This is a genomic window from Enterococcus sp. CSURQ0835, assembly GCF_902706605.1.
Taxonomy (GTDB): Bacteria; Bacillota; Bacilli; order Lactobacillales; family Enterococcaceae; genus Enterococcus_A.
The window spans coordinates 1-92,616 of record NZ_CACSLH010000010.1 but is presented as its reverse complement, the minus strand read 5'-3'; the positions used below and the strand labels follow the sequence as shown (position 1 = coordinate 92,616).

Below are 92,616 nucleotides of genomic sequence, written 5' to 3'. Positions count from 1 at the left end.
ATCTAAAACTTTCATAATCAATAAAAAACATTTATTATATTTCTGTAATAATATACACATTATTTTAAGGAGGAAAATTATGTTAAAAATGAGGAAAAATCGTCACATTGTTGGGGGAACGTTGAGCTTACTGACAGCCTTTCTCGGTGTACTCATTTTATCAGTTTCAGATCAAGCTAATGCCAAAAGTCTTGGAATTGATTTAAATGCAGAGATTAAAAATATTCCCGAAACAGTTCATGTAGGTGACCGCGGGAAACTTGATTACAAAATTAAAAACATTAATGGAATTTCGACAACGGGTAAAGTCGACTTTACTTCAAGCGATCCCTCGATTTTTAAATTCGGGCAAGATGGCAACTGGCAAGCAGTAAAACCAGGTATTGCAACTTTTCATTATGATATTATGTTGTCACAAACGACCATCAGTGAACTATTAGGAAACGAGTATGATGACCTTGAAACACCCACTAAATATGAATATTACACTGTAACTGTGCTTCCAGAGACTCTTGATGTCTACCGTTTATATAATCCTAATAGTGGGGAGCATTTCTATACAAAAGCTACGATTGAACGTAATGCATTAACAAAAGTTGGTTGGCAACTTGAAGGCAATGCTTGGAAGGCTTATTCAAATGGGATTCCAGTTTATCGAGTTTATAATCCCAATGCAGGCGATCACCACTATACAACTAGCAAGTCTGAAGTGAATATGCTAGTGGCGCATGGTTGGCATGACGAAGGGGTAAGTTTTAATTCTTCTGCACAAAAAGATCAACCAATCTATCGACTCTATAACCCAAATACAAAAGCGGGAGCTCATCACTACACGAAAGATTTGAATGAAAAAAATTCGCTAGCTAGTCTTGGATGGAAATATGAAGGAGTATCTTGGTATGACGAATAATTTAAAGAAAGCTTTTTTATCTATTTTTGTTATGATAATGACCTCTTTAGGGATCGGATCGGTCATTTCTGATGCAGCCTCACCTTATGATATGGTTACCGATGATGGACAAGTTATCACTGCTGATAAAAAAAGTGTGGACACGCCTAGTCAGCAAGGATACCAGACAACTAACAATTCAAAAACTGGTCTATCTGGTGTAACAGAATCAACTAAGAATTCAGACTCTCTTCAAGGAGAGTTTGAGCCCAATAAAGTTATAGGACCGGACAATAGAAGAGAAATTACTAACACCTCTACATTTCCATATTCCTCTATTGTTCAAATAAACTCTTTCTTTAGTAATAATAGTTCCGCAGGCGGTACTGGTGTTCTCATTGCTCCAGATACTGTTTTAACAGCAGCACATGTTGTCTATGATATTGAAAACCAAGCTAAATGGGCTACAAATGTGGATGTTTATCCGGGTAGAAATAAATCTGTTGCTCCGTTTGGAGAAGCTAGCAAGGTTAGACTTGCAGTTTCATCTGGTTTTACAACAGCTAAAAAATATGATGAAGGATTACCATATGATATTGCTATGATACGTTTGAATAAACCAATTGGGCTACAGTCTGGTTGGATGGGATTATCATCCAACTTAACTCCTCAGACAGCGATTAATATTACAGGATATCCTGGAGATAAATACACATCAGATAGACAACCTACTATGTGGACGGATTCTGGAAAAATTACAGGATTCGCAAATAATAACAAAAATATTAACTATCAAATTGATGCTGTCAAGGGGCAAAGTGGCAGTCCTGTATACAATAATCAAAATCAAGTAGTTACAATCCATACATTCGAAAGCATTTCTAAACCTTATAATGGAGGTACGTACATTAGTAGCGCAATACAAGGATGGATCAACGAGGAATTGAATAACACCCAATCTATTTATCGTATGTATAACAAGAATACTGGTGAACACTTTTATACAAATAAATCAGCTGAAGTCGATTTGCTGCAAAAATCCGGCTGGAATTCAGAAGGACTCGCATGGTTTGCTCCATCAAAAGGTAACCCAGTTTATCGCGTGTTTAATCCAAATAACGGTGGAGATCATCATTATACACTGAATGCTAACGAACGCGACATGCTTATTAGATCAGGGTGGAAAGATGAAGGTATTGCCTTCTATTCAGATCCTAGTCAAAAAACACCTCTTTATCGTTTGTACAATCCTTCTGCAAAATCTGGAGCTCATCATTATACAGTAAATACGTATGAACGTGATGCTCTTGTTAAATCAGGTTGGAAATATGAAGGTATTGCATGGTATGGACTGTAAAATAATTAATCGACTAAATATTTTATAATATAAAGGAGTAACGTATGGAGGGCTTTTTAATTCCGTACGTTACTTTTTTATGTAAAAAAGATAATTATGACAGTTTCTTATCTCATTAGGTTTGATAAGTTCAATTTTATGTGAAGTTAACATATTCTCTATTGGTAAATTGATCTAATGTTGATCTTCTCGGGAAATTTATCGCTTTTAATCAAGTATTATGAATGCTTATACTTGTATTTTTACTTTTTCAGGATAGTTATCTACTTTCTAGAGAGCTCGCAATATATTGACTTGTATGTAGTGAATATCTCTATACTTGTTGACATAATTATTTCATTTTTTTACAACTATCTGCATCCTTCTACGATATTTTGACAATCTGAAAAGTGGCATGAAGACTGACAATTCAATCTTTGTACCACTTCAAAACGCTATAATCTCCTTGACTATTAAAAAACGACTCACCGATCAGATGATCGATGAGTCGCAAAGGAGTTATTCTGACAGTTGCTAGCGTAGCTTAATGTTTTACTTTAGCATTGTCTTTATTTTTTTTCATGGCAGCTAATTCGCTGTATGTTTCAGAGCGCCGTTCCATATCTTCGACGGTCTTTTGGTACATTTCTTCCACGACTTCTTCATCTTTTTTCACTGTATGCAAAGCAGCAAAACGATTTTGCATGTTCAACAAGGCTGGAATCTGAGTGAAGTCGGCTTTTTTGAAATCGACTTTCATTGGATCTTTACCTTTGGCCGCTAAACGTGGATCGTAGCGATACAATTGCCAATAACCAGATTCAACCGCTTGTTTGGATTCTTTGATGGAGTTGACCATCCCGCCTTTCAAACCGTGATTGATACAAGGAACATAGCCGATGATGATGGAAGGTCCAGGATAACTTTCCGCTTCAACGATTGCCTTCAAGGCTTGCGTTGGGTTGGCTTCGATCGCGATTTGGGCGACATAGACATTGCCGTAAGTCGCGGCCATCATACCTAAATCTTTTTTCGCAGTCTTCTTCCCACCAGCTGCAAATTTCGCGATCGCAGAAGCTGGCGTGGCTTTCGACATTTGACCACCAGTATTAGCATAGAGTTCATTGTCCATCACAAAGATGTTGATGTCTTCGCCACTAGCCAAAACATGATCGATTCCGCCAAAGCCGATATCATAGGCCCAGCCATCGCCACCAAAGATCCATTGACTCGTTTTGACAAACATATCTTGATCTTCTAACAGTGCTGTCAATGCTGGATCATTTTCTTCACTCAACGCAGCGATTGCTTTAGCAGCCCGTTGTTGGCTACCTTCGCCTACGTCTACATGATCGACCCAATCTTGTAGTAAAGCTTGCGTATCTTCATTACCGAGCCCTTGTGCCAAGACAGCTTGGACTTTTGAGTACAACCGATGCCGTTTGACTTGGTTCGCTGTAAACATCCCAAAACCGTATTCGGCGTTGTCTTCAAACAATGAATTCGACCAAGCTGGACCTTGCCCACATTCATTGGTCGTGTAAGGTGATACTGGTGAAGAGGCGCTGTAAATGGAAGAGCAACCCGTTGTGTTAGCGATCATCATGCGATCACCATATAATTGTGTCAGCAATTTGATGTATGGTGTTTCACCACAACCAGCACAAGCACCGGAAAATTCCATCAATGGTTGTTCAAATTGTGAGCCGCGGACTGAATTGACTTTCAATGGGTTTTCTTTATGCCGCAATGTCATCGCAAACGCCCAGTTGACAGCTTGTGCTTGTTGTTCGTCGTAATCTTTCATGACTAACGCGCTAGCTGGACAAGCTTCGGCACACAACCCACAACCAGTACAATCTTCAAGTGACACTTGGATGCGGTATTTCAAGCCATCTTTACCTTTGAAGTCACGAACGATAAAGCCTTCAGGAGCTTCCGCCATTTCTTCATCGTCTGCTAAGAATGGGCGAATCGCCGCATGTGGACAGACGAATGAACATTCATTACACATCGTACAGGCTTCAGGAATCCATTCAGGTACTTGTAAGGCGATCCCGCGTTTTTCATAAGCGGCCGTCCCAGTTGGCATCACGCCACCTAACATCCCATTATTGATCAGATCTCCCACGGATAAGTCGTCTCCTTGTTGCCGATCGATCGTGTCGACGATGTTGCGGACAAATTCAGGACGTGTTTCATCCATGACAGGTGCAACTTCTGCTAGTTCTGCCCATTCAGCAGGTACTTCAACTTTGTGTAATTGGTCAAACGTTTGATCGATTGAGGCCCAGTTTTTCTCAACGATCGTTTTTGATTTTTTCATGTAGGCTTTTTCGATTTCGCCTTTCAACAATGGTAAGAAAGTCTCGCGATCCATAATATCAGTCACTTCAAAGAAAGCAGCGGACATCACCGTATTGATCCGGCGACCTAAACCATTATTTTGCGCGATATGCATCGCATCGATAATATAAAAATCAATGTTATGTTGAGCTAAGTAACGTTTCAAATTGACTGGCAAATGTTTTTTGACTAATTCTTCATCCCAGACCGTATTCAATAAGAAGGTACCACCATCGCGCAAACCTTTGACTAAATCGTATTTATGCAAATAGGCGGAGTTGTGACAGCCGACAAAATTCGGATGTTCCACTAAGTAAGTCGAGTCGATCGGTTCATGGCCAAAACGTAAATGGGAAACCGTCAAGCCACCGGATTTTTTCGAATCATAAGCAAAGTAAGCTTGGGCGTACATATCGGTATTGTCGCCGATGATCTTGATAGCTTGTTTGTTGGCGCCCACCGTTCCATCTGAACCAAAGCCCCAGAATTTTGCTTGGAAGGTACTGGCTGGTGTTAAATCTAATGGTTCATATTTTGGTAATGACAAATGCGTCACATCATCATTGATCCCGATCGTAAAGCGCGGTTTCATCTCAGCTTCACTTTTTTGTAATTCATCATAAACTGAAACGATTTGTTCCGGCGTAACATCTTTTGACGCGATCCCGTAACGGCCGCCAATGACTTGCGGACGATTTGGATGACGATACAAAATACTTTGCACATCTAATAATAAAGGTTCACCATCGGCACCGGGTTCTTTCGTCCGATCTAAAACTGCGATTTTTTCTACGGTATCAGGTAATTTTGCGAGTAGATTTTCTTTTGGAAATGGACGATACAAATGAATATTGATGTGTCCGACTTTGCGTCCTTGCGCGTTCAAATGATCGACGACTTGACGAATGACCGGTGTTGCCGACCCCATCGAAATGATAACCTCTTTGGCATCTGGTGCGCCATAATACGTCGTCAAATCATAATCAGTTCCACGTAACGCATTGATTTGTTGCATATATTTTTGGACGATGGCTGGCATCGCATCATAAAATTGATTGACTGTTTCACGAGATTGGAAATAAATATCCGGATTTTGTGCAGTCCCAGAAATATGCGGATGATTTGGATTCATCGCTTGTTTGCGGAACTCGGCTAATTTTTCCCAATTCATCATTTTTTTCAAATCATCGTAGTCTAACACTTCGATTTTTTGTAATTCATGACTGGTCCGGAAACCATCAAAGAAATTAATGAACGGCAAGCTGCCTTCGATGCTGGCTAAATGTGCCACAGCCGAAAGATCCATGACTTCTTGGACGCCAGCTTCAGCTAACATACAAAAACCAGTCGAACGAGTCGACATCACATCACTATGATCACCGAAAATACTCAACGCATTTGTGGCAACGGCCCGAGCAGCCACGTGGAAAACACTTGGCAACAATTCCCCTGCAATTTTATACATATTAGGCACCATCAACAATAAACCTTGTGAAGCCGTATAAGTCGAAGTCAACGCACCTGTTTTCAAGGAACCGTGGACTGCACCGGCTGCCCCAGCTTCTGATTGCATCTCAACGACTTTAACTGGTTCACCGAAAATATTTTTCTGACCTTTCACCGACCATTCATCCACGACTTCTGCCATCGTAGAACTTGGGGTGATTGGATAGATCGCAGCGACTTCCGTAAATGCATAGGAGATATAAGCAGCTGCTGTATTTCCGTCCATTGTTTTCATTTTTTTCATAATAAGCTTCCTTCTCTACTCTTTTTTTGGATATAGTCATCAATCTCTTTAGCGGCTAATTTGCCTGCGCCCATCGCTAAGATCACCGTCGCAGCACCTGTTACGATATCGCCACCTGCAAAAACGCCGGGGATATTCGTCGCACAACTCGCTTCTTTTGTTTGGATATACCCGCGAGAACTGACAGCTAATTCAGGAAATGTATCTAATAAAATGCGATTAGCACCTTGACCGATTGCTTCGATCACTTCATCGGCCGCCACTTCAAATTCACTGCCTGGGATTTCTTTTGGTCGGCGCCGACCTTGTTCATCCGGCTCACCGAGTTCCATTTGGATACAGCGGATCTTTTCAATATTGCCTTCTTCATCGGCTAAATATTCCACTGGACTCGTCAGCCACAAATATTCAATGCCTTCTTCTAATGAATGCAAATATTCTTCGCGGCGAGCGGGTAGTTCTTCTTCTGAACGCCGGTAGATGACGGTGACTTGTTCAGCTCCTAAGCGTTTCGCACTGCGCGCAGCATCCATGGCGACATTTCCGCCGCCGATGACTGCAACATGCTGATGTTTTTTAATCGGTGTCGCGACTTTTGGAAATTCATACCCGTGCATCAGATTGATCCGTGTCAAAAATTCGCTGGCGGAATAAACGCCTTTGAAGCCACTGCCCGGTACACCCATAAATTTCGGCGCGCCAGCACCAACAGCGATATAACAAGCGTCATATTCAGCCAAGATCTCATCCATATCGATCGTTTTCCCAACGGCAACATTGGTTTTGATCTCGACACCTAGACTTTTGATTTTTTCGATTTCTTTTGCAACGATTTTTTTCGGTAAACGAAATTCAGGAATCCCATAACTCAGGACGCCGCCTGGTTGATGAAGGGCTTCAAAAACCGTCGCTTGATACCCTAACTGACATAAATCTCCGGCAACGGTCAGACTTGAAGGACCAGATCCGATCACGGCGACTTTCCCGCGGTCTAATGGACAGGGCGTAACTTCAGTCGGTTGTTCTAACGCCCAGTCAGCCACTAACCGTTCTAATTTCCCAATTGCGACTGGTTCAAATTTTTTCGAACGCCCTAAGCGGCAGACAGCTTCACATTGTTTTTCTTGCGGGCAAACTCGTCCGCAGATCGCTGGCAAATTGGAATACTGATGAATGATCGTATATGCTTTTTCTAAATCATCTTCTTTAATCGCTTGAATAAAACCAGGAATATCGATCATGACGGGGCAATTTTGAATGCAAGGCGCGTCTTTACATTGCAGACAGCGACTCGCTTCTAATTTTCCTTCTGCTAGCGTATAGCCATGAGTTACTTCTAAAAAATTATGGATCCGCTCAGCTGGCGCTTGTTCGGTGATCGGTGTTTTTTGATAACTTCTCTTAGCCAAATTCTTTCACCTGCTTTTGATATGTTTCAAATGCGACGGCTTCTTCTTTTCGATACTGACCTAAACGCATGATGAATTCATCCCAATTCACTTCACTGCCTAGAAATTCCGGTCCATCGATACACGCGAATTTGACCGAATCGGCGATGGTTACGCGACAACCGCCACACATCCCTGTACCATCGATCATGATCGGATTAAGTGATACAAAGATCGGAACGTGATAATTTTCAGCAGTCAAGGTACAAAACTTCATCATCATACTTGGACCAACCGCCCAAGTGTGATTGATTTTTTCAAATTCAAAAACCGCTTTCATCGCATCGGTTACTAAACCTTTGCGTCCTAAGCTCCCATCATCGGTCATAATGATCAACTGATCGGAATACTTGCGACATTCTTCTTGCAAGATGACGAGCTCTTTGGTTTTAGCGCCTAAAATCGTCACGACACGATTTCCTGCTTGTTTTAAGCCTTTAATGATTGGGTAAAGTGCTGCGATCCCAACGCCACCTCCGACTAACAAGACATGACCGTAATTTTTGATCGCTGTTGGCTTTCCTAATGGTCCTAACAAGTCATGCAACTGATCGCCGTTTTTTAATTGCGCTAGTTCAGCCGTTGATTTGCCGATAACTTGGAAAATCAAATGAATCGTCCCGAACTGTTCGTTGCAATCCACGATCGTCAAGGGAATCCGCTCTCCGACTTCATTGATGCGCAAAATAACGAACTGACCAGGTTTAGCCTTTTTGGCGACTAAAGGTGCTTCGACCCAAAATTCAAACTCATTTTCCGAAAGTTTACGGCATTGGGAAATAGTAAACACAAAAATGCCCCCTTTTCAGCTTATGCGTTAACTAAAGCTTTCACAAATTCAACCAATTTTTCCTCATCTTCATCATCTGCATCATTTTCGATCTTCACAGTCTCATGCCCTTTTTTCGCGCCGGTTTTTTCAAAAGCTTCTTCAAATGCATCGGCTGCATGACAAAAATAATCAGGATACAATTCGCTGTCGCCACTTCCCACGACCCCAAAAACTTTTCCATCTAACTCTTGGTCTGGTAACTCTTCATAGAAATCTTCCAAGTCAAATGGCAATTCGCCATCGTTATACGTATACGTCGCGACAACGCAAATATCGGCATCATCGAAGAAATCATCATCCGCATCATCGGCTTCGACACGTTCAACGTCCACATCATTGGCTTTGAATTGCTCTTCCAAGATCTCTGAGATTCCTTCTGTATTTCCGGTCATACTGGCATAAACGATTTTTGCTACTGTCATTTTTGGTTCCTCCTAGAATTTTTTCATTCAGCAAACCCTTACATTTGCTGATACCAACTGTTTTTTACAGTTCTAATATAACATAGATTCCGCTGTTTGTTACAATTTTTTTCAGGTTGTAAAAATAATTTTTATTATCCTTTTCATATATCTTTCTCTTAAGCTTAGCAGGTTTGATGGAAAAAAGCATGCGCCACCTCAATCGGCGTGAGCTATGCAAACTTTCTCTACTGCAACAGTCCCCCACTTAGTAAAAAAGAGGCAGAATCAACAAGCGATTCTACCTCTAGACATGAAATGACAGTGCGGCAACTATGCAATTAAAAGCGGCTAAAATTTAGTTAACAGGAGACCGGTTCGTTACAATGTAGCAATTCGTGATAGCTTTCTGGTGTATCGATGTCTACTAACTGAGCTTCTTGAGTGAAGATCGCCCGCCAGCTTTCTGGAAAACGATCCCGCACAGAACGACCACCTTCATCTCCAGTGACTTTCAGCAGTTCCTCGATAAAGTCATTCCCAAAAAAGATCGGAGTCGTCGGATGATTGTGATACACCGGAAAAACGATTTTATCGCTGCGACCACGATCAGCGATTTTTCGCAAAAGTTCTTTCGTCAAATTGGGTTGGTCGATCGGTAAAAAAAGTAAATGTTGACCGGTTGCTTCGACCGTTCCCAATTTGACCGCCGCGCTTTGTCCTTGCAAGGCTTTGCGATTGATTACGACTTTGACATCTTCAGGAAAATGACAATTCACGTATTGTTCAGGTCGAACAACTACAATAACTTCAAATAGTCCAGCCTCGCGTGCAAGTTCGACTGTTCGATTTAAAAAGGTCTGCCCTTCGTAAGTTAAAAAGCATTTATCGGTTTGCATGCGCGTTGAAAATCCGCTAGCTAAGATGACGGCACTCGTTTGTTCTTTCATGTCTGTTCACTACCTTTATTTTCTCTTTTTCGCGTACGGTGTATCTGCTAATGGCAAAGTTGGTCGTAATTGTTTATCTTTGGCATAGTAAGCCCCGGCGATCGCTGGGGCAATCGGAATCGTGGCTAGTTCGCCGACACCTTTGACGCCGTAAGCAATGCCTTCATGAATTCCTTTTGCTTTAACAAATTGCGTTGTGATTGGTGGGACTTTTGAGGCATCAATCAAGCCTAGATTTGCATAGTTTGCTTTGACATAACCATCTTCTAACGCAAAGTTTTCTGTCAGCGCATAGCCCATCCCCATGACGATCCCGCCTTCGATTTGACCTTGAGCAGAACGAGGGTTTACGACTTGACCAATATCATAAACAGCCAAAATATTTTTCAATTTACCTTTTTCATCCAACTCCACAACTTCTGAAGCATAACCGTAGCCGACATGGCTGATTGGATTTGGTTTATCTGAATTGATTGGATCGGTGTCCGGTGAGAATTCACCATAATACTCTGTTCCTTCCAACTCTTGTAGAGAACGGCCCATATCAAGGTCAACTCGGAGTTGTTCGGCTGCGCGACGACATGCTTCACCAGTAAATAGTGATTGACGTGAAGCAGTCGTTGTCCCAGAATCAGGTGTTCGGCGAGTATCTGGTGCTTCGGCGACGATCATTTCCGGATCAATATCTAATGTTTCACAGGCGATTTGAGTCGTGACCGTTGCCATTCCTTGACCGATACAAGCAGCACTGGTCCGAATATGGACTTTCCCACCTTCGACCGATACGATACAACGACCCGCATCCGGTACACCGACACCAAGTCCGCTATTTTTAAAGAAGCATGAGATCCCAGCAACTTCCGCTTTTTCATAAGTATCCTTGACCGCTAGCAGACTCTCTTTCAGCGCTGCGTTTTTCGAAACTAATTGGCCATTGGGTAACGTATCTCCGTATGCCACTGCATTTTTATAACGCATTTCCCAAGGACTGATCCCGACTTGATCCGCTAACAAATTAATGTTGCTTTCGATCGCAAAGGCAGTTTGGCACACTCCAAAGCCGCGGAAAGCACCACATGGGGGATTATTCGTGTAAATCGCAAAACCTTCGATGTCAATGTCTTGATATTTATAAGGTCCCGCAGCATGAGTACACGCCCGTTGTAAAACCGGTCCGCCTAGTGAGGCATAGGCTCCGGTGTCAGCATAAATGACCGCTTTCATCCCCGTCAAGTTACCTTCTTCATCACAAGCCGTGACAAAATCCATCTCCATCCCATGACGTTTTGGATGGACTTTCAAACTTTCTTCGCGACTTAGTAAAACTTTGACTGGTTGTTTCAATAAATAAGCCGCTAATGACGCATGGTGTTGGACACTCATATCTTCTTTCCCACCAAAGCCGCCTCCGACTAATTTAGCTTGCACGTGGACTTGGTCTTTTTCTAAGCCTAACATCCGGCTGACCTCTCGTTGCTCATCATAAATACTTTGCCCCGCACTATACAATAAAATCCCATCGTCTTCTGGTTGGGCGATCGCACATTCAGGTTCCATAAAGGCATGTTCATTAATCGGAACGGAATAATGTTGCGAAACGACGTATTTGGATTGTTTGATCTTTTCAGCAGCATTCCCACGAACTAAATGTTCATGCGACAATGTATTGCCTTTTTCATGAATCTTCGGCGCGTCTTTTGCTAGCGCTTCTTCACAACTTAAAACTGGTTCTAATTCTTCGTATTCAACTTCCACCAACTCTTTGATCTCAGCCAGTGTGTCTTTGTTTTTGCTGACGACCAACGCGATCGCATCCCCCACATAACGAGTGATACCGCCTACTGGAATCATGACGTCCCAATCAGAAATAAATTCCAAATGTCCGATCTTATTGTTCCCCGGTACATCTTCTGCGGTAAAGACCGCTACACAATCTGGATGAGCAAGCGCTTTCTCTTTATGGATCGCTAAAACTTTAGCGCGCGGATAAGCCGCCCGGATCGCCGAAGCATGAAGCAAACCTTCAAAGTCGATATCATCGACATAGATCCCTGTGCCCAATGTTTTTTCTACTGCATCAACACGTTTAAAATCATCGCCTAATTTCGCATGTTGTTTTTCTTGTGGGATCGGTAACTCTTCCCGGAACATTTTAGCAGCTAATTGAATCGCTTCAATAATCTTGACATACCCAGTACAGCGGCAAATGTTTCCTCGGATTCCTTTGCGGATATCTTTTTCATCTGGATCAGGTTTCTTTTCAAGTAAGGCAACAGCTGAAACGACCATCCCAGGAATACAATAGCCGCATTGAACCGCACCGGCTTTAGCAAATGCATACGCAAACACATCTTTTTGGCGTTCGGTCAAGCCTTCGATCGTTGTCACTTCTTTGCCATCAACTTTTGATAACGTGAATAAGCAACTCTTAGAAGCCTTTCCATTTATCATTACAGTACACGCGCCGCACGAGCCTTGATCGCAGCCGTCTTTGGTTCCGGTTAATCCTAAGTCATCACGTAAAAAATGCATCAATTTTTTGTCTTTTTCACAGGTGACTGGTTGACCATTTACAGTCAATGAGTACATCCATCCCACTTCCCAACAATTATTTTTATCTCGGGTTCATTATAACACCTATAAATAATATTTTGAATAGAAAAAAATTTTTTTGTTGAGATTTTATAAACTTTTAGATAGCGCTACCATTTTCTTGTAAAAAACTTCACATTTTATAAGAATTCTTGGAAGATCTCGTTAAAGACTTGATCGACTAGTTGATAGGTTTCCGTTTCAAATTGATGGTACTTAGTTAACAAGACTTTCGCATCTGGGGTCAATTTGGAACCGCCGCCACATGGTCCACCGACTTTCGTCTCTAACAAAGGGCGGTCCCATTGGCTTTCGGCTCGTTGCACGATCCGCCACGCTTTATTATAGGAGATCGCCATCGTTTGGGCAGCTTTATTCAACGACCCTTCTCGTTCGATCAATTCTAAGATCGTCACGACTCCAGGACCTAAAAATCGTTCATTTTTTAACAAGCGGAGCGTCAATGAATACGTCAGCGCTGGATCTTTTTTCATTATTTTCCCCTCCGTACCACTTACAATAGATAACGTTTTTAGCAAATAAAGCTGAGCCATAGCTCAGCTTTATTTGATCTATCGACAGAAATAAATCTGTTCATAAACTTGTCGGCTGCATCTGAGAAACTGAACGCTCAATGGTTGAGTTTTGAACGTAAAAGATATGAACTGACAAATCGGAACGTGTATAAGCTGTATTTTCTTAAAAAAGGATTCTCTATGTGTGGTCAATGAGAAAGTATGAGTAGAGATACATACAGCCGACAAGTTGATGATAAATTAAGCTTCTTTGGCTTTCGGTCTAGCTTTCAGGTGGTTTAAGACTAAATTCAAAACAATTGCTAAAATCGTCGTTAAGATCACTTCAGAGTTTCCAAAAATCGTCGTGACCCAAGCTGGAAAACCAGCAAAGCAATTTTCTGATAATGCAGTCCCGACACCAAAGGCTAGTGATAAACCAACGATGATCGTGTTTTCAGGCGTTAATTTTTCTTGTGAGATCGTTTTGATCCCTGTCATCGCAATCGTTGCAAAAACCGAAATCGTTGCGCCTCCGATGACGGCATATGGGATCGTCGTCAATAAAGCGGAGATTTTAGGAATGAAACCCGCTAGTAACAAAATGCCTGAAGCAAAGACTAAAATAAATTTATTGACCGCTCTTGTCGTGATCACTAAACCGACGTTTTGGCCGAAAGTAGCAACTGGTACACTCCCGAAGAAGCTCCCGATAAAGTTTGCAAACCCATTGCCCATGATGGCGCCGGACAATTCTTTATCGGTCGGTTGACGATCCATCGCACCGACTGTCGTTGCAGTAAATTGGCCGATTGATTCAACTGACCCCACCATCGAGACGATCGTTAACATTAAGATCGGCACTAGTTTGAATTCCATCCCGAAATGCATCGGGCTGATCATTTGAACGATCCCGGCTTTTCCCACCGGATCAAACTGGACCATGCCCATTGCTAAGGCGATCAAATACCCGGCTACCATTCCGACTAAGATCGAAGATAATTTCAAAAAACCTTTGCCGAAATTATTCAAGTAAAAGACGATCAAAAAAGTCACCAACGCGATCAGCCAATTTTGCCATGCGCCGTAGTCTTTATTTCCAACACCGCCAGCCATGTATTTCACGGCCACCGGAAAAAGTGAAAGTCCGATACTTAAAATTACCGTTCCTGTGACGATCGGCGGAAAGATGAAGCGGATTTTTTTCAAGATCAACCCGACTAACATAATGATGATACCACCGATCAATTGCGCACCAAAAATCGCTCTGATGCCAAAATCACCACCGATCGTCAAAAGAATCGGCACATACGCAAAACTTGCACCCATTACGACCGGCAAACGTGCCCCAAAGCGGCCGAACAATGGAAAAATCTGTAACAAAGTTGAGATGCCCGCAAATATCAAAGAAGTCTGGATCAACAGCGTGGTGTCACTGCCATTTAAGTTACAGACCTTGGCGATCATCAAACCTGGCGTAACGATCCCAACGACTGCAGCCACAACATGTTGTAATCCTAATGGTACGACTTCCGTCAACGAAGGTTTGGCATCATAGTCAAATAGACTATTTTTTTCTTCTGAATTCATAAATAATTCTTCCCTTCATAAGTAAGCCCAAACGATTTTCCGCAACCGAACGACTAATTCAGAAAGTTTGCGGAGGATCGCTTATTTGGCAGCGATCGCCTCGATCTCAAAATCGCCACCTGCTGGTAAACTTTTAACCGCGTAACAAGAACGCGCGGGTTTCCAATCACCGAAGTAATCGGCATAGACTTCATTGATCGCTGCAAAATCATTCATATCCGTCAAAAAGACCGTCGTTTTCACAACATCAGAAGCTGTCATGCCGGCTTCTTTTAAAATCGCGTCAAAATTTTTGAAACTTTGTTTGGCTTGCGCTAAAACATCAGCTGGTAATTTCCCAGTCGCAGGATCGATCCCTAATTGACCAGAAATAAATAAGAAATCATCGGTGCCTACAGAATGAGAAAAAGGTCCCACCGGTGCTGGTACTTGGCTTGAATTGATCATTTTTTTAGACATGTTTTTCCTCCTTATGATGATGCTCCAATGCATTTATTATTTCCCTTTGATGACCGTTCCCGTCTTCCCGGCAAGTCCTTCTTTGGCTTTTTCCAGTGAAGTGATCAAGGCATCATGGCCGCTTTTTTCAGCAAACGAAACGGCAGCTTCAACTTTTGGTAACATTGAGCCTGGTGCAAAGTGACCTTCTTTAATGTAGTCTTTCATTTCAGCAATCGAAACATCTGCTAATTCTTTTTGATCCGGTTTGCCAAAATTCAAAGCGACTTTTTCGACCGCTGTCAAGATCACCAAATAATCAGCATCAATCACTTCGGCTAACAGCGCGCTACAATAATCTTTATCAATGACTGCCGGTGTCCCTTTCAAATGATCGTTAGCTTGTTTGATGACTGGAATCCCGCCACCACCACAAGTGATGACAAGTTCATTGGCTTGGATCAAATTAGTAATCGTCTCCAGTTCAACGATTTCTTTTGGTTTTGGTGAAGCGACGACTTGGCGATACCCGCGACCGGCATCTTCCACTACTTCAATCTTCTTTTGTAATTTCAAGTCCATGGCTTCATCTTTGGTCATAAACCGGCCGATCGGTTTCGTTGGATGATTGAAAGCCGGATCGTTTTCGTCAACAACGACTTGGGTTGCGACAGTTACGACTGGCTTTTGGATCTTGCGATGAAGCATTTCTTCTCGTAAAGCATTTTGCAAGTCATATCCGATATACGTTTGACTCATAGCGACACAGACAGATAATGAAACGGAAGGATATTTTTCCGGATCTTTTTCAGTCAATTCATCCATTGCCAACTTGATCATGCCGGCTTGCGGACCATTGCCGTGAACTAAAACGACTTCATAACCTTCTTCGACTAAATCTACGATCGAAGTCGCCGTTTGTTTAACCGCTTTCATTTGTTCTGTTAAATTGTTACCTAAAGCGTTCCCACCTAGTGCTACAACCACTTTTGTCATGGTTCCATCTCCTCGTTGTGCAATTGTTGCGCTTCTATTGCGCTAAGCTGACACTTTGCAACGTGTTTGTCGAAAGTTCAGCTTAGCTTCAGAAGCTGGTGCATTTACATGTGACGATCTTGTGCTTGGTCTTCTAATTCTTGTAATTTAGCTGCTGGATCTTTGAATTTGCTCAAGAAGATCATAGCGGCAATGATATATGGTTTGAAGCTGGCTTGTTTGTATAATTCATCGCGATAACGATCAAAGACTGAAGCATCAACTTCGCCTTCATCAGCCGAAACGCCGGTGATGTCAGCAGGTAGCGGATGCATATACAACGCTTTACCATCTTTAGTCAATTTCATCATGTCTTCGGTACAAGCCCAATCTTTATGTTTCGCATTTTGAGCTAATAAGTCTTGTTCTAGACGGTCAATGCCATCAAAGTCGCCATTGCCGTATAATTCAGTCCGTTCTTCCATGGCTTTGAACGGTGCCCAGCTCTTGCAATAAATGACATCTGCATCTTCAAAGGCTTCTTTCATATCATTGGTTTTCGTGTATGAACCACCAGATTTTTCAGCGTTTTTCTTCGCTAATTCTTCTACTTCTGGCATGACTTCATAGCCTTCAGGATGGGCTAAGACGACATCCATTCCGTAACGCGTCATCAAACCGATGATCCCTTGTGCTACAGATAACGGTTTGCCATAAGATGGTGAATAAGCCCAAGACATGACGATTTTTTTCCCTTTTAAGTTTTCGACGCCGCCAAATTCATGGATCATATGATCAAGATCGGCTAAAACTTGGGTTGGGTGATCTTGGTCGTCTTGAAGATCGACTAAGTTCGGACGTTGTTCTAAAATACCGCTTTGATAGCTATCTTTTACTGATTCGATGACTTCGCGCATATACGCGTCACCTTTGCCGATATACATATCATCGCGAATCCCGATCACATCAGCCATAAATGAGATCATGGTTGCAGTTTCCCGAACTGTTTCGCCGTGAGCGATTTGGGCTTTTTTCTCATCTAAATCTTGGACTGCTAGACCTAACATGTTACATGCACTGGCAAATGAAAAACGAGTCCGAGTTGAATTGTCCCGGAAAATCGAGATTCCTAAACCAGAATCGAAAATTCTAGTGGAGATGTTACGTTCCCGCAAGTCGCGCAACGCATCTGCTGTTTTTAACGTCGCATTTAATTCTGCGTCGCTTTTTTCCCATGTTTGCATGAAATCATTGCCATGCATTTTCGCTGTATCTTGTTCTTTGATCTCTGCTAATAATTTTTTAAAATCGGCCATTTTGCTGATTCCCCTTTGAGTTTGATTAGTCAATTGAATGGTACTTGATTGAATAAGTTTAGTGAACCGGTTGAGTCCACCAAAAGGAAGCCAGCAATGTTTGGAGCACTTGCTGGCTCACTAGAATTATTTATTTTTTTGCGTATAGATCGTAGGAAGTGTTGCGTAAAAAGCAGCACAACGAACGAGATCTTCTTTCCAACTGATTTCATTTGGTGCATGGGCTTGGTCTTCGGCACCTGGTCCATAACCGATACAAGGGATGTTGTTACGGCCCATGATGGTGACACCATTAGTTGAGAAGGTCCATTTGTCTAAGACTGGACGAGCGGCCCGCATTTTGATTTGGGTATCAGGTCCTTGACGTTTGTCGCCAAATAAATTGTGATGAGTTTCCATCAATGCTTCGGTAACGGCATGATCTTCAGGAATGACCCAAGTTGGGAAGTAGCATTCGATTGGGTAAACAAGTCCTGTGTAACTTGGACGATCATAGTCATACATAGAAACGACTACATCTTCACCGTATTTTTGAACTGCTGGTAATTGGCGGATTTCTTCTAAACAACTTTCCCAAGTTTCGCCAGCTGTCATCCGACGGTCTAATGAAACGCTACAGCCATCCGCTACGGCACAACGACTTGGTGAAGAGAAGAAGATTTGTGAAGCTGTTACAGTCCCACGACCTAAGAAGCGAGCTTCTTCCCATTCAGGGTTGAATTTTTCTTGCAACATTTTCGCTAGACCTTTGATTGAAGTGCTTTCAGTCCAGTCATTGTTGTTTAAAGCGCGCACATCATTTAAAATGTCAGCCATTTTATAAATTGCGTTGTCACCACGTTCTGGTGCAGATCCGTGAGAGGAGACGCCTTTGACATCGATGCGGATTTCCATCCGGCCCCGTTGTCCACGGTAAATCCCGCCATCAGTTGGTTCAGTTGAAACGACGAATTCTGGGCGAATCTTATCTTCATTGATGATATATTGCCAGCACAAACCATCGCAGTCTTCTTCTTGAACGGTGGCTGTCACTAAAACAGTATAGTCATCATTCAATAAGCCTAAATCTTTCATGATCTTCGCACCATAAACAGCTGAAACGATTCCGCCTTCTTGGTCGCTCGTCCCACGGCCACCGATCTCAGTGTCATTTTCATAACCTTCATAAGGATCGAATTTCCAGTTTTTCTTTTCACCGATCGCAACGGTGTCCATATGGCCATCAAAGGCAATCAGTTTTTTACCAGTTCCCATATAGCCTAATAAGTTCCCTTGTGGGTCAAATTCGACTTTATCAAAGCCTAATTTTTCCATTTCAGCTTTGGCGCGTTCTAATTTTTTCTTTTCGTCCGCACTTTCACCAGGAATTGCTACTAAGTCCCGTAAAAATTTTGTCATATCCTTTTCATAGTTTGCTGCTTGTTTTTTGATTGCTTCGAAGTCCATTTTATTCTTCCTCCCACAAAATTTTTCTATAATTATCAGGATCGGTATTCCCTTCAGTTGAGAACATCAATACATCTGATTGACTAGTTAAACCGAGTTGATCTTTCAACTCTTTGTAATTTGGATCGGTCATCACTGTTGCGATCAAACCCATACCAACTGCACCAGATTCACCTGAAGTAACCGGCGTATCCCCTTTGACAGGAGCACCTAACATGCGCATGCCTTTAGCTGAGACCCAATCCGGACAAGAAACAAAGAAGTCCGTATGATTTTTCAAAATATCAAAGGAAATCGTATTTGGTTCGCCACAAGCAAGTCCCGCCATCATGGTCGTCAAATCGCCGTCCACGATGCGAATCTTTCCATCAGCTGCTTTGGCTGATTGGTACAAGCAATCTGCAGCTTGGGCTTCCATCACGATCATTTTTGGTGGATTTTCTTTGTAAAGATTGGAGAAGTAGCCAATCACTGCACCAGCTAAACTACCAACACCGGCTTGGATAAAGATGTGACTTGGACGTTTGCCCGCTTTTGCGATTTGTTCGCCCGCTTCTGAGGCCATCGTGCCGTAGCCTTGCATGATCCAAGTCGGGATTTTTTCATAACCGTCCCAAGCTGTATCTTGGACCATGATGCCGTTTTCATCTTTTTCAGCTAAGTCGTTGGCCATCCGCACGCATTCGTCGTAGTTCTCTTCTTCGATCGTAACCTTGGCGCCTTCTTTAGCGATATTATCAAACCGCATCTTCGTTGATCCTTTTGGCATCAAGACGACGGATTTTTGACCTAATTTATTGGCAGCCCAAGCAACGCCACGACCATGATTGCCATCCGTTGCTGTGTAAAAAGTTGCTTGACCAAATTCTTGTTTCAATTCAGGTGAGATCAATGTGTCATAAGTAATCTCTGAAATATCTTTGCCTGTACGTTCTGCCACATAATTGGCGATCGCATAAGAACCGCCTAAAACTTTAAATGCGTTTAAACCGAAGCGATACGATTCATCTTTCACAAAGAAATCATCTAAGCCAAGATAGTCCGCCATTTGAGTAAGTTCAACGAGCGGGGTTTCGCTGTATTGAGGAAAACTCTTGTGGAACTTGCGAGCTTTCTTCATATTTTCTTGATTCATTAAAGGTAGATATTTGTCTTCTGTTTTGGGCATCTCATTTTTGACCCACTTGATTTTGTCCATCTTTACGCCTCCTGATTTACTTTGCGAAAAACGAAACGGCCGGTGCGTGGTGCAATGACCTTTCCATCTTCTGCGACTTTTTTACCTCGAAGGAAAACGAATTTCGCTTTCCCGGTTGTTTGAAATCCTTCATACGCACTGTAGTCACAGTGTTGCAATTGTGTCTGTTGACTAATGACATCTTGTGCTTCAGGGTCCCAAACGACAATATCCGCGTCACTGTTTAATTGAATCACTCCTTTTTGCGGATACAACGCAAATTGTTTTGCGATATTTTCTGATAGTAATGCAACGAACCGTTCTATGCTGATCTTGCCAGTTGCAACGCCAGTCGTATACACGATCGCTGGTCGCGTCTCGACTCCAGGCAATCCGCCGGGAATCTTCGTGAAATCTGCTTTACCAAATTTTTCTTTGGCCGCAAAGTCAAAATCACAATGATCCGTGGAGATCGTATTGACGTCACCTGCGATCACGCCTTGCCACAGCGCTTCTTGATCGGCTTGACTGCGTAAAGGCGGTGAGCAAACATATTTGGCGCCTTCAAAGTCTGGCAAGCGATATAAATCATCCGTCAGCGTCAAATATTGCGGACACGTTTCCACGTAAACTTTTTGTCCGTGAGCTCGTGCGCGCTTAACGACGGCTAAGCTTTCTTTCGTACTCAGATGCACGATATTGACCGCTAAGCCTACCGTGTTTGCGATCGTCAGATAACGATTCACCGCTTCGGCTTCAAGTGCATTGGGCCGAGTCAGTGGATGATTTTCCGGTCCCGTCTTACCGGCTGCCAAATAATCTTTTTGCAACTGATTGATGATCTCGCCATTTTCACAGTGAACACCTAACATGCCGTTAACACTTTTGATCGCTTTCATCGCTTCATAAAGTTCAGCATCAGTCGTCCGCAAATTATCGTAAGCTAGATACATCTTAAAAGACGTCACGCCAGCTTTGACCATCTCAGGGATCTCTTTTGCAATCGCAGGTGTCCATTCAATGATTGACATGTGATAGTTATAATCACACGACGCTTTGTTTTCTGCTAGTGCGTTCCAAGTCGCCAAACAGTCAGCTAAACTTTTCCCGCGATCTGGTGTCGCCATATCGATCACAGTCGTCGTTCCTTTAGCTACCGCTGCTACACTACCAGTAGTAAAATTATCTGACGTATCAGCATAGCCATTATTTAATTCCAAATGAGTATGCGCATCGATAAAGCCTGGCAAGATGAAACACCCACTGGCATCAACGACTTCGCTATCTTTTACCGCTAAGTCAGCGCCCAGCTCGACGATTTTTTCACCGTCAAGCCGCACATCCAACTGACGGCGCGTGTGGCTGTTCACCACTACGCCGCCTTTTACTAAAATTGACATTTCATACACCTTCTAATTGGCTAGACAGTAACTGTAGTCGTCAATCACTGTTTCCATTAAATCTAAAATTCCATTTGCGATCGTCAAGTTATGTTGATTCAAGTTGATCTCGCTGATAATGCCTTTATAACGAACCAAAATTTGTTTTTTCGCAGGATCGATTACATAAAAGCCTTCATTCGTACTATTTTCAAAATCAGCCACACTGTTGAACAAAGTAAATTTATCTTTGTACGGTGCACTTGAATAGGGGCAGAAGGTTTCACAGTTACCGCATTCATTACACATCCGATCAATGTGCATGATTTGTGGTCGATCGTTAACATTGATCACGACATTGGCGCGGTTCGGACACACGTCGACACACGATTCGCAAACTGTTGAACATTCCAAACAACGTTCTGCTTGGGTCATCGGTTGTTCTTCCGTGACTAAGATTCCTCGTTTGGCTCTTGGTTCTGACAAATCAATATTTTGATTGGCTCGTTCGTAATGTTTGTTGTGAACGTTACAAATTTGATTGCAGGCTTTCGTCGCGTCAGCAATGGCTTCAACAATCGTCGCCGGTCCACGTTGCGCATCCCCGATGACATAGACGTTTTCTAAATTAGTTTCCAAAGTTGTTGGATCTACAATTACTCGGCCGCGATTATCAGTGTCCAGACCGATTTGATTGAAGAAGGTATCATCGACTTTTTCACCGATGGCAGAAACCACTGTAGTAGCTGGTACATTGACAAACTTGCCGGTCCCTTCTGGCCGTTTCCGTCCAGAAGCATCGCGTGCACCTAACTGCATGACTTCACATTTTAATTGACCGTTTTCTAGGCTGACTGGTGATAATAATTCGCGGAATGTCACGTCATCATCTAAAGCGAAATACAATTCTTCTTCGTCTGCTGGCATGTTGCGTTTATCGCGGCGGTATACGATCGAAACATTTTTCACACCTGGTAACCGTTTAGCAGCCCGTGCACAATCCATCGCGGTGTTCCCGCCACCGATGACAACGATCTCTTCGCCATAAGGATTGACACTGTGATCGTCTCTCAAGGCTTTTAAAAATTCCAACGAGTTGATTGCATCACCATGTTCCAATTTCAAATTGTTGTGTTTCCAAGCCCCGATCGCATAAATAATATGTTCGTAGCCTTGTTCCCGCAATGTTTTGATATCTGGTGCAGCTTGACCGGTTTTAAATTCAGCCCCCATGAAACGGGCTAAGTCGACATCATGTTCAACACTTTCAGCTGAGATCCGAAATTCTGGAACGATCTGGGTACAAACACCACCAAGTTTGTCTGATTTTTCAAAGACGGTGACTGGATACCCTTCACGAGCTAAGAAATACCCTGCGGAGATCCCACCAGGTCCGCCCCCAATGACAGCCGTTTTAGTAGCGTTAGGTTGCGGCGTTGGTTTTTCCATCGTTGCCATCAATTCATCAAAAGCATGTTCGGCAGCTTCAAGTTTGACGCCGCGAATATCGATCGCTCCTTCATAAAATTGACGCGTGCATTTTGTTTCACAAGGATGGGCACAAATCGTACCGGTAATAAATGGTAATGGGTTTTTATCAACGATGACTTTCAGCGCATCCAAGTATTTTCCTTCACTAACGTAGCGAAGGTAAGCCGGCACATCTTGATCAATCGGACAGCCACCGGTACCACGACAAGGTGCGGTATAACAATCCAATAATGGCAAACGCTCTTTAATCTTCGGTGAGATCGGTAACTTGATCGATTTTTGATAGCGTGCTTGCGTTAATGATTTTTCTACTAACTCGGTCACTTTAGGCAAATCAACTTGGACATGGGTCGGATAAGGACTTTCGACGACCACATTAGCAATTTGCGTTAAACGTTGATAGGCACCTGGTTTTAACAAAGTCGTCGCTACCGTGATCGGCCAAATCCCAGCTTCAAACAAATCTTTGACGTTGAAAATATCTGCTCCGCCAGAATACGAGATTTGTAACTTACCAGAAAACGCATCCGATAATTTTTTAGCAACCATTACACTTAATGGGAACAATGAACGACCGGACATGTACATCTCTTCACCAGGCAATTCATTTTGTTTGATATCGACTGGGAACGTATTGGTGATCTTCACGCCAAAACTCAATTGTTGACCGCGGGCTTTAGCTAACAAGCGTTCGATCATCGGAACCGCTTCATCAAATTGCAGATCTTCTACAAAGTGATGATCATCAAATTCCATGTAATCAAATCCTAATTCATCCATCGTCTTGCGCGCATAGTCAAAACCTAAAAGCGTTGGGTTACATTTTATGAAGGTATTCAAATGTTTTTCCTCAATCAAATGAGTCGCGATTCGCTCGATCTCATCTGGTGGACAACCATGTAATGTCGAAAGCGTGATCGAATGCGAAACATGTGGTGTGATCGTTGCTAAATACGCTTCATCGATTCGCGTAAATTGTGGCAAATGACGTTTCGCTGCTTGCAAACATTCTTCCCAAATCGGAGTAGTAGAAGCATCTTGCATGTCATCGATATATTTTTGGATCTTCGGTGTTTTGATTCCGGCCAAATCATAGCCAACACTCATATTGAAGATGAAGCCATCTGGATCGCCAAGATCAAATTCCCGCGCTAATAATTTCAAGATAAACCACGCTTTGACATATTCATCATAAGCTTGGGGAACTCGTAATTCCGTGGACCATTCAGCATTGTAACCTTCATCGCGAGCTGCGATACATGGTTTAGCAACGGGAAGATCTTCACCGTCGATCACTTGGACTGTTTTTAATTCGAAAAAGCGTGCACCGCTCAAATAAGCAGCGACGATATTTTGGGCAAGTTGCGTATGTGGTCCTGCCGCAGGTCCAATCGGTGTTTCCATCTGTTCATTGAACAAAGATAATTCTTTTGCGCTTTCCATTTTGAAAAATTTTCGGATGCCAAAGATATTGCCAGTCTTCCGATATTCTTTCATGACCCAATCGAGTAACGCATCGATTGAGATCGGACGCATGATATCACTCATTTTTTTCACCTCTATTGATTGATTCGGTTCCAAAGTTTTTGTGCTTCTTCTTGTGCGTGAGCGTAAACTTCTGTCTCATCAACACCTAACACGTTGCGGTCGCGCATTTTAATCTCACCGTTCACGATCGTATCGGTGACGTTTTTCCCATTCATACCAAACAAGATATGCATGTTGTAATTATCTTTAGTCATTGGGGTTGCAGCTTTGTAATCCAAGACGATCACATCAGCGGCAGCATCTTTTTCTAAAACACCCAATTTTGTATCAAAGTAACGGTTGGCCATCACATGATTGTTGTCAAAAATCATTGCTGGAATTTCACTCCAACCAGCATTTGGATCAACTAAATGATGTTTGTGGATCACATTGCCGACTTTATAAGATTCGGTCAAATCATTCGTGTAGCCATCTGTTCCGATCCCACACAATAAGTTGTAGTCATTGAACATCCGTAAAACCGGTGGACAACCAACTGCATTGCCCATATTAGATTCAGGATTGGTGACTACCATCGTGTCGGTGTCTTGCAACAGTTGCATCTCATGTGGATTGATGTAGATACAATGGGCGACGATCGTTTGCTTACCTAAAATATCTAAATCAAACAAGCGATTGACGATCGGTTTATTGTATTTTTCCAATGAATCTTTCACATCAGAAAATCCTTCTGCCACGTGGATATGAAAGCCAACATCACGAGGCGTTAACTTGCGAGCGGTTTCAAAAGTCTCATCTGAGATCGTAAACGCCGCGTGCATTCCCATCATCGCGTGTTGCATGTCATCTGTTCGTTTTTTACTTTCATTGATGAAACGAACATTTTCATTAATGGCAGCTAAAGCTTGATCTTTGCCATGTCGATCAGAAACTTCATAGCAAAGGCACGTCCGAACACCAAATTCATCGGCTGCTTTTGACAACTGATCTAAACTGCCATCAATTTCGCCGTAACTAGCTTGATGATCAAAAACTGTTGTCACACCATTTTTGATACTTTCCAAATAAGCGACGCGTCCACTGTGATAAGTCGTGTGATTATCCATTTGACTATCTAAGCGGAACCATTGCCCTTTTAAAATATCTAAAAAATCGTTTGGGTGGTAGCCGTTGATAGCAAGTCCCCGAGCAAATGTACTATAGATGTGATTGTGCATATTGATCATCCCCGGCATGATCACGCCACCTTTTGCATCGATGAACTCTTCATCCGGGTAACGTTGTTTCAGCTCGGCTGTCGTTCCGATTTCTTTTATCTTGTTGCCTTCGATCAATACGGCACCATCATTAATGAAAGGGGTTTCCTTTTGCCGCGTAATCAAATGACCGTTTCCAACCAACATAATGTGTAACCTCCTTAAGTCTAAGCGCTTGCAAGAATTTCAAACCTAACAACTGTTCAAGTGTTGGCTCAAATTTTTTGTTCCGCTTTCTTGTTCGTCCCTAGTATAGCACTTTACCTAAAAAATAAAAAGCTAAACTAAAAATTATTTTTGTTTATTTGTCTTATCCTTGCCATCATGCTATTATTAGTCTATCCTAAAGGACGAAAAAGCTAGGTTCTTGCTAACTTTCACTAGGAACTAAAAATTTTTTAGCTCCCGTTGTTTTCAAGGTTAAGTAAGTCCTGCGCTGCTTCTTCTGCCAGCAAATAAAATTTTTTTGGAGGGAACGCAATGATTTCCGATACGAACTTAGATTTTTTACAACAAATCGGGCGCGCGATCGCGACGCAATTCGGCGAAGATTGCGAAGTCGTCATACATAAGATTGATGCGGAAGACACGGAACATTCCATCATCTCAATTGAAAACGGCCACGTAACCGCACGTCATGTAGGAGACGGACCTTCTCAAGTCGTCTTAGAAACGATGAAAAAAGATCCGGCCGAGCTAAAAGATCGCTTGAACTATTTGACTCGCACCCACGATGGCCGCGTGTTAAAGTCCAGCACTGTCTACTACAAAGGCGAAGCCGGTGACTTAGAAGCGATTTTTTCAATCAACTTCGATACCTCTTCACTGTATGCCGCAGAAAATGCGATCCACAAGCTGACAGCTACGGCGGTCGATCAATCTGAATCCGAAGACCCGAACTTCATTCCAAAAGATGTCAACGAACTATTAGACGAATTGATCCTCGAATCTGTCAAACTCGTCGGTAAACCCGTTGCGCTGATGACTAAAGAAGACAAAGTGAAGAGCATCCAGTACTTGAACAAGAAAGGTGCCTTTTTGATCACCAAATCCGGCGATAAAGTTGCGAAATTTTTCAACATCTCTAAATACACCTTGTATAATTACATCGGATAATAAACTACAGGCCAGTCAAAACAAAAAACGTGAAAGACAAAAAGTCGATTGTCTTTCACGTTTTTTGTTCTGCTCAAATCAGCACATCACTTGCTACTCGTTGCAATTGCATCAATGCTGCTTCCAAAGCCGCGCCACCTAATGCCCGCGCTTTATCAGAAATCGCGTAGCAGTCGACTTGGGCTTTTGGTCGTGGATCGACATCGCCACATTTCAAACCTTGCGGGATATCGATACCCGCTTGGATCAAACCGCGCAAAACACCGGTTAGTGGTGAATAGACGGGAGTCTGTCCAACATAAAATAAAATCTCACCTTTTGTAACTTCTGTACCGATCGGATACCGATGTTTGACCACGCCACTCGCCGGTGAATGGATCACTCGTTCCGCACTTTTCCCCCCTAATACGCCTGGAATCCCCGTATTCGGTAAGGCACTACCGGCTGTGATCAATTTCCCTAGTGAATGGCCTCGCATCGTTTCAATCACGACTTGGCAATCGCTGGGCGCGGAAAATCCAGGCCCCAATGCAATCGTCACTGGTGCCATTTCAGGTGTCGTCCCTAAATTTTTTTTCGCTAAAATCGCGTCTACTACTACAGCCGGTCGTAATTGAGCTAAACTTTCAGCTTCAGGATCGATCAGTAACGGGATCTGTCCGTGTTGCCAACTCTGTTCACACTGAGTCCAGTCAGCGACTTTTTCAGCTACGAGATCCTCAACTTGAAATGTTTGCGTATAAACCGCATTACACAGTGCTACCGTGCGCCGAATCGCTAGTGGTTGCGCAGTTTCTAAAATCACGACTTTAAACCCTGCGTGAAAAAATTTTTGAATGACGCCCGTTGCTAGATCCCCACCGCCACGAACTGCGACGATCAATTCATTGAGCGCTGCCATAAGACCACTCCTTTATTTTGCCGTGTACTGCCCGCCACGATTTGATCTACGACTGACTTATCCACTTGTTGTGCTAACATTTGGGCTGCTAGCCAAGCAGAGGTCGTTTCCACTTGATTCAGCAATAAAATTTTATGCCCTTGAGCTTTTTGAAATAAACCAGTGGCTGCTTCAATCACCGTTTTCAAAATGACTGGCGTGATCACATCCCCTGCCGCCGCCTCAGTCAAATTTAAAAAAAGCGGCAAGCGGTGGACTGTCGTCGGACCAATCACGTGACCCAAAACCGATAATGGGATGATACCGATCGTCGTCGTTGTTTCCGGTAAGACTACTGGCTCAAAATCTGCCCAGCCTTTTAATGGCAATTGTTTGGAACCATCTGCTTCTAAAACGACATAATCAAAACAAGGAAAGCGATCACGAAATGTAGCATCTAACGGTTGTGTAATTTTTTTGCGTCCATCGTGCTCACTGACCACACCTGCGATCGTCACACCTGGTGCTTGGCCTAACTGAGAAAAGTCTCGTTGGTAAAATTGATCATAACTATTTTTTAGCGGATACCCCATCTTAGTTGTTGTACTCAACAAGATTTTTTCTACCGGTAATTGTCGCGCCAGCAATTGTAACAGGCTCGTCTTGCCGCCACTGCCGATCACGGAGACCACGCCTTTTTTTAAATTTAAGCAATCAACTAACGTTTTCATGTGCACACTTCCTGACTTGTGCTCGACGTGCAATCAATTCACCGGCGACACTGATCGCAAGCTCGGCGGGACTTTCTGCACCGATCTCTAAACCAATCGGCATGTTGATCCGATCGATAGTCGTTTGAGAAAAACCAGCTTGGGTCAATTTTTTTCGTTGCAACGCGATTTTTTGTCGGCTCCCCATCAAACCGATGTAAGCCGCCTTAGTTTGTAAAAGTTGTTTCGCAAGTTCAAAATCATGCAGATGCCCGCGCGTGATCACGACTGCAAAATCAGCCGGTGCGATTTGGAGCGCATCGATTTGATCAAACGCAATTTTACGGCGTTCATTTGCAGTAGGAAAAGTCGTTTCCGTCAAATAATCTTCACGATCATCCGCGACGACACAATAAAAATCCAACTGCGTTAGCACGGGGACGATAGCTTGAGAAACATGACCTGCGCCAAATAAAACTACCCGCGTCAACGCTTTTAATTCAAAAACAACATACTGGCTGCCCGCTAAGTTTTGCGGACCAACTGCTCCGTTCCAGTTCGCAGCTAAGCTTTCTGGTAGCCAACCACTTTCCGGTGTATAAATCGTTAAAGGGCAGGCTGCAGTTTCGGCCGTAGCAAATAAAAAGCTTCGGCGGTTGTGTTGCTGATTGACGATGATCTGTTGGCAAACTGCGATTAAAGCTGGTGTCGCGATTTGAAACGTTTGGAACAAGATCGAGACTTGTCCACCACACACCATCCCAAAATCACGCGCAAGATTATAATCACGGCGCACACTTTTTTTAGCAGCTAGATCTGCTTGAGCTTGTTTGATACTTTGAAACTCGATCGCGCCACCACCAATCGTTCCGGTAACTCGCCCCTGTGAATTCACAAGCATCATTGCCCCAGTTTTTTGTGGGGTGGAGCCATGACTTTCCGTGATCGTCACTAGAATACACGCCTTTTTTTGTTGGAGTTGCGCTAGTAGTGCTTCGAAGATTTCTTTCATGTCGTTCCCCTACTTTTTTTATTTTTTCGCAAGCGATTACATTTTCCGTTCAGCCAAAGTATAGCACCCTGCCAAAAAATTTACAATGTGACCAAAATAATATTTTTTAGAACTAACTGTTTCGGAGCTAAATAATTTTCAACTAAGCAGATTATTTTTTATAAAAGCGCTATCTTTTTCAAATTAAACGTGCTACAGTATTTTTGTTGAAATCATTAGGAGGCAGTACCGATGAAAAAAATTGTGTTAAGTTTACTGACAGTTACGACATTACTCACACTAGCTGGTTGCGGAAATAAGGCAAGTTCTACTAGTGGCAGTACTAAAGCGACGACCCAAACGAGCAAGGCGGAGTCCGTTACCTTGAAACTAGCAGCAGCTGCAAGTTTGGAATACGCCTTTAACGAAAAGCTGATCCCACTTTTTGAAAAAGAAAATCCCAACGTCAAAGTCGAAGGTTCTTACGACGCATCTGGAAAATTACAAACTCAAATCGAACAAGGTATGGATGCAGATATCTTCTTTTCAGCCGCCACTAAGCAGATGGATAATTTAACTAAAGAAGACTTGATCGCCAGTGCGACCAAAACTGATTTGTTAGAAAATAAACTCGTCCTGATCGTGCCGAAAAACAATCCGGCTAAGATCGAGAAATTTTCAGATTTGACTAAAGCAAAAACATTAGCGATCGGTGATCCAGCCAGCGTTCCTGCGGGTCAATACGCACAAGAATCCCTGACAAATTTGAAATTGTGGGATTCTGTTGCAGACCACTTGAGCCAAGGATCAAATGTCACCGAAGTCTTGAACTGGGTGGCAGATAGCAGTGCTGAAGCGGGCTTAGTCTATGCAACGGACGCGAAGATGAACAAAAATGTCACCGTCGTTGCGACTGCACCGCAATCTAGTCTGAAAGAACCTGTCGTCTATCCTGTGGCGATGGTGAAAAAAAGTCAACATCCAAAACAAGCGAAAGCTTTCTTGAAATTCCTTCAAACTAAAAAAGCGCAAACCATCTTTTCTGATTATGGCTTTACGCCGAGAAAATAAAAATTCCAATTAATAACTCAAGATTCCCTTTAACACAATCTCTTTAATAAACAAAAACGGTTTCGCTCTTAATTGATAGCGAAATCGTTTTTGTTCATTAGCTCAATTGACTAACAATAAAACTACTGAAGCCTGACTGAATGTATCAGCAGCTTTTTTAAAAGAGGCATTTTTGATGCTTGTAACTTATCCAGCTCTTTTTTACTATGATTTCGAAGCTGAACATATTGCACCTTATTTCGTTCATTTCCCTGATCTTGAAAGTTCTGGAACACAAGGAGATGATATTTCGGATGCCATGATGATGGCGGCTGATTACCTTGGTGGGTTGCTCTCGATTATGATTGAAGAAAATGAACCCATTCCAGCGCCGCCGAACATCCACAAACTTTCGCTGACTGAAGATGATTCCTTCAAAGATGAGCCTGAATTTTCATCGTCTTTTGATCCTGAAAAATCATTTATTTCCATGGTGACAGCTGATCTGACTAATTACTTAAACGGAAATGATCCAGTGGAAAAAACACTAACAGTTCCCAAATGGGCAAACCGACTTGGTCAAACATCGGAACTTGATTTTTCAAAAACACTAGTCGATGCCATTGTTGAAAAACATCTTGCAGATTAATCAACATTAAAAAAGATCACACCAACAAATTTTGCTAGCGTGATCTTTTTTAATGTTTTTCAGCTTCTTGATTGCGGTCAGTTAAAATCCCTAGAGCATGCGGTAATTGGTCGAGTAGATAGGTCAATGATTCTTCTACGGCTTTGACACTGCCGGGCAGATTTATGATCAAAGTTTGGCCGCTGATCACCGCCACGCCACGGCTTAACATCGCGCGTTTGGTAATTTTGAGCGAAAAATTACGCAGTGCTTCTGCGATTCCCGGGACAATTTTATCAGCTACCGCCAGTGTCGCTTCCGGCGTGACATCTCGTGCGGCTAGTCCCGTACCACCAGTCGTCAAGATCAAATCGCATGTCTGATTGTCACACCACGTTTGCAATTGTTGACAGATCACAGCTTGTTCATCGGGCACGAGCGCGTAGTCTACCACCTCGAATCCATTTTCCGTACAAATTTTTTTAATCGCTGGCCCACTGAGATCAGCTCGAATCCCCGCGGCTCCACGATCACTAGCAGTCAAAATAGCAACCGTATACGTCATGTTTTCACTCCTTTGCTTCAGTTACACGTGTCTTTTAGTAATTGGATCTTGGACGGCGGGATCGTTAAATGACCTGTAAACTGATTGGGCTGACTTTTAGCTAACTTCCACCAAAGTTCACGCGTTCCAGGTGACCCTTGACAATAAAATTGCTGCTCAAATGGCGTTTCACTTTGTTCTAAGATCGTAGCGGCAAACGCATTTTCAGCGGAGGGGCTACACGGGGCTAGATCGTGGGCACGGACCCCGATCTGCGTCACATCAGCTGTCACTTTACGGGCAGTTTTTAAGACGAGCTGCCAGTCCAGCGCGCGGACCGTATAGTCATCGAGCTTTTCGATTCGTGAAATATTTTTTACCCCTGTCAACCGCGCCGTCGCCACTTGTTGCGGCTGATCAAAAATTTGTTTCATCTCACCAGATTCCACCACTTGCCCCTGGTCTAAAATCGCGAGCTTTTGACACAAACGATACGCTTCATTGCGATTGTGGGTGACAAAGATCACATCACCGTCGTAAGTCGCTAAAAAATGTTTCATCTCTAGTTCGACTTTTTCTTTTAAAAACGTATCCAGTGCCGAAAATGGTTCATCCAATAACAAAATATCCGGTTGTGAAGCTAACAAACGTGCAAGAGCAACGCGTTGCTGCTGTCCGCCAGACAACGCATGACTGTATTGTTGGGCCACATCAGTCAATTCAAAACGTGCCAACAAGGCATCCACTGCTGTCTTTTGAGCGACACACGCAATATTTTGTCGGACTGTTAAATTCGGAAACAACGCATAATTTTGAAACAAATAGCCGACTTTGCGTCTTTGCGGTCGCAGATCAATCTTTTTTTCTGAATCATACAACGTGCGCCCATTCACGATGATCCGCCCAGCATCTGGTTGCTCGATGCCCGCGATACATTTTAAGATCATACTTTTCCCAGAACCTGATGCCCCCAAAAGTGCTAGTTGATCATTTTGCGAAGTCAGCCGACAGCGGAGCGTAAAGTTAGTCAATTTTTTCGTAAAATCTACTTCTAGGCTCATCGAACTGCTCCTTTTCTCAATGTGATCAAATTCATCAACACTACAACGACAAATGAAAAAACAACGATCAAAAAAACATCGTGGTAGGCATCTTGCATCCGTCCGCCGGCTACCGATGAATAAATCGACAACGGCAAGGTCCGTGTTTTACCCGCGATATTGCCCGCGATCATTGCCGTCGCCCCAAATTCACCTAGCCCGCGCGCAAAAGATAAAATACCGCCTGACAAGATTCCAGGAGTCGCCAGTGGCAATTCTAATTTAAAAAAAATAAAGGTCTCAGATAAACCCAATGTGCGTGCAGCATTTAAATAATCAGGATCGACTTGCTCTAACGCCCCGCGAGCCGAGCGATACATCAATGGAAACGAGATCACGACTGCAGCTAAGACCGTCGCGCTCCAAGAAAATGCGATCTTCCACGCAAAAAATTCTAAGAAAAATTTTCCTAAAATACCTTGGACACCGAAAAGATACAACAAGAAAAACCCCGCGACCGTTGGCGGCAAGACCATCGGCAACGTTAGCAGGCCATCTAATAGGATCTTGACTTGTTGGTTGCGAATTTGATTGACCGCTTTTGCTATCAACAGTCCCAATACAAATGTGATCAGACCGGCACATGTTGCGGTCTTCATAGATAATAATAATGGTGACATGCGCGCCTCCTACAACAACCCGCCGACGCCCAGTTGCGCGATTTGCTGCGGGGTGATGGTTAGTTCTGCTAAAACTCGCGGCCAGATCAAATCGAAGACGGTTTTTTTCGAGAACATCACCGCTCCCGGTAAACCCATGATCGTTTGTCCATTTTTCGTATAAGCTAAACTGAACATCGAGCCCGGTAAGACGGGTGTGCCATAACAAACTAGTTCATCACTGGCTGCTTTGATCGCGTCAGCTGTCACATCGTCAGGATCGACACTCATCCCACCCGTACATAAAATAATATCGATTCCCGCTTGTTTCATATCTTCAATTGCAGCTGTGATGTGCACCAAAGAATCATCCACGATCTGGTGCGCCGTGATTTCGACTGGATAGCTGGCTAACTTTTCCCGTAAGACAGGTTCAAACCCATCTTTGATCCGCCCTTTGTAGACCTCGCTTCCCGTCGTAACGATTCCCACCGTTTTAGTTTTAAACGGCCAAAGCTGAACTAATTCACGCTCTGGCACTAGTGTTTGCAGCTGCTGCATTTTTTCTTTTGTGATCGTTAAAGGAATGATACGCATGCCAGCGATCGATTCCCCTTTTTGCGCTTCATAAAAATTCGCTTTAGTGGCGATCATGGTTTCCCCAAAACCATTGACTTGGTCTAACGCAGCTGTTTTGACCGTTACGACGCCCGCAACTTTCGCCTTGGCTTCGATCTTGCCTTCTTTAACAGGTGTCGGTTCGATAAATTCGGAAGCACACAATCTATATAAAAGTTCAGCCGCCGCCTCTTCATGAAGTAGCTGATCATTTTCTTCCCACACATATAAATGTTCTTTGCCTAGCGCTAATAACACCGGGATATCTTCTTTTGTCACGACATGGCCTTTTCTAAAGCGCGCACCTTTTCTGACACCCCGTACGATCTCGGTAATATCTTGGCACAACGTCAAACCCACTGCCTGTTTCGTTTCAACAACTTCCACAATTCTCACCTCACAACTATTTTGCACTACTAGCCTAGCATGTTCTACGTTAGAAAGATAGCGATTCCAAATAAAAAATTTGGTTTAAAAAAAGTTTTTTGTAGAAAATGGTATAGAAAAATAAAAACTCCTTCGCAAACCGATTTGGTCACGAAGGAGAAATATTATTCCGGCCACAAATAAATTTTCACGATCGAGCCAGGTTGTATTTTTTCACCGACAGGCTGTTCTACTAAACAATTGGTCGCAATCGTCGTATGAAAGATCGCAGAACGATGGCCCCGTGGCGCGATCTGAATACGACCGTCAGTGTAAGTCGCGCGAATAAAACGGCGGATGCGACCTGCTTCCATTTCACCGGAAACGATCGTGCCCCATTTTTCTTTTAAAGCAAAGGCTTCGCAGTGATAAAAATGCGCTACTAGATCCCAATAAAACAATTGGAAGTTTACGAATGCGGCAAAGGGATTACCAGAAAGCGACAAGATGATACTTTCTTGCCACTTAGCCGCCATCACCGGTGTTCCCGGTTTAAGATTGACATAATGAAAAAGTTCCTCTGCTCCTAGCAGTGCCAAGCCTTGCGGAATAAAATCTTTTTCACCGACGGAAACACCACCAGTTGTGATCACTAGATCGACTTGCCCCGCATAGCTTTGGACGATTTTTTGAAAAGCGATCGGATCATCGGGACAAACCGTTTGAAAAACTACTTCACCACCAAATTGAGTGATTGCAGCTGCGACCGTGTAACTCGTACTGTTATAAATCTGACCTGGCAGCAGGGATTGACCTAATGGCGCTAACTCACTTCCAGTCGCTATGAGCCCGACGCGAATTTTTTTTAGCACCGATACTTCTTTGATCCCAAGACTCGCTAAGATTCCTAATGCCGCACTCGTTAACCGAAAGTTAGCCGGTAAGATTGCTTGTCCCAACTGGATATCTTCACCGATCGCGCCATAATTACTACCTGCGACCGGTGTGGTATAAAAAGCGACACACTGACTGCCTTGATCAGTCAATTCTTGCTTGACGACAGTATCAAAACCGGTGGGGATTGCAGCCCCAGTCATCACCCGATAAGCAGTTTGGCGTTTGCCTGTCAGCCCAGTCGGATCATCACCTGCATATAGCGTTCCTGCGACCGGCAAACTAACAGGCGTGGCTTGACTAGCGCCTACTAAATCAGCCGCGTAAACCGCATACCCATCCATACCAGAACGCGGAAAACTTGGCACAGCCACTGGTGCGGTGATCGCTTCAGCAGTTACGCGTCCGCTAGCGTTTAACAGCGGAAGCATTTCTGTTTTCGTTTGTTTTGCTAAGGCTTGACGCAAAAGCCCTTGAGCTGCTTCAACTTCGATCACCGCTCGTTCCTTCTTTCTACTTTACACATTCACGACTGCTTTGACTGGTTCGATTTGGACCGCACAGACTTTATATTCTGGAATGATGGCGATATCATCAAAAACAGCATTCGTGATCTCATTGACATTCCCATCTGGAAAATGGAACGTCATGAAGACTGAATCGATCATAACCGTATCGCCTACTCGCGCGTAAGTTTCAATCTCGCCTCGACGGGATGTGACTTTGACTTTATCTCCATCTTTGATCCCTAATTGATTGGCGTTTTGATAATTGATCTCGATATACGAATGGTTCGCCAATTCATTGATCCCTTCCGTACGCCCAGTCATTGCTCGTGTATTGTAATGATATAACATCCGCCCGGTCGACATCAAGAACGGATACGTGTCATCTGGTAATTCTTTAGCAGGTTTATACGGAATCGCCATGAACAAGCCTTTGCCGCGAGTAAACTCGCCCACGTGCATGATTGCGGTTCCTGGATCGTCTAGGCTCCGGCAAGGCCACTGCAAACCGCGCCCGCCATTTGCTTCTAAACGTTCATAATTCACGCCGCCAAACGTTGGTAAGAGTTGGGCGATTTCGTCCATGATAGCACTTGGATTTTCATACTGCATCGGATAGCCCATTCGAGTAGCAACGTCACAAAAAACAGTATAATCTTCGCGCGCTTCGCCTTTTGGTTCCACCGCTTTTCGAATACGTTGGATGCGGCGTTCCGTATTCGTGAAGGTCCCGTCTTTTTCCGCAAAACTGATTCCGGGTAAAACGACATCGGCATACGCTGCTGTTTCGGTCATAAACAACTCTTGCACCACTAGAAAATCTAAACTTTCTAACGCTTTACGCACGTGACTGATATCAGGATCTGTGACGATCGGATCTTCCCCGAAAATATATAATCCGTGGATATCACCTTTGATCGCCGCTGGTAAAACTTGTGTAGAAGTCAACCCGATCTTACGGTTCAATTCGGTTTGCCAAGCTGCTTCAAATTTATCGATCGTACTTTCATTGGCGACTTTTTGATACCCTGGGAAATCAAATGGCGAACATCCCATATCACAAGCACCTTGAACATTATTTTGACCACGTAACGGATTAACGCCACAACCTGGTCGACCTAATTTACCTACGAGCATCGCCAAATTCGACATGCTCATCACGCCTTCTGTCCCGGAAGAGTGTTCCGTGACCCCTAAACAATAAATGATCGGTGCTTTGTCGACGGTGGCATATAACCGCGCTGCTGCAATCAAGTCTTCTTTATCGATCTCACAAATTTCCGCCACTACTTCTGGTGTGTATGAAGCAACTAGTTCTTTCATCGCTTCATAGCCTTCTGTCCGTTCGCGAATGAAATCTTGATCTTCTAGCCCTTCATTGATGATGACATTCATCATCCCGTTGGCAAAAGCGACATTAGTCCCACCTTTGATTTGAAGATGTAATTTACTATTTTTCACTAAATCGATCTTACGAGGATCAACGACGATCAGTTTGGTCCCGTGTTGGATTGCTTGACGGATTTGGGCGCCGATCACTGGATGCGCTTCAGTCGGATTCGAGCCGACGAGTAAGATCGCATCTACATCAGTTGTGATATCTTCAATCGTATTGGTCATTGCCCCACTGCCTAATGTATTGGCGAGTCCATGCACTGAAGCTGAGTGACACACACGCGCACAATTATCGACATTATTCGTGCCAAATGCCGTCCGCACCATTTTTTCAAAGACGAAATTATCTTCATTGGTAGAACGTGAGCAAGAAAAGCCAGCCAAACTATCCGCACCGTGATTTTCTTTGATCTCATTAAATCGTGTAGCAATCAAATTCAACGCGTCATCCCATGAAGCTTCGACAAACTCTCCATTTTGCTTAATCAACGGTTTCGTCAAACGATCCGTTGATGCGACGAATTTATACGACGCAAATTTGCCTTTCACACACAATAAATTTTTGTTAGCAGCACCATTTGCTGGTTCGGCTCCCACGATCGTATTGTTTTTGACTAATAGATCCAACTGACAACCAGTCCCACAATGCGGACAAGTCGTGCGTACTTTCGTCGTTTGCCATTTGCGGAATTTTTTCGAATCTTTTGCCGCTAAAGCACCCGTCGGACAAACGGAAACGCAATTGCCGCAAGACTCGCAATCAGACAAACTCCAATCTTCACCATAACAAGGCAACATCTTCGTATCAAATCCTCGACGAGCAGTTGCGATCACATCCCGACCTTGGCGCGATTCACAAACACGTGCACAGCGGCGACACATGATGCATTTTTCTGGATCATAAGTGAAAAATGGATTCGTGTCATCGACTTGATTGCTCGGTTGACGTTTACCATGGAAACTCGTTTTACTGATCCCGTATTCCAACGAATAATCTTGCAACTTACAATCACCGTTACTTGGGCAACGGAAACAATCCAATGTATGGTTACTCAACAATAGATCTAATACAAAGCGCCGAGAGTCCCGCACTTTTTGATTGTTAGTATGGATCACCATCCCATCTTGGGCATGGGCGGTACACGCAGTCACGAGTCCACCTTTGCGTCCACCTTCTACTTCGACCACACACATCCGACACGATCCATCAGGCGCCAACTCTTTTAAATGGCATAACGTCGGGATCTCAAGTCCGACTTGCTCTGCCGCAGTTAAAAGTGTCGTCCCTTTTGGCACCGTGACTTCATGGTCATCGATCGTCAAAGTCACTGTCTTGACGTTGGTTTTTACTTCTGGCATTACCATGCAGCCTCCTGTCTTTCAGGTATCGCTTGATCCACGACCCCTTGGAATTCTTCTGGAAAATCCTTCATCGCTGAAACCATCGCCGTTGCAATCGATTGGCCTAACCCACAAGCTGACAGTTGGGTCACATGGGTCAATAAATGTTCAAATCGTTCCACATCTCCCGGAGCCGCAGCTTGCGCTTTAAACGTTTCCAACATTTCTACGATCCGCAAGCTACCGATTCGACACGGCGTACATTTGCCGCAAGATTCATGCGCGAAAAATTGAGCGACCGATACTAAATAATCGATCAAATTAACACTGTCATCCAGTACGACGATCGCACCGGAACCGATCGCCAAATTTTCTGCCCACAAACCGTCATAAGAATACTCACAATCAGCTAATCGAGCCACAGAACCGATCGGACCCGATTGCCCTCCAAAGTGAATAAACTTCAACGGCCGACCGGTACTGGATCCTCCGCCATATTCCTCACTGTATAAAATTTCTGATAATGGCGTACCGAGATTGACTTCATACAAGCCTCGATTTTTAATATGGCCAGATAAACAGATTAATTTCGTACCGCCGCCATCTTCAGTCCCTAATTCACGGAAATAGTGTCCGCCTTTACGTAAAATCACTGGGACACCAGCAAAGGACTCGACATTGTTGACTAAAGTCGGTTTCAAATACAAGCCGACATCCGCTAAATGAGGCGGTTTAACCCGTGGTCGCCCGGTTTTTCCTTCGATGGAATTTAACAAAGCGGAGTTTTCCCCGCAGACATACGCTCCAGCTCCCGAGATCACTTTGATATCATAATCAAAACCAGCGCCTAAAATATTTTCTCCTAAATAATTTGCTTTTCGCGCATTATCTAAGGCTTCATTGAACAAGTCTTGCAGACGACGATACTCACCACGAATATAAATATACCCTTGTTTAGCACCAAATAAGTAGCCAGCAATCGTCATGCCTTCGATGATCGCAAAGGGATCTTTTTCAATCAACGCTTTATCTTTAAAGGTTCCTGGTTCTCCTTCGTCGGCGTTACAGACGATATATTTCGTGTTACCTTTTGAACCGTACATATGACGCCACTTACGGCCTAATGGGTAAGCAGCCCCTCCTCGACCTCGCAGCAAAGCTTCATCCAATTCCGTAAAAATCGCTTCGTTGTCCATGATCAGGGCTTGTTTTAATCCTTGATAACCGTCTAGACGAACGTAATCGCTAACGGAAGTGGGATTGATCTGATCGAAGCGTTTCGTTAATACAATTTGGTCACGCACCACATGTCACTCCTTCATCACTCTAGTTTTTACTGAGACTACAGCTGTGGGGAGAGCAAATCTCTCGCTGCGCTTTCCCTCAGCTTTTTTGGCCGGTATTTTTTATAACTCTGGATACTCGCCTTCTGCTAAATCTACGACGAGTTGACTGATCTCCTCTTCATTTAAATTGGTGAAAACACGGTCTTTGATTTTGATGAAAGGAGCCTTGTCACACAACCCGATACACGGCACACTGTGGTATAAAAACAAACCATCTGGTGTCGCAGTATTGGCCGGTACCCCTAACACTTTTGCTAAAGTCTCAGATACGACTTGCTCACCAGAAAAATGACACGGCGCACTGTCACAGATCTTCATTACGTAACGTGCTTGCTTTTCGTCTTTTAAAATCGAATAATATGAGATCATCTCATACACGCGCGTCTCGGTAAGACCCAATTCTTTTGCCACGAGCTGGGCAGTCGGTTCATCGATATAGCCTTTGGGTGACGCGTATTGCAAATCAACAAGCATATTCAAAACTTGTTCGGGATTGCGATCATAATGGTCGATGATCGCTAATTTAGCTTCTACGTTCAATGTGGTCATCATTCAATCCTCTTTTCAATAAACAGTTACGGGCATTTGTTTGTCCCAACGCAATTGGTTGGTAGTCGTTTCTTTTTGGATGGTAATCCGCTCAACTGCCGGATCAGTTGCATCACTCACGATTAGATCCGCAAAATCATATACGTCTTTTGAACTGGGCTTCAAACGACGCTTTTGGTTGTCCATCATAATAAAGATCCCTGGTTCTACGTATTTACGTAATGAATTGGATTCGCAAATGATCAACGCATTTGCTGGAATCTGTTCCAAAAAATATTCGAAGCCTTCAAACAAACTATCTTCAAATGCTTTTAACAAAAAACTTTGCTTCACACCTGCTTTTAATAATTCCATCGTATCTTTTTTGCCACGGCGATTTTTTTCTTCGATCAATTCAAATCCGCTATCGATACTCGTGCAGATCCCACAGCCGACACCACCACGCTGGCAAACACCACGTTTACCGGTGATCGTGATGATCTTTAACGCCACCAAGGGATAGTCGTTGAATTTTTCGATCAATTTTTTTGCCACGGTGGTTTTGCCACTGTTGCGTCCAGTCGATCCGATCTGCAACAGCCGCGGAAAATACCAATAGCCTATCGTCATTTAGATCACCTGTCGTTCAATTATTTTTTCTGCTTCTTCAGCAGGTTTGAAATACGTTTTATAAAGTGGTAATGCTAAGAATACCGCGCCGCCAAGTGCGTTGCCGATAAAGACGAACACGATATCTGTGAATAGTGCGCCAAGTGAAATGGGGGCGCCGGCAAACATCGCAGCAGGAATGATAAAGGCATTTGCCACAACGTGCTGAAAGCCACAAACGACAAACAGCATGATCGGAAACCACAGGCCGAATGCTTTTCCCATGAAGTCTTTACTCATGGCGCCTAAAAAAACGGCCATACAAACAAAAATGTTACAACCGATTCCTGAGACCACCATCTTCAGCGGTGTATCCGCTACTTTACTAGCCGCTACGGCAATCGTCTTAGCTGCAAAATCACCTTCTGTCAGTCCCGTAAGATGACCGAAAAAGTAAGCCACGAACAAGCCGCCTAAAAAATTCCCCAGCATCACAAGCAACCAATTTTTGATAACAGAAGTCAGCTTAACTGTATGATTCAGCCAGCCAAATGCCATTACCATCATATTGCCAGTTACTAATTCACCGCCTAAAAAAGTGATCGCCATCAGTCCAATTGGGAATAAACAGGCGCCAAGAAACGTTGAAAAGCTGCCCCAGGCTTTCGGGGTCGTACCCGCAACTCTGACAAATGACAAATACCCTAATGCGATGAACGCTCCAGCTAAGATTCCCAATAAAATAACTCGTATGATAGAAAGTTGTTCTTTTGCATGCGCTTTTTTACTCAATAACCCGATCACTTCTTTTGTGGAATAACTATTCATTTTGACACTCCTAACTTTTTTGATCAACCTGAGTCCAACCAATTCTGTTAGTGTCTATACGTTTTGTCATTTTACCATTGAAACTTCAGTGATTGCTACTGTATTTTGATTAATTTTCAGAATTTTATAATAGCGACAAACGCAACCTAACAGAAAATAACGAAACACTGCCAACAAAACTTCCTTGCTCCAGCACTTTTTATCCGCTCACGTTGCGCCCCCTCTTTTAAAAACGCTTTCAAAATTATCAAGCAGTATTGGGAATAATTTCTTCTCACTGCTGTTTGACCGAAATGATTGTGATGTGTTTTCGATGCTAAAAATATTTTTTAGCAACTAAAATTATTTTTTATTTAATTATAGATCTGATTCACGATTAGTCAATAAGATTTGAGAAAAGAATTTTAGAATGACAAAAAAACTGGTCATCAGTCAGTATGATCCGACTTGATGACCAGTTTTTACTTGAACATATTAATTGATAGATGCAACTTTAGAATCTCCTTTTTCACTTTCTGCTGCGACATTGGCTGATGAACTTTCTGACTTAATCAATGACTTAAAGTTAAAGAAAAAATTCAAGCTGATAGCTGTCAAGGCGCCGGATAAAATACCGCTGCCAAAAATATTTTGGACCAACTGTGGAAAGCCAACATAAAAATTCGGATACGTCGAAGGCAACATCGCGACGCCCACACTTAATCCAATGATCAACATATTTTGATTTCCTTCAAAATCGACTTGCTTCAAAATGTTTACAGCACTGCCAATAATGACGCCAAAGATCGCAAAGCCTAAACCACCCAAAACTGGTTTGGGGACAGCGGAGATCAGTGCTGAAAATTTTGGGACAAAGCCCGCGATCACCAGCATCACACCGGCAGCAGCAGTTGCGTAGCGACTTTTTTCTTTTGACAGATCTAAAATACCTAAATTTTGCACAAAAGCAGTGGGCTGGACTGCATTGAACAGTCCGGAAAACAAAGTGGAAAGGCCTAATGTTTTCAACGTGCGACCAAATTGTTTTTGTGTCATTTCTTTTTCAACGATGTTATGGATCCCCATCGCAGTTCCTGAAACTTCCACCATTCCTAAAATCATCACGATCACATACGATGGCAAAGCGGCTAGGTCCAGCTTAGAGAAACCATAATGTCCTGGCAATGTGAAATCAAGCCATTTTGCTTCGATGACGGGAGTAAAATCCACCATACCCAATAAAATAGCCGCTAGCATCCCCACCACCAACGCGATCAAAATACTTAAATTGCCTAAGAAGCCTTTTAAATATTTGCTGATGAGAATGTGAAAAAGGAAAATTCCAAAAGCGATAAAAAAAGATCGATGATCGATCGACTGCGTCAAATCGTAAGCTTTTTTCCCCATCATCCAATGATACGTGTTGGGGATTAACGCGGTCCCTAACACCATCAAATTCGTTCCGATCACGACTGGCGGAAAAAGGTGGCGCAACTTGATCCAGTAATTGGCAATCAAAAAGCAAAATAGGCCAGCTAGCATCGTTGAGCCTGCTACGATTTGAAATCCTTCACTGACAGACTTCGCTTCTTTCAATGTGCTGACAACAACTGGAATAACTGAAAAGTTAGCTCCCATTGCCATCGGGATCAACGGACTGGTGCGGGGGATCACATTCAATGCAGCTAAGATAGAAGACAAGCCCGCAGCGAAAATGACCGAGCTGACAAAAAAGCGAGTTTGTTCGGCTGACAAGCCGGCACTAGCTGAGATGATCAAAGGAACTGGGATCGCAGCTAAAATGGCAATCACCGTGTGTTGAAAGCCTAAAGGTAGAATTTCTCCCAGGGGCAACTTACGATCAGTAGTATCGGGCAGTGCATTGACGTTCGTTTTTTCGGACATATCCGAGGTCACACCTTTCATTTTTAGAAAGCGTTTTCATTTGATCTTTACGTTTGAGCTCACTAAAAATAATGGTGCTCTTTCAGCAAAAGAGCACCTATTATTTTTACTGTCAACAATTATTGTTCATTGCGCCGGTGTGCCGTCACTTCGACCGCATCAACGATTTTTTGGTATCCAGTACAGCGACACATGTTGCCAGACAAACCACGCCGAATCTCAGCGCGACTAGGCTGCGGATTATGTTGCAACAAGTTTTCACTGGACAAGACCATCCCCGGAATACAGAAACCACATTGGACCGCACCCGCTTCCACATACGCTGCTTGAATATCAGCTAGCGTCCCATCTGCTTGTGTGATCCCTTCAATCGTCGTAACTTTCCGGCCGGCTACCCACATCGCCAGATAAATACAAGAATCGACTGTTTGATCGTCAACGATCACAGTACAAGCTCCGCATTCACCGACTCCACATCCTTCTTTTGTCCCCATCAAAGCGAACTCTTCACGAAGCATCTCTAACAAGCTCTTCCGAACATCGACCAACACTGTGACTTCTTCGTTATTTAGCGTAAAGGTAATCTCTTGTTTCATTTCGCAGCTTCCCCCTTCAATGCTTCCACAATATTTCGACCAGGCAATAGCTGAACGAGATGATCACGATACTCTTTTGATGCGCGCCATGAGTTACGCGTATGAGTCTCTGTTAAACACGCCGCTCCGATTTGCTTCAAAGTTTCATCAGTGATCGTTTTACCTTGTGCGTAATGTTCTGCACCAGTCATTCGAATCGGTGTCGGAGCAGCCACACCAAAACAAATTCGGAGTTCTTCGATCACGTCATCTTGATGCTTCACTAAAGTAGCACAACTGAGATTTGCAATATCTAAAGCTTGGCGTTGAGCAAATTTTGTATAGTGTCCGATAAAGCCCGCATAATCTTTTTGCTCGATTTTGATTTTAGTCAAGATTTGACCAGGCGCTAGATCTACCCAGCCAGCTCCTTTGTAAAAATCAGCGATCGGCACATCTTTCACGCCATCTTTGGTCGCAATTTCCAACACAGCATTATAAGCGAATAAAGTCGGTGCGCTATCGGCTGAAGTTGCTCCATTACAAACGTTACCACCGATCGTTCCACAATTTCTTGTTTGAGGCCCACCCACTAGTGCCACCGCTTCGGCTAAGAGCGGTGTGTATTTTTTGACTAAAGGATGAGCGGCAACTTCCGTAAAGCTATTGGCAGGGCCGATGACTAACGTACCCTCTGCTGTTAAATAAGTGTCGTGCAGTTCCGAAATCCGCGTGATCCCGATCAATGGCACACCGACAAAGCCTTTTTTATATTCACGCGCTTTTACTAAGACATCGGTTCCACCCGCAATGATTTTTGCTTCAGGATATTTTTCAATCAAAGTAAAGTAATCCGTTAACGTTGTAGCTTCATGATAACCCGTAATATCATACATTGTTTATTCCTCCATCATTTAAGTCGCTAAAAGCACCCCGTTCAGAAAATGAACTACAGTACCAGCAAATTTTCTAAACTGTGCTGTCCACGCTTAGTTTAGATCAAGCCTGCTGCTTTCATTTTTTCAAATACAGTTTGGGTAGCTAATGGAATCTCATTGATTTTGACACCCGTTGCATGCTTGACCGCATTGCGGATCGCACCAGCCGGTGAACAAATCGGATTTTCCCCTAATGATTTATTTCCATAAGGCCCCAGTGGATCAACACTTTCAACAAATAAATGATCAAAATCAGGCAAGTCCATCATGGTCGGAATTTTGTAATCTAATAAATTATTATTCAAGATCTTTCCTTTCGCATCATAGCGTAGCGTTTCTGACAATCCGTAAGCCGCTCCCATCGCCATTCCGCCTTCAACTTGACCCGTAGCCAACAATGGATTGATGATTTTTCCGGAATCATGAACGTTTAACATCGATAATAAGGTCACTCGCCCGGTTTGGATATCGACATCTACTTCGGCAAACGTACACCCAGAAGCATAGGAATTGTGATGAATATTGACGGAAGATTCAGCGACGATCGTCTGACCATGTTCAGGGCTGTAAAAAGATGCTAATGCTACGTCGGCTAAAGGTGCAATCAATTGCTCGTTGTGGGCGTAGACAAGATTATTTTCTATAATTTCGATATACTCGGGCCGAATATCATATATTTCTGAAGCTCGTTTGATAATTTTAGCTTTCATCTTTTCGGCGGCTTCTTTAACCGCAAAACCAGTAACATACGTTTGCCGAGAAGCATACGCTCCCGTATCAAATGGGTCGATGTCCGTATCAGTCATGGCGTCGCGAATGATTTTATCGTACGTGACACCGAGCGTATCCGCTGCCATTTGAGCAAAAGCGGTATCCGCGCCTTGACCAATCTCAGTAGAGCCGAGCATTAATTTAAATGAACCGTCTTGGATCAAGATCAACCGTGCACCAGAAACTTCTAACCCAAATGGATACGTTCCAGAACCGTAAGAGAAACTCCCAACTCCGACGCCACGTTTATGATCTTTATTTTCCGGTTGGGCATTGAATGCTTGACAAGCCTTTCGTTTGTGATCCCAATCAAAAGCCTCTCGCCCTTTTTTGAGACACTCCGCTAATTTGAAATCAAACTGATACAAATTACTGAGCGTATTGAAAAAACCTTCCGCGCGCGTATTTTTGAGCCGAAACTCAACTGGGTCGATCCCAACTTCATCTGCACAATCATCCACAACGGATTCTAACGCGTACATGACTTGCGGAATCCCATAACCCCGCATCGCACCAGCAGCTTGTTGGTTGGTATAAACCGTTTTTGCTTCATAGTTAAGACTATTCATTGTATACATGGAATTAATGAAGGTCCCGCCTTTACCACCGATCGCGTGACCGTGAGAAGCATAGCCACCTTGATTAGAGATCACTTTAAAATCCATTCCCGTGATCGTACCGTCTGTCTTGACTCCGATGCGAACATCGTAGTCGATCGCATGGCGCGTTCGCGTAAAAGCTAACGACTCTTCGCGGGTCAGTTTAATCTGAACGGGTTTACCACCACAAAGCATGCTCAATGCAATCGTCAAAGGCTCGATCGTCACGTCTTGCTTATTTCCGAAACCTCCACCAATAAACGGTTTTTTTATCCGAATTTGCGACCAAGGAATGCCTAATGCTTCCCCACAGATCCGTCGACAAATGTGTGGGATCTGAGTCGATGAGATACAGAGCCAACGTTGATCTGCTCCGCGATAAGCTACCGCAACTTGATTTTCCATATGAGCATGTTGTTGGATACCGGTGTGGAGTTGTTCGTTCACGACATGCTCACTTTTTTCTAGTTCGTCTTCAAGCTCACCATAGCCGACTTTTGTACTCGCGATCACATTATCTCGTTCTTCATGGATGCGCATCGCACCTTTTGCCATCGCAGCTTTTGGATCTAAATAAACCGGATATTCCTCATACTCGACTTTGATCTTATTCAATGCTTTTTCAGCGGCTAATTCAGTTTTAGCGACCACTGCTGCAATCTCATCGCCATACACATGAATGTTGCGGCTCAACATCAAACGATCTTCAATATCTTTTTTTTGCCGATTCCAGCTATACGGGTGGCCCGCGGTGGCATATTTTGTTTGGGGCACATCTTCAGGCAATACGATTTTTACGACTCCCGGTATGTTTTCAGCTTCCGAAAGATCGTAGGCTTTGACCTTACCATGAGCGATCGTAGCCCGCAGCATTTTAGCATGAAGCAGATGATTGACTGGAAAATCTTCCGTAAAATTAGCTTGCCCAGTTACTTTGGCTACCGCGTCCCAGCGCTGTTCTGTTTTACCTACTGTTCTGTTTGTCATGATTTCTACTTACCTCCTAAATAAAAACAAAATTGTTGGCCGCAACAGCTTTCATTCAACATAAAGAGGTGAAATCTCCCCAGGATCATGACACTATGGGAAATTTCGTTATCGATGTTAGCTATGTGATACCAATCAGGCGACACATTTGTACATTTCTGCACAGCTAGAGGATGGCAAATGATTTCACTTCTGAAAAAGATGGTTAGATAACAAATCCACCCTCAACAAAAAACTTTTTGAATTCAAAAAAATTTTTCTACAACTAGTCTAACAGCTTTAAAAACCTTTTACAATGCCCGTTATACTAACGAAAACATAACGAGATAATTGACTTTCTAGTTATCGAATAACTAAACAAACTTAAAAGAAAAGGCTTACATAATTATTTGATCTCGCTTCAAAAAAATAAAACTTTGTTATCCAATCAAAAAATAGCTACTTTTATCACAAATGAGAATTTATCTCAATCAGGAATTTTCAGCTAAAAACACACGCAATGTCCTTTAAAAGTACTCGTAACTAAAAAAAGACGCTGACCATTTGACTGATCAGCGCTAACGTTTACAAAATGATTTTACTGTGAGATTATCCCCCGATCTGACTCATGTGTCGCCAAGTCGGTTTTTTATTTTTGACTTGGTCTTGTTGATCCAGTGCCATCTGGTGATTTTCAGGTTTGTTCGCTAAAATCTGTTGGACTCTTTGTTCAAAAGCCGCAAAGTCTCCGATGCTAGCGCGAATACTGTCTTCGTCATCCCAATAGAGGCAAGATTTTAAACAACCATCTGCTGTGATCCGCAGGCGATTGCAATTCTCACAAAAACTGCAACTGATCGGATGGATCAACCCAAAGCTACCGACTGCTCCTGCGATCTGGAAATTTTCTGAGGGGCCATTGCCGGAAAGCGTGATCGGCTGATAGTCCCAGCCATTTGCTCGACAAACTGCAAAGGCTTGCTCAATGCCGACATATTTTGCTTGCCAATCTTGATCGTTTTGGCCAATAGGCATAAATTCAATAAAACGAATGTTGACTGCATGCTCAAACGTATATCGTAAAAAATCAGCCATCTCATGATCGTTTTGGCCATGGATGATCACCGTATTGAGTTTGATTTTTTCAAACGGCAATGCACTAGCAGCTTCGATTCCCGCCAAGACCCGTTTTAAATTCCCGCCACGCGTCATCTCTTTATAGCGCTCGGGATCAAATGTGTCTAAACTGATATTCAAACGCTTCAAGCCAGCTTCATAAAGCGGTTTGGCTAAACGTTTTAAGGCGAGACCATTTGTCGTGACTGAGATATCTTGAATCTCGGGAATTGCTGCGATCCCTGCGATGATCTCTAAAATATCAGTGCGTAAAAGTGGCTCACCACCCGTCAATCGAACTTTCGTGACTCCCATCCGAGCTAAATTTTTCGTCAGCTGAATGATCTCAGCACAACTCAAAACCTTTTCATCTGGAAAAAATGGCAAACCTTCTGCTGGCATACAGTAAACACATCGTAGATTACATTTATCCGTCACTGAGATTCGCACATAATCATGGACACGACCGTAACGATCTGTCAGCACCGGCGCTTTTATTTCAGTTTTCGTCTTCATCTGATTACCCCCCACTGACCGGCGGGATCAACGCAATTTCTTTTACCTCCGTCAGCGAAAATTTTTCATCGGTGATATAGCTTTGATCGATCGCCACATTACAGCTTTCGATCTCTTTTTTAGCGAGTGGATACTTCATTGCTACAACTGTTAAAACCGTGTCACGATCAAGCGTCTCGGGTAAATCGATCGTCACAGTCGGCGCGATCGTTTCAGCTAAATAGGCGAATAATTTAATTTCCCGCGGCATCTTGCAACCCTCCCCAACGAACTTCATTTTCGTCGATCTCTTTTTTCCAAATCGGGACATTGACTTTCAGCTGATCGATCAAAGCTTCGCAATAGTCAAAAGCTTCTTTACGATGGGGCGTAGCGACTCCGACAAAGACCGCTTCATCCATCAAGTCTAAGATACCTAGCCGATGAACCAGAACAACACGTGCCCCTGTTTTTTCAATCGGTGCAGCTAATCGCTCTAACTCTCGAATGGCCATATCTTCATAAGCGGTATATTCGATCTGGGTAGTTTTAAGTGAACCGGTCCACTCACGGACTGTGCCGACAAAGGTGACGATCCCGCCATATGCTGGATCTTTTAATTGATTATAATAAAAGGGGACATTGATCGCCTCTTTTTGTAATTTGATGAGCGCCATATAATCGGATCCTTTCTGCTTCAAATGTAAGCTCTTTCTTCAAGCTATTATAGAATAAAAAATATTTTTTTTAAATAAAAATATTTTTTCCTTAGTGATTCTTAATTCCCATACGTAAAATGACCACTTTTACCACCTTTTTTTTCGACTAAATGACCAGCCGTGATCTGCATCCCGCGATCCATCGCTTTACACATATCGTAAACTGTCAACGCAGCGACTTGACAAGCCGTCAACGCTTCCATCTCTACGCCGGTACGATTGGTCACTTTAACAGTCGCTTTTATGGTCAAGCTCGTGTCATCATCATCTGAAAAGTCGATATCCACACCATCTAACGGAAGCAAATGGCACATGGGGATCAACTCGCTCGTCTTTTTCGCAGCCATGATGCCCGCCGTTTGTGCGACCGCCAAAACATCGCCTTTTTTGATCTGACCAGCTTTGATCCGTCGTAATGTTTCTGGCTGCATCACCACTGTGACCGTCGCGGTAGCCGTCCGAGCAGTGATTGCTTTTTCGCTGACATCGACCATCTTGGCGCGACCTTGCTGATTGAAGTGCGTTAGTTTATCCATTTTTTGTGCCTCCGATTGATTGCTTTTTTTAGTAAATGTGGTATCTTGATGGTGACTTTATTCTAACAAAATTGCGAGGAAAAAAACATGACGCGTTATGATCGGCAGATCCGGGTACCTGCAATTGGTCGTACCGGACAAGAAAAAATTCAACAAGCTACTGTCTTGATCGTGGGTTGCGGTGCCCTAGGAACGTACAGCGCCGAGCAACTCGTCCGAGCTGGGATCAAAAAAGTTATTTTGATCGATCCTGATGTGGTGGAAGAAACGAATTTGCAACGCCAAACGCTATTTACCGAAGCTGATGCTCGTTCAGCTCGCCCTAAAGTAGTGGCAGCCAAAGAAAAATTGCAACAGATTAACACACAAACTGAAATCGAGATTTTTCAAGAAACTTTTGACCAAGCGCTATTTCGCGAATTTGGACAGTTAGATCTTTTGTTGGATTGTACGGATAATTTTTTAGCACGCCAAGTGATCAACGAGTATTGTTTGCAATTTGAACTACCGTTTATTTTTGCTTCGTGTGCCAGTACGTCCGGGCAAGTGATGGCCGTTCACCCAACGATCGGTCCGTGCTTACAATGTATCTTCCCCCAACTTCATGAACTAGAAGAAAAGGGTTGTGAGACACTAGGCGTCTTCACTCCTCTTGTCCCATTAGTTTCCAGTAGCCAAGTCAGTCTTGCCTTACGCTATTTAGTCGCACCAGAAAAGATGCGTTGGGATCAAATGCATCTTTTAGAAAGTTGGCCGCTAGCTCAGCAAACCTTCACGATTAAAAAACGGGCGGATTGTCCCGTCTGTCAAACCGCTCAGCAAAAAATAGCCACTCAGCAAATCTTTGAAGCATGCGGTAAAGTATTCCAAGTGACATTGCCTAAGATCTCTTTACAGCAAGTAGCAGACTTTTGTCAGCTTCATGATTATCCCTACCAAAAAAATGCTCTAGCTGTTCAGTTTCGCTTAAATGAACAAACTGTGACAAGCTTCAAAAATGGTCAAGTTTTATTTTACGGTTATCAAACAAAAACGCAAGTCGCTCAAACGTTGACGAGCTTACAAACAGCCCTACAAACTAGTAGCAGTTAAGCGCTATAGCTTGAAACAGCCAATCCCGAAACAGGATTGGCTGTTTTTTTATTTGATCAAACAACGGGCTTAGCGGTGTTTCCGTCGACTAGCACGCGTCTGGCCAGCAGGTTGAGTTGATGCTTGGGCAGTCGCCGTTGGATGAATCGTTTGGTTTTTAGCAGTTTCTTTTTTTACCATTAATTTCAAATGGTACGGCTCATGATACCGCACGCCGCCTTTGACAAAATCGCCGCCGGTAATAAACAAGCCGATCGGTTTTAATGGATCTTGACACTCATTTTTGATTCGACCTACTTCTTCAAGTTCATCATAACTACGCCCGATTTGAAGCGAGTATTCTTGATCATTTAACGGCTTGACGAAGTAGTACGGGTACAGCGTATTTTTTTCGATCAAAAAGCCATCATGTTTTGATAAGTCATTGGTCTTGATCTCACGCTCTGCGATCATTTTTTTCATATTAGCAGCTAACTTCAACTGGTAATCAGAAAAATAATCCACCGCTACTTCTTCTGTATTTTCCAAAGTGATTTTACCATGCCGGGTCGCTTTGCTATCTTGGAAGTTGAACGCATCTTCTGGCAAAACTTTGACAAACAACTGTGTAATATCGAATTTGACATTTTTATCAAAGAAATAATACAAGACATTCAAAACTAAAAAGTACAGCAACGCAATAAAAACTAAACTGTAAAGTGCTAACTGGACATAGTTTTGATTGAGCCACAAACCATAGACGATCCGCAAAATATAAACAGTCGGAATGATACTCAAAATGGTGTAGCCACGGTTCAAATATTTCGGACTGATATCCAAGTAACTTAGAAATTTATTCAGTCCATTGACGATATCTAAAATAAAACTCACGAGTCTTCCCTCCTATTGATTTGCGGCAGCATCAGGCGTGGCAGCTGCCGGCTGTTGCGCACCTTGATCGCCAGTACCGCCTTGATTCGTCGCGTCACCACCGGTATTGCCTCCAGTCGTTCCGCCACCGGTATTTGTGTTATCCCCAGTATTCGTTCCTCCGCCATTGCCTGAACCGCCACCAGTACCGGTGTTGCCTTGGTCTTGACTAGCCGGAGTGGATGAAGCAGGCGTTTCTTGATCATGGCTTTGACTCGTTTGTCCTTGTTGGTCATGGCTGTAACTTGGCGTCGTATTGGATTGCGGCGTTTCTTTGGTACTTGTTGACACATCATCATGTGACTGCTCAGCACCTGTTGAAGATGAATCGGCCACACTTGTTGCAGTCGTAGACGACGAACTTGCGCCTTCACTACTTGGTGCAGTCGATGATGGATCTTGATTATGGACAGCTGAACTGCTGGGGTGAGTCGTTGAAGGTTGACGATAACTTGAACTATTTACCACACCAGTTGCTGTTGCGATCAGAATCGAGACCGTCAGTAAAGCGATCGGTTTCAAAATCGGCGGTACATTTCTCATCTGCATTTCCTCTTTTTCGATTGATTTTCTTCTTGCCCTATCATAAAGGACGACTGAATAGCTGACAATAGTATTTTTACCAAAGAATGTTTATTTTTTTCTTATGATTGTATGAAAATCTTGTTGCAGTTTCAATTCTAGGTGGAAATTTTTATTTTCTGCAGTGAAAACTTTCTGCTCAGCCAAATAAAAACACCCCAGCCTAAGCTGAGGTGCCCGTCTTAATTTTCGGTATGATGCAAGAAATAGATCAATGTTTGTAATTCATTCGTCAAGTCGACGCTTTGGATAATAACGTTATCCGGTGCTGACAAGCGAGCTGCCGTAAAATTCAAGATCCCTTTGATCCCGGCTTCAACTAGTTGATCCACCACATCTTGGGCTTGCGTCGCTGGCAAAGTCAAGATCGCGATCTCGATTTGTTGCAACTTGATCTGTTCTACCATTTCGTCTAACGGGTAAACTGGAATGCCATCCACGATCCGACCCACGATATCTTCTTTGACATCAAAGGCACAACTGACCCGGATACTGTTGCTTTGATGGAATTTAAACTTGAGCAACGCACTACCGAGATTCCCGACCCCAACTAAAGCGACATTCGTCAATTGATCGTCGTTTAAGATCTTACCAAAAAAGTTCATCAAATCTTCCACGTCGTACCCGTAACCGCGTTTTCCTAACTCACCGAAGTAAGAAAAATCACGCCGAATGGTCGCACTATCGACTTGGATAGCTTCACTTAGTTCTGTCGAAGAAACTTTGGTCTTGCCTGCATTATTTAAAATCCGCAAATACCGATAATAAAGCGGTAAGCGTTTAACCGTAGCTTTAGGAATTGCATTTTCTTTCACAATATTTCACCTCCATAGCAAATACTAGAAGCTTAGTTCTGAATCATAATAGCAATAAGTGTTAACAAAAAGCAACGGACTTGCTCAAATAATTGTGAAATAATCACGAGATTTTAATAATTTTCTTGCTGAATCGAATCACTCGCTAAAATATGTTAAACTATTGCCATTAAACTGATGATAAGGAAGAGACAAATGATTTTATTACAAGCCAATCAGATCGCCCGCTTTTTTGGCGCGGAGATCTTATTTCAAAATCTCCACTTAGAAGTGGCAGAAAAAGCTCGCATCGGGTTAGTCGGCCGCAATGGCGCGGGCAAATCGACACTTTTAAAGATCATTGCTGGAATCGAAGCCCCTGATGAAGGACAGATCGTAAAAAACAAACAAGCCACACTTGGTTATTTAGCCCAAGATACTGGCCTCGATTCTGACAAAACCGTCTGGGAAGAGATGCTGACCGCCTTCGAACCAGTCCGCAAAATGGAACGCCGGATGCGCGAAGTCGAGCTTGCGATCAGCCAAAGTGCCGAAAGCGATACCAACTACAGTCGTTTATTAAAAGAATATGACCAACTGCAACATGATTTCAATGAACAAAACGGTTATGGTTATGAAAATGAGATCCGCAGTGTCTTACACGGGTTTAAATTTGACGAGCCATTTTACGAACAACAGATTGCGACCCTTTCCGGCGGACAAAAAACGCGGTTAGCTTTAGCTCGGATGTTGCTCGTTAAACCGGATATTTTGATCTTGGATGAGCCGACCAATCATTTGGATATCGAGACCCTTGCTTGGTTGGAAGATTATTTACAAGGTTACGCTGGAGCTTTACTGATCGTATCCCATGACCGTTACTTTTTAGATCGGGTCGTTACAGAAGTTTATGAACTCTCTCGCCACAAATTGACGCATTATGCTGGTAACTATTCGCGTTATTTAGACTTAAAAGCTGCACAGTTAGCTAGTGATTGGAAAGCTTATGAAAAACAACAAGCAGAGATCGAAAAATTAGAAGATTTCGTCGCTCGAAATCTCGTCCGCGCCTCTACGACCAAGCGCGCACAAAGTCGGCGAAAAACATTAGAAAAAATGGACCGCTTGGATCGGCCGGATGGCAAAGAAAAATCGGCCCATTTCATGTTTGAGATCGATAAAGTTTCTGGCAATGTCGTCTTACAAGTTGAAGACGCTGCGATCGGCTACGAAAAAGTCTTAGCAGAGCCGGTTGACCTTGATGTACGGCGAACCGATGCCATCGCGCTCGTAGGACCAAATGGGATCGGTAAATCAACGCTGTTAAAATCTTTGATCGGCCAACTTCCGTTTCTAAAAGGCACGGCCCATTTTGGAACAAATGTTTCCATCGGTTATTACGATCAGACACAAGCTGACCTGCACAGCAACAAAACGATTTTAGCTGAATTGTGGGATGAGCACCCAACGACTCCCGAAAAAGAGATCCGCACGATGCTTGGTGGTTTCCTTTTTTCAAAAGAAGATGTCGAAAAAACGATCCCCTTACTGAGTGGCGGTGAGAAAGCACGGGTCGCGTTAGCCAAACTTGCTATGGATCGCGAAAACTTTTTGATCTTAGACGAACCGACCAACCACTTAGATATCGATAACAAAGAAGTCCTTGAAAATGCACTGATCGATTATGAAGGCACCTTGCTCTTTGTTTCTCATGACCGTTATTTCATCAATCGGATCGCCAACAAAGTCATCGAACTGTCCCCGACTGGCAGCCGACTTTACTTAGGCGATTATGATTATTATTTAGAAAAGAAAAAAGAAGAAGAAGAAATCGCCGCTTTAAAAGCTGAACAAGCAGCCGAAACAAAAACGGAAGCCGAACCAAAAAAACGGACCTACCAAGATCGGGAACAACAAAAAGCTGTCCGTAGTTTGACTCGGAAAATCACGGCGATCGAAGAAAATTTAAGTATTTTAGATGAAACGATCGATCAATTAGAAGCTGCAATGGTCGACCCAACTGTTTTAAATGATCACGTGAAACTACTAGAACTCACAAATGAATTAGAAAGTAAAAAAGCAGAGCAAGAACAACAATTGAACGATTGGGAAGAGCTCAGCTTAGAGCTAGAAGAATTAACCTAAGTTTTAGGAAAGTCCGGCTGGAGTCTGATGCTTTTTCAGCCGGGTTTTTGTACACTGAGAAATGGAGGTGTCTACAATGAGAAAAAATCTCCCCATTGTGCTCGGGATTTTACTAATCGCCGCTAGTGTCTTTTTAATCGCTTTGCGCGTTTTGTCCCATGAGACAACTGACCATGACTCAGCATTAGCTAAAGAAGCCAATCAAGAATTACAATTAAAAGGCCAAGACATGCAGCTATTATTGCAAACTGATCCGCGTTGGCGCGATCAAGCTTACGGTAGCGGCAGTTCCAGTAACGATCTTGCTACCAATGGTTGTGCCATCACCTCGCTGGCTATGATCTTGAGCTTTTATCAAAAAAAAAGCCGTCACACCACCTGAGATATTAGCATGGGCCCACGATCAATATTATATAGCTGGCCAAGGCACGGCTTGGTCGATCTTTCCAGCATTTGCTACTCACTACCAATTGCATTATGACGATCTCGGTCTCGATCAAACACGGATCCAAACTAAGTTGGCAGCAGGTCAACCGGTAGTCTTATCGGTCAAACCTGGCGAATTTACCGCAGTCGGGCATATCTTAGTCATTAAACAAGAGCCCCATAGTCAAAAGATTACAGTCTTTGATCCTAACGATTCTCAAACTAAAAAACATTTCGAAAAAAGTTACGACCTTCCACATCTTTTAAGTCAAACTTCTCATGCTTGGAGCTTTGGTTAGTAACTGATTCCACCAAAACAGCGAGTCGCTTCACGAGTAGGATATTACTCATGAAGCGGCTCGCTTTTTAGTGCGCAAAAAAGCTTGCGTTAGCTCAAACGCAAGCTCAGGAGGCCTGTAAGATTACAGGAAATGAAAAAGATTGATTTAGGGTTAGTCTTACTTTACCAACTAAATGTGAAAAAAATATAGCGAAAGTCGGTTCTTTCTTTGAATTTCAGCCATTTTTCCTCGTACCCTTTATATTAAACCAAAAATTTTCCTCCTTTCTAAGCTTCAACTCTCCTTAAGAAAAAAAGAAGAGCAAATCCAAAAATTTTCTTTTACAATTTTGTAATATTTTGGTAACATTTAAGTAACAAGAACTAAATATTTTTTTGAATCATTTTATTTTATAATTTAATGTATAACGAATTAAAAAATAGTAAGTAGCAACTAGATAATTCTAAAAATTGTTATAATTAGGGTTATGTCTTTAAATAATCTGAATAATCCGATCATTCATAAAATGAAATTTCTTCTAATCTATTTATTTTAAGGTTATTTATTTAATTTTTATCATTTTCGTAATATTACAATTAGATTTCAACAAGCGAATCATCAAGGAGGGATTCCCATGTTAAAAATACTGAATATCGTGATCTATACATTTTATTTGATCATTGGCACAAGTGTCGGGTTACTGATCAAGATCGGCTATGAAACAAAAGCCGCGGCAATCCCACAACCTTTATGGACGTTTATTTTCATTATGACGTTGTTCTTAGTCTTCTTCCATGCCGTACGCGCAGTTTTACGCCAGCAGATCAAACTTCAAAAAGATGTCATCCCTCAAGCAACTCGCTCAGCACGCTTGAAAAAACGAGTGAAAGTCAAACCAGTGATGAACAAAAGTGCCCGCCTCACGTTCAAAAATCTACGTAAACTTGCGCAGCGGAAAAAAAGATTGACCTAAATTTAGAGAAGCCTTACTTAAAGAATTTAAACCAATTCTATAAACTAAAAAGAAACTTACTTTGACTTGACCTCGACCTGACAAAGTTAAAAAGCAGAACGACGAGTTGACAAATCAATCCGTCGTTCTGCTTTTTGCAACTAAGAAGAAGCTAGCTAAATCTAAACTATCTTTTTCGGAGCTGCTCTAATACTTGTCTTGCTTGCTTGAATTCTCCAATCGGGGCAATCTCATAGCCTAGCTTTTGGTACAGTCTGACAGCGGGATGGCTCCACGTTTGAGTGTGTAAGATCACAGGCTGACCTTCACCTAATTCCAATAATAAATTAGTGATCGTACTGATTAGATACTTAGCCAACCCTTGACCTTGTTCTGTTGGGATCACCGCCAGCCAATGGACCAACGGCTGATTTTCTTTTGACCACCAGGCTGTACACGTACCCACTTTATCCCCTGCAGCATTTTCGATGAACAACATTCGGCTAGCTAATTCGGCTGGGTATGGTGCAAATGTTTTAGCAAAATAAGCCGCCGCCGCTGTTTCAGCTTCAAACTCTCCGACCGCCGTCTCGATTTTCCCCCAAGCAACTTCATCGCCCGGTTGATAAAAAGTGGCCCGAAACCCGCTGGGAAGTGCTACTTTTGGTACTGGCTGGACTGTTTCTCGTACCATCCAAAATTCAACGTAAGGAACTGTCTTATCTAACATGCGATCCTCCTTTTAACTTTCACTGCTTTTTATTTTAACAAGAAATGCCCAACTACTCGAATAAAAAAAGCCCGACCGTAGCCGAGCTTTCCAACTCACTATTCAAATCCTTTGAACCCGACACCTTCGTCCGTCCAACCGATTTTTTTCAATGAATCACGTTCACTAGCATAGCGCGTGTAATGATGCGCGCCAGCTACTGCGTTTTTGTTATAAAGACGATAAATATCTTTGTCGCCGCCTGAATAGAAACTGCGGCCTTCGTCTTTCCAACCTAAGTTTTTCAACGTATCACGTTCAACGACACTCATCGTATAATGGTGATCGCCAGCATTTGGATTGTATAAACGATAGACTGCATCGCCTTTGTCTGGTGCTTGCCAGCTGATTCCTTCATCGTTCCAACCAAGCTTGATCAAGTTGTCTTTTTCGCCAGCATGTAATGTGTAGAAGTGCTCGCTCGAATTTGGATTGTATAAACGATAGACTGGCTGTTTCGTGACAGCGGGTTCTTTCGCATACGTTTTCCGACCATCGATTGCCGCCACGACTTTTTTACCAGATTCAGCTAAGTCTTGGATGTAGCCGATAAAAGTTTCGGTATCTGGATCAAGTGCGCCGACTAATTTAGCTTTCGTGAATTCCGCAAAACCATCGCCACCGCCAAATAAGAAATCATTGATCACGACACGGTAAGTTTTATCCGCTTCGATTGCATCACCATTTGCTTTTGTCAAAGTATCCACAACTAGCGGATGATCTTTATCAGCTTGATCAGGATTATCGATCACACTATATTTCAACCCAGCCACTTGTAAGAAGTAACCATTGCCACGATTTTCAACCGGATCATGGCTGAAAGTTTGTTCATTCAACACATTTTTGATTTGAGCGCCAGTCATTTCGACAACTTGTAAAATATTTCCAAAAGGTTGGACCGCTTGGGCTGCTCCCCACGTGATCGAACCATCTGAACCGACTTTTAGATCGGCACGGATACCACCATTATTCGTCATAGCAAAATCAGCTTTGACTCCTTTTTTCTCCGCCATGTGCAGTTGCGCATCAGTGATCAGATTGCCAGCAGGTGACTCACCAACATCATTGACATTTCGCGTAATGTCTTTAGCTTGTTCAGCAGTTCCGATTTTTTGTTCGGTCACAGCTTTCACGCGTTCAGAAGCATCGTCCACGATCGCTTGCACATCTTTATCAGCTTCTGGTGCCGTGTAGTTGGCATCTGTTGGGCGAACTGGATTGACGGTAGCTTCAGGTGTGACCGTAAAATCACCTTTTTCTGTATCATAAGTCCCTTGTAAATCAATATAGCCCTTACCTTGTGAAGTTGATTGAACGACACGAGTCTTGCCTACGACTGCATCTGTATAGACATGGTTGTGCCCAGCAAAATACGCATCGACGCTATTTGCAGGATACAATTGGTTCACTTTGTTGATGATCTCTGCAGTTTCACCGGTCGCACCATCTGCTCCAGTTTGCATTGAAGGTGTATGACCTAACACGACGATCGCATTGACCTTTTCTTTTTCAACTAACGTCTTAGCATTATCTGCAATTGCTTGAGCCGGGTCAGTAAAATTATAATCTTTATGGTGCGCGGCTAAAACTAAGTTCGGGATCTCAGTCGTTACGACACCGATAAAACCGATTTTTACTTTCTGACCATTTTGATCATATTCTTTAACCGTATAATCTTTCCAGTCATAAGGATTTTTACCGGTCATTTTGTCTTTGACATTTGCGATGACAAGATCAAAGCCGCCTTTTAATTGGTCTTTTGTGTAGGCATTGTTGTAATCATAGACGATCGGATAAAAATTTGAATCTTTTGCTGGTTTGTCACCATTTAAAATCCGGTTGTACTCAGCTAAGCCTTCGTCAAATTCGTGATTTCCTAAAGTCCCGACATCAAATTTCATTTGGTTCAAGACCCGCATCGTCGGTTGATCTTGCAACAAACCAGAGTTGGCTGGACTTGCTCCCACCATATCACCAGCTTGCACTCGCATTGAGATTCCGTTGGCATTTTTGGTCATGAAATCTTTGGTTGACTGATTGAAATAACCTGCCATCAATGAGGCTGTTCCAGCATTAGCTGTCTTATGCCCTGCACCGTCATAATAACTTCCTGTCGTACTCAATGCACCATGAAAATCATTGATTCCTAACATCTGTACCGGTACACTGTCAGCTTTTGCTGTTTGACCGAACGCTCCAACTGAAAGACCGAGCAAAACCGACATTGAGATGAAGCTGAATTTACCTGTCCCCTTTACCACAAAAAAACCTCGCTTTCAAAAATAAAAGATTTTTGGATCCGATTTCAATATACCGCAAAAATAAAAAAAGGCAATATTTTTTCACAGTTTTATCATAAAATAATTTACGATCTAGACCTTTGACAGCAAGTTTTACAAACGATTCTCTTTTTCACTTAAAAGTTTTTTAGCTGTTGTTTTAATTAGAAATTTTTCAATCACTCGGGGATAAATTAAAATAATTTTTTCAGCTGATCTATGCTATCGTAGAATTAGGAGGTGAGTAGTTGAAAACAATTGGCGTCTTTAATCTCATTTTTCACAACGAAAAAGTTCTGCTAGTCAAACGGCGCGATATTCCTTTTTGGGATCTGCCCGGCGGAAGAAAAGAAACAGATGAAACACCGATTATTGCCTTGCTCCGAGAAACCACAGAAGAAACAGGACTGAGTGTCACACCGCAGCGCAAAGTCGGACATTTTTACAATGCAACGTTAGCTGATGAACAAATCATTTTTTGTAGTCAGATCTCAGGTGGTCACTGGCTCACTAGCGGCCCTGAGACAAAAGAACTACGCTTTTTCTCACCGAGACAGCTCCCATTAAACTTGATCCCTCAACGAAAAAAACAGATTCAACTAGCTCTCAAACAATTACCCGTGCAATACTGTGCCATCAAAGATCCGTGGTGGGTGCGAATTTATAAACAGCTGACGCACTAATGGTGTTTGTGTCCCATCTTTAAATCAAATCGTACTTTAAGTTCCTTTGAGACAAACTAAAAGAGCCGTCAATAAAAGACGGCTCAATTCAATAGCACTTGTTTTATTTTGAATAGCTTAACTTAACTCTGGCCAAAAATCTCGATTTGCTTCATACAATTCGTCTAAAACTTTTTTCCCGATCGTATAATTAGGAATCGTTTTATTCAACATCACTGCTTCTAAAGCTGTTTGATAAGAGCCTGATAAAGCGGCATCAACGGTCATTTTTTCGTAAGCCTTTTGCATTTCCATCAAACCTTTTTGGAATGTTGGGATCGCACCGATATTGATCGTTTCAGCGCCCATTGCTCCTACGTAAGCCGGCGTTTCCACTACCGCTTCAGGATCAAAATTTGAAATTGCACCATGATTTTTTTTGTTTACTGTAAAACGCTCTCTAGTATTGTGAATAATGGCATAGGCAATGTCCACGATATAATTGCCGTGTACCCCTGCATGCAATGAAGAACCTTTCGCTGAACCCGCTGCGATGACACGTCGACATTCATCGTAAATTCTTTTTTCTCGCCCTTGCATAACATAGTCCCCACGAGTGAAATCAGGATCGTCATGTGCAACCATTTCATCAGGCGTCAAATAATATTGTAAGTAGCAATTAGGAAAATACTCAGGGAAACGTTTAAAGAGACTGATCATTTGTTTGTACGTATCGATCCAATATTGATCGCCTTCCGTTTCATCATTTGACATGAGCAACGTGTCGATCTTGCCTGACACGACATCTTCCCGCAATTTCGGTAACAAATCCCTGCCTTGTTCATCAATAACATTCGTCCACCAACCAAAGTGATTCAAGCCGAAATATTTAAAGGTCAAGTCGCGTAGATCTTTTTTGAAATATTTGGCGATCGCGCCTTCAATTGAAATCGGCATATCACAAATACATAGCACATTAGCATCGGGAAATTCTCGATAAATAGCCTCTGACAAAATTGCTTCCGGATTCGTGTAGTTTAAAATCCAAGCATTTGGACAGATCTCTTTGACTTTTCGAATAATCTCTAATACTGCCGGGATCACTCGCATCGCAAATGAGAAACCACCGAGTCCACAAGTTTCTTGACCGACGACACCATTGCGTAAACAAATCTTTTCATCGATTGCCCGTTGTTTGTTCAAACCCGGACGGATCTGCATAAATAAGAAGTCTGCTCCTTGTAAAGCCGCCTCAAGATCAGTAGCATAAGAGACCGCGACCTTTGAACCAGTCTCCCCATAATACATTTTCGTATACTGACCTAACAGATTGACCCGTTCTTCGTCATTATCATACAACACTAACTCTGTTAAATTCAGTTCTGCTGCTCGTTTCCGTAAAACTTCTAAAATACCAGGCGACTGAGTTGAACCGCCACCAATCATTACGAATTTATTCCCCATTTTATTTTCCTCCAATAATCCGATTTATCTTATACATTTATCGTTTGTAAGTGAGCTAGATAAGCCTCAACTTTTTCTCGTTCTTCTTCAACTCCGACCCCAATAATGATCTGGATATGTTTACCTTTATCTACGATGCCAGAAGCTTGAACTTTTTCTTTTAAAATCTGCAAGTTGACTTTATCCGCATCTTTGACATCCACACGCAGCCGGGTATAACAGTTGATGATACTTTCAATATTGTCTGCTCCACCTAGACCTGCTACAATATTTTGAATTTGCGGCTCAAATGCTGTCTCACCTTCTGCTGGCGTTTTTACATCAATGGTTTCATCTAGTGATACAGTTTCAATTGACGTATCTTTTGGCTCACGTCCTAACGTTGGGATATTTAATTTTACGATCAACGTTTTAAAGACAAAATATTCTAGAACTGCCGTGATTAAAAATACGACTGGAATCAAGTATTGGTGACCTAATCGACTCGGAAAGGCAAAACTGTTGATTATCATATTGATCCCCGTATCAAATTGAATATTGATCCCAACTAGATTCGTGAGTAGCATACTTAGACCATAAACAACTGCATGCGCTGTCCAAAGAACTGGTGATAAGAATAAGAATAAAAATTCTAATGGCTCTGTTACCCCAGCTAAAAAGGCAGTTGTGACAGTTGGAATCAAGATAGCAGCTACCTTTTTACGATTTTCCAGACGAGCTGTTTTCCAAAGTGCAAACGCGATGCCGATCGGTAATGAGATCGAACCAAAGTTTGCTAAGTAGCCGATCGATGGATGCATTGAAGAGATCGAACCTGCATTGCCTAATTCAGCTAACCAGATATTAAAAGCGCCATTGTAAGCTTGACCCGCGATCTCTGCCGTTCCTCCAAGGGGTGTATAAAATATTGGCATCCATAAGAAATGGTGTAAGCCCAGTGGTAGCAATAAACGATTCAAGAACCCATAGAAGAAGAATCCAACTGAGCCTGCTGTAGTCGTCGCTTTCACAACCGCTTCAACAGCTGCATTCACAGCCGGCCAAAGATAAGTAATTCCAATTGCAAATAAGATTGTCGCAAACACGATCAAAATATAAGCTGATTTCGTTCCAGAATAAGGCGCTAAATACTTGTGTAATTTGATCTCACCAAATTTATTCACCATCACACCAACAAACACACCAAGTAAGATCCCTAAAAAGACACCCATATCCGTTACTTGAATCCCAAAAACAGTACCTTGACCCGTTCCGTATAAGCCTTGCTTACCAGCTTCAGCCAAGCGGTCCGTGACCGTTAACCAAGCGTTATTTGCATATAAGAAAACTAAATACGTGATGATTCCTAAAATTGCAGCATCTGTTTTATATTTAGGTTTGGCTAAAGCAGCCGCGATCCCGACACAAAATATCGCACTTAACTGTCCGATCATTCCGCCAGACATGATATTAAAAACAAAATTTCCAACTTCTTTCAACGCAGCTGGCATCATCTCTAATTTAAAAATGGCACAAACCGACAAGATGATCCCCGTTACAGCCATAAACATTACTGGCTGAATAATTGCCTTTGAAAAAGTACTAGCTGACTTCATGAGTCTTTCTTTCATTGCTTCCCTCTCCTTTTAAGTTTAATTTTATTGACCGTCAGTTACTCAATGCTGTTACAAACTCGCCATAATGATACAATTCAACTTGATATTTCGCTAAAAGCACACGCAGTTCAGGGTCACACAATAGGGAAACTTCTTTCGCTCGCTGGATGTTAAATGATGAATTAAAATATAAAGTTTCATCTACAAAAGCCGGATGGACCATTAGTTCTGTCACCTCATCTTCTTGAGCTAAAGCTAAAACAGCTTCGATTTCTCCAAGACATTGCGCTTGTCTAGTCTTCACCGTAAAGTTAAGATCGCGAATTTCTGGGTAATTCATCAAATCTAAAAAGCCGCTGATTCCTTTTTGATAAGGCAAAGTCACACGTGCTTCAAGCTCATAAGCATTTCGAAAACATAATCGATACTTTTCAGCGATCCGTTTAGTAATTGCATAATTTTCTGGGAAAGTATGAACATGGTGATGACTATCTAAATGTGTAAGCGTCAATCCTTTTGAAATTAAAGTATCAATCTGATTACACCATTCTTGGAAAATCGCCTCTTCATCCATTTGACTTCGGAAAATCGCATAATCTTTTAAACTAAAAAAATTTCCATTTGCATCAGTTAATGATGGATTAGGGATTAAAGGTGCACCGCAAGTTAAAACTAAATGACCGCCAACTCCTAGACCAGGATTATTTTTCGCTAATTCGATAGCTTCATCGCAGCCAAGCATATTGGCCATCAATGTAGCTGACGTCAACACCCCTTTTTTATACGCTTCGATAATGCCTAAATTGACCGCAGTTGAATAACCAAAGTCATCTGCATTGATAATTATTTTTTTCATTTTTTTACCCCTTTTATCTAGAAATTACTTTCACATAAAGTCATTGCTTTCTCTATGATCGTAGTATAGAGTATTAAGATAGCGCATACAATACTTTGAAATTAACCTGATAGTCCTTTCTGATCTTGAAAGTACTTTCGTTGGAGGAGACCAAATGAAAAAAATTTACTACTTCAATCGCTTATTACCAAATAGTCAGCTTAAAGCCGATGATGAAAAGATAATCGAGAGCATGATCACTGATGTCGAAGCCAAGAAACCGATTGAAATCAAGCTAGTGGCTGAAAAAAATTTTACTTCCCAATCTTCCATCAGCCGACTCGCTAAACGAGCAGGCTTTAAGAATTTCAAAGAGCTCGTCTTCTTTTTAGAAACTGAATTTTCGGCTAAATCAAATAAACAAATCGACGAACTTCCATTTGTTAGCTCCGCTCATGATTGGGATACCATTGATCAATATTTTTCAGAAGCATTTTCAACTAAAAAAATCTATTTGTTTGGTGAAGGTTTTTGTCAATTTTTAGTCGACTATACGTATCGGAAACTACTGCTCAAAAAAATCTATGCGATCGACCTTGAAGGTGTTGAGATCAGTTTGGTCTCAGACGAAACTCCCCACACGTTGCTCACGTTCTCTCAGTCAGGTGAAAATCGACATGGCTTAATCAAAATGCAAGAATGCAAAAGTTATGGCGGCAAAGTGATCGCGATCACTGCGACGGAAAACAGTAGCTACACAAAGCAAAGCGATCTTTCTTTTATCGTTGAACGTGGCACAACGGGGATGGATCATGAAAACCAATACTTGAATTACTTTTTTGGCAACTCACTTAACTTAATCGAATACTTGATTGGAATTTATACGAAAAAAGAAAAAGCGTGACCTATTTAAGGTGACGCTTTTCCTTTTTAAAGATGACTGTATGAATTGATTATTTTACTAATACTTCTTAAACCCGCACCACTAATTTTCCCAACACGTCTCCTGCTTGTAAGACATCTTGCGCATGTTTCATGTCACTTAACGAAAAAACCGCACCGATCTTAAAACGTAACTGATGCTGCGTGATAAATGTCTGTAGTTCAGAAAGCAAGTTTACATCTACAACAGTTGATTGAAAATTTGATAAGTACGCTCCAGAAGGAATTTCAAAAGGTGAGAAGTTTGGCAGTTCCCACGTGTTAGCAAGTCCCCCAGTCACTACATGCACCCCACCAGGTTTTAAATGCTGCAATGAATCTCGTAATGTTTTTACTCCCACAAAATCAATGATCGCATCGTAAGTTACTTCAGTTTGCAATTTGCCAGCTTTTTCTAAGACAAAATAGTCGGCGCCTAAATCCAACAAGTCAGACGCTCTTTTTATTTGACGCGAAGTCGCAGTCACTTCCGTTTCCAAAAATCGCAAAAAACTCAATGTTGCCAATCCAACAGTTGAAGTCCCGCCGCGCACTAAAACTTTTTGACCTGCTTTGATATTCGCTACCTTCAATGACCCGTAAGCGGTGTAACCACTTTCTGGAATCGTCGCCAGCTGCTCCCATGTGTCCGTCACAGTTAACGGATAGATTTGATCATTCGGAACGGCTAAATACTCTTCGTAACTACCATCAAACTGACGTCCCAAGCCACCCATCAGCGTCATAACTTTTGTCCCTACTGGTAGCTTTCCATCAACCGTTTCTTCGATCTCACCGACTGCTTCGATCCCTAAAACGCGCGGCAAACTAACATCTGGCGATTGTCCCAAACGAGTATAAAGTTCCGCGCGATTTAATCCAAACGCTTGATTTTTGATTACAGACCAACCCGGACGAGCTCGCGGAATCGGACGTTCGACTAAATTAAAGCCAGCAGAACTACCAAAAGTTTCTAAAACTACTGCTTGCATCTTGCACACTTCCTTTTTATTCATTATGCATCAAAATGAAATCGGATACAAAAATGAAGCCAGCTAATTGTTTTAATGAAAGTTACGTCTTAACTCAACCAATCTTTCACTAAAAAGGACGGACAAACCTTGATTCAGTTTGTCCGTCCTGCTTTTTATTTCCGATACATTTTAAATTCCAAATACAGATCGTTGTAGATCCCTAAATATTTGGGCCCAAGATCTTGGTAGACTTCTAAATGTTTCAATGTCTGATCATCAGGATAAAATTGCGGATCGTTTGAAACAGATTTTGGTAACAAAGCCCGCGCTTTTTTATTCGGGGTTGCATACCCGATGTATTCAGCATTTTGTTTAGCGTTTTCTGGTTTCAACATAAAATTGATAAAGTCGTAAGCGCCCTTCCGATTTTTCACCGTTTTAGGAATGACGATATTGTCAAACCACAGATTGGAGCCTTCAGGTGGAATGACATAGTGCAAGTGTTTGTTTTGCGCCATCATGTCAGCTGCTACGCCAGAAAAGGTGACCGCCACCGCACTTTCGTTGTTGATCATGTACATTTTGATCTCGTCAGCCACGATCGCTTTGACATTGCCCGTCAAGCCTGAAAGTTTGCGGGTTGCTTGTTCCAGTTGTTGTTTATTTTTCGTATTCAAGGAGTAGCCTAAGCTGTTGAGTGACAAGCCGAGGACTTCACGAGCACCATCGATCAGCATCACATTGTTTTTCAACTCAGGCCGCCACAGATCATTCCAATGTTGGATCTTATCTGGTGCGATCATTTGATCGTTGTAGACGATCCCCAAAGTCCCCCAAAAATACGGCACTGAATAGCGATTGTTTTGATCAAAAGCTTGATTTAAAAAACGTGGATCAAGATTGTTGAGTCCTTTGATTTTGTTATGATCTAACGGCTCCAACAAATTTTCTTTTTTCATTTTTTGGATCATATATTCACTGGGGATCGTAATATCATAAGCGGTCCCGCCTTGTTTGATTTTAGCTTCCATCGCTTCATTGGAATCAAAGGTTTCATAGTTGACTTTATAGCCGTATTCTTTTTCAAATTTTTTGAGGAGCTCAGGATCGATATAATCGCCCCAATTGTAAATATTCAAGACATTCGTGCTCGTGTTAGCTTTTTTATTCAATTGCGTCAAGGCCAACGTCAGCAGTAAAATAATGGCGATGACACCGATGAAAAGTGAACGTAATTTTTTCATTTTAAGCGTGCCACCTCCTCGAATTCACGTTTGCGTTTGCGGCGTTTTTTCGATAAATTATCTTGGCTGATGAAATAATACCCCACTACCAAGATCAGCGAGAATAAAAAGACTAACGTCGACAAGGCATTGATCTCCAAACTGATCCCTTGCCGCGCGCGCGAATAGATTTCTACAGATAACGTTGAAAAACCATTCCCCGTTACAAAAAAGGTCACAGCAAAATCATCTAACGAGTAAGTAAACGCCATAAAATAGCCCGCGATGATTCCAGGAGTCAAATACGGTAAGACGATATTCCCTAGCACTTGAACATTATTCGCGCCCAAATCGCGGGCAGCATCCACCATCGAATCGTTCATCTCTTGCATTTTTGGCAAGACCATCAAGACGACGATCGGGATACTAAAGGCAATGTGAGACAGCAAGACGCTGACAAAGCCCAGCTGAAAATTTTTCAACACACTCCCTAACATGGTGAATAAAATCAAAAAGCTGGCCCCGATAATGACATCTGGGGAAACCATTAAAATATTATTCAAGCCTAACAATGAAGACCGATGCTTTTTCGTGTAATAGATCGACATCGCCCCAAACGTTCCGATCAGCGTCGCTAAAAGTGCGGCTAAAAAAGCCAAGATGAACGTTTGCAATACGATCCCGATCAAACGGGTGTCAGAAAATAAAGTTTGGTAATGTTCGAAGGTAAAGCCGGTGAATTTGGTCATATTGCCACCAGCGTTAAATGAATAATAGATCAAATAAAAAATCGGCACGTACAACAAAATGAAGACGGCGATCAAATAAAGATTCGACCAAGAAAAATGTTTTTTCATTTAGCACGTCCTCCTTTACGTTTTTCACCGGTCAACAGCATCACGATAAACATCGCGACGATCAAGATCACACCGATCGTTGAACCCATGCCCCAATTTTGCGTTACGAGAAAATGTTCTTCGATCGCAGTCCCTAATGTGATCACACGATTCCCGCCGATCAAGCGCGTCAGCATGAATAGTGAGAGTGACGGGATGAAAACTGCTTGCACGCCACTTTTCACACCGTTTAATGAAAGCGGGAAGATCACCCGGCGAAATGTCGCCACGTTATTCGCGCCTAGATCACGACTGGCAGAAATAAGCGTCGGATTGATCTCTTCTAACGCATTGAAAATCGGCATGATCATAAACGGCAACTCGATATAAGCTGCGACGAACATAAAACTAAAATCGGTAAATAATAGCTGCTTTGGTCCGATTCCGATGAAACTCAAAAAGTCATTGACAGACCCGTGAGCACTAAAAATCCCGATAAAGGCATACGCTTTTAATAATAAATTGATCCAAGTTGGCAACACGACAAGTAATAAAAGAAGTTGTCGGTGTTTTACCCGCGCTAAAAAATAGGCGGTCGGATAACTGATCAGTAAGGTGACTAAGGTGATCAAAAACGCGAACAAGACGGAGTTTAACGTCATCATCAAATACGTTTTTGAAGTCAGATATGTTTGGTAATTGCTCAAAGTAAACTGACCATTGAGATCAAAAAAGGATTGATAAATGATCAAGATCACCGGTGCGATCACAAAAAAGAGCAACCAAAAATAATACGGAATCGAATACAGGCGGCGCATATTTTTCATTTGATCGCCTCCCTACTCTTCATAACTTTCAAGCCGGGCATCAAATTCAGCTTCGGTTTCATTAAAGCGCATGACGTGAATGTCTTCGGGCTCAAATGATAGACCGACTTTGCTGCCTTCTTTGGCTTTTTTGGTCGAATGGACCATCCACTCATTGCCATCTTCATCGACACCTAAAATCTCGTAATGGACTCCCCGGAACAATTGGGTTTCGACTGTGACGACCAATTTCCCTTTTTCGGGTGTCGTCATGGTCAAATCTTCTGGCCGCAACACGACTTCCACGGGTTCATTAGGTTTCATGCCGCCATCGACACACTCAAACACTTTGCCGACAAATTTCACTTGGTAATCCGCGAGCATTTCACCGGCTACGATATTGCTTTCACCAACAAAATCAGCTACAAAATGATTGATGGGTTCGTCGTAAATATCGACTGGACTGCCGGATTGGACGATCTTGCCTTTGTTCATGACAAAAATCTCATCACTCATAGCGAGTGCTTCTTCTTGGTCATGGGTCACAAAAATAAAAGTGATCCCGAGGCGTTTTTGTAACTCACGCAATTCATATTGCATGTCCGTCCGCAATTTTAGATCCAATGCCGAAAGCGGCTCGTCTAGTAATAAGATCTTAGGTTCATTGACAATGGCGCGGGCGATCGCGATCCGTTGTCGCTGTCCGCCAGACATCTCGGTGATCTCCCGATTTTCATAACCAGGCAGCTGAACTAATTTCAACGCTTCCGTTACTTTTTTTGCGATTTCTTTTTTGGGCATCTTTTTGATCTTCAAACCAAACGCGACATTGTCAAAAACATTCATGTGAGGAAAGAGCGCGTAATCTTGAAAGACTGTATTCACTTGGCGTTTGTTGGCTGGGATATCATTCATCCGTTTGCCTTCAAAATAAATGTCCCCTTCACTGACTTCCGTAAAGCCGGCAATGATCCGCAAGATCGTCGTCTTCCCACAGCCAGAAGGTCCGAGCAATGTATAAAAGCGGCCTTCTTCGATCTCGAAGCTGACTTTTTTCAAAACTGGTTCATCGTCATCATACGCTTTGACGACTTTTTCAAACGAAATAATTGGACTTGTCATTTGATCACTTCCTATAAATAAGATTCCGTGGCGACGATCAGCACTTGGCTTTGGCCACTCGTTTCATTTTGCAGACGGTGAGGCTTCGTCGCTTCATAATAAATACTCTCACCAGCTTTAGCGAGATAATTTTCGGTGCCAAATTGCAACGAGATCGCACCTTTTAACACGTAGATGAATGTTTCCGAAAGCGAAGGCGTGAATTGTTTATATTGGCCACCTTTTGCGAGCGTCAATAAGATCGGCTCCATTTCTTTTTCATTCGATTCGGTGATCAGCCAGGTGATGTGATACCCGTGCTCATCATCGGTAAAAGATTGAGCATCTTGTTGCGTATATAAAATCTTTTGTTCCCCGATTTTTTGACTGAAAAAACCTTCTGGCGTTACACCTAGCACCTCTAGGATGGCAAAAAAAGTTTCCAGTGAAGGGGAGCTCAAATCGCGTTCCAACTGCGAGATATAGCCTTTTGACAATCCAGTTCGTTCACCTAACTCTTCTTGGGTCAAATTTTTTTGGATGCGCAGATTTTTCAATTTTTCTCCGATCTCCATCCGGTTACCTCCTTTAAGCCAACTGTTCATTCATAGTCGTTACTTGTTTAACAATAGTAAACTAGAAGTTTAATAGCACCAGTCAAGTATACGAAAAAGTTGCTAGATTTCAAGTAAGGTTAATTTTTTCTTAGAAAAGCGTAGCTGCTCCGTCGATTTCAGAACCGGCTCTTAAGCCGATCAACACGTTTGGCTAGCAACAATTGTTTAGTCATTTTTTGATCGGTTCAAAAAAATGCTTTCTAACTCAAAAATCGATCATCAGAAGTTGCATTTTTGCTCGTTTCCGCTATCATAAAATAAATGAAAGGAGCCTTTAGATGACAACTTACAAACGTTTTCGAGTCGTTGCTGATGATCCGATCAGAACGCTCGTTGAAGATTTTGAACAACCGGAACTTGCAGCAGGTGAAGTTTTGTTACAAGTCGCGTATTCAGGAATCAATTATAAAGACGCACTGGCGACCCGAGCCAACACCGGTGTCGTTCGGACTTATCCCATCACACCAGGAATCGACGCAGCCGGAACGATCATCGCTAGCCAAGACGATCGTTTCAAAGTAGGACAAGCAGTGCTAGTCACAGGCTTTGGTTTTGGTGTGGCCGCTGATGGTGGTTGGACTGAATTAGCGGTCGTCCCAGCTGATTGGCTCGTAGCATTGCCCCAAACGTTAAGTCCTAAACAAGCGATGACTTTTGGAACGGCAGGTTTTACTGCGGCACTAGCTGTCGATGCATTGGAGCAACATGGTTTGACTAAAACTAGCCGTGTTTTGGTAACGGGTGCAACCGGTGGTGTAGCGAATTTTGCGATCAGCTTTTTGCAAGCCCAAGGCGTTAAAACGATCATTGCGTTAACGCGTAAAACAGAGCAGGCTGATTATTTGAAACGTCTAGGCGCGACTACTATTTTATCGCCAACCGACTTACCAGAAAAAACGAAACCACTCGCAAAGCAACAATTTGATTTTGTGATCGATACCGTTGGCGGCACGCAATTAAGTCAGCTATTACCGCTGATTTCTTACGGCGGCAGTTTAGCTTTATGCGGTAATGCTGGCGGGATCAAATTTGAAACAACTGTCTTGCCGTTTATTTTACGAAGCGTCAATTTATTAGGAATTGATTCAGTGGAAGCAAATTTGGAAACACGAACTCGCTTATGGGAAAAAATGGCGACTTTATGGTCAGTTCCTGCAGCGTTACAAGTCAATGAGATCAAATTAACGGAACTGTCGGCGACGATTGCCGATTTACTTGCAGGACAACATGTCGGCCGCACACTTATTCACTTAGGAGGAATGACGCGATGAAAATTTTGATCACTGCCGGTGGAACGTCAGAAAAGATCGATGACGTTCGTTCGATTACGAATCACTCGACAGGACGATTAGGTAAAGCGATCGCTGAACGATTTGCAAAAAGCGGGGCTACGATCGATTATGTGACTACCCAGCAAGCCGTTTTACCTCAAGCGGAAGCCATCACCTTTCATATGATCGAATCCACCGCTGATTTAGCCCACACGATAACTGACTTACTAACTAAAAATAACTATACCGCGGTGATCCACAGTATGGCCGTGAGTGATTTCACCCCGGAAAGCTCAGTCACGTTAGCTGAATTAGAACAAGTGACTGCCCAACAGCCAGCCGACTTGGCCCAAGCTTTGGCTACTCAAGCTAAACGACGAACTGAGAAAAAAATCTCGTCTGATACGGATCATTTAGTTCTTATTTTAAAAAAGAATCCAAAGATCATCGCGTTGATCAAGGAGCTGCAGCCCGCTACGATCTTAGTCGGTTTTAAATTATTAGTTGATGTTCCACTAGTCAAATTATTAGATGTCGCTCACCAAAGTTTAGTGAAAAATCAGGCTGATTTTATTTTAGCCAACGACTTAGCACAAATTTCCGGTGAACATCATCCCGGCTTTTTGCTCAATCGTGACAATCAAGTCAAAAAAGCGCAAACGAAAACCGAGATCGCAGACTTGATCGCCCAAGAAGTTTTAGCATTGGAGGAAAAAAAGTGAAAACAATTTTATTAGGTGTCAGCGGCAGTATCTCCGCTTACAAAGCAGCTGACCTCACCAATCAATTGACTAAGCTAGGTTATCAAGTCGATGTGGTGATGACTCAAAACGCGACTAAATTCATCACGCCGTTGACTTTACAATCGTTATCACATCGACCTGTTCATTTAGATGTCATGACCGAAAACAAACCCGCTGTCATCAATCATATCGATTTAGCTAAACGTGCCGATCTTTTTTTAGTCGCCCCAGCTTCGGCTAATAGCATCGGTAAATTAGCCAACGGGATCGCAGATGATCTACTTTCGACAGTGGCATTAGCTTTGTTACCTACCACGCCTAAATTGATCGCGCCGGCCATGAACACTTACATGTATCAAAATCCGATCACGCAAAAAAATCTTACCACCTTAAAAGAAGTCGCTGGTTACGAAGAGATCATTCCCCGTGAAGCCTTACTAGCTTGTCGCGATTATGGTCGTGGAGCCTTGGCGACGATCGATACGATCGTCGAACAAAGTTTAGCGGCGTTAAAGGAGTCGACTGATGAAAAATCTGAAAGTTAAAGATTTCACCTTGACGGCACTTTTTTTAGCAATCTTGATCATCTTAGCCGTGACTCCGTTAGGCTTTATTCCGATTGGTCCCATCAACGCAACGACGATGCACATCCCCGTGATCATCGCGTCGATCATCTTAGGTCCTAAGATCGGTGCCAGTCTCGGAGGGATTTTTGGCGTGATCAGTTTGATCCGTTCAACGGTGATCATCACGCCGATGTCATTTGCCTTTTCACCGTTTATCGCCAACCCATTGACTGGACACGGCGACTGGCGAGCGGTGATCGTTGCGATCCTTCCGCGAATTTTGATCGGGATCGTGCCTTATTTCGTCTATCGCATCATGGCGCGTTTATTAAAGCAAAAAGCTCAGACTGTCAGTTTATTTATCGCTGGCGTAGCGGGTTCACTGACTAACACGATCCTCGTCATGAATTTGATTTTTTTCTTTTTTAAAGACAGTTATGCTCACACAGTGCAAGTTGCTGCGCAGACCGTTTACACCGTGATCTTAAGTGTCATCTTTGGTAGTGGTCTAGTGGAAGCAATCGTTGCTGGGATCGCGACAATGGGTGTCTGTGCGGTTTTATTACGTTTATTGAAACGTGCGAACTAGCTTATGCTCGCTGATATTTAAAAAAATCCGTAACTCAAAAGCTGAGCTACGGATTTTTATTTTATTCTTCATACCATGAAATGCCTTCTGATTGCCAGCCGGCGTTCGTCAACGCTTGTTGTTCTTTTTGATCTAACGTATAGTGATGGGCCCCAGCTTTAGCATTTGGATTGTAGACGCGGTAGACGCCAACATTTTTGCTATCAGCGGAATAGAAGCTGATTCCTTCTGATCGCCAGCCATTAGCCACTAGATGATCGACTTCACTTTTATCTAATGTATAATGATGGTCGCCTGCATTTGGATTGTAAACGCGATAAATTGGGATACCACCTTGATACGATTGCCATGATGTTCCTTCAAAGTTCCAGCCGATTTGAGCTAGTTGATCTCTTTCAGCTCCGTTGGTCGTGTAAAAATGTTCGCCTGACTGTGGATTATACAAGCGGTAAACAGACTGAGTTTTGGGTTCGACTTTGACTGGAATGATTTGCGCGACATCTTCTACGGAATAGCCGCCATATTTTTTAATTAAAAGTTGTTTGGTTTTTTCGGAAAGTTTCGTTTCAGGAGCCAGAGTTGTCTCGCCTGCGCGAACGGCTCGCCATGTATCACCTTTGATCTCAAACACTGGATCATTTTCTGCATGAAAATCAACTGTGCCGGTCGTTTCCACTCCACCAACTGGCTTGATTTGATAGTTTACGTTTCCTTGGTCTCCCACGGTAATTTTTTTCGGCAACTCTAAGTTTACCTCATAACGGAACCCGATACCGGTGTTGATCGTCTGAGTTTCAGCTGCTTGTGCCGTTTGAACCTGACTGATCCCCACCATACTTGCTAAGCCGATTGTTGCCACTACTAAACGAAGTTCGTGTTTCATCTCCTGCTCCTCCTAAAAAGTTACTGCTTTGCTCTTCTCATTTAAGATACAGGAAAAAACAAAATAAAAAACATCAATTATTCATCAAGGTTCGAATATTTTTGGCAGTTTCATTATGAGAACGCTTAACAATTGCTTACTCGGAAAAAATAAAAATCAGGAGCCTGACTGATGTTGCGTCTGACTCCTGATTTTTTTATTTTGGTTCTTCACCAATGATTCGGACTTCGGTTTCCAAAGTCACATCAAATTTTTCTTTGATCACTTGTTGAATGTGCGCGATCAATTCGATGTAGTCTGTTGCTGTTGCGTGATCAATATTTACAATGAAGCCCGCGTGTTTTTCTGAGATTTGCGCGCCGCCCCATTTTAAGCCTTGCAAGCCGGCTTCTTGGATCAATTTACCAGTGAAATGTCCCACTGGGCGTTTGAACACACTGCCACAAGAAGGATACTCTAACGGCTGTTTCAATTGCCGCAACTCGGTCAATTCAGTCATCCGTTTTTCGATTTGATCATGGTCACCCAGTGTTAATTCAAACGTGGCACTTAACACGATCGCTGGTTGATCTTGAACCGCTGAATGCCGATATGCAAAATTCATCTGCTCGCTCGTCCACGTTTCGATCGTTCCATCAGCCAATAAAATCTCAGCTGACTGAAAGACATCTTGCAACTGTCCATCATAAGCTCCTGCATTCATGAAGACCGCCCCACCGATGCTGCCGGGGATACCGCACGCAAATTCAAAACCAGCTAATGAATGATCCAATGCGACATAGGTGGTGTCGATCAGCTTCGCACCAGCTTGGGCTGTCACAAGATTTCCTGCAGCTTTGATCTCGGTCATATCAGTCAACATGATCACGATTCCACGAATTCCACCATCGCGAACGATCAAATTGCTGGCATTCCCTAGGACAAGCCAAGGCAAATCTTGCGCACGAGCAAAGTCTAGCAATGCTTTGACCTCTTGATTATTTTTAGGAAAAGCTAATACGTCAGCCGGTCCCCCGGTTTTCGTAAAAGTATAATTCATCAACGGTTCATCGAATAATAATTTCACAGTTGGAAGTTCTTTTGTCAACATCTCTTTTTTCACAATCCTGATCCTTTCTTGTAGCGTCTCAACTATTTTAGCACGCGAGATTTATTCTCGCCACCTCTGACCAAAAACACAGTTGCTATTTTTTACTTTTTCGCTAAAGGAAGCGTGCAAGCTTTGGCATTTTGCCAGAAGTGTTTTACAATGAGAGCGATGCTAGTTAGAGGAGGAATTTTTTTGAAACTCATCTCGTGGAACGTCAATGGTTTGCGAGCCATCGTTAAAAAGAATTTTATGGAAGTCTTTACCCAATTAGATGCTGATTTTTTCTGTTTGCAAGAAACGAAACTACAAGCGGGTCAAATCGAATTAGACTTGCCCGGTTATTTTCAATATTGGAACTACGCCGAAAAGAAAGGTTATTCCGGGACCGCGATCTTTACTAAATATGAACCGCTTCACGTAACTTACGGTATGGGGATTCCGGAACATGATCAAGAAGGACGTTTGATCACGTTAGAATATGAAAATTATTTTGTCGTGACTTGTTACACGCCTAATTCTCAAAGCGAACTAAAACGTTTGGATTACCGAATGGAGTGGGAACGTGCTTTTTTACAGTACCTCAATCAATTGAATGCTCAAAAACCGGTGATCTTTTGTGGTGACCTCAATGTCGCCCATGAAAAGATCGATCTAAAAAACTGGAAGACCAATCAAAAAAATGCGGGCTTCACCCCACAAGAACGCGAAAAATTCACTGAATTATTGGCTGCTGGCTACTTGGATACTTTCCGCTATTTTTATCCCGAGACAACGGGCGTTTATTCATGGTGGAGCTATCGTTTCCACGCGCGTCAAAACAATGCGGGGTGGCGAATCGATTACTTTGTCGTTTCAAAACGTTTAGCTGATCAATTGGTTGACGCGAAGATCTTAACCGATATCACCGGCAGCGACCACTGTCCAGTGGAACTAGAGATCAATTTATAGGAGGTGTTTTCTCTGAATTTCATCGCAATGGATTTTGAGACGGCGACTTACGAACCACACAGCGCCTGTTCCCTCGCACTGGTGATGGTCAAAGACAGCCAGATCGTCGGCGAATATTATTCCCTCATCAAACCGGAGACCGACTTTTTTTGGAAAAATATCCAGATCCACGGCATCCACGAAAAAGATGTAGCTGATGCTCCGAAGTTTCCAACTGTCTGGCGCGAGATCGAAAAATATTATCAAGCCAATCGGTTAATCGTGGCTCACAATGCTGGTTTTGATACGAAAGTCTTGGCTGGGTGTTTAGCTTATTATGACATCCCGCAACCTCATTACTTATCTTTATGTACCGTGCGGACCAGCCGTAAGCTTTATCCAAATTTTGTTAACCATCGGCTGAACACGGTCTGTGAACAATTACAGATTCCATTAGACCATCACCATGATGCGCTAGAAGACAGCCGAGCGTGTGCAAAGATTTTACTTACACAAGAAAAACGATTTGGCATTGAGCCGTTAAAAAAATTAGTCTTACCGCAATAAAATAGTAGCAGATGAGTGAAGAAAAAATTTCGAGCTCGTCTGCTTTTTTGTTTGAAAAAGTCATTTTAGCTGCTTATTTTCTAGTTTTTTTACCGAATCAGAATGTAAAAAGCGTTTAACTTTCTTTTTATTAGTAAAAGCAGTACTCTGAGGTTGATCAAAGAAAGGATGATGTAAAAATGACTAGTAAAGCACCGCGCGACCCACAAAAAGATGAATTATTAGCGCCTGAAAACAGTGTCTTTGTCTTAATTGATTATCAACCTACCCAGATCAACTCCATCAACTCGATGGACCGTCATGAACTGATTGAAAATATCACGGCGGTGACTGGCTTGATGAAAGCTTATGACGTACCAGTGATTCTTTCTACCGTTAACGTGGCTACCGGCCGCAATCAAGATACGATCCCACAATTAAAAGCCTTATTAGAAAATGAAACGAGCTATGATCGGACTTCCATCAATGCTTGGGAAGACCAAGATTTTTATGATGCGGTAGTCAAGACTGGCCGCAAAAAAATTATTATCGCCGCACTTTGGACGGAAGCTTGTTTGACCTTCCCTGCGCTAGATGCCTTAAAAGAAGGCTATGAAGTCTATCCGGTTGTCGATGCCGTTGGTGGAACGAGCAAGATCGCCCATGAAACTGCATTGCGGCGCATGGAACAAGCTGGCGCTCAATTAACTAGTTTTGCGCAATTAGCCTGTGAGTTCCAACGGGATTGGGACAGGACTGAAAACGTACCGAAATTTGTCAAAGCGATGCAAGATAAAGGAATCTTTTTGAAATTAGTTTAGTCAGTCACAGTCACGATGAAAGAAGTGAGTGAAATGTTAGAAATCGCAGCATCTGTAACTAATTTACAATGGACCACTGAACATCATTTCCGGCATATTCAAAATCAGCATGAATTCATGCGACGCTGGGCCGTTCAATTTGAGTTAGCTTATACTGATTTCAAAACAATCCAAATCGCATTGCAGTTAGCAGAAAAAACCGAACTTTATGAACGCTTCACAAAAGCCTATCAAGCTGTTTATCCTTATGAAGCAGCGTTTGCGATGGACGGCTTAGAAGGCTTCAATGAAAAATTCGCTACTCAGCTTGACGACTATGAACAAGCCCACGATGAGTTATTAGCCGTCTTAAAAGAATTGGAACAATTAAAGTAGGTGAACGTGATGCAAACAGTCGTTTATGATGAAAAAAATCAATCAGCATTAGACGTTTATGAAGCTTCCCACGCAAAAGCCGGGATTATTTTGATCCACGGTGGCGGCTGGTTTCGTGGAGATAAACAAAAAGATCAGCATTTAGCAGAAAAATTAGTAGCAGAGGACTTTACGGTGATCGTCCCAAACTATCGCTTGGCACCACAAAATCTGTATCCTGCACCAGTGATGGACTTGCTAAATGTTTACCAATGGACACTGACAAATTTTCCACAGTTCAAAGGAAAACTCGCCGCATGGGGCTCATCAGCAGGCGGCAACCTTGCCATTGAATTGGCGCTGCAAAAAGGCATTCCCGCGGTCTCTTGGTCGGGGATCATCGATTTAATCGATTGGGTCTCTCAACATGAAGATGTCGTCGCTGCGATGAATCAAGAACAGCATTTCGATCGAAAAGCTTCTAGTAAAATCGATCAAGATGGTGCCAATGATCCGTTTTATAAATGGTTCGTCTTAAACTATGTAGCTGGAGATGAAGCGTTACTTACTCAAGCCGATCCGTTGCAACGCGTCACCAAAACGAGCGGACCACTTTTCTTGGCTAATTCATTAAATGAATTCGTTCCTTTAAGTGGTGTATTCAAATTACAACACGCACTGAGCCAAGAACAAATTGAAACGGTGACTCAGTTGATCCCCGGCAGCGCCCATGGTGAAGGCTACTTATCAACAGCTTATCCCCAAGCTTTACTTTTTGTGAAACAAAATTTGTTCAAAATAGATTAAACTAGCGCTTTGTTAAAAGATAAACGAAAAAATAAAAAAGTCTGAGCTTGCTAAATTGCGTAGGCTCAGACTTTTTTTCGCTCTAAATTGTTTCACAGCTAATCGATCAAGCGCCGCATTAAATCCACTGGCAAAAATTCACCTTCTGCGCTTCGGACACCTCGCGCCAAGGTGCCTTCTTTGACAAAATCAAATTTTTGATACAATCCGATAGCACGTGTGTTGCGAACTTGAACGGTCAATTCCAAACGTCGAATCACACCGCTTGCTTGAGCCCACACGATAATTTCTTCTAAGAGTGCACTACCGAGTCCGATGCCCCAGTAAGCTTTTAAAATACTGATCCCGATTTCACCGATATGGGCAACAGACGGATCGACTGCCGCCTTAACCGAAGCTGTTCCGATGATTTTTTCATCAGCTAATGCCAGTAACAGTAAATTATTCTCACTTTCATAAATATCTGCTAAGTTTAACGCCAACAGCTCTGGCGTCAATTGCATGCCGACTTCATCTAACACTAAAAAATCCGTTTCCCTACTTAATTGTTTCATCACAGCTAAAATCTCGGCGGCGTCAGCTGGGATCGCCTCACGGATCGTGATTGATACATCGCTCATCGTGTCACCTCTTGTTGAATTCGCTTTTTAAATGCTTCGGCTTGTTCACCAAAAGCTGTTAACGTTACACTGCGCGTTTCAGTTGTTGTTTTTGTAATGGTAAGCTCCAAATAATCCAATGGTTTAAATTCTGCCAGCTGATTGCCCCACTCGATCACACTGAGGCCATCCCCTTCAAAATAATCATCTAATCCAAGATCATCAGCGCCTTGTGTGATTCGATAAACATCCATGTGATAAAGCGGAATGCGGCCTTGTTGGTACTCACGAATGATCGTGTAAGTCGGACTTTTGATCATCTGCCCAATCCCTAGTCCACGCGCGATACCTTTAGCAAGTGTGGTTTTACCGGCGCCTAAGTCTCCCGTCAAGATCAAATTATCACTGGGGTGCGCTGCTCGCCCGATTGCTTCGCCCAACGCTTCCATTGCCGCTACATTTTTTATTTCCATTTCATTTGCTCCTCTCGCATCATCTTGTTCAGTATACCGATTCTCTAAAAAAAAGGAAAGTGTACGAATAATGCGACGGACCACCATTTTGTTTTAGCAAAAAAAAACCGCTCATCGGATTTGATGAGCGGTCTGGGTCGATTTTTTAATCCATCAATGTTTGAGCAGCTGTGATGATGGAAAGTTTATAGACATCTTCTTCATTGGCACCACGAGAAAGGTCAGATACTGGTTTGTTCAAACCTTGCAAGATTGGGCCGATTGCTTCGAAGTTTCCTAAACGTTGAGCAATCTTGTAACCGATATTTCCTGATTGTAATTCTGGGAAGACGAAGACGGTTGCTTTACCCGCAACTTCTGAATGCGGCGCTTTTAATTGCGCAACGTTTGCGACATACGAAGCGTCAAATTGCAATTCACCATCTAAAACGATATCAGGCGCCATTTCTTTGGCGATCTTCGTAGCTTCTACGACTTTATCGACTTCTGGTGATTTAGCAGAACCTTTTGTTGAAAAGCTTAACATGGCAACTTTTGGTTCAATATCAAATAACTCGGCTGTCCGAGCAGAATCAATCGCGATTTCTGCCAACTCTTGAGCATTTGGATTCACATTAATCGCACAATCTGAGAACAAGTAACGTTCTTGATCACGACCACGGACCATTAAAAAGGCACCGCTAGTCCGGCTCACACCTGGTTTTGTTTTGATGATCTGAAGTGCGGGACGAACAGTATCGCCAGTTGAATGGATCGCACCTGACACCATTCCGCCAGTGATCCCCATGTAAGTCAACATCGTACCAAAATAATTTTCATCTTTTAAGATTTTTTCGGCTTGCTCTTTTGTCGCTTTACCCTTCCGACGTTCAACAAACGCGTCAACCATTTCATCCCAACGATCAAAGTTATCTGGATCGATGACTTCAAAGTTTTCTAATTGGACTCCCCGTGCATCGGCAGCTTTTTTGATCTCAGCTGGATTCCCGATTAAAACCGGTTCCACAAGTTCTTCTGATTTCATGCGAGCTGCGGCACCTAAAATCCGCGCATCCGTCGCTTCTGGAAATGCGATTTTGATGTTGCGGCGTACGATTTTGAATTTCAAACTGTCAAATAATTCCACTGTTAAATCCCTCCTGTAAATGTTTACTTTCCTATCATACAACATTTCCTAGAAAAACAACAGAATAATTTTACTGTATCACCATGACAAATCTGTTATAAAAGAAATAGCGTTCTTTTCATAAATTGTACCTATAACAGAAAGCGCTGTCTCACTCTACTGTTTCAGGCAGTTGCCAATCGATCGGTGCTTCACCCCAATCTTGCAAAATTTGATTGGTTTTTGAAAACGGGCGCGAGCCAAAAAAGCCGCGATGCGCTGATAATGGTGACGGATGTGGCGACTTGATGATCGCGTGTTTCGTCGTATCAATCATCTTGATTTTTTCTTGTGCAGGTCGACCCCACAAAATAAACACGATCGGTTGTGTTCGAGCGTTCAATTTTTCAATGATGACATCAGTCAACTGTTCCCAACCATGTCCGCGATGGGAGTATGCCTGACCTTCCCGAACTGTCAGTACCGTGTTCAATAATAAAACACCTTGTTTGGCCCAACTAGTCAGATTCCCATGTGCAACAGGTGGAATCCCCAGATCCAATTGCAATTCTTGGTAAATATTGCGCAAAGACGGCGGCACTTTCACTCCTGGTTGAACTGAAAAAGATAGACCGTGGGCTTGATTATATCCGTGGTAGGGATCTTGGCCTAAGATGACGACTTTGACAGCGTGAAACGGTGTAAGTTCCAGCGCCTCAAAAATATGATACATGTCAGGATGGATCTTTTGCGTCGCGTATTCCTGTTTTAAAAATTCACGCAGCTGTAAATAGTAAGGTTTTTGAAATTCTGGTGCTAAGATTTCTTGCCAGTCATTGTGTAAAATCGTTTTCACTCGTAACACTCCTTTAGCAGACCCAAAAGTTTATGAAGAAACCGTTTAGTCGGCTTTACCTGTTTAGAGAATATGGTACACTAACTAAGAACGAGAAGAAAGTTAGGTGAAAGAATTTGATCAAATTAATTGCTTCTGATATGGACGGTACATTGCTAAATCACGCGATGGAAGTCCCTGAAAAAAATATCGCTGCGGTAAAACAAGCCCAAGCAGCTGGCATCGAATTTATCACAGCTACTGGACGCGGTATCGCCCACGCTAAATCTGCACTCGATCATGCCGACATCCACGTCCCGATGATTTTATTAAATGGTGCTCGGATCATCGATGAAGCGGGAAAAACAGTCTTTGCTGCGCCGATCGAACGGGAAAAAGCCTTTCAAATTTTAGATTTATTAGACGCACAACAGATTTATTATGAGATTTTTACCGACGAACATGTTTATTCCCAGAACCAAGCATTTCGGATCGATTTTTTTGCGGATCGCGCCCAAGAGATCATGCCACAACTGACTAAAAAACAAGCGATCGCAACCACTTCCAAAGAAATGTTGAAACTTCCTCTCACCTATGTGGAAAATATCCAACAGCAAGTCCTAGCAGCTGATGAAGAAGTGTTGAAGATCATCGCCTTTGACAAAATCGGGCCTGAACACTTAGCGCCTATCAGAGAAAAACTTCACGCACTAGGCGGACTAGCCGTTACGTCATCGGAAGAAACGAACCTTGAGATCAATCATCAAGATGCGCAAAAAGGGATCGCGCTAGCTCATTACGCTGAATCAAAAGGCTTGACCGCTGACGAGATCATGGCGATCGGTGATAATTTAAATGACATCAGTATGCTGAGCTATGCTAAAACAAGTTTTGCGATGGGCAATGCCGCACCTGAAGTCAAACAAATCGCAACCAATTATACCGCAACTAATGAAGAAAACGGTGTGGCACAAGCGATTGAATACGTATTAGCCCAAAATGGTCCCTCTTTCAATCCATAAAGGGTGGTGACGAAACATGACAGAATTTTTTATTCAAGAAAACCATTTAAGTACCGCCACCCGAACGATCGTCAAAGATGCCGATGGACGCTCCCTTTTTTTACTAGTGGGACATTGGGGCCGCAAAGGAAATGTCTTGTCGCTTTATGCTATGAGCGGCGAGATCGTGGCCTCCATCAAACAAGCTAGCGTGATCTTCGGACGTAAATTTGAGATCTATCAAGGGCAAGCTAAAGTCGGTACACTACATAAGATCTTCAACTGGCCCGGTGATTTTTATTACATCAAACAACTTAACTGGGCTGTCCATGGCAATATTTACCAGCATCGCTATGCAATCAACCATTTTAATGATCGCGTGATGACGATGGACAAAGCAACACTGCTGACGGGCGATTATTACGTGCTTGATGTCACACAAACAAGTGACGCGCCCATCTGTATTTGTATCGCCGCGATCATGGACTACTGGCTTTACAATCGTAAAAAAGATCGGAAGCCTAGTTTACAGATCCGTTTTTCAGCTGAGTAGCCAGCCAGTCGCCGCTCAGTTTGAAAATGCTCTGTTTCCCCAAAAGCACTAAAACTTCGATAACCAAAACGATCTCATTGATCTGATTATGAGATCGTTTTTTGCTGGTTTATTTCAAAACGTTCATTATCCTAAAAATAGTAGTCAAGGAGTTTTCAGTTTGAAAAAAATTTTTCGCTTTTTTATCGGGATTTTTACCGCGGTACTTTTACTATTAGTTTGTTATATCGGCTATTTATTTCTCAGCTATCACCGCTTACCCGCTGAACAGCAGCTCGCCGTTCATACTTCCCCGCGTTCACAGCTAGTCAAAGATAAAACCTATCGCGCCATGACGTATAATATCGGCTATGGTTCTTACCCGCCAAATTATAGTTTTTTCATGGACGGTGGAAAAAAAGCGCGCGCAACGAGCAAACAAGTCGTTCGGCAAAATCTCAACGGTATCATCCAAACGACCCAACAAATCGACCCGACACTCGCCTTTTATCAAGAAGTTGATCAAGCTGGTGATCGCTCGCGACATGTGAATGAAGTCCAGCGATTAAAAAACGCGTTTCCCGACTACGCGAGTGTTTACGGTCAAAATTATGATTCCAGCTATTTATTTTATCCGTTGACCGAACCGATTGGGAAAGCAAAATCAGGTTTAGTGACGTTAAGCCGCACAACAATCAGCCAGAGCCGCCGCTACTCATTACCGATCGAAACGGATTTCAATAAATTTTTTGACTTAGATCGCGCCTTTACGGCTTCCGTCTTGCCAGTCAAAAATGGTCGATACTTGATTGCGATCAATACGCATTTATCAGCTTACACGAAAAATAAAAAGATCCAACAAGCTCAGCTGGATAAACTTTTTACGTTCATGTCTGCAGAAGCCAAAAAAGGTAACTATGTGCTAGTAGCTGGAGACTTTAACCATGATTTGCTAGGAAATAGTCCCCAAGTTTTCCATACGAGTCACCAACGTCTCAGTTGGACGCATCCATTTCCGACACAACAACTACCGGTAGAGTTCACGCAGCCACAAAGCAACTTAGCCCAAGCAAAAATCCCTTCTGCGCGAAATTTGAACGAACCTTATCGCAAAGGCCACACGCTAGTCACACTGATCGACGGTTTTTTCGTTTCCGACAACATCACGGTCAAAACTGTCCGCGTCCGTGACACCGGCTTTGCTTATTCAGATCATAATCCGGTCGAAATGACGTTTAGTTTGCACTAAAGCACTTCTTTTTAATCACAAAAAAAGTACGCGCCAGTTAAATTACTAGCTGGCGCGTACTTGTCGCTTTATTTAAGTCTGCTATTTTTTTGGCGTAATTGGTACAAGAGATTTTCAGCAATGGTTAGATTCATTTGGGGCGCTTGTTTTAATTGTTCACTGATCAGCTCGATCTCTGCTCCAGTAGCTCCCGCACTCATGGCTAAGCTGCGACTTTGCAAACTCATATGACCTTTTTGGATGCCTTCTGTCACCAGCGCTTTTAAGGCTGCAAAATTTTGCGCCAAGCCTACAGCAGCGATCACTTCCGCTAATTCCGCGGCTGAAGTAACCGCCAATAATTTCAAACTCAACTGCGCTTTAGGTAAAATTTTTGTCGCGCCCCCTACGCAAGCGATCGCTAACGGGATCTCCATCTCGCCAACTAATTGATCTTTCTGGATCTCCCATTGCGCAAGCCCACGGTAGCGACCATCTCTAGCAGCATAAGCGTGGCACCCGGCAGCAACTTGACGGGTGTCATTTCCCGTTGCTAAAACGACCGCATCAATGCCGTTCATAATACCTTTGTTGTGGGTCACAGCACGGTAAGGATCAAGTTGTGCAAAGTGACTGGCAGCCACGATTTTTTCCGCGATCAGTTGCGCTTTTTCTGGTTTTGGGTGCAATTTTGAAAGTGGGATCTTGCCTTGAGCTGTGACGGTGGTTTCGGTAGCATAGTTACTTAAAATACTAAATAAAATAGTTTGTTCTGGTAACCACCCGCGAATTTTCTCCGCCACGCCTTCTAAAATCGTATTTAAAATATTCGCTCCCATCGCATCTTTGACATCGACTAAAAGATCGAGGGATAAAAAGTTCGCTGGAAATTCGCGAAAACGCAACGCCGTCAAACCACCGCCGCGCGCAACAATTGACGGATAAGCGGCCTTAGCAGCAGCAAAGATCTCCGCTTCATGTTCTTTCAATGTGGCGCTAACCTTGGCTTGATCTTTGACAGCTTGCAATACGATCTGTCCGATCATTTGGCGATCGTTTGAAGCAGCTTTAAGTCCGCCGGCAAAAAAACGCGCGCCATTACTGGCAGCGGCAATGACAGAAGGCTCTTCCGTCGCCATCGGGATCACATATTCTTTTCCATTCACCACAAAATTTTGGGCAAGACCTAACGGGATCTCCGCTTCACTGATTTTATTTTCGATCAAATGAGTGGCTACCGTATCCGATAAACTCGTCTGATCCAATTTCGCTGCTTCAGCTGCCGTGATTTTTTTTTCAGCTACTAAATGTGCCAACCGTTCGGCAGTCGTCAATTGATAAAATTTCTGCGCATTGGTTTTCGTTTCTGGGCGTGTGATCAATAGCGCAAGCCCGAGGCCACCGCCAATACATAATGAAGCGATCCCAGTTTGTTTATCTAATTGCTGCAATTCTGATAACAAGGTCGTTACGATGCGAGCACCCGTTGCCCCGATAGGATGTCCCAAAGCGATCGCGCCACCGTATAAATTAACTTTTTCAGCTGGTAATTGCAATCTGTCTTGCACTACAACCGAAGCAGAAGCAAACGCCTCGTTGATTTGAAATAAATCGATCTCCGCGGTCGTTTTTTGTTGGGTAGCTAATAATTTTTCGATCGCAGTGATCGGTGCGACACCCATGATACTAGGATCGATCCCGACTTCGCTGTAGCCTGAGATCGTCGCTAAATAAGGCAACTCGTGCGCAAGTGCATAACTTTTAGCCGCTAAAACTAACGCCGAAGCGCCATCGTTTAACGTCGAGGCGTTAGCAGCTGTCACGGTTCCATCCGCTTTGAATACTGGCTGCAGTGTGCTGATTTTTTCTACCGTCGTCTCAGGTCGAATACTCTCATCTTGAGCAAACCAACTGCCATCGGGTAATAAGACGGGAACGATCTCCGCATCAAATTTTCCGTCTGCCGCGGCAGCAGCAGCTTTTTTTTGCGACGTATAAGCAAATTCATCTTGCACTTGGCGACTCACTTGAAATGTCTCCGCGACTTTTTCTGCCGTCAAACCCATATGCTGCTGACTAAAGGCATCTGTCAAACCGTCATAGAGCATGCTAGAAAAAGGTGCTTGCCACGCTTGTTTTTCATAATCGAATTTTGAAACGTTTCCTGCTTGCGACATGCTTTCAGTCCCGCCAGCCACGACTACTTCGGCTTGCCCCAACTGGATCTGCTGCATGCCGTAAATCAAAGCTTTCATACCTGAACCGCAAACTTCATTGATCGTAGTAGCCGGTGTTTCAACTGGAAGTCCGGCATTTAACGCAACTTGGCGCGCAACATTTTGACCATTGCCTGCCTGTAAAACATTTCCAAACAAGACTTGCCCCACATCACGACCGTTGATTTGCGCCCGCCGCAGACTTTCTTCGACCACAAGCTGGCCTAAAGTAACAGCTGAAAAACTTGCTAATTTTCCTTTATATTTGCCGATCGGTGTTCTGACGGCACTTAAAATGACTACCTCTTCCAAGGTGGCACCTCCAATGATTTCGATTAAAGACCGGGCTAGAGTATAGCACAGAGAGTTTTATAATTTCTTAAGAAAATTGAGTTTATTTGAAGACATATGCTATATTACAGAAGGAAAGAAATCGCCACTAGTGGACGACACAAGGAGGAATATGATGAAGATCGGGATTGAAAAAATCGCCTTTCATGTACCAAATAATTATGTCGAAATGACCGACTTAGCTCAAGCGCGGCAAGTCGATCCAAATAAATTTCATATCGGATTAGGCCAAGACCAAATGGCGGTCCTCCCTTACACTCAAGATATCGTAACACTGGGAGCAAACGCAGCACAACGAATCGTGAGTGACACCGACAAAAAACAAATCGCCATGGTGATCGTTGGTACCGAGTCCGCTCATGACTTTTCAAAATCGGCTGCTGTCAGCATTCATCACTTGCTTGGTATCCAACCTTATGCTCGAACTTACGAGATCAAACACGCCTGCTACGGTGGAACGGCGGCTTTGCAACAAGCTCATGATTTTGTGGCTTGCCATCCTGATAAAAAAGTTCTTGTGATCGCAGCAGACATCGCAAAATACGGACTCGCTACTCCAGGTGAACCGACCCAAGGCTGCGGTGCGGTCGCGATGTTAGTCAGTGCTGAACCGAAGATTTTACGTTTTGCAGATGATTCGGTTTATTATGCAGAAGATGTTTATGATTTTTGGCGGCCGGCTGGACATGATTATCCCCTCGTTGACGGACATTTATCTAATGAGATCTATGTCGAGTCTTTTGTCAAAGTCTGGGAAGCAAATAAAAAATTGAATCAGCGCACCGCAAGTGATTATGCTGCACTAACTTTCCATTTACCTTACACAAAAATGGGGCGGAAAGCTTTCGCGGCAATCGCACTAGAAATGTCGACTGCTGATCAAGACCGTTTAATGGCGCAATACGAGCATGCCATCACTTATAGCCGCAAAGTCGGGAACTTGTACACGGGCTCATTATATTTGGGCTTATGCTCATTATTAGATCACGGCACATTAAAAGCCGGCGACCGAATCGGATTATTTAGTTACGGCTCAGGAGCAGTCAGCGAATTTTTCTCATTGATCGTCGAGCCAGACTTCAAACGATCACTGCTGATAGCGGAAAATGAAGCTCTTCTAGCCCAACGAAAAAAATTGACACTCACGGAATACGAAACATTGTTCAAACAAAAGCTCCCTGCAGATGGCGGAACTTATGAATTTGATGACACTAGCAGTTTTGCAATCAAAAAAATCAGCGGAGATATTCGTTATTATCGTGAAGCATAACTTCGTGAACAACTAATTACCAACTAGTAAAAGCTCAACCGAAAGTTTCGGCTGAGCTTTTTTTCGCACAAAAATAGTCTAGCAAGTTAAATGGTAGCCGCACATTTTGCTATCTATTACATTTTTTGATAGCGTTGCGGTCGTGCATAATCAATGCGTCCATCACATTATCTTTTGATCATTACCATCTGGTGGGAGAAAATGGTTCTGTCTGTCTACATCTTCTCTTCCTTGCTAGACCTGATTTCCTTGGTAAGGAGTCTTCAAAATCCCTACTTCCTTTCTGCCATTACAGCACTTCCTGTCGATGAGTGCCTCCACCCACCTTGCTGTATCCTACAACTTACGGGATTACTACCCCTTACACTTATTTTATACCATGTCCGCTAATTTTTTGCAATCGTTTACATTCGGAGTAGCCAAATTTTTTCTTTCAGCAACTTAACGAAAGAGTGCTATAATATTTTTTTGAAGCCACTGGCGATCTATTTTTAGCAAAAGGAGTTTTTCCCATGAAACTGATTTATATTTCTATTTCCGGCAACACGCGTTCATTTGCAAAACGTTTAGCCGAATATGCTGCAGCTCAGCAAACAACTGATCCTACTGCTCCTACGATCACTTTAAAAGAGATCGATGACAACTCGCCTTTTGAAGTTGAGACCGAAAATTTTTTTGCGATGGTCCCGACTTATTTAGAAGGTGGTAACGGTGTCGACAATGGAGATGTAGAAATTTTGACGGATGTTTTACGTGACTATTTAGATTATCAAAACAATTATCGCTATTGTTTAGGTGTCATCGGTAGTGGCAACAAAAATTTTAATCGCCAGTACTGTTTAACCGCTAAACAATATGCGGCACAATTTGATTTTCCTTTTCTTGCAGATTATGAATTACGGGGAACAACGGCTGACTTGGAACGAATTTATCAATTATTAAAAACAGCCAATCAGAATTAAAACATTTCTCATTTTTTAGTTGACAAACTCCCTGAAGAGGTCCATGCTTTTTTTAATGAAGAAAAGGAGATGCTTCGAAATGAAAAAAGCAGCTATCATTGGACTGGGACATGTAGGCAGCACGGTTGCCTATACATTGATCGCCCGTCAATTAGTGGATCAACTTGTCTTTTTTGATCATAATGAAAAAAAGATCAATGCAGAGGTCAATGACTTAATCGATGGTCAAGTGGGCCAAAACGGTTGGGTCGAGATCTTACCGAGTGATGAACGTGAATTAAGTGATTGTGATTTGATCATTTTTTCAGCTGGTGACATCACGATTTTACAAGGAACGACCGATCGTTTTGCCGAATTAAATTACACAAAAACTGTTGTAGCTGAATGGGCACCAAAAATCAAAGCATCTGGATTTAACGGCGTATTGCTCGACATCACAAATCCCTGCGATGTCGTTACTCAGTATTTACAAGAATTAACTGGTTTACCTAAAAATCAAGTGATCGGTACGGGGACGACTTTAGATTCTGCGCGGATGAAACACGCTGTTGGTAAAAATTTGAACTTACATCCGAATACGATCGAGGGCTACGTGATCGGTGAACACGGCAATTCACAGTTTGTTGCTTGGTCCAGCGTTAGAGTGGCTGGAAAACCAATTACAGAAAATTACACACCCGCGCAACTAGAAAAATTTGATCACGATGCTCGTGATGGCGGATGGGTCACGTTTGCTGGTAAAGGTTATACTTCTTATGGTATCGCAAACCAAGCGGCTATCGTTGCAGAAGCCATCCTTACGAATAGTCGGATGATCTTGCCGGTCTCCAATTACAGTGCAGCAGATGGTTGCTATGCTGGACATCCCGCTATCGTCGGTGCCGGTGGGGTCAGTCAAGATTTCACCTTACAATTGACCTCAGCTGAACAAGAAAAATGGCAGCATACGATCGAAACGATCAAACAAATGCATGCTTCGATCTAACAAAAAAGCGTTGATCAGTTTCTTTTTGATCAGCGCTTTTTTTCTAATGGAACTAAAGTAGCATTCGGGGTCCGTAATTTGAAAAATTCCGCATTTTCTAAAGGCTCAAAATAATTCCGAATAGCGCGGATCAATCCATTATGACAAACTAATAAATACGTATTCGCTTCATCGGCTAAAACTTCTTCTAAGAGCGGCACCACGCGAGCATAAATATCTAATACGGATTCTCCGTTTGGAAAACGTTTAGCGAATTGTACTCGAGCTTTTTGAAACGCAGGTGTCGATTGTGGCATCCCATCAAAATCACCATAGTTCATCTCCACCAAACGCTCGTCAGCGATCATTGGCAAATGATTCTTATCTGCTACCGCTTGAGCCGTATCTTTCGCGCGTTTTAAAGGTGAATGGATAATTTTTGTAATCGGTTGTTCCAAACGACTCACTTCTTCGGCTAGCTCTTTTGCTTGTTGCTGTCCTACTTCTGTTAAAGGGACATCCGATAACCCAGAAATCAACTCGGCAACATTCCACGTCGTTTGTCCATGTCGTGCGACATAAAGCAACTAAATCTCCCTCTTTCTTTCACATTGCTCGATTATAGCAAAGCTGTTGCTGGAAAATCAAGGCAAACAGTGAATTCGAAATAAAAAAAGTCATGCAGCTTTCACTGAATGACTTACGTTGCGTGGCGACGTCCTACTCTCACAAGGGGCAACCCCTCACTACGATCGGCGCTAAGAAGCTTAACTTCTGTGTTCGACATGGGAACAGGTGTATCCTTCATGCTATCGCCACCACACTATTTAATTGAGTAAACTTCGTTCACTCAAAACTGGATTCAGAAACTTTAAACAACCGAAAATCATTTTGGTTAAGTCCTCGATCGATTAGTATCAGTCCGCTCCATGCATCACTGCACTTCCACTCCTGACC

General features: G+C 42.9%; 86 protein-coding genes and 1 rRNA gene. 27 read left to right on the top strand and 60 right to left on the bottom strand.

All coding sequences use genetic code 11. From position 1 onward, the window contains the following. The first annotated feature begins 79 nt into the window (after positions 1-79). Both GVJ38_RS06220 and GVJ38_RS06215 read left to right on the top strand, forming a co-directional pair. Positions 80-910: a hypothetical protein gene (locus tag GVJ38_RS06220; RefSeq protein WP_159722313.1), complete on the top strand. Its 831-nt coding sequence runs from the start codon at positions 80-82 to the stop codon at positions 908-910. After that, positions 900-2,246 carry a trypsin-like serine protease gene (locus tag GVJ38_RS06215; protein WP_159722312.1) on the top strand — a complete coding sequence of 449 codons (1,347 nt, stop codon included), beginning with the start codon at positions 900-902 and terminating at the stop codon, positions 2,244-2,246. Before GVJ38_RS06220 ends, GVJ38_RS06215 begins: the two co-directional genes overlap by 11 nt. A 523-nt stretch (positions 2,247-2,769) precedes the next feature. On the opposite strand, the gene nifJ is transcribed toward GVJ38_RS06215, so the two are convergent. From nifJ to ssnA, 16 genes are all read right to left on the bottom strand, one after another. Further along, entirely contained in the window at positions 2,770-6,321 is a 3,552-nt protein-coding gene (gene nifJ, locus GVJ38_RS06210; RefSeq protein ID WP_159722311.1) for a pyruvate:ferredoxin (flavodoxin) oxidoreductase, read from the bottom strand. Beyond that, complete coding sequence (gene gltA, locus GVJ38_RS06205) at positions 6,318-7,730, bottom strand: NADPH-dependent glutamate synthase (RefSeq protein WP_159722310.1); 1,413 nt, start codon at positions 7,728-7,730, stop codon at positions 6,318-6,320. Before gltA ends, nifJ begins: the two co-directional genes overlap by 4 nt. Next, positions 7,723-8,559 (bottom strand): sulfide/dihydroorotate dehydrogenase-like FAD/NAD-binding protein, encoded by an 837-nt coding sequence (locus GVJ38_RS06200; RefSeq protein WP_159722309.1) that lies wholly within the window; start codon positions 8,557-8,559, stop codon positions 7,723-7,725. The genes gltA and GVJ38_RS06200 overlap by 8 nt, the downstream gene beginning before the upstream one ends. A gap of 20 nt (positions 8,560-8,579) precedes the next feature. Then, positions 8,580-9,023, bottom strand: coding sequence for a flavodoxin (locus GVJ38_RS06195; RefSeq protein ID WP_159722308.1), 444 nt, complete (start codon positions 9,021-9,023; stop codon positions 8,580-8,582). Between the two features lie 341 nt (positions 9,024-9,364). Beyond that, positions 9,365-9,952, bottom strand: coding sequence for a nucleotidyltransferase family protein (locus GVJ38_RS06190; protein ID WP_159722307.1), 588 nt, complete (start codon positions 9,950-9,952; stop codon positions 9,365-9,367). 15 nt (positions 9,953-9,967) lie between these two features. Beyond that, positions 9,968-12,541 carry a selenium-dependent xanthine dehydrogenase gene (gene xdh, locus GVJ38_RS06185; protein ID WP_159722306.1) on the bottom strand — a complete coding sequence of 858 codons (2,574 nt, stop codon included), beginning with the start codon at positions 12,539-12,541 and terminating at the stop codon, positions 9,968-9,970. Positions 12,542-12,684: 143 nt separating this feature from the next. After that, positions 12,685-13,038, bottom strand: a complete 354-nt coding sequence (locus tag GVJ38_RS06180; protein ID WP_159722305.1) for a winged helix-turn-helix domain-containing protein — start codon at positions 13,036-13,038, stop codon at positions 12,685-12,687. Between the two features lie 282 nt (positions 13,039-13,320). Continuing rightward, positions 13,321-14,649: a uracil-xanthine permease family protein gene (locus GVJ38_RS06175; protein ID WP_159722304.1), complete on the bottom strand. Its 1,329-nt coding sequence runs from the start codon at positions 14,647-14,649 to the stop codon at positions 13,321-13,323. Between the two features lie 81 nt (positions 14,650-14,730). Next, positions 14,731-15,108 carry a RidA family protein gene (locus GVJ38_RS06170; RefSeq protein ID WP_159722303.1) on the bottom strand — a complete coding sequence of 126 codons (378 nt, stop codon included), beginning with the start codon at positions 15,106-15,108 and terminating at the stop codon, positions 14,731-14,733. A 36-nt stretch (positions 15,109-15,144) separates the two neighbouring features. Beyond that, a complete protein-coding gene (arcC, locus tag GVJ38_RS06165) occupies positions 15,145-16,083 on the bottom strand; it encodes a carbamate kinase (protein ID WP_159722302.1) in 939 nt (312 codons plus the stop codon). 104 nt (positions 16,084-16,187) lie between these two features. Further along, positions 16,188-17,378, bottom strand: a complete 1,191-nt coding sequence (ygeW, locus tag GVJ38_RS06160; RefSeq protein WP_159722301.1) for a knotted carbamoyltransferase YgeW — start codon at positions 17,376-17,378, stop codon at positions 16,188-16,190. A gap of 126 nt (positions 17,379-17,504) precedes the next feature. Then, a complete protein-coding gene (locus GVJ38_RS06155; RefSeq protein WP_159722300.1) occupies positions 17,505-18,824 on the bottom strand; it encodes a YgeY family selenium metabolism-linked hydrolase in 1,320 nt (439 codons plus the stop codon). A gap of 1 nt (position 18,825) precedes the next feature. After that, positions 18,826-20,022, bottom strand: a complete 1,197-nt coding sequence (gene dpaL / locus GVJ38_RS06150; RefSeq protein ID WP_159722299.1) for a diaminopropionate ammonia-lyase — start codon at positions 20,020-20,022, stop codon at positions 18,826-18,828. A 2-nt stretch (positions 20,023-20,024) separates the two neighbouring features. Further along, complete coding sequence (gene hydA, locus GVJ38_RS06145) at positions 20,025-21,401, bottom strand: dihydropyrimidinase (protein ID WP_159722298.1); 1,377 nt, start codon at positions 21,399-21,401, stop codon at positions 20,025-20,027. Between the two features lie 12 nt (positions 21,402-21,413). Then, positions 21,414-24,419 carry a putative selenate reductase subunit YgfK gene (ygfK, locus tag GVJ38_RS06140; protein ID WP_159722297.1) on the bottom strand — a complete coding sequence of 1,002 codons (3,006 nt, stop codon included), beginning with the start codon at positions 24,417-24,419 and terminating at the stop codon, positions 21,414-21,416. An 11-nt stretch (positions 24,420-24,430) separates the two neighbouring features. Then, complete coding sequence (gene ssnA, locus GVJ38_RS06135; protein WP_159722316.1) at positions 24,431-25,765, bottom strand: putative aminohydrolase SsnA; 1,335 nt, start codon at positions 25,763-25,765, stop codon at positions 24,431-24,433. Between the two features lie 330 nt (positions 25,766-26,095). On the opposite strand from ssnA, the gene GVJ38_RS06130 reads away from it, so the two are divergent. Further along, on the top strand, positions 26,096-26,731 hold the full coding sequence (locus GVJ38_RS06130; RefSeq protein WP_159722296.1) for a helix-turn-helix transcriptional regulator: 636 nt from the start codon (positions 26,096-26,098) through the stop codon (positions 26,729-26,731). Between the two features lie 73 nt (positions 26,732-26,804). Here GVJ38_RS06130 and yqeB read toward each other — a convergent pair whose 3' ends face one another. Genes yqeB through xdhC (GVJ38_RS06115) form a run of 3 tightly spaced genes read right to left on the bottom strand, consistent with a single transcriptional unit; the run spans position 26,805 to position 29,333 of the window. Then, positions 26,805-27,632, bottom strand: a complete 828-nt coding sequence (yqeB, locus tag GVJ38_RS06125; RefSeq protein WP_159722295.1) for a selenium-dependent molybdenum cofactor biosynthesis protein YqeB — start codon at positions 27,630-27,632, stop codon at positions 26,805-26,807. Continuing rightward, positions 27,611-28,342, bottom strand: a complete 732-nt coding sequence (gene yqeC, locus GVJ38_RS06120; protein WP_159722294.1) for a selenium cofactor biosynthesis protein YqeC — start codon at positions 28,340-28,342, stop codon at positions 27,611-27,613. Before yqeC ends, yqeB begins: the two co-directional genes overlap by 22 nt. After that, entirely contained in the window at positions 28,326-29,333 is a 1,008-nt protein-coding gene (xdhC, locus tag GVJ38_RS06115; protein WP_159722293.1) for a xanthine dehydrogenase accessory protein XdhC, read from the bottom strand. Before xdhC (GVJ38_RS06115) ends, yqeC begins: the two co-directional genes overlap by 17 nt. A gap of 231 nt (positions 29,334-29,564) precedes the next feature. Here xdhC (GVJ38_RS06115) and modA point away from each other — a divergent pair, with 231 nt between their 5' ends. Continuing rightward, positions 29,565-30,383 (top strand): molybdate ABC transporter substrate-binding protein, encoded by an 819-nt coding sequence (modA, locus tag GVJ38_RS06110; RefSeq protein WP_159722292.1) that lies wholly within the window; start codon positions 29,565-29,567, stop codon positions 30,381-30,383. 175 nt (positions 30,384-30,558) lie between these two features. Further along, complete coding sequence (locus tag GVJ38_RS06105; protein WP_159722291.1) at positions 30,559-31,011, top strand: type II toxin-antitoxin system HicB family antitoxin; 453 nt, start codon at positions 30,559-30,561, stop codon at positions 31,009-31,011. Positions 31,012-31,060: 49 nt separating this feature from the next. On the opposite strand, the gene GVJ38_RS06100 is transcribed toward GVJ38_RS06105, so the two are convergent. The 18 genes from GVJ38_RS06100 to moaC form a co-directional block, all read right to left on the bottom strand. Then, the gene (locus GVJ38_RS06100) at positions 31,061-31,555 is read right to left on the bottom strand and encodes a MogA/MoaB family molybdenum cofactor biosynthesis protein (protein WP_159722290.1); all 495 of its coding nucleotides are present in this window, start codon (positions 31,553-31,555) and stop codon (positions 31,061-31,063) included. A 17-nt stretch (positions 31,556-31,572) separates the two neighbouring features. Then, the gene (locus GVJ38_RS06095) at positions 31,573-32,595 is read right to left on the bottom strand and encodes a sulfate/molybdate ABC transporter ATP-binding protein (RefSeq protein WP_159722289.1); all 1,023 of its coding nucleotides are present in this window, start codon (positions 32,593-32,595) and stop codon (positions 31,573-31,575) included. Then, positions 32,592-33,254, bottom strand: a complete 663-nt coding sequence (gene modB / locus GVJ38_RS06090; protein WP_159722288.1) for a molybdate ABC transporter permease subunit — start codon at positions 33,252-33,254, stop codon at positions 32,592-32,594. The genes GVJ38_RS06095 and modB overlap by 4 nt, the downstream gene beginning before the upstream one ends. Positions 33,255-33,263: 9 nt before the next feature. Next, positions 33,264-34,238, bottom strand: coding sequence for a molybdopterin-binding protein (locus GVJ38_RS06085; protein WP_159722287.1), 975 nt, complete (start codon positions 34,236-34,238; stop codon positions 33,264-33,266). 164 nt (positions 34,239-34,402) lie between these two features. Beyond that, a complete protein-coding gene (locus tag GVJ38_RS06080; RefSeq protein ID WP_159722286.1) occupies positions 34,403-35,608 on the bottom strand; it encodes a molybdopterin molybdotransferase MoeA in 1,206 nt (401 codons plus the stop codon). 21 nt (positions 35,609-35,629) lie between these two features. Continuing rightward, complete coding sequence (gene fdhF, locus GVJ38_RS06075) at positions 35,630-38,377, bottom strand: formate dehydrogenase subunit alpha (protein WP_442896021.1); 2,748 nt, start codon at positions 38,375-38,377, stop codon at positions 35,630-35,632. Beyond that, entirely contained in the window at positions 38,371-39,660 is a 1,290-nt protein-coding gene (locus tag GVJ38_RS06070) for a complex I 51 kDa subunit family protein (protein ID WP_159722284.1), read from the bottom strand. Before GVJ38_RS06070 ends, fdhF begins: the two co-directional genes overlap by 7 nt. A 99-nt stretch (positions 39,661-39,759) precedes the next feature. After that, positions 39,760-40,248: an NADH-quinone oxidoreductase subunit NuoE family protein gene (locus GVJ38_RS06065; protein WP_159722283.1), complete on the bottom strand. Its 489-nt coding sequence runs from the start codon at positions 40,246-40,248 to the stop codon at positions 39,760-39,762. Positions 40,249-40,263: 15 nt separating this feature from the next. Further along, positions 40,264-40,857, bottom strand: coding sequence for a hypothetical protein (locus tag GVJ38_RS06060; RefSeq protein ID WP_159722282.1), 594 nt, complete (start codon positions 40,855-40,857; stop codon positions 40,264-40,266). Continuing rightward, positions 40,858-41,664: a formate/nitrite transporter family protein gene (locus GVJ38_RS06055; RefSeq protein WP_159722281.1), complete on the bottom strand. Its 807-nt coding sequence runs from the start codon at positions 41,662-41,664 to the stop codon at positions 40,858-40,860. It abuts the gene before it with no gap. 474 nt (positions 41,665-42,138) lie between these two features. Continuing rightward, positions 42,139-43,548 carry a uracil-xanthine permease family protein gene (locus GVJ38_RS06050; protein ID WP_159722280.1) on the bottom strand — a complete coding sequence of 470 codons (1,410 nt, stop codon included), beginning with the start codon at positions 43,546-43,548 and terminating at the stop codon, positions 42,139-42,141. Positions 43,549-43,667: 119 nt separating this feature from the next. Continuing rightward, positions 43,668-44,144: a xanthine dehydrogenase subunit XdhC gene (gene xdhC / locus GVJ38_RS06045; RefSeq protein WP_159722279.1), complete on the bottom strand. Its 477-nt coding sequence runs from the start codon at positions 44,142-44,144 to the stop codon at positions 43,668-43,670. Then, on the bottom strand, positions 44,141-45,019 hold the full coding sequence (gene xdhB, locus GVJ38_RS06040) for a xanthine dehydrogenase subunit XdhB (RefSeq protein WP_159722278.1): 879 nt from the start codon (positions 45,017-45,019) through the stop codon (positions 44,141-44,143). Before xdhB ends, xdhC (GVJ38_RS06045) begins: the two co-directional genes overlap by 4 nt. 98 nt (positions 45,020-45,117) lie before the next feature. Continuing rightward, positions 45,118-47,418: a xanthine dehydrogenase subunit XdhA gene (gene xdhA / locus GVJ38_RS06035; RefSeq protein WP_159722277.1), complete on the bottom strand. Its 2,301-nt coding sequence runs from the start codon at positions 47,416-47,418 to the stop codon at positions 45,118-45,120. Positions 47,419-48,006: 588 nt separating this feature from the next. Next, on the bottom strand, positions 48,007-49,029 hold the full coding sequence (moaA, locus tag GVJ38_RS06030) for a GTP 3',8-cyclase MoaA (protein WP_159722276.1): 1,023 nt from the start codon (positions 49,027-49,029) through the stop codon (positions 48,007-48,009). Positions 49,030-49,033: 4 nt separating this feature from the next. Beyond that, complete coding sequence (locus tag GVJ38_RS06025) at positions 49,034-49,279, bottom strand: MoaD/ThiS family protein (RefSeq protein WP_159722275.1); 246 nt, start codon at positions 49,277-49,279, stop codon at positions 49,034-49,036. Then, positions 49,263-49,685, bottom strand: a complete 423-nt coding sequence (locus tag GVJ38_RS06020; RefSeq protein ID WP_159722274.1) for a molybdenum cofactor biosynthesis protein MoaE — start codon at positions 49,683-49,685, stop codon at positions 49,263-49,265. Before GVJ38_RS06020 ends, GVJ38_RS06025 begins: the two co-directional genes overlap by 17 nt. Positions 49,686-49,786: 101 nt before the next feature. Next, complete coding sequence (gene moaC / locus GVJ38_RS06015; RefSeq protein ID WP_159722273.1) at positions 49,787-50,263, bottom strand: cyclic pyranopterin monophosphate synthase MoaC; 477 nt, start codon at positions 50,261-50,263, stop codon at positions 49,787-49,789. A gap of 87 nt (positions 50,264-50,350) precedes the next feature. Between moaC and GVJ38_RS06010 the strand changes: the two genes are divergently transcribed. After that, entirely contained in the window at positions 50,351-51,355 is a 1,005-nt protein-coding gene (locus GVJ38_RS06010; protein WP_159722272.1) for a HesA/MoeB/ThiF family protein, read from the top strand. A gap of 69 nt (positions 51,356-51,424) precedes the next feature. Here the strand turns inward: GVJ38_RS06010 and GVJ38_RS06005 are convergent, their stop codons facing one another. From GVJ38_RS06005 to GVJ38_RS05995, 3 genes are all read right to left on the bottom strand, one after another. Next, complete coding sequence (locus GVJ38_RS06005; protein WP_159722271.1) at positions 51,425-52,225, bottom strand: DUF6681 family protein; 801 nt, start codon at positions 52,223-52,225, stop codon at positions 51,425-51,427. A 12-nt stretch (positions 52,226-52,237) separates the two neighbouring features. After that, on the bottom strand, positions 52,238-52,807 hold the full coding sequence (locus tag GVJ38_RS06000; protein WP_159722270.1) for a hypothetical protein: 570 nt from the start codon (positions 52,805-52,807) through the stop codon (positions 52,238-52,240). 221 nt (positions 52,808-53,028) lie between these two features. Continuing rightward, the gene (locus GVJ38_RS05995) at positions 53,029-53,661 is read right to left on the bottom strand and encodes a redox-sensing transcriptional repressor Rex (RefSeq protein WP_159722269.1); all 633 of its coding nucleotides are present in this window, start codon (positions 53,659-53,661) and stop codon (positions 53,029-53,031) included. A gap of 195 nt (positions 53,662-53,856) precedes the next feature. On the opposite strand from GVJ38_RS05995, the gene GVJ38_RS05990 reads away from it, so the two are divergent. From GVJ38_RS05990 to GVJ38_RS05980, 4 genes are all read left to right on the top strand, one after another. Next, the gene (locus GVJ38_RS05990) at positions 53,857-55,785 is read left to right on the top strand and encodes an ABC-F family ATP-binding cassette domain-containing protein (RefSeq protein WP_159722268.1); all 1,929 of its coding nucleotides are present in this window, start codon (positions 53,857-53,859) and stop codon (positions 55,783-55,785) included. Between the two features lie 76 nt (positions 55,786-55,861). After that, the gene (locus GVJ38_RS14280; RefSeq protein ID WP_235032831.1) at positions 55,862-56,167 is read left to right on the top strand and encodes a C39 family peptidase; all 306 of its coding nucleotides are present in this window, start codon (positions 55,862-55,864) and stop codon (positions 56,165-56,167) included. Next, entirely contained in the window at positions 56,139-56,510 is a 372-nt protein-coding gene (locus tag GVJ38_RS14275; RefSeq protein ID WP_327785595.1) for a C39 family peptidase, read from the top strand. The genes GVJ38_RS14280 and GVJ38_RS14275 overlap by 29 nt, the downstream gene beginning before the upstream one ends. Before the next feature lie 616 nt (positions 56,511-57,126). After that, entirely contained in the window at positions 57,127-57,465 is a 339-nt protein-coding gene (locus tag GVJ38_RS05980; RefSeq protein ID WP_159722267.1) for a hypothetical protein, read from the top strand. Between the two features lie 166 nt (positions 57,466-57,631). On the opposite strand, the gene GVJ38_RS05975 is transcribed toward GVJ38_RS05980, so the two are convergent. Then, on the bottom strand, positions 57,632-58,174 hold the full coding sequence (locus GVJ38_RS05975) for a GNAT family N-acetyltransferase (protein WP_159722266.1): 543 nt from the start codon (positions 58,172-58,174) through the stop codon (positions 57,632-57,634). Positions 58,175-58,272: 98 nt separating this feature from the next. Beyond that, positions 58,273-60,474 (bottom strand): 5'-nucleotidase C-terminal domain-containing protein, encoded by a 2,202-nt coding sequence (locus GVJ38_RS05970; protein WP_235032829.1) that lies wholly within the window; start codon positions 60,472-60,474, stop codon positions 58,273-58,275. Between the two features lie 266 nt (positions 60,475-60,740). Between GVJ38_RS05970 and GVJ38_RS05965 the strand changes: the two genes are divergently transcribed. Next, complete coding sequence (locus GVJ38_RS05965) at positions 60,741-61,175, top strand: NUDIX hydrolase (protein WP_159722265.1); 435 nt, start codon at positions 60,741-60,743, stop codon at positions 61,173-61,175. Positions 61,176-61,292: 117 nt separating this feature from the next. Here the strand turns inward: GVJ38_RS05965 and GVJ38_RS05960 are convergent, their stop codons facing one another. From GVJ38_RS05960 to GVJ38_RS05950, 3 genes are read right to left on the bottom strand one after another with little or no spacing between them, the layout of a single operon-like run. Then, positions 61,293-62,618: a family 4 glycosyl hydrolase gene (locus GVJ38_RS05960; protein WP_159722264.1), complete on the bottom strand. Its 1,326-nt coding sequence runs from the start codon at positions 62,616-62,618 to the stop codon at positions 61,293-61,295. 29 nt (positions 62,619-62,647) lie between these two features. Continuing rightward, entirely contained in the window at positions 62,648-64,228 is a 1,581-nt protein-coding gene (locus GVJ38_RS05955) for a PTS transporter subunit EIIC (RefSeq protein WP_159722263.1), read from the bottom strand. Between the two features lie 37 nt (positions 64,229-64,265). Continuing rightward, positions 64,266-65,069 carry a carbohydrate deacetylase gene (locus GVJ38_RS05950; RefSeq protein WP_159722262.1) on the bottom strand — a complete coding sequence of 268 codons (804 nt, stop codon included), beginning with the start codon at positions 65,067-65,069 and terminating at the stop codon, positions 64,266-64,268. Positions 65,070-65,223: 154 nt separating this feature from the next. Here GVJ38_RS05950 and GVJ38_RS05945 point away from each other — a divergent pair, with 154 nt between their 5' ends. After that, positions 65,224-65,952, top strand: coding sequence for a MurR/RpiR family transcriptional regulator (locus GVJ38_RS05945; protein ID WP_159722261.1), 729 nt, complete (start codon positions 65,224-65,226; stop codon positions 65,950-65,952). A gap of 67 nt (positions 65,953-66,019) precedes the next feature. On the opposite strand, the gene GVJ38_RS05940 is transcribed toward GVJ38_RS05945, so the two are convergent. From GVJ38_RS05940 to GVJ38_RS05915, 6 genes are all read right to left on the bottom strand, one after another. After that, a complete protein-coding gene (locus GVJ38_RS05940; RefSeq protein ID WP_159722260.1) occupies positions 66,020-66,961 on the bottom strand; it encodes a zinc-binding dehydrogenase in 942 nt (313 codons plus the stop codon). Between the two features lie 155 nt (positions 66,962-67,116). Next, positions 67,117-68,187: an ABC transporter substrate-binding protein gene (locus GVJ38_RS05935; protein ID WP_159722259.1), complete on the bottom strand. Its 1,071-nt coding sequence runs from the start codon at positions 68,185-68,187 to the stop codon at positions 67,117-67,119. Next, positions 68,184-69,023 (bottom strand): ABC transporter permease, encoded by an 840-nt coding sequence (locus GVJ38_RS05930; RefSeq protein ID WP_159722258.1) that lies wholly within the window; start codon positions 69,021-69,023, stop codon positions 68,184-68,186. The genes GVJ38_RS05935 and GVJ38_RS05930 overlap by 4 nt, the downstream gene beginning before the upstream one ends. Beyond that, on the bottom strand, positions 69,020-69,829 hold the full coding sequence (locus tag GVJ38_RS05925) for an ABC transporter permease (protein ID WP_159722257.1): 810 nt from the start codon (positions 69,827-69,829) through the stop codon (positions 69,020-69,022). The genes GVJ38_RS05930 and GVJ38_RS05925 overlap by 4 nt, the downstream gene beginning before the upstream one ends. Positions 69,830-69,841: 12 nt before the next feature. Further along, entirely contained in the window at positions 69,842-70,930 is a 1,089-nt protein-coding gene (locus tag GVJ38_RS05920; protein ID WP_159722256.1) for an ABC transporter ATP-binding protein, read from the bottom strand. 11 nt (positions 70,931-70,941) lie between these two features. Next, positions 70,942-71,484: a helix-turn-helix domain-containing protein gene (locus GVJ38_RS05915; protein ID WP_159722255.1), complete on the bottom strand. Its 543-nt coding sequence runs from the start codon at positions 71,482-71,484 to the stop codon at positions 70,942-70,944. Positions 71,485-71,804: 320 nt separating this feature from the next. Between GVJ38_RS05915 and GVJ38_RS05910 the strand changes: the two genes are divergently transcribed. Genes GVJ38_RS05910 through GVJ38_RS05895 form a run of 4 tightly spaced genes read left to right on the top strand, consistent with a single transcriptional unit; the run spans position 71,805 to position 74,695 of the window. Beyond that, a complete protein-coding gene (locus GVJ38_RS05910; RefSeq protein WP_159722254.1) occupies positions 71,805-72,797 on the top strand; it encodes an acrylyl-CoA reductase family protein in 993 nt (330 codons plus the stop codon). Continuing rightward, entirely contained in the window at positions 72,794-73,519 is a 726-nt protein-coding gene (locus GVJ38_RS05905; protein WP_159722253.1) for a phosphopantothenate--cysteine ligase, read from the top strand. The genes GVJ38_RS05910 and GVJ38_RS05905 overlap by 4 nt, the downstream gene beginning before the upstream one ends. After that, entirely contained in the window at positions 73,516-74,085 is a 570-nt protein-coding gene (gene coaC, locus GVJ38_RS05900; RefSeq protein WP_159722252.1) for a phosphopantothenoylcysteine decarboxylase, read from the top strand. Before GVJ38_RS05905 ends, coaC begins: the two co-directional genes overlap by 4 nt. Beyond that, positions 74,066-74,695, top strand: coding sequence for an ECF transporter S component (locus tag GVJ38_RS05895; RefSeq protein ID WP_159722251.1), 630 nt, complete (start codon positions 74,066-74,068; stop codon positions 74,693-74,695). The genes coaC and GVJ38_RS05895 overlap by 20 nt, the downstream gene beginning before the upstream one ends. Before the next feature lie 61 nt (positions 74,696-74,756). On the opposite strand, the gene GVJ38_RS05890 is transcribed toward GVJ38_RS05895, so the two are convergent. Together GVJ38_RS05890 and murB are read right to left on the bottom strand one after the other, a co-directional pair. Beyond that, entirely contained in the window at positions 74,757-75,578 is an 822-nt protein-coding gene (locus tag GVJ38_RS05890) for a hypothetical protein (RefSeq protein ID WP_159722250.1), read from the bottom strand. A 196-nt stretch (positions 75,579-75,774) separates the two neighbouring features. Further along, positions 75,775-76,668 carry a UDP-N-acetylmuramate dehydrogenase gene (gene murB / locus GVJ38_RS05885; RefSeq protein ID WP_442896022.1) on the bottom strand — a complete coding sequence of 298 codons (894 nt, stop codon included), beginning with the start codon at positions 76,666-76,668 and terminating at the stop codon, positions 75,775-75,777. A 192-nt stretch (positions 76,669-76,860) separates the two neighbouring features. On the opposite strand from murB, the gene GVJ38_RS05880 reads away from it, so the two are divergent. The 5 genes from GVJ38_RS05880 (at position 76,861) to GVJ38_RS05860 (ending at position 80,123) form a co-directional block, all read left to right on the top strand. Next, positions 76,861-77,616 carry an exodeoxyribonuclease III gene (locus GVJ38_RS05880; protein ID WP_159722248.1) on the top strand — a complete coding sequence of 252 codons (756 nt, stop codon included), beginning with the start codon at positions 76,861-76,863 and terminating at the stop codon, positions 77,614-77,616. Positions 77,617-77,628: 12 nt separating this feature from the next. After that, complete coding sequence (locus GVJ38_RS05875) at positions 77,629-78,162, top strand: 3'-5' exonuclease (protein WP_159722314.1); 534 nt, start codon at positions 77,629-77,631, stop codon at positions 78,160-78,162. Positions 78,163-78,341: 179 nt separating this feature from the next. Next, positions 78,342-78,962 (top strand): hydrolase, encoded by a 621-nt coding sequence (locus GVJ38_RS05870; protein WP_159722247.1) that lies wholly within the window; start codon positions 78,342-78,344, stop codon positions 78,960-78,962. A 33-nt stretch (positions 78,963-78,995) separates the two neighbouring features. After that, positions 78,996-79,337 carry a hypothetical protein gene (locus GVJ38_RS05865; RefSeq protein WP_159722246.1) on the top strand — a complete coding sequence of 114 codons (342 nt, stop codon included), beginning with the start codon at positions 78,996-78,998 and terminating at the stop codon, positions 79,335-79,337. Positions 79,338-79,346: 9 nt separating this feature from the next. Next, a complete protein-coding gene (locus GVJ38_RS05860; protein ID WP_159722245.1) occupies positions 79,347-80,123 on the top strand; it encodes an alpha/beta hydrolase fold domain-containing protein in 777 nt (258 codons plus the stop codon). Positions 80,124-80,221: 98 nt separating this feature from the next. Here the strand turns inward: GVJ38_RS05860 and GVJ38_RS05855 are convergent, their stop codons facing one another. The 4 genes from GVJ38_RS05855 to GVJ38_RS05840 form a co-directional block, all read right to left on the bottom strand. Further along, a complete protein-coding gene (locus tag GVJ38_RS05855) occupies positions 80,222-80,743 on the bottom strand; it encodes a GNAT family N-acetyltransferase (RefSeq protein ID WP_159722244.1) in 522 nt (173 codons plus the stop codon). Next, complete coding sequence (gene tsaE / locus GVJ38_RS05850) at positions 80,740-81,195, bottom strand: tRNA (adenosine(37)-N6)-threonylcarbamoyltransferase complex ATPase subunit type 1 TsaE (protein WP_159722243.1); 456 nt, start codon at positions 81,193-81,195, stop codon at positions 80,740-80,742. Before tsaE ends, GVJ38_RS05855 begins: the two co-directional genes overlap by 4 nt. Positions 81,196-81,340: 145 nt before the next feature. Continuing rightward, on the bottom strand, positions 81,341-82,321 hold the full coding sequence (gene pta, locus GVJ38_RS05845) for a phosphate acetyltransferase (protein ID WP_159722242.1): 981 nt from the start codon (positions 82,319-82,321) through the stop codon (positions 81,341-81,343). A gap of 151 nt (positions 82,322-82,472) precedes the next feature. Further along, positions 82,473-83,156, bottom strand: a complete 684-nt coding sequence (locus tag GVJ38_RS05840) for a uracil-DNA glycosylase (RefSeq protein ID WP_159722241.1) — start codon at positions 83,154-83,156, stop codon at positions 82,473-82,475. A gap of 116 nt (positions 83,157-83,272) precedes the next feature. Between GVJ38_RS05840 and GVJ38_RS05835 the strand changes: the two genes are divergently transcribed. From GVJ38_RS05835 to GVJ38_RS05825, 3 genes are all read left to right on the top strand, one after another. Further along, positions 83,273-84,157 (top strand): Cof-type HAD-IIB family hydrolase, encoded by an 885-nt coding sequence (locus tag GVJ38_RS05835; RefSeq protein ID WP_159722240.1) that lies wholly within the window; start codon positions 83,273-83,275, stop codon positions 84,155-84,157. Positions 84,158-84,173: 16 nt separating this feature from the next. After that, positions 84,174-84,689: an LURP-one-related/scramblase family protein gene (locus GVJ38_RS05830; RefSeq protein WP_159722239.1), complete on the top strand. Its 516-nt coding sequence runs from the start codon at positions 84,174-84,176 to the stop codon at positions 84,687-84,689. Positions 84,690-84,849: 160 nt separating this feature from the next. Further along, a complete protein-coding gene (locus tag GVJ38_RS05825) occupies positions 84,850-85,917 on the top strand; it encodes an endonuclease/exonuclease/phosphatase family protein (protein WP_159722238.1) in 1,068 nt (355 codons plus the stop codon). 68 nt (positions 85,918-85,985) lie between these two features. Here GVJ38_RS05825 and GVJ38_RS05820 read toward each other — a convergent pair whose 3' ends face one another. After that, positions 85,986-88,424, bottom strand: coding sequence for a hydroxymethylglutaryl-CoA reductase, degradative (locus GVJ38_RS05820; RefSeq protein ID WP_159722237.1), 2,439 nt, complete (start codon positions 88,422-88,424; stop codon positions 85,986-85,988). 154 nt (positions 88,425-88,578) lie between these two features. Between GVJ38_RS05820 and GVJ38_RS05815 the strand changes: the two genes are divergently transcribed. The 3 genes from GVJ38_RS05815 to GVJ38_RS05805 all read left to right on the top strand — a co-directional run bounded on the left by GVJ38_RS05815 (position 88,579) and on the right by GVJ38_RS05805 (position 91,680). Continuing rightward, positions 88,579-89,733 (top strand): hydroxymethylglutaryl-CoA synthase, encoded by a 1,155-nt coding sequence (locus GVJ38_RS05815; protein WP_159722236.1) that lies wholly within the window; start codon positions 88,579-88,581, stop codon positions 89,731-89,733. 512 nt (positions 89,734-90,245) lie between these two features. Next, a complete protein-coding gene (nrdI, locus tag GVJ38_RS05810) occupies positions 90,246-90,695 on the top strand; it encodes a class Ib ribonucleoside-diphosphate reductase assembly flavoprotein NrdI (protein WP_159722235.1) in 450 nt (149 codons plus the stop codon). Positions 90,696-90,774: 79 nt separating this feature from the next. Beyond that, entirely contained in the window at positions 90,775-91,680 is a 906-nt protein-coding gene (locus tag GVJ38_RS05805) for an L-lactate dehydrogenase (RefSeq protein ID WP_159722234.1), read from the top strand. A 29-nt stretch (positions 91,681-91,709) separates the two neighbouring features. On the opposite strand, the gene GVJ38_RS05800 is transcribed toward GVJ38_RS05805, so the two are convergent. Both GVJ38_RS05800 and rrf read right to left on the bottom strand, forming a co-directional pair. Continuing rightward, positions 91,710-92,246, bottom strand: a complete 537-nt coding sequence (locus tag GVJ38_RS05800) for a histidine phosphatase family protein (RefSeq protein WP_159722233.1) — start codon at positions 92,244-92,246, stop codon at positions 91,710-91,712. A 120-nt stretch (positions 92,247-92,366) separates the two neighbouring features. Continuing rightward, positions 92,367-92,482, bottom strand: a 5S ribosomal RNA gene (gene rrf, locus GVJ38_RS05795). Positions 92,483-92,616 lie beyond the last annotated feature (134 nt).

Coding starts and splice junctions, on each gene's coding strand:
- GVJ38_RS05930 (WP_159722258.1), bottom strand. CDS start 69,023: ATGAAAAAACATTTTTCTTGGTCGAATCTTTATTTGATCGCCGTCTTC.
- GVJ38_RS06010 (WP_159722272.1), top strand. CDS start 50,351: ATGACGCGTTATGATCGGCAGATCCGGGTACCTGCAATTGGTCGTACC.
- GVJ38_RS06190 (WP_159722307.1), bottom strand. CDS start 9,952: ATGAAAGAACAAACGAGTGCCGTCATCTTAGCTAGCGGATTTTCAACG.
- yqeC (WP_159722294.1), bottom strand. CDS start 28,342: ATGAAAACGTTAGTTGATTGCTTAAATTTAAAAAAAGGCGTGGTCTCC.
- GVJ38_RS06215 (WP_159722312.1), top strand. CDS start 900: ATGACGAATAATTTAAAGAAAGCTTTTTTATCTATTTTTGTTATGATA.
- GVJ38_RS06000 (WP_159722270.1), bottom strand. CDS start 52,807: ATGAGAAATGTACCGCCGATTTTGAAACCGATCGCTTTACTGACGGTC.
- fdhF (WP_442896021.1), bottom strand. CDS start 38,377: ATGGTAATGCCAGAAGTAAAAACCAACGTCAAGACAGTGACTTTGACG.
- GVJ38_RS06155 (WP_159722300.1), bottom strand. CDS start 18,824: ATGGACTTCGAAGCAATCAAAAAACAAGCAGCAAACTATGAAAAGGAT.
- GVJ38_RS05960 (WP_159722264.1), bottom strand. CDS start 62,618: ATGGGGAATAAATTCGTAATGATTGGTGGCGGTTCAACTCAGTCGCCT.
- nifJ (WP_159722311.1), bottom strand. CDS start 6,321: ATGAAAAAAATGAAAACAATGGACGGAAATACAGCAGCTGCTTATATC.
- GVJ38_RS06095 (WP_159722289.1), bottom strand. CDS start 32,595: ATGAGCCTAGAAGTAGATTTTACGAAAAAATTGACTAACTTTACGCTC.
- xdhC (WP_159722279.1), bottom strand. CDS start 44,144: ATGAAACAAGAGATTACCTTTACGCTAAATAACGAAGAAGTCACAGTG.
- GVJ38_RS06055 (WP_159722281.1), bottom strand. CDS start 41,664: ATGAATAGTTATTCCACAAAAGAAGTGATCGGGTTATTGAGTAAAAAA.
- GVJ38_RS06170 (WP_159722303.1), bottom strand. CDS start 15,108: ATGTCTAAAAAAATGATCAATTCAAGCCAAGTACCAGCACCGGTGGGA.
- GVJ38_RS06195 (WP_159722308.1), bottom strand. CDS start 9,023: ATGACAGTAGCAAAAATCGTTTATGCCAGTATGACCGGAAATACAGAA.
- GVJ38_RS05860 (WP_159722245.1), top strand. CDS start 79,347: ATGCAAACAGTCGTTTATGATGAAAAAAATCAATCAGCATTAGACGTT.
- GVJ38_RS05815 (WP_159722236.1), top strand. CDS start 88,579: ATGAAGATCGGGATTGAAAAAATCGCCTTTCATGTACCAAATAATTAT.
- ygeW (WP_159722301.1), bottom strand. CDS start 17,378: ATGGCCGATTTTAAAAAATTATTAGCAGAGATCAAAGAACAAGATACA.
- GVJ38_RS06105 (WP_159722291.1), top strand. CDS start 30,559: ATGCTTGTAACTTATCCAGCTCTTTTTTACTATGATTTCGAAGCTGAA.
- GVJ38_RS06220 (WP_159722313.1), top strand. CDS start 80: ATGTTAAAAATGAGGAAAAATCGTCACATTGTTGGGGGAACGTTGAGC.
- modA (WP_159722292.1), top strand. CDS start 29,565: ATGAAAAAAATTGTGTTAAGTTTACTGACAGTTACGACATTACTCACA.
- GVJ38_RS06175 (WP_159722304.1), bottom strand. CDS start 14,649: ATGAATTCAGAAGAAAAAAATAGTCTATTTGACTATGATGCCAAACCT.
- GVJ38_RS06060 (WP_159722282.1), bottom strand. CDS start 40,857: ATGACGATAGGCTATTGGTATTTTCCGCGGCTGTTGCAGATCGGATCG.
- GVJ38_RS05910 (WP_159722254.1), top strand. CDS start 71,805: ATGACAACTTACAAACGTTTTCGAGTCGTTGCTGATGATCCGATCAGA.
- ygfK (WP_159722297.1), bottom strand. CDS start 24,419: ATGAGTGATATCATGCGTCCGATCTCAATCGATGCGTTACTCGATTGG.
- yqeB (WP_159722295.1), bottom strand. CDS start 27,632: ATGGCAGCGCTCAATGAATTGATCGTCGCAGTTCGTGGCGGTGGGGAT.
- GVJ38_RS05980 (WP_159722267.1), top strand. CDS start 57,127: ATGTTAAAAATACTGAATATCGTGATCTATACATTTTATTTGATCATT.
- modB (WP_159722288.1), bottom strand. CDS start 33,254: ATGTCACCATTATTATTATCTATGAAGACCGCAACATGTGCCGGTCTG.
- GVJ38_RS05945 (WP_159722261.1), top strand. CDS start 65,224: ATGAAAAAAATTTACTACTTCAATCGCTTATTACCAAATAGTCAGCTT.
- GVJ38_RS06100 (WP_159722290.1), bottom strand. CDS start 31,555: ATGACGTATACGGTTGCTATTTTGACTGCTAGTGATCGTGGAGCCGCG.
- nrdI (WP_159722235.1), top strand. CDS start 90,246: ATGAAACTGATTTATATTTCTATTTCCGGCAACACGCGTTCATTTGCA.
- GVJ38_RS05830 (WP_159722239.1), top strand. CDS start 84,174: ATGACAGAATTTTTTATTCAAGAAAACCATTTAAGTACCGCCACCCGA.
- GVJ38_RS05865 (WP_159722246.1), top strand. CDS start 78,996: ATGTTAGAAATCGCAGCATCTGTAACTAATTTACAATGGACCACTGAA.
- arcC (WP_159722302.1), bottom strand. CDS start 16,083: ATGACAAAAGTGGTTGTAGCACTAGGTGGGAACGCTTTAGGTAACAAT.
- xdhB (WP_159722278.1), bottom strand. CDS start 45,019: ATGTATGATATTACGGGTTATCATGAAGCTACAACGTTAACGGATTAC.
- GVJ38_RS06020 (WP_159722274.1), bottom strand. CDS start 49,685: ATGGCGCTCATCAAATTACAAAAAGAGGCGATCAATGTCCCCTTTTAT.
- xdhA (WP_159722277.1), bottom strand. CDS start 47,418: ATGACAAACAGAACAGTAGGTAAAACAGAACAGCGCTGGGACGCGGTA.
- GVJ38_RS05950 (WP_159722262.1), bottom strand. CDS start 65,069: ATGAAAAAAATAATTATCAATGCAGATGACTTTGGTTATTCAACTGCG.
- xdh (WP_159722306.1), bottom strand. CDS start 12,541: ATGTACTCATTGACTGTAAATGGTCAACCAGTCACCTGTGAAAAAGAC.
- GVJ38_RS05805 (WP_159722234.1), top strand. CDS start 90,775: ATGAAAAAAGCAGCTATCATTGGACTGGGACATGTAGGCAGCACGGTT.
- GVJ38_RS14280 (WP_235032831.1), top strand. CDS start 55,862: ATGAGAAAAAATCTCCCCATTGTGCTCGGGATTTTACTAATCGCCGCT.
- GVJ38_RS05870 (WP_159722247.1), top strand. CDS start 78,342: ATGACTAGTAAAGCACCGCGCGACCCACAAAAAGATGAATTATTAGCG.
- hydA (WP_159722298.1), bottom strand. CDS start 21,401: ATGTCAATTTTAGTAAAAGGCGGCGTAGTGGTGAACAGCCACACGCGC.
- GVJ38_RS05925 (WP_159722257.1), bottom strand. CDS start 69,829: ATGAAAAATATGCGCCGCCTGTATTCGATTCCGTATTATTTTTGGTTG.
- GVJ38_RS05920 (WP_159722256.1), bottom strand. CDS start 70,930: ATGACAAGTCCAATTATTTCGTTTGAAAAAGTCGTCAAAGCGTATGAT.
- GVJ38_RS05895 (WP_159722251.1), top strand. CDS start 74,066: ATGAAAAATCTGAAAGTTAAAGATTTCACCTTGACGGCACTTTTTTTA.
- GVJ38_RS05855 (WP_159722244.1), bottom strand. CDS start 80,743: ATGAGCGATGTATCAATCACGATCCGTGAGGCGATCCCAGCTGACGCC.
- murB (WP_442896022.1), bottom strand. CDS start 76,668: ATGTTGACAAAAGAACTTCCAACTGTGAAATTATTATTCGATGAACCG.
- GVJ38_RS05915 (WP_159722255.1), bottom strand. CDS start 71,484: ATGGAGATCGGAGAAAAATTGAAAAATCTGCGCATCCAAAAAAATTTG.
- xdhC (WP_159722293.1), bottom strand. CDS start 29,333: ATGAAAGAAATCTTCGAAGCACTACTAGCGCAACTCCAACAAAAAAAG.
- dpaL (WP_159722299.1), bottom strand. CDS start 20,022: ATGGACAAAATCAAGTGGGTCAAAAATGAGATGCCCAAAACAGAAGAC.
- GVJ38_RS05890 (WP_159722250.1), bottom strand. CDS start 75,578: ATGAAACACGAACTTCGTTTAGTAGTGGCAACAATCGGCTTAGCAAGT.
- GVJ38_RS06180 (WP_159722305.1), bottom strand. CDS start 13,038: ATGAAAAAAGATCCAGCGCTGACGTATTCATTGACGCTCCGCTTGTTA.
- GVJ38_RS05990 (WP_159722268.1), top strand. CDS start 53,857: ATGATTTTATTACAAGCCAATCAGATCGCCCGCTTTTTTGGCGCGGAG.
- moaC (WP_159722273.1), bottom strand. CDS start 50,263: ATGGATAAACTAACGCACTTCAATCAGCAAGGTCGCGCCAAGATGGTC.
- GVJ38_RS05905 (WP_159722253.1), top strand. CDS start 72,794: ATGAAAATTTTGATCACTGCCGGTGGAACGTCAGAAAAGATCGATGAC.
- GVJ38_RS05940 (WP_159722260.1), bottom strand. CDS start 66,961: ATGCAAGCAGTAGTTTTAGAAACTTTTGGTAGTTCTGCTGGCTTTAAT.
- moaA (WP_159722276.1), bottom strand. CDS start 49,029: ATGAAGACGAAAACTGAAATAAAAGCGCCGGTGCTGACAGATCGTTAC.
- GVJ38_RS06130 (WP_159722296.1), top strand. CDS start 26,096: ATGATTTCCGATACGAACTTAGATTTTTTACAACAAATCGGGCGCGCG.
- GVJ38_RS05975 (WP_159722266.1), bottom strand. CDS start 58,174: ATGTTAGATAAGACAGTTCCTTACGTTGAATTTTGGATGGTACGAGAA.
- tsaE (WP_159722243.1), bottom strand. CDS start 81,195: ATGGAAATAAAAAATGTAGCGGCAATGGAAGCGTTGGGCGAAGCAATC.
- GVJ38_RS05935 (WP_159722259.1), bottom strand. CDS start 68,187: ATGAAAAAATTACGTTCACTTTTCATCGGTGTCATCGCCATTATTTTA.
- GVJ38_RS06050 (WP_159722280.1), bottom strand. CDS start 43,548: ATGTCCGAAAAAACGAACGTCAATGCACTGCCCGATACTACTGATCGT.
- GVJ38_RS05955 (WP_159722263.1), bottom strand. CDS start 64,228: ATGAAAGAAAGACTCATGAAGTCAGCTAGTACTTTTTCAAAGGCAATT.
- GVJ38_RS06025 (WP_159722275.1), bottom strand. CDS start 49,279: ATGCCGCGGGAAATTAAATTATTCGCCTATTTAGCTGAAACGATCGCG.
- GVJ38_RS06065 (WP_159722283.1), bottom strand. CDS start 40,248: ATGACCACATTGAACGTAGAAGCTAAATTAGCGATCATCGACCATTAT.